Source organism: Microbacterium oxydans (assembly GCF_900095745.1).
Taxonomy (GTDB): domain Bacteria; phylum Actinomycetota; class Actinomycetes; order Actinomycetales; family Microbacteriaceae; genus Microbacterium; species Microbacterium oxydans_B.
This window is the reverse complement of record NZ_FMIR01000010.1, coordinates 1-111,020: the sequence shown is the minus strand read 5'-3', so window position 1 is coordinate 111,020 and position 111,020 is coordinate 1. Positions and strand designations below refer to the sequence as shown.

The 111,020-nt window shown below is 66.1% G+C and carries 113 protein-coding genes and 2 pseudogenes (1 of these 115 running past the window's edge); 68 read left to right on the top strand and 47 right to left on the bottom strand.

What is annotated here, in order from left to right:
• On the top strand, nt 1-161 hold the 3' portion of the coding sequence (locus BQ2383_RS04310) for a rhodanese-like domain-containing protein (RefSeq protein ID WP_091030078.1). It extends 178 nt beyond the left edge of the window; 161 of the gene's 339 nt are visible here — the last part of the coding sequence; its start codon lies beyond the left edge, outside the window; the stop codon is at nt 159-161.
• Between the two features lie 186 nt (nt 162-347).
• Here the strand turns inward: BQ2383_RS04310 and BQ2383_RS04305 are convergent, their stop codons facing one another.
• Nucleotides 348-1,445 (bottom strand): ABC transporter substrate-binding protein, encoded by a 1,098-nt coding sequence (locus BQ2383_RS04305; protein WP_091030074.1) that lies wholly within the window; start codon nt 1,443-1,445, stop codon nt 348-350.
• A gap of 225 nt (nt 1,446-1,670) precedes the next feature.
• Here BQ2383_RS04305 and BQ2383_RS04300 point away from each other — a divergent pair, with 225 nt between their 5' ends.
• From BQ2383_RS04300 to BQ2383_RS04290, 3 genes are all read left to right on the top strand, one after another.
• Nucleotides 1,671-3,152, top strand: coding sequence for a DHA2 family efflux MFS transporter permease subunit (locus BQ2383_RS04300; RefSeq protein ID WP_091030071.1), 1,482 nt, complete (start codon nt 1,671-1,673; stop codon nt 3,150-3,152).
• A gap of 80 nt (nt 3,153-3,232) precedes the next feature.
• Nucleotides 3,233-4,216, top strand: a complete 984-nt coding sequence (locus tag BQ2383_RS04295) for a FecCD family ABC transporter permease (protein ID WP_208617616.1) — start codon at nt 3,233-3,235, stop codon at nt 4,214-4,216.
• On the top strand, nt 4,213-4,980 hold the full coding sequence (locus tag BQ2383_RS04290) for an ABC transporter ATP-binding protein (protein ID WP_091030066.1): 768 nt from the start codon (nt 4,213-4,215) through the stop codon (nt 4,978-4,980). Before BQ2383_RS04295 ends, BQ2383_RS04290 begins: the two co-directional genes overlap by 4 nt.
• A 41-nt stretch (nt 4,981-5,021) precedes the next feature.
• On the opposite strand, the gene BQ2383_RS04285 is transcribed toward BQ2383_RS04290, so the two are convergent.
• Nucleotides 5,022-6,020: a GlxA family transcriptional regulator gene (locus BQ2383_RS04285; RefSeq protein ID WP_244175888.1), complete on the bottom strand. Its 999-nt coding sequence runs from the start codon at nt 6,018-6,020 to the stop codon at nt 5,022-5,024.
• A 36-nt stretch (nt 6,021-6,056) separates the two neighbouring features.
• On the opposite strand from BQ2383_RS04285, the gene trxA reads away from it, so the two are divergent.
• From trxA to BQ2383_RS04270, 3 genes are all read left to right on the top strand, one after another.
• On the top strand, nt 6,057-6,428 hold the full coding sequence (trxA, locus tag BQ2383_RS04280) for a thioredoxin (protein WP_091030059.1): 372 nt from the start codon (nt 6,057-6,059) through the stop codon (nt 6,426-6,428).
• On the top strand, nt 6,425-8,116 hold the full coding sequence (locus BQ2383_RS04275) for an FAD-dependent oxidoreductase (RefSeq protein ID WP_091030050.1): 1,692 nt from the start codon (nt 6,425-6,427) through the stop codon (nt 8,114-8,116). The genes trxA and BQ2383_RS04275 overlap by 4 nt, the downstream gene beginning before the upstream one ends.
• A 281-nt stretch (nt 8,117-8,397) precedes the next feature.
• Nucleotides 8,398-8,664 (top strand): metal-sensitive transcriptional regulator, encoded by a 267-nt coding sequence (locus BQ2383_RS04270; protein ID WP_091030047.1) that lies wholly within the window; start codon nt 8,398-8,400, stop codon nt 8,662-8,664.
• A 255-nt stretch (nt 8,665-8,919) separates the two neighbouring features.
• Here BQ2383_RS04270 and BQ2383_RS04260 read toward each other — a convergent pair whose 3' ends face one another.
• Nucleotides 8,920-9,990 (bottom strand): LLM class flavin-dependent oxidoreductase, encoded by a 1,071-nt coding sequence (locus tag BQ2383_RS04260; RefSeq protein ID WP_091030040.1) that lies wholly within the window; start codon nt 9,988-9,990, stop codon nt 8,920-8,922.
• Between the two features lie 63 nt (nt 9,991-10,053).
• Nucleotides 10,054-10,686: an isochorismatase family protein gene (locus BQ2383_RS04255; protein ID WP_091030037.1), complete on the bottom strand. Its 633-nt coding sequence runs from the start codon at nt 10,684-10,686 to the stop codon at nt 10,054-10,056.
• A gap of 384 nt (nt 10,687-11,070) precedes the next feature.
• Here BQ2383_RS04255 and BQ2383_RS19645 point away from each other — a divergent pair.
• The 3 genes and pseudogenes from BQ2383_RS19645 to BQ2383_RS04245 all read left to right on the top strand — a co-directional run.
• Nucleotides 11,071-11,424: pseudogene (locus BQ2383_RS19645) on the top strand (FAD-binding oxidoreductase); the annotation flags it as partial.
• A gap of 276 nt (nt 11,425-11,700) precedes the next feature.
• On the top strand, nt 11,701-12,099 hold the full coding sequence (locus BQ2383_RS19495; RefSeq protein ID WP_244175887.1) for a 2Fe-2S iron-sulfur cluster binding domain-containing protein: 399 nt from the start codon (nt 11,701-11,703) through the stop codon (nt 12,097-12,099).
• 69 nt (nt 12,100-12,168) lie between these two features.
• A complete protein-coding gene (locus BQ2383_RS04245) occupies nt 12,169-13,011 on the top strand; it encodes an SDR family oxidoreductase (RefSeq protein ID WP_091030030.1) in 843 nt (280 codons plus the stop codon).
• 59 nt (nt 13,012-13,070) lie between these two features.
• Here the strand turns inward: BQ2383_RS04245 and BQ2383_RS04240 are convergent, their stop codons facing one another.
• Nucleotides 13,071-14,495: a PepSY-associated TM helix domain-containing protein gene (locus BQ2383_RS04240; protein ID WP_091030028.1), complete on the bottom strand. Its 1,425-nt coding sequence runs from the start codon at nt 14,493-14,495 to the stop codon at nt 13,071-13,073.
• Between the two features lie 61 nt (nt 14,496-14,556).
• On the opposite strand from BQ2383_RS04240, the gene BQ2383_RS04235 reads away from it, so the two are divergent.
• Nucleotides 14,557-15,159 (top strand): DUF5134 domain-containing protein, encoded by a 603-nt coding sequence (locus tag BQ2383_RS04235; protein WP_091030025.1) that lies wholly within the window; start codon nt 14,557-14,559, stop codon nt 15,157-15,159.
• A 136-nt stretch (nt 15,160-15,295) separates the two neighbouring features.
• Nucleotides 15,296-15,832, top strand: a complete 537-nt coding sequence (locus BQ2383_RS04230) for a class I SAM-dependent methyltransferase (RefSeq protein WP_167381534.1) — start codon at nt 15,296-15,298, stop codon at nt 15,830-15,832.
• Between the two features lie 64 nt (nt 15,833-15,896).
• On the opposite strand, the gene BQ2383_RS04225 is transcribed toward BQ2383_RS04230, so the two are convergent.
• Complete coding sequence (locus tag BQ2383_RS04225) at nt 15,897-16,298, bottom strand: nuclear transport factor 2 family protein (protein ID WP_091030020.1); 402 nt, start codon at nt 16,296-16,298, stop codon at nt 15,897-15,899.
• An 87-nt stretch (nt 16,299-16,385) separates the two neighbouring features.
• Between BQ2383_RS04225 and BQ2383_RS04220 the strand changes: the two genes are divergently transcribed.
• On the top strand, nt 16,386-16,748 hold the full coding sequence (locus tag BQ2383_RS04220) for a winged helix-turn-helix transcriptional regulator (protein ID WP_091030018.1): 363 nt from the start codon (nt 16,386-16,388) through the stop codon (nt 16,746-16,748).
• 9 nt (nt 16,749-16,757) lie between these two features.
• On the opposite strand, the gene BQ2383_RS04215 is transcribed toward BQ2383_RS04220, so the two are convergent.
• The 7 genes and pseudogenes from BQ2383_RS04215 to BQ2383_RS19640 form a co-directional block, all read right to left on the bottom strand.
• The gene (locus BQ2383_RS04215) at nt 16,758-19,007 is read right to left on the bottom strand and encodes a heavy metal translocating P-type ATPase (protein ID WP_091030015.1); all 2,250 of its coding nucleotides are present in this window, start codon (nt 19,005-19,007) and stop codon (nt 16,758-16,760) included.
• Complete coding sequence (locus BQ2383_RS04210) at nt 19,004-21,061, bottom strand: cytochrome c oxidase assembly protein (protein ID WP_091030013.1); 2,058 nt, start codon at nt 21,059-21,061, stop codon at nt 19,004-19,006. Before BQ2383_RS04210 ends, BQ2383_RS04215 begins: the two co-directional genes overlap by 4 nt.
• Nucleotides 21,054-21,281, bottom strand: a complete 228-nt coding sequence (locus tag BQ2383_RS04205) for a heavy-metal-associated domain-containing protein (protein ID WP_091030009.1) — start codon at nt 21,279-21,281, stop codon at nt 21,054-21,056. The genes BQ2383_RS04210 and BQ2383_RS04205 overlap by 8 nt, the downstream gene beginning before the upstream one ends.
• Before the next feature lie 453 nt (nt 21,282-21,734).
• On the bottom strand, nt 21,735-22,559 hold the full coding sequence (locus BQ2383_RS04195) for a M56 family metallopeptidase (protein WP_091030002.1): 825 nt from the start codon (nt 22,557-22,559) through the stop codon (nt 21,735-21,737).
• A gap of 3 nt (nt 22,560-22,562) precedes the next feature.
• Nucleotides 22,563-22,940 (bottom strand): BlaI/MecI/CopY family transcriptional regulator, encoded by a 378-nt coding sequence (locus BQ2383_RS04190; protein WP_091030000.1) that lies wholly within the window; start codon nt 22,938-22,940, stop codon nt 22,563-22,565.
• A 67-nt stretch (nt 22,941-23,007) separates the two neighbouring features.
• Nucleotides 23,008-24,036 (bottom strand): TetR/AcrR family transcriptional regulator, encoded by a 1,029-nt coding sequence (locus BQ2383_RS04185; RefSeq protein ID WP_244175885.1) that lies wholly within the window; start codon nt 24,034-24,036, stop codon nt 23,008-23,010.
• Nucleotides 24,037-24,045: 9 nt separating this feature from the next.
• Nucleotides 24,046-24,234 (bottom strand): annotated as a pseudogene (locus BQ2383_RS19640) (helix-turn-helix domain-containing protein); the annotation flags it as partial.
• A gap of 120 nt (nt 24,235-24,354) precedes the next feature.
• On the opposite strand from BQ2383_RS19640, the gene BQ2383_RS04180 reads away from it, so the two are divergent.
• On the top strand, nt 24,355-25,632 hold the full coding sequence (locus BQ2383_RS04180; protein WP_091029993.1) for an MFS transporter: 1,278 nt from the start codon (nt 24,355-24,357) through the stop codon (nt 25,630-25,632).
• Nucleotides 25,633-25,641: 9 nt separating this feature from the next.
• A complete protein-coding gene (locus BQ2383_RS04175; protein ID WP_091029990.1) occupies nt 25,642-27,432 on the top strand; it encodes a glycoside hydrolase family 3 protein in 1,791 nt (596 codons plus the stop codon).
• 37 nt (nt 27,433-27,469) lie between these two features.
• Here BQ2383_RS04175 and BQ2383_RS04170 read toward each other — a convergent pair whose 3' ends face one another.
• Nucleotides 27,470-28,399: an AEC family transporter gene (locus BQ2383_RS04170; RefSeq protein ID WP_091029986.1), complete on the bottom strand. Its 930-nt coding sequence runs from the start codon at nt 28,397-28,399 to the stop codon at nt 27,470-27,472.
• A 46-nt stretch (nt 28,400-28,445) separates the two neighbouring features.
• Between BQ2383_RS04170 and BQ2383_RS04165 the strand changes: the two genes are divergently transcribed.
• A complete protein-coding gene (locus tag BQ2383_RS04165; protein WP_244175884.1) occupies nt 28,446-28,952 on the top strand; it encodes a CGNR zinc finger domain-containing protein in 507 nt (168 codons plus the stop codon).
• Here the strand turns inward: BQ2383_RS04165 and BQ2383_RS04160 are convergent.
• The 5 genes from BQ2383_RS04160 to BQ2383_RS04140 form a co-directional block, all read right to left on the bottom strand.
• On the bottom strand, nt 28,939-29,307 hold the full coding sequence (locus BQ2383_RS04160; RefSeq protein WP_091029980.1) for a winged helix-turn-helix transcriptional regulator: 369 nt from the start codon (nt 29,305-29,307) through the stop codon (nt 28,939-28,941). The genes BQ2383_RS04165 and BQ2383_RS04160 overlap by 14 nt on opposite strands.
• A gap of 63 nt (nt 29,308-29,370) precedes the next feature.
• Nucleotides 29,371-31,923, bottom strand: coding sequence for an excinuclease ABC subunit A (locus tag BQ2383_RS04155; protein WP_091029976.1), 2,553 nt, complete (start codon nt 31,921-31,923; stop codon nt 29,371-29,373).
• A 251-nt stretch (nt 31,924-32,174) separates the two neighbouring features.
• Entirely contained in the window at nt 32,175-34,022 is a 1,848-nt protein-coding gene (locus BQ2383_RS04150; protein ID WP_167381533.1) for a serine hydrolase domain-containing protein, read from the bottom strand.
• A gap of 1,672 nt (nt 34,023-35,694) precedes the next feature.
• Complete coding sequence (locus BQ2383_RS04145; RefSeq protein ID WP_140403298.1) at nt 35,695-36,360, bottom strand: hypothetical protein; 666 nt, start codon at nt 36,358-36,360, stop codon at nt 35,695-35,697.
• A 195-nt stretch (nt 36,361-36,555) separates the two neighbouring features.
• Complete coding sequence (locus BQ2383_RS04140; protein ID WP_167381532.1) at nt 36,556-37,638, bottom strand: SIR2 family protein; 1,083 nt, start codon at nt 37,636-37,638, stop codon at nt 36,556-36,558.
• A 347-nt stretch (nt 37,639-37,985) separates the two neighbouring features.
• Between BQ2383_RS04140 and BQ2383_RS19160 the strand changes: the two genes are divergently transcribed.
• The gene (locus BQ2383_RS19160) at nt 37,986-38,360 is read left to right on the top strand and encodes a hypothetical protein (RefSeq protein WP_140403297.1); all 375 of its coding nucleotides are present in this window, start codon (nt 37,986-37,988) and stop codon (nt 38,358-38,360) included.
• A 285-nt stretch (nt 38,361-38,645) separates the two neighbouring features.
• Nucleotides 38,646-39,296: a hypothetical protein gene (locus BQ2383_RS04135; protein ID WP_140403296.1), complete on the top strand. Its 651-nt coding sequence runs from the start codon at nt 38,646-38,648 to the stop codon at nt 39,294-39,296.
• Between the two features lie 23 nt (nt 39,297-39,319).
• On the opposite strand, the gene BQ2383_RS19635 is transcribed toward BQ2383_RS04135, so the two are convergent.
• From BQ2383_RS19635 to BQ2383_RS04115, 3 genes are all read right to left on the bottom strand, one after another.
• A complete protein-coding gene (locus BQ2383_RS19635) occupies nt 39,320-40,315 on the bottom strand; it encodes a translation initiation factor IF-2 N-terminal domain-containing protein (RefSeq protein ID WP_091029953.1) in 996 nt (331 codons plus the stop codon).
• Nucleotides 40,316-40,463: 148 nt separating this feature from the next.
• The gene (locus tag BQ2383_RS04125) at nt 40,464-40,811 is read right to left on the bottom strand and encodes a hypothetical protein (RefSeq protein WP_091029949.1); all 348 of its coding nucleotides are present in this window, start codon (nt 40,809-40,811) and stop codon (nt 40,464-40,466) included.
• A 504-nt stretch (nt 40,812-41,315) separates the two neighbouring features.
• A complete protein-coding gene (locus BQ2383_RS04115) occupies nt 41,316-41,522 on the bottom strand; it encodes a hypothetical protein (protein WP_091029943.1) in 207 nt (68 codons plus the stop codon).
• A gap of 2,707 nt (nt 41,523-44,229) precedes the next feature.
• On the opposite strand from BQ2383_RS04115, the gene BQ2383_RS04095 reads away from it, so the two are divergent.
• The 5 genes from BQ2383_RS04095 to BQ2383_RS04075 all read left to right on the top strand — a co-directional run bounded on the left by BQ2383_RS04095 (nt 44,230) and on the right by BQ2383_RS04075 (nt 49,685).
• Nucleotides 44,230-44,832, top strand: coding sequence for a helix-turn-helix transcriptional regulator (locus BQ2383_RS04095; protein ID WP_347876380.1), 603 nt, complete (start codon nt 44,230-44,232; stop codon nt 44,830-44,832).
• 1,903 nt (nt 44,833-46,735) lie between these two features.
• A complete protein-coding gene (locus BQ2383_RS04090; RefSeq protein WP_053097697.1) occupies nt 46,736-46,963 on the top strand; it encodes a helix-turn-helix transcriptional regulator in 228 nt (75 codons plus the stop codon).
• Nucleotides 46,963-48,099, top strand: coding sequence for a tyrosine-type recombinase/integrase (locus BQ2383_RS04085; RefSeq protein WP_053097696.1), 1,137 nt, complete (start codon nt 46,963-46,965; stop codon nt 48,097-48,099). Before BQ2383_RS04090 ends, BQ2383_RS04085 begins: the two co-directional genes overlap by 1 nt.
• 514 nt (nt 48,100-48,613) lie before the next feature.
• Nucleotides 48,614-49,306, top strand: a complete 693-nt coding sequence (locus BQ2383_RS04080) for a hypothetical protein (RefSeq protein WP_091029925.1) — start codon at nt 48,614-48,616, stop codon at nt 49,304-49,306.
• Entirely contained in the window at nt 49,299-49,685 is a 387-nt protein-coding gene (locus BQ2383_RS04075) for a hypothetical protein (protein ID WP_053097694.1), read from the top strand. The genes BQ2383_RS04080 and BQ2383_RS04075 overlap by 8 nt, the downstream gene beginning before the upstream one ends.
• A 162-nt stretch (nt 49,686-49,847) precedes the next feature.
• Here BQ2383_RS04075 and BQ2383_RS04070 read toward each other — a convergent pair whose 3' ends face one another.
• Complete coding sequence (locus tag BQ2383_RS04070) at nt 49,848-52,805, bottom strand: DEAD/DEAH box helicase (RefSeq protein WP_167381531.1); 2,958 nt, start codon at nt 52,803-52,805, stop codon at nt 49,848-49,850.
• A gap of 518 nt (nt 52,806-53,323) precedes the next feature.
• Nucleotides 53,324-53,782, bottom strand: coding sequence for an Lrp/AsnC family transcriptional regulator (locus BQ2383_RS04065; protein WP_029262414.1), 459 nt, complete (start codon nt 53,780-53,782; stop codon nt 53,324-53,326).
• A gap of 93 nt (nt 53,783-53,875) precedes the next feature.
• On the opposite strand from BQ2383_RS04065, the gene BQ2383_RS04060 reads away from it, so the two are divergent.
• The 7 genes from BQ2383_RS04060 to BQ2383_RS04035 all read left to right on the top strand — a co-directional run bounded on the left by BQ2383_RS04060 (nt 53,876) and on the right by BQ2383_RS04035 (nt 56,839).
• Nucleotides 53,876-54,295 (top strand): rhodanese-like domain-containing protein, encoded by a 420-nt coding sequence (locus tag BQ2383_RS04060; protein WP_091029917.1) that lies wholly within the window; start codon nt 53,876-53,878, stop codon nt 54,293-54,295.
• 22 nt (nt 54,296-54,317) lie between these two features.
• Complete coding sequence (locus BQ2383_RS04055) at nt 54,318-54,671, top strand: cupin domain-containing protein (RefSeq protein WP_091029913.1); 354 nt, start codon at nt 54,318-54,320, stop codon at nt 54,669-54,671.
• A 120-nt stretch (nt 54,672-54,791) separates the two neighbouring features.
• Nucleotides 54,792-54,926, top strand: coding sequence for a hypothetical protein (locus BQ2383_RS19585; protein WP_262001525.1), 135 nt, complete (start codon nt 54,792-54,794; stop codon nt 54,924-54,926).
• A gap of 35 nt (nt 54,927-54,961) precedes the next feature.
• Complete coding sequence (locus tag BQ2383_RS04050) at nt 54,962-55,510, top strand: TetR/AcrR family transcriptional regulator (RefSeq protein ID WP_091029909.1); 549 nt, start codon at nt 54,962-54,964, stop codon at nt 55,508-55,510.
• Nucleotides 55,507-56,067 carry a dihydrofolate reductase family protein gene (locus BQ2383_RS04045; RefSeq protein ID WP_091029905.1) on the top strand — a complete coding sequence of 187 codons (561 nt, stop codon included), beginning with the start codon at nt 55,507-55,509 and terminating at the stop codon, nt 56,065-56,067. Before BQ2383_RS04050 ends, BQ2383_RS04045 begins: the two co-directional genes overlap by 4 nt.
• Nucleotides 56,068-56,153: 86 nt before the next feature.
• Nucleotides 56,154-56,465, top strand: a complete 312-nt coding sequence (locus tag BQ2383_RS04040; RefSeq protein WP_167381530.1) for a helix-turn-helix domain-containing protein — start codon at nt 56,154-56,156, stop codon at nt 56,463-56,465.
• Between the two features lie 8 nt (nt 56,466-56,473).
• On the top strand, nt 56,474-56,839 hold the full coding sequence (locus tag BQ2383_RS04035; RefSeq protein ID WP_091029899.1) for a PIN domain-containing protein: 366 nt from the start codon (nt 56,474-56,476) through the stop codon (nt 56,837-56,839).
• Nucleotides 56,840-56,968: 129 nt separating this feature from the next.
• Here the strand turns inward: BQ2383_RS04035 and BQ2383_RS04030 are convergent, their stop codons facing one another.
• The 7 genes from BQ2383_RS04030 to BQ2383_RS04000 all read right to left on the bottom strand — a co-directional run bounded on the left by BQ2383_RS04030 (nt 56,969) and on the right by BQ2383_RS04000 (nt 63,579).
• Nucleotides 56,969-57,631: a response regulator gene (locus tag BQ2383_RS04030; protein WP_091029896.1), complete on the bottom strand. Its 663-nt coding sequence runs from the start codon at nt 57,629-57,631 to the stop codon at nt 56,969-56,971.
• Entirely contained in the window at nt 57,628-58,791 is a 1,164-nt protein-coding gene (locus BQ2383_RS04025) for a sensor histidine kinase (protein ID WP_167381529.1), read from the bottom strand. Before BQ2383_RS04025 ends, BQ2383_RS04030 begins: the two co-directional genes overlap by 4 nt.
• Before the next feature lie 71 nt (nt 58,792-58,862).
• A complete protein-coding gene (locus BQ2383_RS04020; RefSeq protein ID WP_167381528.1) occupies nt 58,863-59,669 on the bottom strand; it encodes an ABC transporter permease in 807 nt (268 codons plus the stop codon).
• 22 nt (nt 59,670-59,691) lie between these two features.
• On the bottom strand, nt 59,692-60,600 hold the full coding sequence (locus BQ2383_RS04015) for an ABC transporter ATP-binding protein (protein WP_091029886.1): 909 nt from the start codon (nt 60,598-60,600) through the stop codon (nt 59,692-59,694).
• A 127-nt stretch (nt 60,601-60,727) separates the two neighbouring features.
• Nucleotides 60,728-62,068 carry an FtsX-like permease family protein gene (locus BQ2383_RS04010; RefSeq protein ID WP_091029884.1) on the bottom strand — a complete coding sequence of 447 codons (1,341 nt, stop codon included), beginning with the start codon at nt 62,066-62,068 and terminating at the stop codon, nt 60,728-60,730.
• A complete protein-coding gene (locus BQ2383_RS04005; RefSeq protein WP_091029882.1) occupies nt 62,065-62,799 on the bottom strand; it encodes an ABC transporter ATP-binding protein in 735 nt (244 codons plus the stop codon). The genes BQ2383_RS04010 and BQ2383_RS04005 overlap by 4 nt, the downstream gene beginning before the upstream one ends.
• Nucleotides 62,800-62,859: 60 nt before the next feature.
• Nucleotides 62,860-63,579: a hypothetical protein gene (locus tag BQ2383_RS04000; protein ID WP_091029880.1), complete on the bottom strand. Its 720-nt coding sequence runs from the start codon at nt 63,577-63,579 to the stop codon at nt 62,860-62,862.
• A gap of 137 nt (nt 63,580-63,716) precedes the next feature.
• Between BQ2383_RS04000 and BQ2383_RS03995 the strand changes: the two genes are divergently transcribed.
• The 4 genes from BQ2383_RS03995 to BQ2383_RS03980 all read left to right on the top strand — a co-directional run bounded on the left by BQ2383_RS03995 (nt 63,717) and on the right by BQ2383_RS03980 (nt 66,590).
• Nucleotides 63,717-64,295, top strand: a complete 579-nt coding sequence (locus tag BQ2383_RS03995) for an ankyrin repeat domain-containing protein (RefSeq protein ID WP_091029877.1) — start codon at nt 63,717-63,719, stop codon at nt 64,293-64,295.
• A gap of 10 nt (nt 64,296-64,305) precedes the next feature.
• A complete protein-coding gene (locus BQ2383_RS03990; RefSeq protein WP_091029874.1) occupies nt 64,306-64,926 on the top strand; it encodes a DUF4304 domain-containing protein in 621 nt (206 codons plus the stop codon).
• 13 nt (nt 64,927-64,939) lie between these two features.
• Nucleotides 64,940-65,998: a hypothetical protein gene (locus BQ2383_RS03985; RefSeq protein WP_091029869.1), complete on the top strand. Its 1,059-nt coding sequence runs from the start codon at nt 64,940-64,942 to the stop codon at nt 65,996-65,998.
• Nucleotides 65,999-66,065: 67 nt separating this feature from the next.
• A complete protein-coding gene (locus BQ2383_RS03980) occupies nt 66,066-66,590 on the top strand; it encodes an ankyrin repeat domain-containing protein (protein WP_091029864.1) in 525 nt (174 codons plus the stop codon).
• 16 nt (nt 66,591-66,606) lie between these two features.
• Here the strand turns inward: BQ2383_RS03980 and BQ2383_RS03975 are convergent, their stop codons facing one another.
• Both BQ2383_RS03975 and BQ2383_RS03970 read right to left on the bottom strand, forming a co-directional pair.
• The gene (locus BQ2383_RS03975; RefSeq protein ID WP_244175882.1) at nt 66,607-67,389 is read right to left on the bottom strand and encodes a CPBP family intramembrane glutamic endopeptidase; all 783 of its coding nucleotides are present in this window, start codon (nt 67,387-67,389) and stop codon (nt 66,607-66,609) included.
• A gap of 82 nt (nt 67,390-67,471) precedes the next feature.
• Nucleotides 67,472-68,413 carry a LysR family transcriptional regulator gene (locus BQ2383_RS03970; protein WP_091029861.1) on the bottom strand — a complete coding sequence of 314 codons (942 nt, stop codon included), beginning with the start codon at nt 68,411-68,413 and terminating at the stop codon, nt 67,472-67,474.
• 124 nt (nt 68,414-68,537) lie between these two features.
• On the opposite strand from BQ2383_RS03970, the gene BQ2383_RS03965 reads away from it, so the two are divergent.
• From BQ2383_RS03965 to BQ2383_RS03950, 4 genes are all read left to right on the top strand, one after another.
• Nucleotides 68,538-69,542 (top strand): DUF1852 domain-containing protein, encoded by a 1,005-nt coding sequence (locus tag BQ2383_RS03965; RefSeq protein WP_091029859.1) that lies wholly within the window; start codon nt 68,538-68,540, stop codon nt 69,540-69,542.
• Nucleotides 69,543-69,562: 20 nt separating this feature from the next.
• On the top strand, nt 69,563-70,600 hold the full coding sequence (locus tag BQ2383_RS03960; RefSeq protein ID WP_091030239.1) for a methionine synthase: 1,038 nt from the start codon (nt 69,563-69,565) through the stop codon (nt 70,598-70,600).
• Nucleotides 70,601-70,672: 72 nt separating this feature from the next.
• Nucleotides 70,673-70,999: a hypothetical protein gene (locus BQ2383_RS03955; protein ID WP_091029856.1), complete on the top strand. Its 327-nt coding sequence runs from the start codon at nt 70,673-70,675 to the stop codon at nt 70,997-70,999.
• Nucleotides 71,000-71,020: 21 nt separating this feature from the next.
• A complete protein-coding gene (locus BQ2383_RS03950; protein ID WP_091029853.1) occupies nt 71,021-71,314 on the top strand; it encodes a hypothetical protein in 294 nt (97 codons plus the stop codon).
• A 12-nt stretch (nt 71,315-71,326) separates the two neighbouring features.
• Here BQ2383_RS03950 and BQ2383_RS03945 read toward each other — a convergent pair whose 3' ends face one another.
• Nucleotides 71,327-71,959 (bottom strand): amino acid deaminase, encoded by a 633-nt coding sequence (locus tag BQ2383_RS03945; protein ID WP_244175881.1) that lies wholly within the window; start codon nt 71,957-71,959, stop codon nt 71,327-71,329.
• Between the two features lie 131 nt (nt 71,960-72,090).
• On the opposite strand from BQ2383_RS03945, the gene BQ2383_RS03940 reads away from it, so the two are divergent.
• Genes BQ2383_RS03940 through BQ2383_RS03915 form a run of 6 tightly spaced genes read left to right on the top strand, consistent with a single transcriptional unit; the run spans nt 72,091 to nt 77,162 of the window.
• Nucleotides 72,091-72,801, top strand: a complete 711-nt coding sequence (locus tag BQ2383_RS03940) for an HAD family hydrolase (protein WP_091029848.1) — start codon at nt 72,091-72,093, stop codon at nt 72,799-72,801.
• Complete coding sequence (gene phnD / locus BQ2383_RS03935; protein ID WP_091029845.1) at nt 72,794-73,804, top strand: phosphate/phosphite/phosphonate ABC transporter substrate-binding protein; 1,011 nt, start codon at nt 72,794-72,796, stop codon at nt 73,802-73,804. Before BQ2383_RS03940 ends, phnD begins: the two co-directional genes overlap by 8 nt.
• A 17-nt stretch (nt 73,805-73,821) precedes the next feature.
• Complete coding sequence (phnC, locus tag BQ2383_RS03930) at nt 73,822-74,646, top strand: phosphonate ABC transporter ATP-binding protein (protein WP_091029843.1); 825 nt, start codon at nt 73,822-73,824, stop codon at nt 74,644-74,646.
• Complete coding sequence (gene phnE, locus BQ2383_RS03925; protein ID WP_091029840.1) at nt 74,643-75,452, top strand: phosphonate ABC transporter, permease protein PhnE; 810 nt, start codon at nt 74,643-74,645, stop codon at nt 75,450-75,452. The genes phnC and phnE (BQ2383_RS03925) overlap by 4 nt, the downstream gene beginning before the upstream one ends.
• Nucleotides 75,449-76,321: a phosphonate ABC transporter, permease protein PhnE gene (gene phnE, locus BQ2383_RS03920; RefSeq protein ID WP_091029838.1), complete on the top strand. Its 873-nt coding sequence runs from the start codon at nt 75,449-75,451 to the stop codon at nt 76,319-76,321. Before phnE (BQ2383_RS03925) ends, phnE (BQ2383_RS03920) begins: the two co-directional genes overlap by 4 nt.
• On the top strand, nt 76,302-77,162 hold the full coding sequence (locus BQ2383_RS03915; RefSeq protein WP_091029834.1) for a MurR/RpiR family transcriptional regulator: 861 nt from the start codon (nt 76,302-76,304) through the stop codon (nt 77,160-77,162). The genes phnE (BQ2383_RS03920) and BQ2383_RS03915 overlap by 20 nt, the downstream gene beginning before the upstream one ends.
• Here BQ2383_RS03915 and BQ2383_RS03910 read toward each other — a convergent pair whose 3' ends face one another.
• The gene (locus tag BQ2383_RS03910; protein WP_091029831.1) at nt 77,163-77,753 is read right to left on the bottom strand and encodes a hypothetical protein; all 591 of its coding nucleotides are present in this window, start codon (nt 77,751-77,753) and stop codon (nt 77,163-77,165) included.
• 202 nt (nt 77,754-77,955) lie between these two features.
• On the opposite strand from BQ2383_RS03910, the gene BQ2383_RS03905 reads away from it, so the two are divergent.
• From BQ2383_RS03905 to BQ2383_RS03885, 5 genes are all read left to right on the top strand, one after another.
• Entirely contained in the window at nt 77,956-78,744 is a 789-nt protein-coding gene (locus BQ2383_RS03905) for a MerR family transcriptional regulator (RefSeq protein WP_091029828.1), read from the top strand.
• Complete coding sequence (locus BQ2383_RS03900) at nt 78,741-79,463, top strand: GOLPH3/VPS74 family protein (RefSeq protein ID WP_244175880.1); 723 nt, start codon at nt 78,741-78,743, stop codon at nt 79,461-79,463. Before BQ2383_RS03905 ends, BQ2383_RS03900 begins: the two co-directional genes overlap by 4 nt.
• A gap of 72 nt (nt 79,464-79,535) precedes the next feature.
• The gene (locus BQ2383_RS03895) at nt 79,536-80,072 is read left to right on the top strand and encodes a TetR/AcrR family transcriptional regulator (RefSeq protein ID WP_091029821.1); all 537 of its coding nucleotides are present in this window, start codon (nt 79,536-79,538) and stop codon (nt 80,070-80,072) included.
• Entirely contained in the window at nt 80,069-80,443 is a 375-nt protein-coding gene (locus tag BQ2383_RS03890; protein WP_091029817.1) for a DMT family transporter, read from the top strand. Before BQ2383_RS03895 ends, BQ2383_RS03890 begins: the two co-directional genes overlap by 4 nt.
• Nucleotides 80,440-80,766 carry a DMT family transporter gene (locus tag BQ2383_RS03885; RefSeq protein ID WP_208617615.1) on the top strand — a complete coding sequence of 109 codons (327 nt, stop codon included), beginning with the start codon at nt 80,440-80,442 and terminating at the stop codon, nt 80,764-80,766. Before BQ2383_RS03890 ends, BQ2383_RS03885 begins: the two co-directional genes overlap by 4 nt.
• On the opposite strand, the gene BQ2383_RS03880 is transcribed toward BQ2383_RS03885, so the two are convergent.
• Nucleotides 80,760-81,677: a hypothetical protein gene (locus BQ2383_RS03880; protein ID WP_091029814.1), complete on the bottom strand. Its 918-nt coding sequence runs from the start codon at nt 81,675-81,677 to the stop codon at nt 80,760-80,762. The two genes, BQ2383_RS03885 and BQ2383_RS03880, sit on opposite strands and share 7 nt — an antisense overlap.
• Entirely contained in the window at nt 81,674-82,060 is a 387-nt protein-coding gene (locus BQ2383_RS03875) for a carboxymuconolactone decarboxylase family protein (RefSeq protein ID WP_091029810.1), read from the bottom strand. The genes BQ2383_RS03880 and BQ2383_RS03875 overlap by 4 nt, the downstream gene beginning before the upstream one ends.
• Nucleotides 82,061-82,102: 42 nt before the next feature.
• Between BQ2383_RS03875 and BQ2383_RS03870 the strand changes: the two genes are divergently transcribed.
• From BQ2383_RS03870 to BQ2383_RS03855, 4 genes are all read left to right on the top strand, one after another.
• Nucleotides 82,103-82,651 (top strand): CGNR zinc finger domain-containing protein, encoded by a 549-nt coding sequence (locus BQ2383_RS03870; protein WP_091029807.1) that lies wholly within the window; start codon nt 82,103-82,105, stop codon nt 82,649-82,651.
• Between the two features lie 10 nt (nt 82,652-82,661).
• Nucleotides 82,662-83,120, top strand: coding sequence for a DUF1772 domain-containing protein (locus tag BQ2383_RS03865; protein ID WP_140403295.1), 459 nt, complete (start codon nt 82,662-82,664; stop codon nt 83,118-83,120).
• Between the two features lie 48 nt (nt 83,121-83,168).
• Nucleotides 83,169-83,975, top strand: a complete 807-nt coding sequence (locus BQ2383_RS03860) for a hypothetical protein (protein ID WP_140403294.1) — start codon at nt 83,169-83,171, stop codon at nt 83,973-83,975.
• A gap of 135 nt (nt 83,976-84,110) precedes the next feature.
• Entirely contained in the window at nt 84,111-85,343 is a 1,233-nt protein-coding gene (locus BQ2383_RS03855) for an ATP-binding protein (protein ID WP_091029794.1), read from the top strand.
• Nucleotides 85,344-85,357: 14 nt separating this feature from the next.
• Here the strand turns inward: BQ2383_RS03855 and BQ2383_RS03850 are convergent, their stop codons facing one another.
• The 4 genes from BQ2383_RS03850 to BQ2383_RS03835 are packed head-to-tail and all read right to left on the bottom strand — an operon-like array spanning nt 85,358 to nt 89,338.
• Nucleotides 85,358-85,723 (bottom strand): cupin domain-containing protein, encoded by a 366-nt coding sequence (locus tag BQ2383_RS03850; RefSeq protein WP_029262391.1) that lies wholly within the window; start codon nt 85,721-85,723, stop codon nt 85,358-85,360.
• A 43-nt stretch (nt 85,724-85,766) separates the two neighbouring features.
• The gene (locus BQ2383_RS03845) at nt 85,767-87,161 is read right to left on the bottom strand and encodes a S10 family peptidase (protein WP_091029792.1); all 1,395 of its coding nucleotides are present in this window, start codon (nt 87,159-87,161) and stop codon (nt 85,767-85,769) included.
• Nucleotides 87,158-88,591 (bottom strand): S10 family serine carboxypeptidase-like protein, encoded by a 1,434-nt coding sequence (locus BQ2383_RS03840; protein WP_091029788.1) that lies wholly within the window; start codon nt 88,589-88,591, stop codon nt 87,158-87,160. The genes BQ2383_RS03845 and BQ2383_RS03840 overlap by 4 nt, the downstream gene beginning before the upstream one ends.
• Nucleotides 88,592-88,597: 6 nt before the next feature.
• A complete protein-coding gene (locus BQ2383_RS03835) occupies nt 88,598-89,338 on the bottom strand; it encodes a helix-turn-helix transcriptional regulator (protein WP_091029785.1) in 741 nt (246 codons plus the stop codon).
• A 235-nt stretch (nt 89,339-89,573) separates the two neighbouring features.
• Between BQ2383_RS03835 and BQ2383_RS03830 the strand changes: the two genes are divergently transcribed.
• The 14 genes from BQ2383_RS03830 to BQ2383_RS03765 all read left to right on the top strand — a co-directional run bounded on the left by BQ2383_RS03830 (nt 89,574) and on the right by BQ2383_RS03765 (nt 104,980).
• Nucleotides 89,574-91,175, top strand: coding sequence for an ABC transporter substrate-binding protein (locus tag BQ2383_RS03830; protein ID WP_140403293.1), 1,602 nt, complete (start codon nt 89,574-89,576; stop codon nt 91,173-91,175).
• Nucleotides 91,176-91,194: 19 nt separating this feature from the next.
• Nucleotides 91,195-92,205 carry an ABC transporter permease gene (locus BQ2383_RS03825; protein WP_091029779.1) on the top strand — a complete coding sequence of 337 codons (1,011 nt, stop codon included), beginning with the start codon at nt 91,195-91,197 and terminating at the stop codon, nt 92,203-92,205.
• Nucleotides 92,205-94,097 carry a dipeptide/oligopeptide/nickel ABC transporter permease/ATP-binding protein gene (locus tag BQ2383_RS03820; protein ID WP_091029775.1) on the top strand — a complete coding sequence of 631 codons (1,893 nt, stop codon included), beginning with the start codon at nt 92,205-92,207 and terminating at the stop codon, nt 94,095-94,097. The genes BQ2383_RS03825 and BQ2383_RS03820 overlap by 1 nt, the downstream gene beginning before the upstream one ends.
• Nucleotides 94,094-94,888: an ABC transporter ATP-binding protein gene (locus tag BQ2383_RS03815; protein WP_091029772.1), complete on the top strand. Its 795-nt coding sequence runs from the start codon at nt 94,094-94,096 to the stop codon at nt 94,886-94,888. The genes BQ2383_RS03820 and BQ2383_RS03815 overlap by 4 nt, the downstream gene beginning before the upstream one ends.
• A complete protein-coding gene (locus BQ2383_RS03810; protein WP_091029768.1) occupies nt 94,885-95,973 on the top strand; it encodes an aminotransferase class V-fold PLP-dependent enzyme in 1,089 nt (362 codons plus the stop codon). The genes BQ2383_RS03815 and BQ2383_RS03810 overlap by 4 nt, the downstream gene beginning before the upstream one ends.
• Nucleotides 95,970-96,359: a RidA family protein gene (locus BQ2383_RS03805; protein ID WP_091029766.1), complete on the top strand. Its 390-nt coding sequence runs from the start codon at nt 95,970-95,972 to the stop codon at nt 96,357-96,359. The genes BQ2383_RS03810 and BQ2383_RS03805 overlap by 4 nt, the downstream gene beginning before the upstream one ends.
• Nucleotides 96,360-96,361: 2 nt before the next feature.
• On the top strand, nt 96,362-97,966 hold the full coding sequence (locus BQ2383_RS03800) for a hypothetical protein (protein WP_140403292.1): 1,605 nt from the start codon (nt 96,362-96,364) through the stop codon (nt 97,964-97,966).
• Nucleotides 97,963-99,567 (top strand): hypothetical protein, encoded by a 1,605-nt coding sequence (locus tag BQ2383_RS03795; RefSeq protein WP_091029760.1) that lies wholly within the window; start codon nt 97,963-97,965, stop codon nt 99,565-99,567. The genes BQ2383_RS03800 and BQ2383_RS03795 overlap by 4 nt, the downstream gene beginning before the upstream one ends.
• Nucleotides 99,564-100,943 carry a S10 family serine carboxypeptidase-like protein gene (locus tag BQ2383_RS03790; RefSeq protein ID WP_140403291.1) on the top strand — a complete coding sequence of 460 codons (1,380 nt, stop codon included), beginning with the start codon at nt 99,564-99,566 and terminating at the stop codon, nt 100,941-100,943. The genes BQ2383_RS03795 and BQ2383_RS03790 overlap by 4 nt, the downstream gene beginning before the upstream one ends.
• A complete protein-coding gene (locus tag BQ2383_RS03785) occupies nt 100,940-102,874 on the top strand; it encodes an amidohydrolase family protein (RefSeq protein ID WP_091029756.1) in 1,935 nt (644 codons plus the stop codon). Before BQ2383_RS03790 ends, BQ2383_RS03785 begins: the two co-directional genes overlap by 4 nt.
• 49 nt (nt 102,875-102,923) lie before the next feature.
• A complete protein-coding gene (locus tag BQ2383_RS03780; protein WP_091029753.1) occupies nt 102,924-103,262 on the top strand; it encodes an ArsR/SmtB family transcription factor in 339 nt (112 codons plus the stop codon).
• A gap of 1 nt (nt 103,263) precedes the next feature.
• Nucleotides 103,264-103,908, top strand: a complete 645-nt coding sequence (locus BQ2383_RS03775; RefSeq protein WP_091029749.1) for a dihydrofolate reductase family protein — start codon at nt 103,264-103,266, stop codon at nt 103,906-103,908.
• 9 nt (nt 103,909-103,917) lie between these two features.
• Entirely contained in the window at nt 103,918-104,379 is a 462-nt protein-coding gene (locus BQ2383_RS03770) for an SRPBCC domain-containing protein (RefSeq protein ID WP_091029745.1), read from the top strand.
• Between the two features lie 70 nt (nt 104,380-104,449).
• A complete protein-coding gene (locus BQ2383_RS03765; RefSeq protein ID WP_244175879.1) occupies nt 104,450-104,980 on the top strand; it encodes a prevent-host-death protein in 531 nt (176 codons plus the stop codon).
• Nucleotides 104,981-105,089: 109 nt separating this feature from the next.
• Here the strand turns inward: BQ2383_RS03765 and BQ2383_RS03760 are convergent, their stop codons facing one another.
• Complete coding sequence (locus BQ2383_RS03760; protein ID WP_091029741.1) at nt 105,090-106,790, bottom strand: long-chain-fatty-acid--CoA ligase; 1,701 nt, start codon at nt 106,788-106,790, stop codon at nt 105,090-105,092.
• A gap of 52 nt (nt 106,791-106,842) precedes the next feature.
• Complete coding sequence (locus BQ2383_RS03755) at nt 106,843-107,238, bottom strand: hypothetical protein (RefSeq protein ID WP_091029736.1); 396 nt, start codon at nt 107,236-107,238, stop codon at nt 106,843-106,845.
• Nucleotides 107,239-107,375: 137 nt separating this feature from the next.
• Between BQ2383_RS03755 and BQ2383_RS03750 the strand changes: the two genes are divergently transcribed.
• On the top strand, nt 107,376-108,755 hold the full coding sequence (locus tag BQ2383_RS03750) for a serine/threonine-protein kinase (RefSeq protein WP_091029733.1): 1,380 nt from the start codon (nt 107,376-107,378) through the stop codon (nt 108,753-108,755).
• A gap of 9 nt (nt 108,756-108,764) precedes the next feature.
• Here BQ2383_RS03750 and BQ2383_RS03745 read toward each other — a convergent pair whose 3' ends face one another.
• The 4 genes from BQ2383_RS03745 to BQ2383_RS03735 form a co-directional block, all read right to left on the bottom strand.
• Nucleotides 108,765-109,826 (bottom strand): hypothetical protein, encoded by a 1,062-nt coding sequence (locus tag BQ2383_RS03745; RefSeq protein ID WP_091029730.1) that lies wholly within the window; start codon nt 109,824-109,826, stop codon nt 108,765-108,767.
• A 92-nt stretch (nt 109,827-109,918) separates the two neighbouring features.
• Entirely contained in the window at nt 109,919-110,122 is a 204-nt protein-coding gene (locus BQ2383_RS03740; protein WP_091029727.1) for a hypothetical protein, read from the bottom strand.
• A gap of 60 nt (nt 110,123-110,182) precedes the next feature.
• Nucleotides 110,183-110,314 carry a hypothetical protein gene (locus BQ2383_RS19580; RefSeq protein ID WP_279627345.1) on the bottom strand — a complete coding sequence of 44 codons (132 nt, stop codon included), beginning with the start codon at nt 110,312-110,314 and terminating at the stop codon, nt 110,183-110,185.
• Nucleotides 110,315-110,452: 138 nt separating this feature from the next.
• Nucleotides 110,453-110,728: a hypothetical protein gene (locus tag BQ2383_RS03735; protein WP_231481680.1), complete on the bottom strand. Its 276-nt coding sequence runs from the start codon at nt 110,726-110,728 to the stop codon at nt 110,453-110,455.
• Nucleotides 110,729-111,020 lie beyond the last annotated feature (292 nt).

Below are 111,020 nucleotides of genomic sequence, written 5' to 3'. Positions count from 1 at the left end.
AACTGCCCGAGGACCGGCTGCTCATCACGTTCTGCACGGGCGGCATGTTGTCGAGCGGTGCGGCGAACATGCTCGTGGAGCTCGGCTACGACGCGGTCAACATGAGCCGGGGCCTCATCGACTGGCGTGCAGCCGGAGGCGAACTCATCGCTGGGGAGTAAGCCTGCACGATGGGTCGCTGCTCCGCTGGCGCGAGATGGAACCCTTCCTCACGACGCGCTGGCACGCGCGCCGTCGCCCTCGACAAGGTCGTCGTGGGTCGAGCGCTTCCGATCTGGCCGGAGCGCTGATCGCGGAGTGCCGAAGGGTCCGGCGATCGTGTGATCGCCGGACCCTTCGAGGTATGTTCAGAACGCGTCGGGGTGCGCTGCGCGCGCGATCTTCTCGATCGCGGCGGCATTCGTCGGGCCGACGTACACGCCGTCGGAGACGGTGACGTAGTTGTTGTTCTTCGCGGCATCCCACTGCGGGTACTCAGCGAAGAGCGCGGCGGCTTCGGCGTCGAGATCCTCACCCGGCATGAACCCACCGACGACAAGAACGTCGACATCTGCCGTGGCCAGGTGCTCAGCGTCAATGGTTGACGTGAATGTCAGGTCGCTGTCCTGGAACGACCCGACGACTCCGGCCCGGTTCAGAACATCATCGAAGATGCCGCCGAGGAAGACCGCAGGCATGCCGTTGGTCGTCATCATGGACATGCTGGGGAAGACGATGAGACCGGTCGGCGTCTCCTGGCCCTCCACCGCAGACGATACGGCGTCGATCTGAGAGCGGAGGTCGTTGACGAGCGCTTCAGCTTCGTCCTGGCGATCGAAGACGTTGCCGACGAGATTGAGGAACCCGAACGACGACTCGACCGTGGCGTTGTCGAAGGCGGAGAGCTCTTCTTCCGTGGCGTCTTCCTTGCCCATGGCGCAGTTCGCCGGATTGACGATCGTGTTGATGCCCTCGGCGGCGAGTTCGTCGCGTGATGCTTGGCCGTTGGCCGAGTCGAAACCGCCCGACGTCGTCGCGATCACCAGGTCGGGCTTGAGGGCGAGCAACTGCTCGGCGGGGATCTCGAAGCTCCCGGCCATGTCCAGATCGCCTGTGGGCAGCGCGTCGATCTGCGCGACCAGCTCTGGCTGATCGGACATGCCGTAGTTCTGCATGTTCGCGAGGATGGTGTCGTCGAGTCCGAGCAGTAGAAGGGACTCGACCTCGGCGACGGACGCGCCATTCATGAGCACTACGCGCTCGGGCTTTTCCGTGAAGGTCTGCTCGAAGCCGCAGTTGTCGATCGTGAGGGGGTATTCGGTGCTCCCGCCCATCAGGGCGGTTCCATCGACGGTCGGCGATTCGGTCTTGGTCGCATCGGACGGGCTGGCGGCGCATCCGGCCAGGACGCTGAGAACGACGAGTGAAGTGAGCGCGGTCGCAGCTCGGGATTTCGTGATGTGCATCGGACGAACCTTCCTGGGTGTCAAGTGGCTTAACTCTACAATAGGTAGTGTTAAGGATCCGCCCGGCAGGCTCGAATGGCCCTGTTAACTCTACGTACCGTAGAATAAGACCGAGCCGTGCATCCCGATCCCGTCCTCCGGTCGGCAAGCGTGAGCCGCTCATACTTGCCCTGACGGCCCGGTCTCCCGTTCGCCGCCTCATTCTCTCCAGGCCCAGGAGGCCGCATGTCTGCCGTCGATACCGGTCCGATCAAGATTCCGGCCGCCACGTCAGGGATGATCCCGCGCTCTGACATGCGCGTGATCTGGCTGCTGTTGGTCGCCGCGTTCGTCTCGATCCTGAACGAGACCACGATGGGGATCGCGATCCCTGACCTCAACACCGATCTCGGCATCCCGCCCGAGCTGGGTCAGTGGCTGACAAGCGCCTTCATGCTGACCATGGCCGTCGTCATCCCGACGACCGGATTCATCCTCCAGCGTTTCACGACCCGTCAGGTGTTCATCGCCGCGATGATCGCGTTCTCGCTGGGCACGCTGGTGGCGCTCGTCGCTCCGGGCTTCGCGACACTGCTCGTCGGACGCGTGATCCAGGCGGCCGGCACCGGCGTCATGATCCCGCTGCTGATGACGACCATCATGAACGTCGTTCCGCCGCAGTCGCGCGGACGAATGATGGGCCGTGTCGGCCTGGTGATCTCTCTCGCTCCCGCGATCGGCCCGACGCTCGCCGGCGCGGTACTCGAGCTGGCCAACTGGCGCGCACTCTTCGCCATCATCCTCCCGATCGCGCTGATCGCTCTCGCGATGGGGGCGAAGTGGATGACGAACCTCGGCGAGACCCGCAACGTGCCGCTCGACGTGCTCTCGATCCCGCTCGCCGCGCTTGGCTTCGGCGGCATCGTGTTCGGTCTCAGCCAGTTCGGCGGCGAGGGCGGATCCGGCGAGACGGTCGGCATCCTCTCGCTCGTCGTCGGTGGCGTGTCGCTCGGCCTGTTCGTCTGGCGTCAGCTCCTGCTGCAGCGCAAGGACGACGCGCTGCTCGACCTGCGCGTGTTCCGCTCGGGGAACTTCACCGTCTCGGTGATCATCATGACGATCCTCGCGCTGTCGATGTTCGGCACGCTGACCCTGCTACCGCAGTATCTGCAGAACGTTGCAGGGCTCGACCCGCTCCAGGCCGGTCTGATCCTGCTCCCCGGCTCGTTGCTGATGGGTCTGCTCGGTCCGATCATGGGTCGCGTCTACGACGCACGAGGCACGCGCCCGCTGCTCATCCCTGGCACGATCCTCGTGTCCGCGGCGCTGTTCTACTATTCGACCGTCGGTGAGCACACCGTGTGGTGGGTGCTGATCATCGTGCAGGCGGCGATGTCGGTCGGGCTGGCGATGTCGTTCACCCCGCTGTTCTCCGCCTCGCTGGGCTCTCTTCCCCGCCGGCTGTATTCGCACGGTACCGCGGTGTTGAACACGTTGCAGCAGGTCGGCGGCGCGGCCGGAGTCGCAGTGTTGCTGGTGACGTACTCATCGATCCTGCATGCGGGCGAGAGTGACGGCCTCACCGCTGCAGCGGCGGGAGCGACGGGAGCACGTGCGGCGTTCCTGATCGCCGCGCTCATCTCCCTCGCGACCGTCGCTCTCAGCGCGTTCGTGTGCAGACCCGCGGACGACGCCGGCGGAGAGCTCGTCCCGCCCACGAGCTCTTGACGCTCTCGAAGACGGCACCCGTTCGAGGCCGCCGACCTCGTATCGCCGCAGTGGTGTCGTTGCCACTGTGGGTGATGGTTATGGGCGCGGTGATTCTGGTCACTGCAGTGGTCGCTGTCTGCTTCGGGAGCGTCAACGTCGGCATCGATCGCGTGATCGGAGTGGTGTGGGCGAACGTGACAGGCGAGTCCAGCGCTGTCGATTCGATCTATCAGAAGATCGTCTGGGAGCTGCGCGTCCCGCGGGTGCTGATGGCGGGCGTGGTCGGCGCGGCGCTGGCGCTGGCCGGCGCAGCTCTGCAGGGTCTGCTTCGGAATCCGCTGGCGGATCCGTACATCGTCGGGGTCTCGTCAGGAGCATCGCTGGGCGCGGTGCTGGTGATGACCTTCGGCTCGAGTGTGCTCTTCGGGCTCACCACTCCGGCGGCAGCGTTCGTCGGCGCACTGGTCATCCTCGTTCTCGTCTTCGCGTTCGCGCAGCGATCGGGAAGCTTCACCGACATGCGACTCGTTCTCTCTGGCGTGGCACTCGGATACGTCGCGATGGCGGGAACCAGCTTCGCTCAGCTGCAGGCCGAGCCGGGGCAGGTGCGAGGGATCCTCTTCTGGATGATGGGGAGCGTCGCGGGAGCGCGATGGGAAGGCCTTCTGCTGCCCACCATCGTCATGGTCATTGCGGGAGCTTGGCTGCTGAGCCAGGCGCGAGGGTTGAACGCGTTGGCGCTCGGCGACGATGACGCGGTGGCGGTCGGCGTGAATCTGCGCCGCTTCCGACTCGGACTCCTCATCGTCGCCGCACTCCTCACGGCCGTGACCGTCGCGGTCGCGGGCGGCGTCGGCTTCGTCGGTCTGATCATTCCGCATGCTGTGCGCATGATCGTCGGTGCGGACTATCGGCGATTGCTTCCGGTCGCCGCGCTCGCGGGGGCGATCTTCCTGATCGCCGTCGACCTGGTGGCCCGTACCGTGGGCAGCCCGAACGAGTATCCGCTGACGATCTTCACCGCGCTCGTGGGAGGACCGTTCTTCCTTTGGCTGATGAGATCACCGGAGGGCCGCACATGAAGATCGCCATCACGGACCTTGACCTCAGCGTCGGAGGTGCGCGTTTCATCGAGGACCTCGCGCTCGAGATCGCCTCGGGAGAATTCGTCGCGATCGTCGGTCCGAACGGTTCGGGAAAGTCCACGCTCCTGCGCGCGATGTATCGCGCGCTCAAGCCGGATGCCGGCTGCATCCTCATCGGGAGCGTGAACGTCTGGGATGTCGCGCCACGGCGGGCTGCGCAGCTGCGCGCGGTGGTGACGCAGCATCAGACGAGCAATGACAGCATGCTGGTTCGCGACATCGTCGCGACCGGGCGTCATGCCCACCAGTCCTGGTATCGCGGTGAGACGAAAGCTGACCGCGACCATGCTGACGCCGCACTGGTGAGATGCGGGGCCGCGCACATGGCCGACCGCAAGTACGCCACGCTCTCCGGGGGTGAGCGGCAGCGGGTGCTCCTCGCGCGGGCTCTCACTCAGGATGCGCCGGTTCTGATGCTCGACGAGCCAACGAACCACCTCGACATCACGGCGCAGCACGATCTGCTGAGCCTTCTGGAATCCGTCGATCTCACGCGCGTGGTCGTTCTGCACGATCTCAATCACGCGGTCGCCCATGCCGATCGGATCATCGTGATGCATGAGGGGCGCATCAAGGCGGCCGGTATCCCGTCCGAGACACTGACATCGGAGCTGACGCGAGAGGTCTTCGCCGTCGACTCGCGACTCATCGAGCATCCGATCACCGGGCGGCCGCATCTGCTCACTGCGCCGATGCGTTGACCCGCATGTGTGCGGAGGTGCGAAGTGGAGAGACGGCTGACTCAAGTACGCGCATCGAAGCGATGGCGGTAACTGGACGGTGTGCTGCCGAATGCGGCCATGAAGTTCTGACGCAACGTGATGGGACTTCCGAATCCGCAGGATGCCGCGATCTGATCGATCGAGAGGCTCGTGACCTCGAGGAGCCGTCGTGCTTCATCAAGCCGTCGAGATCGGACCCACGCAGCGGGGGTGGAGCCGGTTGAATCGCGGAAGGCGCGCACGAAGGAGCGGCGACTCATGTGCGCGGCGGCGGCGAGTCTCTCGACGGTGAGCTCGTCATCGAGGTGCGCGAGAGCCCAAGTACGTGCTTTCGCGATCGGATCATCCGCCTCGCGAACTGCGATCGGACGTTCGATGTACTGGGCCTGCCCGCCCTCGCGGTGGGGTGCAACCACCAGGCTGCGAGCAACACGATTCGCTGCTTCCGAGCCGAGCCTCTGGCGGACGACATGCAGGCATGCGTCGAGGCCCGAGGCGGTACCTGCCGAGGTCAGAACATCGCCGTGATCGATGTAGAGCACATCGGCATCGATGTCGATCTCCGGGTGCCGCTCGGCGAGATTGCCCAGCGAATGCCAGTGCGTAACCGCGCTTCGGTCTCGAAGAAGGCCGATATCGGCGACTGCGATCGCGCCAAGGCAGAGGCCGGCGACGACGGTGCCGTCGGCATGCGCGGCGAGGACGGCTTTGCGAAGAGCGGTACTCGGCAAGCGCCCGTCATCCACCCACGACGGGATGACGATCAGATCGGCATCCGTCACCGCGGACAGCGCCTGAATGCCGCCGATCGAATAGCCCTCGGCGGTGCGGATGGATCCGCCCCGCTCGGAGAAGAGGACGGATGACCACTCGCCAAGACCCAGCCGGGCGACCTCGTCGAAGACCATCTGCGGCACGGAGAGATGGAACATCGTCACGCCGGTGAAAGCGTAGATCGCGATCCTCATCTTGTTCCTCTCGGGTGGCCCGTTCTCATCGTATATTGGCTCATGAGCCAACGGCGCACTATACCCCACGGGGTATATTGTCGGGACATGGCTACTCAAACGATCACCGCGACGAACTTCGATGAGACCCTGGACGGCGGGGGGATCGTCCTGCTCGACTTCTGGGCGGAGTGGTGCGGTCCGTGTCGCATGTTCGGGCCGATTTTCGAGGCTGCGTCCGAGAAGCACCCCGACATCGTTTTCGGCAAGGTCGACACCGAGGTGGAGCGAGAACTCGCCTCCGGTTTTCAGATCACCTCCATTCCTACGCTGATGGCATTCCGTGACGGAATCTTGGTGTTCTCGCAGCCGGGCGCGCTGCCGGCGGCCGGTCTGCAGCAGGTCGTCGATGCGGTCCAGGGACTCGACATGGATGATGTGAGGGCGCAGATCGCCGCGCAGTCAGACGCCTCCGCGTGAGGATCGTCGTCGTCGGGGGTGTCGCAGGCGGTATGAGTTGCGCGGCGCGAGCCCGTCGTCTCGACGAGTCTGCGGAGATCGTCGTGCTCGAGCGCGGCGCGAATGTGTCGTTCGCGAACTGCGGACTTCCCTATTTCGTGGGAGGTGAGATCGGGGACGAGGGCTCGCTGCTGGTGCAGACGCCGGAGATGCTGCGTGCGTCGTTGAACCTCGATGTGCGCACGGGGCACGACGTGGTGGGTGTGGATGCAGACGCGCAGACGCTCGTCGTGCGCACCTCCGCGGGTGAGGAGCGCATCGGATATGACGCCCTGGTCCTGGCGCCGGGCGCGCGAGCAGTGAGACCGGACATCTCCGGCATCGACTCGCAGCGGGTGCGGACGCTGCGCAGCGTCGAGGATGCAGTGCACCTGCGCGCACACGTCGAGGCAGGCGTAAGGCGAGCCGTCGTCCTCGGGGCCGGATTCATCGGCGTCGAAGCGGCAGAGGCATTGGCGCTGCAGGGCGTCGAGACCACTCTGATCCAGCTCGCCGACCAGTTGCTCACGCCGGTCGATACCGAATTCGGCTGGCTGGCAGCGGAAGAGCTGCGCCGGTTGGGTGTGGATGTGCGAACAGGGGTCGCCGCCGAGGCGATCCTCGCCGGCGAGGATGCCGACGTCATCACCCTGTCGGACGGCACGGAGGTGAGCGCCGAACTCGTCGTGCTCTCGATCGGAGTAAGGCCCGATACCGCTGTCTTCGAAGCTGCGGGGGTCGCCTGCGAGCGCGGCGCGATGATCGTCGATGAACACGGACGCACGTCCGTGCCGTGGGTCTGGGCTGTGGGGGATGCCGTGCTGAGCCAGGATCCCGTGACCGGCGTCCGCCGACCGGTGGCGCTCGCCGGACCAGCCAATCGTGCGGGGCGCCTGGTGGCCGACGCCATCCTCCGCCCCGAAGGTGCGAGGCCGATGCCAGCACCGCTGGGAACAGCCGTCGTCCGGGTCGGCCGATTGACGGTCGCATTGACCGGCGCGAGCCGCGCATCGCTGTCTCGCTCGGGGATCGATTTTCGGACGCTCAGTCTGCATCCGAATCAGCACGCCGGATACTTTCCCGGAGCCGTTCCGGTCCACCTGAACGTGCACTTCAGCGAAGAGGACGGGCGGATTCTCGGCGCGCAGGCGTGCGGAACCGACGGCGTCGACAAGAGGATCGATGTGCTGGCGACAGCGCTTCGGGCAGGCATGACGGTGGACGATCTGATCGATCTGGATCTTGCGTACTCCCCGCCGTACGGTCAGGCGAAGGATCCTGTGAACCTCGCGGGCATGCTCGGCGCCAACGTTCTCGACGGCACGATGCGACTGTGGGATGCGCAGGATCTCGACCTCGTGCGGGAGACGTCTCTCGTCCTTGACGTGAGACGTGACACCGAAGTCGCGGAGGGCATGATCCCCGAAGCGCTTCACATCCCGCATACGCAGCTGCGTGAGCGTCTGGGGGAGGTGCGCCTGGCCGCGGCCGGCAGGCCGGTACGGGTGCTGTGCGCATCCGGCGTCCGATCGGCGATCGCGCACCGGATCCTCGCTCAGTCGGGGTTCGATTCCGCATCGCTCTCCGGGGGAATGACGACGCTCCGCATGGTGCTCGCGGACCGAGCAGATCAGGTGCTGACAAGGCCGAGACCGGCACGTGATGTCTGATCGATCCACGCGCGTCGTCTGCCGCGCGACATGGGGCGAGCGGCTCGCCTACCTCGCTGCTGCCGTCTTCATCGCCGCGTTCGCCGCGTCGATGTTCCCATCTTCGGCGGTGGTCGCGGTCATGGCAGGACTGATCGCGATCGCGGTCGCGGCCATGGCGGCCACGGGCCGTTGCGCCTCCTCTTGGGTGCAGCAGGCCGAGCATTCACCGACGAGTGCGCACCCGCTGACGAGCCAGGCCGATCTTCCTGTTCCACTGCCAGAAAAGGAGAGAAATTCCGATGGATAGCGCAGATCTCGACGCGCAGCGGCGCGTCGTCAACCGGCTCCGCCGGGCAAGAGGGCAGCTGGACGCCGTGATCGCCGCGGTGGAGACGGAGGCGTCGTGCCGCGACATCGTGACGCAGTTGGCCGCGGTGACGCACGCACTCAACAGGGCCGGCTTCGTCATCGTTGCGGCGGCGCTGCAGGAGTGCGTCGGGCGCGATGACGACGCCGAGGGGCCGACCGTGGATGAGCTCGAGAAGGTCTTCCTCAGCCTCGCGTGACGCCTCGTCCACCCACCCACCCCCTATGAGAGGACCTCGCTCATGTGTAGAGCAGTCACATGCAAGACCTGTGGCAAGACGACCTGGGCCGGTTGCGGCCAGCACGTCGCGGATGTCATGCGTCACGTGCCGTCCGCTCAGCGTTGCAGCGGACACGAGAAGGTTCCAGCGACAGGGTTCTTCGGGCGTCTGTTCGGCCGGTGATCCATGGTCGCGCCGGTGAAGGATACCGGCGCGACCATCGGGCAGGCGTGATCAGGAATGCCGGGAGTCGCCCGCACCGTAGTGATCGGCGATCAGCTCGAGGGTGGTGGACCTGGCTCCCACGCCGTGGCTGCCGGTGACCAGCATCAACTCGTCGGCATCGGTGATCGAGTGGAGTTCCTCCAGCTGAGCGGAAACTTCTGCCGCAGTGCCGTGGAACGTGCGATCCGTCCAGTCATCGAGGAACTGTCGTTGTGCGGCGGACGACGGGTGGTCACGCACGGCATCCGGGGAAGGCAGCGCGAACGTCTCGCCCTGGAACATCCGCATCATCCCCATCGCGTTGGTCGTCGATTCTCGACGGGCCCGCGCCGGGTCTTCTTCAGCGATGGCGCCGACGCTGACGATGGCGTACGGTTCGCTCAGCGCACGGGAGGGCCGGAAGCGCTGGCGGTAGATGCGGAGGGCGTTGACGACGTCGGGACTGCCGAACTGCAGCGCGAAGGCGTAGGGACGCCCGAGTGCAGCGGCGAGTTGCGCCGAGTAGAGCGACGATCCCAGAATCCACAGTTCGGGCGGCAGGGCCGGCGCATCGGTGGCGTTCTGCTGCTCCTGCCACGGGCCCGGAACCGCATGCACGTTCACAGGCGCATCGGAGGAATCGTCATTCAGCAAGGCGATCAATTCCTGCACCTGCTGCGGGAATTCCTCGTTGGCAGAGCTGTGGCGCCGCAGCGCCGCGGCTGTGGTGTGGTCGGTGCCGGGTGCCCGTCCCACGCCGAGATCGATGCGCCCCGGAGCCAATGCTTCGAGCATGCCGAACTGCTCGGCGACCACCAGCGGTGCATGGTTGGGCAGCATGACTCCTCCCGCGCCGAGGCGAATCCGGTGCGTCTCGCTGACCAGGCGCGCGGCCATGAGCGGAGGGGACGCGATCGATGCTCCGGGCATCGCGTGGTGTTCGGACATCCAGAACCGTGCGTAACCCCGCGCATCCGCGATACGCGCGGCGGCGATCACCTCATCGAGCACGAGGGAGGCGGAGGAGCCGACGCCGGTGAGGCCGCCGTCGAGAACCGACAGGGCGAACGGGGCAGTTCCGAATGACTCTGGGTAAAACACGAGGGACCTCCAAAAGTGAGGCCGGGCACCATGTGCGAATGGTGCCCGGCCGAATGATGCGAATCAGGCGTGTGCGGCGGCACCCATAGCGGCCGACTCACCCAGGTTGCTCTTGTCGAGCGCCGTACCCGACTCGACGGCGTCGACCCAGGCAGCGGTCGACGCGACGGCCGCCCAGTTGGAGTTCAGCAACGCCATCAGCGTGGTGTGCACGGTCTTGGCGTCGACGGATCCTGCGCCGTTGGTGATGTCGATCGCGCCGGTGGCATCGGCGAGAACCTCCGCGGCGATGCCCCGTGTCTCGGCATCGGCGGCGGTGGCGACGACGCAGTTGTTCGTCATGTAACCCGCCAGCGTGATGGTGTCGATCTCCTTCTCACGCAGCCACTCGTGCAGGCCGGTCTCGGGGAAGACAGAGCTGTACTGCTTCACGACGTGCTTCCACGCGCTGCCGTCGCGCTGTTCCAGAGATTCGTGCAGTCGGAACTCCGGCTTGGTCGGGTTGAACACCGGGGCGCTGTCGCCGGCCGTGTGCTGCACCATGACGACGGGGATTCCGGCTTGCTCGGCGGCGTCGATGGCATCGGCGATGCGCTGGATCGACTCATCGCGCGGCGGGTACTGGATGGATAGGAGGCCGGTGAAGTATTCCTGCTGGGGGTCGATGACGATCAGGGCGCGGCGGGGAGTAGACATGTGTCCTCCTGGAGACGGAAGTGTGGTGTGAGCTTCCAGCATCCTCGAAGATGAAGCCGATGACCACTGGCGTGAATGCGTTTTAACGATGGTTTCGGGCCACCGATATGATCCGTCGCGGCCCGTTCCCAGGGCAGCGCTGATAGTGGACCCGGCATGGGAATCATGTGGTCGTGACGATCGACGGGAAGTTCCTCCCCTATGCATGGGTGTCGGCCGTGCGTGAGAATTAAAGCTACGTATTGTAGAGTTGTCAACGCCACAACTGAACAGACGGCGGCGGGCCCTGGTCGTCACCGCGGTCCGCCGTCGTCGTCTGCTGGCACATGTGGACAGCGGTCTGCGGGGACCCCGCGCGGCTGAGCAAATGAGGGAGCGAAGGCGATGGGTCTTTTGGATGCGCTGCGTAGACGCGCTCGACCGCAGGCGGCGGCTGTGGGCCGATTCCGGCCTTCGCCTCTTGAGGTGGTCGTGTCCCAACGGACGGTTGTCTCCGACCGTGCGGTGCTGCTGCATCTTCGACTCGTGCGCGCTGATGACGTGATCACGGTCGAACCGGGCGCGCACGTCGATCTTCATCTGACGGAGACCCTGATCCGTCAGTATTCTCTCGTCGACGCGTCGCCTGAAGAGGGAGTCATCTCGGTGTGTGTGCAGAAGGAGGACCGGGGGCGTGGTGCTTCGCGCTACGTGCACGACAGCGTGAGAGTCGGGGATCGGCTGCACATCTCTCCGCCGCGCAACACCTTCGCACTGGCATCCGGAGCGGCGACATCACTACTGCTCGCGGGTGGAGTCGGTATCACTCCGCTCGTGTCGATGGCATCGTCTCTGCATCGCGACGGGGGTGCTTTCGAGCTGCACGCGTACGCCGCACGTGCGGCGTCCCTCCCACTCCTCGAATACCTGCGGTCGCGCCCATATGCGGCATCGGTCGTGCCGCACTTCAGTGACGAGGGTGACTCCTTCCGCGTGAGTGGGCCTCGGAGTCTCCTCGAGCCGACGGTCGACGGCATGATCTACGCATGCGGGCCGGACGGGTTCATCGCGCTCGCGCGAGAACGGGCACTGGAGTCGGGGTGGCGCGACGACCAGTTCGTCACGGAACGCTTCTCCTCGGACGCGGCGCCTGGCTCTCCTGTCGATGAAGCATTCACGGTTGTCGCCGCATCGACAGGCCAGAAGATGAAGGTGGAGGCCACTGAGTCGATCGCTTCCGTGCTCGAGCGCAACGGCTACGAAACGTACCGGTCCTGTGGTCAGGGCATCTGCGGTTCATGCATCGTGCCGGTGCTGGCGGGCGTGCCTGATCATCGAGACCACGTGCAGAGCGAGCGGGAACACGCCACGCACGCTCAGATCAATGTGTGCTGCTCGCGTGCGCTCACCGCCGAACTGACGCTCGACATCTAGTTGACCGAGCTAGCTCGGTTCCATTAGTGCAGTTGACATAACCGATGCATCATATGCACTAATAGAGCTATGACAATCATCGTTCATGGCGCCACCGGCGCACAAGGTTCCCCCGTTCTTGCTGGCCTCGCCGCGGCAGGTCACAGTCCGACTGCGGCGATTCGTGACAGTGCGAAGGTTGCGGGCCCCTCACTCTCCATCGACAACGCTTCGGTCGACTCGCTGGTGCAGGCCTACGCAGGTGCGGACGCGGTCTTCGTGCACTTGCCGCTCGCCAGCCCCAACCAGCAGCTCGCCTACGCCCAGGCGATCAGTCAGGCCGTCTCTCAGGCACGTCCTGGTCGAGTCGTGTTCTCGACCAGCGGATATCCGACCGCGCTTCCTGACGGAACGCCGACCGCGCACGGGGTGTTGGCGGAATCCCTGGCCGCGTCCGGCGTGTCGTATGCGGTCATCGCGCCCCAGGTCTTCCTTGAGAATCTTCTGCTTCCGGTCACTCTCGGTCCGGCGCGCGAAGATGGAGTGTTGCGCTACCCGATCCGTGATGACTACCCTGTCTCGTGGATCTCTCACCTCGACATGGCCGATATTGCGGTCCGACTGCTGACGGATGACTCCGTGACGGGCGTCGTCACGGCCGGTGCTCTCCCGCCGCTGCTCGGAGAGGATGTCGCGCAGGGCTTCGCTCGTTACTTCGCCTCGCCTGTCGTCTTCGAGGCGCAGGATCCCGAGGCATACGGGGAGTTGATCATCCCGCTGTTCGGCGCGGACGGGGCGCGGCCGGTGGTCGATTCCTATCACTTCCGTTGGACCATGCCCGGTGAAGTGATCGACGAGGAGCGCTCGGCGCAGAAGCTTCTCGGAATCACCCCGCGCAGCGTCGAGAGCTGGCTGGGTGAGCTCGCGGTCTGAGCCTGAATGCGGGATCCGGGGAGGGCAGTCGGCCTATGGCGTGAGTGCCCTCCCCGAACTCACACGGTGCCGAAGAACTTTCGCCAGGCGGGGATGCGACGGATGAGCAGCTGATCCACAGCCAGGATCACCAGCACAGACAGACCGAACATCGGCAGGAAGATGCCCAGGGACACCACGCCGACGAGCAGCGCGATGTTGCCGAACAGAGGGAGTCGCGCGCGCGGCGCTGCCATGCCGCTCGCGGTGCCGCGGCGACGCCACCACATGATCGGAGCTGAGACGCACATGAAGATCACGGCGAGGCAGAAGAGCGTCGTCAGGATCGTGTTGATCGGCCCGAAGTGCCGCCCTTCGTGGATTGCGATTCCATGTGAGACGACCTGGGCGAGCGGGCTGTAGTCGTCGTAGCCATACTGCGCGACGACCTCGCCCGAGTACTGATCCACGTGCACCGTCTGCTCGAGAGTGACATCGGACTCCGCGGGATTTCCCTGCTGATACCACTGGCTGCTCATCACGCTGAAGACGCCTGCCTCGTCCACGGGGTAGATCACGTAGTACGGGCTCGGTGCGCCCTCGGCCTCTGCGGCCGCGATGGCAGCGTCGATCGAGACTCCTGCGCCCTGGCCCGCGCTCTGTCCTGTCGGGCCCATGCCCACGGCCCAGCCTGCGGGCGCGCTGGATCCGTCCGTCTGCTCGATGAGGTCTTTCATGGTGGACTCCGCGCCCGGATCGGCTCCCCAGAAGGAAGACCCGCCGGTCGCTGCGACCTCTTCGGACACGCTGCCCCACAGTCCCGTCCAGGGGAGTCCGGAGGTGACGAGCATCAGGATCCCGAGGCCGACAGGGAGGCCGACGAGGGCGTGAGCGCTGCGCAGCCGTGCGCCCTTGGCCTTTTTCTGCGCGGCGAGCTTTCGCGGCCTGCGCCCGAGGAAGAAGATCAGGAAGCCGGTGATCGTCAGCACGATGGCCCAGCTGGCGCCGAGCTCCATCAGCCGATCGCCGAAGTCTCCGGCCAATAGGTTGCCGTGAATGCGGATGAACACGTCGGAGATGAGCTGATCGTCGGTCAGCGATCCGGTGACGACTCCCTTGTACGGGTCCACGTAGACGTTCTGAGTGGTGCCGTCGGCAAGCTCGGTGACGAAGACCGTCGAGCGGTCACCGAGGCTGTCGAACAGCGAGACGACCGAACGGTCGGGGAACTCCGCTGCGACCGCCTCTTGCTGGGAGGACAGGGGTAGTCGATCCGCGCCGTCCGGGACGGCGACCGTGATGACGCCCGGGTGCATCGCCGCGTCGATCTGCGCGCGGAACAGGTACGTCATACCGGTCACGGCGAGCACGAAAAGTACGGGGATGACCAGGAGTGCGCCGTAGAAGTGCCAGCGCCAGAAGGCGCCGAACCAATTGATCTTCCGAGAGGGGGTGGGCACTGTCTTGTCCGGGGTGCCAGTCGACTCGATGTCGATCGTGGTCATCGTCGCGACCTTTCCATGGGCGGAATCAGATATCTACATAATGTAGTACTAAACTGAAGCCGTGATCGCCGCACCGTGGAATGTCCTCCTCACCTTCGTCTTCGTCATGACTGCGGTCATCTGCTTCAGCGGCCTGATCGGGCGCTCCCGAAAGGGGCGAACGAACTCCGCCTTGACGGATTCGGACCTGATCGACATCACTCACGGTGTGATGAGTGTCGCCATGATCGTGATGACGTGGTGGACCGTGTGGGACGCGGTGACGTGGGCGCAGGTCGCCATCTTCGTCATCCTGGTCCTGGCCCTCGTGCCGTCGTTCCGAGGCGCAAGGGGAGCACAGGCCGTCGATCTCATGGGCCACATCGTGCTCGACGTCGCCATGATCTGGATGCTCGCCGCGATGCCGCTCCTCATGGCGGGGATGGATATGTCGGGAGACGCCGGTGGTGCCCATGCGGGGCACCACGGCGGCGGCGGGCTCATGATCGAGACGACACCGGCGTGGGCGGACATCGCGAACGCCGGCTTCATCGCGCTGTGCGCGGCGGCCACCGTCTGGTGGATCTGGCGCCTAATCCGTTCGACGCATCACCGCATCCACTCTGTCTGCCATGTCGCCATGGCTGCCGGCATGGGATGGATGCTGGTGCTGATGAACGGATGATGCGTCGATTCGACGGAGAGGTTCGGAGGATCTCGATGGCGGCGGCCCCGCACCTCCGTCGGCACGCGAGACTGGTCTTATGAAAGACATGTTCGTCCGGCCCGCTGGTGCCGCGGGTGAGAGAGGCCTGCGAACAATGGCGCAGGCAGGGCGCGGAATGGCGTTGGAGGCGGTGGCGCTGCTGGGCGTCGATGACCCCCGGGCGCGGGTGCTCGAGATCGGGTTCGGTCCCGGCGTCGGACTCGAGGTGTTGCTGAGCACCTTCCCCCAGGGAGAGATCGTCGGAGTAGACCCCTCGAAGGTGAGCCACCGGCATGCCGCGATGCGGAACGCCACAGCCATCGAAGGCGGACGCCTGCACCTGCTCGCGGGCACAGCTGGCTCGCTCCCGTTGCCGGACGAGCAGTTCGATGCCGCGATCTTCGTCGACAACCTGCACTTCTGGCCTGACCCCCTTGCAGGTCTGGCTGAGGTGCGACGAGTATTGCGAGACGGCGCTCCTGTGGTCTGCGCCTTCACACCGCCGTCCGGGGGGCCTCCGTCAAGCCTGCGTCAACTGTTCGAGGCTGCCGGGTTCAGTGAGATCGCGGAGCCGAGATCCGTTCACGGGTCAGTGCTGAGTGCTGTGCATCGCGCGTCCGACCCCGTGGATGCTAGCCGCATCAATGTGTGAGCTGGGAGATGACGATGCTGCTCGGCGGTGATGTCGCCGAGCAGCATCGATGCGTCGCCTGGGATCAGGCCTGACCCCAGAAAGCGTCTTCGCTGGCGCCGTCTTCGGAGAACAGGTGTACGGCGATGATCTTCCCGTCGCGGACCGTGAGCAGGTCGACGCCGGCCATGTCCATCGAGGCGCCCGTGCGGGTACCGGAGAAGCGCACGGGAAGCGCGACCATCTCGCCGTTGACCATCGCCGGACCGGTGACGACGAGGGCGAAGCTTCCTTCGCTCGCCTCCATCATGCCGCCGAGGAGGGCGCCGACGCCGTCGATGCCCGCATGCAGGCCTGAGAACCGGTGTCCGCCGGGCTGGTGCCAGACGACGTCAGGGCTGAACTGCGCCATCACAGTGGGAATGTCTCCCTGGGCGAGTGCGTCGAAGTAGGTGGTGGCGATGCCTGCGGGGGTGGTGTCAGTCATGATTCTCTCCTTAGCTGAATGGTATGTGTCCATGGTTACATATGGTAACCTGTTACCTCAACGTAACTAAGGGAGTGGATTTCCGAAATGTCTGATCCGGTCTGGAACGTGATGCTGGCGACGTGTCCTTCGCGCACATCGTTGGCACGGGTGGCCAACAAGTGGACAGCCATGATCGTGATCGTCCTGAGTGACGGGCCGGCGCGGTTCGGAACGATCAGAGACCGCGTCGGCGGCATCAGCGCGAAGGTGCTTTCGGAGACGCTTCGCGACCTGGAGCGCGATGGTCTTCTGACGCGCACGGCCTACGACGAGATGCCGCCCCGCGTCGAGTACGCGCTCACTCCGCTCGGGCTTACGCTTCGCGAGCCGTTGAGCGCGCTGGGGCTGTGGGCGGAGCGTCACATCGAAGAGGTGCTCGTGGCGCGAGAGGCGTACGACCTGCGTTAGACAGGGTCGTCAGCGCGAGCCGCGCACCTTCTGGATGCGGAGGCTGTTGTAGACGACGAACACCGAGGACAGTGACATCGCGGCGGCGGCGATCAGCGGGTTGAGCAGGCCCGCGGCGGCGATCGGTATCGCCGCGACGTTGTAGCCGAACGCCCAGACGAGGTTCATCTTGATCGTCCGCAGCGTCTTACGGGAGATCGCGATCGCGTCGGGAATGACGAGCAGGTCATCCCGGACCAGGATGATGTCGGCCGCCTTGAGGGCGATGTCCGTGCCGGTGACGATCGCGAGGCCGAGGTCGGCGGTGGCCAGCGCGACCGCGTCATTGACGCCGTCGCCTACCATCGCGACCCGCTTGCCATCCGCCTGCAGGGAGCGGACCACGCCGGCCTTCTCCGCAGGAAGAACGCCGGCGTGCACGCTGTCGACTCCCAGCTCCGACGCGATGCGAGCGGCCGCGGCCGGTGAATCGCCCGTGAGCAGCACGATCTCGAGTCCCTGCGCTCGCAGAGCGGTGACAGCCTCAGCTGCGCGTGACTTGAGGGCGTCTGAAAGTGCGAGGACGCCGATCACATCATGGTCGGCGGCGACCATGATCGTCGTGTGACCCTCGCGCTCGAAGCGCTCCATCGCGGCTCGAGCTTCGGCGGGGATGCTCACGCCTTCGCCTTCGAGCAGCCGCGCGTTGCCGACGATGACGCGGGTGTCATCTATCAGGGCGACCGCCCCCAATCCCGGCATCGCGGTGAACTCGGTCAACGGGCGCAGGTCGTCGACGTAGGGCGAGGCCGCCTTCTCGATCGCTCGAGCGATCGCATGCTCTGACCCTCGTTCGGCCGACGCCACCAGAATCCACATATCGCGCGCGGGGACTCCGAAGGCCTCGGAACCCTGCACTGTCATCGTGCCTGTGGTGAGTGTGCCGGTCTTGTCGAGAACGACGGTGGTCACGGCACCGGATGCCTCCAGCGCATCATGCCCCTTGATCAGGATGCCGAGCGTCGCGGCGCGTCCGATGCCGACCATCAGTGCAGTGGGTGTGGCCAGTCCAAGTGCGCACGGGCAGGCGATGATCAGCACGCTGATGGCGACGCCGATTGCCTTGTCGTCGGGGGCTCCGCTCACGGCCCAGGCGATGCCGACGATCACGGCGAGTCCGATCACCACGGGAACGAACCAGGTGACCACTCGATCTACCAGCTTCTGGACGTCGGCTTTGCGGGCCTGAGCCTGCTCGGTCAGCGCCGCCATCTGTGCGAGCTGAGTATGGGCGCCCACCGAGGTCGCCCGCACCTCGAGCCGCCCATCGGTGCTGATGGTTCCGCCGGTGACCGCGTCGCCGCCCGCCACAGAGACGGGCATGGGCTCGCCCGTCATCATGCTCGCGTCGACGGCCGCATTCCCGCTGACCACGATCCCGTCTGCGGGGATGGTCTCGCCAGGCAGGAGCACGAACACGTCACCGGAGCGCAGCTGGCTGGCCGGCTCCACCGTCTCGACCCCGTCGCGCAGCACTCGCACATGCGTGGCAGCGAGCGCGCTCAGTGCGCCGAGCACGTCTCCGGCCTTCCGGCGGGAGCGTGTCTCGAAGTATCTGCCCGCGAGCTGGAAGGTGGTCATGCCCGCGGCCACATCGAGGTAGATGGAGTCGGCGCCTTCCGGCGTGGAGCCGAAGCCGAGCCAGTAGCCCTCCGACCCGGCACCCACGCCGAAGAGCAGCGTCGCCACAGCCCAGCCGAACGAAGCCGCGATGCCGAGCGACACCAGCGTGTCCATGCTCACCATGCCGTGGCGGAGGTTGCGGAAGGTGGCCCGGTGGAACGGCCACGCGGCCCAAGTGACGATCGGCAGCGCGAGCAGCACGCAGACCCACTCCCAGCCAGGGAATCGCCATCCGGGAACGAGGGCCAGGACCAAGGTGATGTCCATCAGCGGCACGGTCAGGAGTGCGGCCACGGCCAGCCGTCTCCGGAGCGAGGAGATCCGGAACTCGGTGGCACGCTGCGACCAGGCATCATCCGATCCGTCACGCAGATGGGCGCCATAGCCCGCGCTCTCGATCTGCGCGATCGCGCGTGCCGACTCCTCGGTCGAGATGCCGGTCAACACGGCACGCTCCGTCGCGTAGTTGACGGTTGCCGTGACGCCGTCGAGCTTGTTCAGAGCGCGTTCGACACGGCCGGCGCACGCCGCGCAGGTCATGCCTGAGACGTCGAGCTCGAGCGGGGGGTCGAGCTGCTGCACGGTCTGAGTGTTCATCGCTGTGGCTCCTTCTCGGGCTGCGGGCCCGGGCGTAGTTCTTCGCTCGCTGCGGAACGGGCCGAGAGCTGACGCAGCATTTCGTTGTAGGCGTCGAACTCCACATCCCTCCCCGTGTCGAGGTGCCGGTCCTTGCGTCGTGCTTCCTTCGAATCCTGGCGACCCCATTGGATCAGAAGCACGATGATGACGATAAGGAGCGGGATCTCTCCTCCGGCCCATGCGACGCCGCCCGCGAGGTACTGCTGTGCGGGGAGGTCGGCCCAGGGGAGCTTGAGATAGAGGTAGAAGTTCTCGGCGATCAATGTCGTGCTAGTCATCAGGATGATGCCGAAGAACGCGTGGAAGGGCATTGCGGCCAGCGCATACCCCAGCTTTCCCACGTGGGGGAGCGGGCGGGGTGGGCGATCGACCCCGATGATGAGGCTGTAGTACAGGTAGCCGACGATCAGAAAGTGGAGATTCATCAGCTGATGCGCCCAGTGGAAGCGCATGTACTCGCCGAAGATCCCCGTGAGGTACAGCCCGTAGTAGGAGCCGATGAACACCACGAACACGATCAGGGGGTTGTAGAGGAATTGGAGGACCCGCCAGTGCAGCACCCAGGTGATCCAGTCGTGCGGCCCCACGGGTGATCCGGGCACTGAGCGCGTGGCGCGCAGCAGCAGCGTGACGATCCCGCCCAGCACGAGCATGCCGGGTGCCAGCATATTGAGGCTCATATGGACGATCATGTGGATACCGAAGTCCGGTGCGGAGTACTTGCCGAATCCTGAGCTGGTGGCGAAGATGATGATCGCCCAGCCCAGCAGCCAGGCGACGGTTCTGCCGGGGGGCCATTGGTCGCCGCGCCGGTGAAGCGCGCGCACTGCCACGAGGTAGACGACGACGGCTGCCGTCGCGATCGTGAGGAACAGCACGTTCGGTCGCCAATGGCCGAACAGCACCTCGATGCTCGGTGGATCAGCGACCTCGAAACCCATGAACGTCTGCGAGATGCTCGTAGGCACGAAGTACTGCGGCGGGGGCTGCCGGGTCATCGCGGCTGTGGCGCCGATCCATGCGATCACCCCGAAGGATGCGACCGAGAGGCAGGAGACGATGTGCGCCGCGCGAACGCGTGCGCGACGCCAGAGCGAGCGAAGCGCGATCAGGGGGAGCGCGACGATGAGGAGGGCCGCCCATCGCCCCACGATCAGCCAGCCGGTCAACGATCCGAGAAGGGGCGTTCCGGCGAGCTTGAAGAATGTGATGACGACGTCCGAGGCGGCGATGACCGGTAGTAGGACCGCCGCCAGGAGGAAGAGTCGCCGAAGGGACTCGGGGTCGATGAATCGACCGGAGCACACCCGCAGCCAGTAGACGGCGACGACGCCGAAGAGCAGATTGATCGCGAGCGATTGGAAAACAGCGGCATCGCCACCGAAGTCGTGATCGGGGCCGACGAGGATCTGGCCCGACACGACGGGAGCCAGCGTGGCGAGGAACGATCCCCACAGAGGGATCAGCATCCCTGTCCAGCGGTCGACGAAGAATGATGCGAACAGCACCACGAGAGCTCCCGCACAGCTGATCGTCCAGGCGGCGGGCGGGTAGCTCGCCTCGAACAGGAACGCGATCGTTCCCGGTTCGAGGATGCGGGAGAGTGGCACGCCGCTGGTGTCGAAAGCCTCGAACACGGCTAGCCCCGCGGCGCTCGCCGCCCAGACCGACGCGGTTACTCGGAGAGTGCGGAGCTCGAAGCCGTACTCAAGACGTATCGCGCGCTTCGCAGGCGTGGCACGGAGGAAGAGCAGGTGAGTGAGGATGCCCATGCTGAGCAGAATCCCGGTGTCGGCCGCCACCAAAAGAGCGGTGGTCACCACGCCGACGTCAAGGCCGGGGAAAGACTGGAAGAGCTTCTTGTAGGGTGCGTCCCTGAGTGCGACAGTGATGCCGACGGGGAGACCGACGCCGAGGAAGGCAGTGGCCAGGCCGCCCGCGATCAGGAGATGACGGGATGGGCGCAGCAGAGCGGGATCGCGGGGTGCGTTCGGCGCATGCTCTTCACGCATCGTGGCTTACAGGCCACGAACCCACTTTGTACCCGGCCTCACTCACCGCGGCTTCCCAAGAGCTCCGGTCCACCGGGAGATCGTGGGTGACGCTCACGCGTCCCGTTGCCGCATCAGCGGCGACATTCTGGACGCCGGGAAGTCGGGACAGCTCTGATCCCACCGCATGCTCGCAGTGCTCGCACGTCATTCCGGTGACCTCGAATGTGAACTGCGACATTATCACTCCACTCGTTTTGCTGGGAACAAGTCTACATCGTGTAGTTTTAACACCGCGCCGCGAAGGCGAAGATAACTACCGGATGTAGCGTTAACACTACCTGCTTCGGATCTCGATGAGGTCCGTATCGCAGTTCCCGGAGAGACGGAAGTGGAGAGGTGAGTCAGAGAGCGGAGTCGGAGCAGTGAGCATGACCTCGGCCATCATGCATGTGGTGGCGCTCTTGGTGCTGATTCTTGTCATCGGACTCACCGCGCCCCCGCGGGATCAGGATGACCACCCGTCCACTCTCGCTGAGGAGTGGGGCGAGGCGAGATTTCTCATCTATCGCATCCGACGCAGGGTGCGCTCGGCGTGGTCATGGGTGCTCCGCGTATGCGGATGGAAGCCTCGGGCCTGAGTAACTTCGTAGCGGAGGTGGCGCGAGCCGGACCGGTCCCGAGAGCCACCACCTCAAATCGAGGAATCGCGAGCGAAGGCCGCAGGAGGCCGGCGACGCTTGACGGCGCCGGGCCACCTTTTGTCCACGAGTCTCTCGGCGCGAAGCTCCAGACCGGCGTCGTTCGATGCTGCCGCGAGCGTCGAAAGCGCGTTCGCCAGATGCGCGGGGCCGGCGAGACGTGCCGCCTGGTCATCCGCCGCCAATTCGACGAGAAGTGTGGTTGCCCTTCGCAGCGCGCGCGCGGAGTGCGTTCTGGGGAGACAGAGAGCGTTGATGCGAGCGATTCGGGTGGCCCACGCATGGTGTTGCCTCAGGTGCGCGTACTCGTGAGCGAGGACGGCTTGCAACTGAGCGGAGGGGAGCAGTGACTCCATTCCCGTCGAAAGCAGGATCTCGGGCGGTCTGCCCGGTGCGGCGAAGGCGATCGGCTGATCCGATTCGAACCGGACCAGAGTGAACCCGCGTCGCTGTTCGCGGCTGATGGCGATCGGTGCCAGTGAATGCAGTGCCCCTGTCTCGGAGGAGAGCACCGGCTCGGCGGACACAGCGACAAAAGCGGCGATCGCGCCGAAGGCTCCCAAGCCCGCCCAGCCGAGGATCGTCATCAGCAGCGTCTCTGAACCGATTGGGGTGTGCGAGGCGGCGACGGCACCTGCAACGCCGATGATCAGTCCCGCGAGGGCCAGTCCGATGCCTATGAAGAAAGCCCCGAACCACACTGAGAGAGCTGTACGCGGGTGCAGAAGTTGCCAGCGTCCCACGGTGAGCAGAAGGGGTGCGAGGAGTGCGACCGTGATCGATGCGATGCCGCAGGCCAGCACAACCCAGAAGAGCATGTGCTAGCGCTTCGACGACTTCCGACCGAAGGCGGATTTCAGCAGCGCGACGTCGTCGTCGTCAAGCGTTCCGGCGAAGGCGAGCAGTGCCGCGTGGCGGTCTCCCGCGCGATCCAAGGCGGAGAGCATCGAATCGCTCGTGAAATCTTCTCCCGAGCGCGCGGCCTGAAAGCGCACCTTGCGGGGAGAGTCTCCCGAGCGGATGACCTGGCCCTTCTTCTCCAAACGGGTGAGCGCTGTGAGAAGGGTCGTGTACGCGGGCACCGGTCCCGTGAAGAGGTCCTGCAGGTCGCGTGCGCTCATGGGATCCACGTGCTTCCAGAGCAGCCGCATGACCTCGCCCTCGAGCTCGCCTCGCTCTCGAGTTCTCTCTCCGGCCATGGCTCCTCCTTCCGACTGTGGTATGAGGTCCGAAACGGATTACTCTACAAACCTGGTAGCTACTGTATTACACCGTGGAGGATGTGCGCTGGTCCGGGGTGTACGGTTCGTCAAGGATCGAGCTTCTCGTCGCCGGAGTGATTCCCAGGGATGTCTGGATGTGATGATCCAGCTGTGCGGGGAGATCCATGTCGTCAGGACTCAGGATCAGTTGATACTGCAGTCCGTCCCACAGTGCGACGAGCCACACGGCATCGAGCCGTGGATCCGGAGACCCGGAGTCGCTGCTTGCGATGAGGCCCTCAAAGTAGTCGATCGTGCGGGAGAAGCGATCGGTGAAGTAGGCGTGCGCCGGATGGTCGGGGTGAATGGCCTCGGTGGAGAGGACGGCGTACATGTTTACAAGCCCTCGCTCCACCTCCAGATCTCGGCGGGCCTCATTGCCGAGCTCCGCGAGTTCCGTGCGCGCATCCATGTCGCGCTGCCCTCGCCGATGAACGAGCTGCTCGTCTCTGTGGCGAAGCACCTCGGCGAGCAGACCCGCCTTATGTCCGAAGTGGTGGAGAAGTGTGGACGTGGAGATGCCCACCTCGGATGCGAGCTGCCGGATGGTGGTCCCGTGATATCCGTTGCGGGCGAAGAGCACGGTGGCGTCTTCGATGATCTGCCGCCGACGTGAGCGACCACGCGCATAACCGAACTCGGCGGGTATCAGCGATGCCGGAGATACAGGGGAAGTGCGGGAGGAGGGCGCTGATGGCCGGGCGTGCGCCGGATCGAGGCACGCCTGGATGATTCGCGCGGGATCGAGCGACGGGAAGTAAGCCTGCAACACGAGCAAGCCCTCCCACGTGGCGACCAGCCCCTGGGCGGTCAGTACGGTCGAACTGGAGTCGTCGATGACCATGCTCTCGGCCGATTCGAGGAGTTGCCGATGGTGGCAGGCGCTGGAAGGTGGCGGAGATTCGGATGTCAATGCGAGGCTCAAGAACTGCACAGACATCGAGCAGTAGTCGGGAATCTCCATCAGGTTCGCCCACGAATCGGGACCGAGGGGCATTTGCCGCCCGGTCTCGACGCAGAACTCGGCTTCCACTGCTGTCATCAGTGCATCCGTCGAGCGGAAGTGGCCGAGGAGGCCAGGGCGTGTGATCTCCGATGCGGCTGCGACGTCCTCGAGTGAGACCTGTGCGCCGCCTCGTGAGCCGATCAACGCTCTGGCCGAGGCAAGAATCCGCCGTCGCGTCAGCGCGGTCGATGCGGCGCGGGACGAAGCGTGCTCGGAGGATCTCACCGTCTCATGATCGCACGCGTACTTAATCTACAAATAGATCGATATTGACTTACGGTATGTTCGATTTTGCGCTACTCTTGCCCGAGCCCACCCCCTTCGGGCGCGACCAAGGAGTCGACGATGACTGAACCCTCCACCACCACACCCCTCACCCGGACCGTGCCGGCCGGCCCCGTTTCTCCGGCCTACTTGCCGACGCTGGGTCTTGCCAACTTCGGCGTCTACTTGGCGCTACTCACGCCGGTGTTCGTCTCATTGGCCTTCAAGCTCGAGCACATCACCGCGAACCGCGGCGAGTCGGTCGCCGCGCTCAGCCTCGTCATGGGCGTCGGCACGCTCTTCGCGATCATCTTCAACCCGCTCGTCGGGCGTCTGTCGGACCGCACCATGTCGCGCTTCGGTATGCGACGCCCCTGGCTGATACTCGGTGCCGTGGTCGGATTCGCGGCTCTCGTGACGATCGGTCTGGCGAGCGAGGTCTGGATGGTCCTCGTGGGATGGTGCGTCGCGCAGGCCGCCCTCAATGGCACGCTGGCAGCGTTGAACGCCACCATCGCGGATCGCATGCCGGTATGGAAGCGCGGCCTCGCGTCAGGAATCATCGGGATCACCACGTCGCTCGGCATCCTGGGCGGAACGTTCGCGGTCAACTTCCTCGACTCGGATCTCTCGCGATTCGCGGTACCTGCGCTCATCGGTCTGGTGTTGACGGTGCTGTTCGCGATGCTGCTGAAGGATGGGGTGCGTCTCACGCCGCCGTCGACGAGCTACGGCTGGAAGGACTTCGCCGGATCCTTCGTCTTCAACCCTCGCAAGAACCCCGACTTCGGCTGGACCTGGCTCACGACATTCCTGGTGATGTTCGGTTACGCCGGTATCGCCACGTATCTGCCGCTCTATCTGACCGACAAGTTCCTTCTGACGGAAGCGGAGGCCATCACGGCCGTCCTGATCTGCAACCTCGCGGCAGTCGGCGCGCAGGCGATCTCCGGGCCGCTCGCGGGGTACCTCTCCGACAAGCTCGGGCGCCGGAAGCCGTTCGTCCTCGCCGCCGGCATCATCATGGTGGCCGGGCTCGTCGTTCTCGCCTTCGCGCCGACCGTCGAGATGGTGATCGTCGGTCAGGGACTGATCGGACTCGGCATCGGGTCCTTCCTCTCGGTCTCGCTCGCCCTGGCGACGCAGGTGCTCCCCGATGTCGAAGACACGGCCAAGGACCTCGGCGTCATCAACATCGCCAATGCGCTGCCGCAGTCCATCGCTCCGGCCATCGCACCGGGAGTCATCGCGCTGGGCGCGGCGACCGCGATCGGCGGCTACTCGTTGTTCTACCTGGTCGGCGCGGCTGCCGCATTGGCGGGCGCAGTTCTCATCTTCCGAGTCAAGGGCACGAAGTAAGGCGCACTCATGGATTCCGACAATCAGAGCATCGACGTACGCTTCCGCGACAGCAGTCTTCCGGTCGAGGAGCGAGTGGAGATACTCCTCGCGCAGATGACGCTGGAGGAGAAGGCCGGCCTGTTCTTCCACGCCATGATCTCGATGGGGGAGGACGGTGCTCTCTCCGATGGTGATGAAGAGTTCGACCTCCCATCGAACGCGGAATATGTGTCACATCGGCACATGAGTCACTTCAACCTCCTCACCGGAGGATCGCCGGAGGCGATGGCGCGCTGGAACAATCACATCCAAGACCTGGCGCGCTCCACGCGGCTCGGAATCCCGGTGACGGTATCGACCGACCCCCGGAACTCGTACAGCGACAATCCGCTCGCCGGCCTCCTCGCCGGGGCGTTCTCGGTGTGGCCGGAGGCACTTGGGCTTGCGGCGATCCGCGATGAGGGTGTCGTACGTGAATTCGCCGACATCGCGCGCCAGGAATATCTCGCCGTCGGCATCCGTGTTGCCCTGCACCCGCAGATCGATCTCGCCACTGAGCCGCGCTGGGCGCGCCAGCTCGACACGTTCGGTGAGGATGCCGAGCTGACGAGTCGGCTCGGTGTCGCGTACATCCAGGGCTTCCAGGGCGAGGCGCTCGGACGGGACTCGGTCGCGACGATGGCCAAGCACTTCCCGGGCGGCGGGCCGCAGAAGGATGGCGAGGATCCGCACTTCGCCTACGGACGCGAGCAGGTGTATCCCGGTGGTCGGTTCGATCTGCACCTGGCGCCGTTCCGTGCGGCAATCGCCGCAGGCGCATCGCAGATGATGCCGTACTACGGTATGCCGGTCGGCACGGAGTACGAAGAAGTGGGCTTCGGGTTCAACCGCTCGATCATCACGGAACTGTTGCGAGAGAAGCTCGGTTTCGATGGAATCGTCTGCACGGACTGGGGCTTGATCAACGACGCCACGGTGGAAGGCGAGCCCTTCCCTGCGCGGGCCTGGGGTGTGGAAGACCTCACTCCGCGGCAGCGGATGCGCAAGGCCGTCGATGCGGGCGTGGATCAGTTCGGCGGAGAAGCATGTCCCGAGATGTTGGTCGAGTTGGTCGAGGCGGGTGAAATCTCGGAAGCTCGGCTCGATATCTCGGCGCGCAGGCTCCTCGCCGAGAAATTCGTGCTCGGTCTCTTCGACGACCCGTACGTCGATCCGGCGGAGGCCTCTCGTGTGGTCGGTGCGCCAGCATTCATCGCCGCGGGCCTCGCGGCTCAGCGTGCGTCGTTGACGCTGCTCACGAACCGTTCCGAGGGCGGGCGCTCCACTTTGCCCGCCGCAGAGCGACGGCGCTTGTACGTCGAGGGCATTCCCGAGGACATCGCTGCGGGGTATGGCACTGTCGTCGCCGATCCGCTCGAGGCGGACCTCGCCCTCGTGCGTATCCATGCACCGTATGAGAAGCGGTCCACGGCCTTCGAGAACTACTTCCACGCAGGTTCGCTCGAGATGGATGACGAGACCGTGTCGCACATCGCGCAGCTGAGCGCATCGACAACCACGGTCGTCGATGTCTTCCTCGATCGTCCGGCGATCCTCACCCCGATCCTGGAATCGGCGGATGCTGTCGTCGCCAACTACGGGGCTCACCCGCGGGCGGTGCTCGACGTGCTGTTCGGTCGCGATGAGCCACGTGGGCGTCTCCCCTTCGATCTCCCGTCCAGCATGGCGGCAGTGGAGGCTTCGCGCTCCGATGTGCCGTTCGACACTGCCGATCCGCTGCTGCGCTACGGGCATGGGCTGAGCTACGGGGCGCGCTGACCCCGCCCCGCACGACGACCCCGTCCGCGTGATCAGATCACGCGGACAGGGTGCCAGCGAGAAGAAGCAGGAGCGGGATCGTCACGATGGCGAGCACGGTCTGGACGCCGGTGATCGCCGCCATGAGCCGAGTGTCACCGCCCATGCGCGATGCGAGGACGGTGGCGCTGGGTGCAGTCGGAACCGCTGTGATGAGAATGATGCTCGTGAGAGTCGCACCGGTGATTCCGAACGCCAGCGCGATGGACAATGCCGCGAGCGGCAGCACGACCAGCTTGAGGACAGCAGCGGCGCCGACATCGATCAGGTCTCGCAGGCGGAACGTGAATCGCAGTGCGGCACCGGCGACCATGGTGCCGACGACGAGGGCGGGGGCCGCGATCATCTCGATCGTCGTCTGCAGGAGCGAAGGCATCGCGATGCCGCCCAGGTTGAGCGCCACTCCGGCCAGGCAGGAGAGGATGAGGGGATTCGATGCGAGGTCTCTCCACAGCGCGAAACTCCGTCGCTCGGTGTCGTGCTGGCCGAAGAGCGAGAGCGTCGTGACGCAGATCACGTTCACCAGCGGCACGACGACGGCGCTGGCGAGTGCGAACGTCGCCACTCCTTCTCGCCCCTGCAGCGCGGATGCGAAGACCAGCCCGACGTAGGTGTTGATGCGGATGGATCCCTGGATCAGGGATGTGAGCTGGGGGCCATCCGCCCGGGTGAGGAGCGCCGCGCCGAACGACAGTGCGGCCACCACCAGTGTGGGAATGCCGACGCTGAGCGCAAGTGGACCCGCGGCCACGGCCGTGAGATCTGCGCCGCCGATCGACGTGAGGAAGAGCGCGGGAGTGAAGACCCAGTAGCTCACCCACGACAGTCCCGACCAGAATCCGACGTCTGTCAGCACGCGTCGCCGAAGGATCAGGCCGCCCCCGAGGAGCAGGATGATCGGGGCGATCCCCGCGGTGATGACGTCCATCCTCTCACTGTGATGCAATGTGTCAATGCAGTTCAACCATGACAATATGACCGGCCCACTGCTCGCCGCGGATCTCGTGACCCTCGTGCGGCGGGGGTGGGACGTCGACGCCGCGACCGCAGTCCTGGACGCCCACGAGATCCGGCGGGCAGAGCTGAACGAACGGGGCGGCGAGCAACTGCGGGAATGGGCGGATCAGATCGTCCCGGTGTTCCTCGCAGTCACCGTCGACGAACGCTGCGGCGCCATCAATCGCCTTCTCGCGGTCGGCGCATCTCGTCCGTATCTCACGACGCACGACGGACTCCGTCCGCACCTGCACTTCGCCCCTGATGCCCAGGATGTCGTCGCACGGGTGCGTGCTGTCACCGCGGGCGGACTCGCGCTCTTCATCGTCGAGTCGGACGGGGCTCGGCTGGGCGCCTGCCAGCGGGATCGCTGCCCTGTCGTGTACGTGGACACCAGTCGCAATGGGCGGCGCTCTTACTGTTCGGCGAGGTGCGGCAACTACGACGCCGTTCGCCGTCACCGGGCCCCGGTCAGTCGACGGTGACCGGGGACACAGACTCCTCCTCGAGGCCGAAGAGGTGGGGTGGGACGGTCATTGCCCAGGCGTTCATGGCGTCGAGCACCGGGCGCAGCTGCATCCCCACCGGCGTCAGCTCATAGACGACGCGGGGAGGGATCTCGGCGTAGGCGGTGCGGGTCACCAGCTCGTGCGCTTCGAACTTGCGCAGTCGGCTCGAGAGCGTGTGCGCACTGATTCCCGGCAGAGCAGAGAGGAGCTCGTTGAACCGATGCGGCTTCTTGAGAAGCTCGCGCACGATGAGTGTCGCCCAGGGGCCGTCGAGCAGACTGAGGAACCGCGCGACGCCGCACTCCTGCAGCGAGCAATGATCGAATCTCATGGCCTCAGGATACGGCCTTCAGTGCGTGATCTGTACTTGATGCTTTCCGTGCAGCAATGGCCTCTATGCCTGAGAGGTGCCGGCGGTATGACGCGCAAACGCTGCGGCGAGATAGCGACCGGTCATGCTGTCCGCGGCAGCGGCGATCCGTTCGGGAGTTCCGGTGGCCACGATGCGTCCCCCGGCGACGCCGCCGCCCGGACCCATGTCGATGACGTGGTCGGCATTCGCGATCACGTCGAGGTCATGTTCGATCACGATCACCGTTGCTCCGCGTTCGAGTAGCCGATCAAGCACGCTCAGGAGCACGCGCGTGTCCAGCGGATGCAGGCCGACACTGGGCTCGTCCAGCACGAAGAGCGAGTCGGACTGATCGCGTCCGAGTTCTGTGGAGAGTTTCAGCCGCTGCGCCTCTCCGCCGGACAGCGCGGGGGTGTCTTCGCCGAGCGTGAGATATCCGAGTCCGAGGTCGAGGAGGGTCTGCAACTTCTTCCGCACCTTGGGAAGGTCCGTCACGTAGGGCAGTGCCTGCGCAACCGAGAGCTCGAGCAGTGCGGGAAGCGAGATCGGGGGAGCACCGGGTGGGGTTCGCCGGATCGCATGGCCCTCGGTGCCGTACCTGCTGCCGGCGCAGTCGGGGCAGGGGATGTCCACGTCAGGAAGGAACTGCACATCCAGGACGACTTGGCCAGTGCCCTCGCAACGTGAACAGCGCAGAGACCCGGTGTTGTAGGAGAAGTCGGCGGCCTTCAGTCCGCGTGACTGAGCATCGGGTGACGCTGCATAGGCCTTGCGAAGATCGTCCAGAGCTCCGCTGTACGTGGCGATGGTGGAGCGCACGTTCGTGCCGATCGGCGCGGCATCCACGACGTGTACGTGCGCGATGCCCGGTGCGATGAGGTCTAGGACATGTGCAGGGCGGCTCGTGTCGCCGATGAGCGATTGCAGCGCCGGGACCAGGCTCTCCAAAACCAGGGTGGTCTTCCCCGAGCCTGACATCCCCGTCACTGCGGTCAGGCGACCGCGAGGTATCGCGCTGTCGAGGGGGTGCACGGTGTGCAAAGCCCGCGTGCGCAGTTCCATGCGGCCATGAGCGAAGACATCTCCCTCTTCGGCGCGGTCGCGCACCAGCAGCGGCTCACGATCGGCGAGGAATCCGCCGATCAGCGATTCGGGCAGTGTGCCGAGGTCTGCCACAGTGCCGGCGGCGAGGATAGTGCCGCCGGCAGCCCCTGACCCCGGGCCGATCTCGATCATCCAATCCGCCTCGCGGAGCACCTGCACGTCGTGGTCGACGAGTACCACCGAGTTGCCGTTCGACAGCAGATCGCGCATCACTCCGATCAGGCCGTCGACGTTCGCCGGATGGAGTCCCACGGACGGCTCGTCGAGGACGTAGAGGACCCCCGTGGTCTCATTGCGCACGGCTCTGGCCAGTTGCACTCGCTGCCGTTCCCCTGTCGAGAGGCTCGAGCTGGAGCGATTGAGGCTCAGGTAACCCAGACCGAGTTCGATCAGTCGCGTCGCCATCTGCGCGAACTGGCCGATGATCGACATGGTCATCGTCTGCATCTCCTGCGGGAGAGTCGCGGGGATGCTCTGCAGCCACGGCGTGACGTCGTCGAGAGACATCGCGGTCACCTCGGCCAGATTCCTGCCGGCGACGCGGGGGAGTCTCGCCGCGTCGCTCAGGCGCGTGCCCTGGCAGGCCGTGCACGTCTGCGACGTGATGAACCTGTTGACTCGGGCCAGCCCCTTCTCGCTCTCCGCATTGTTGAGCGCCTCCTGAACCGCGAGTCGCGCGTTGCGGTAGGTGAAGTCCAGCTCGAAGAGCTTGCCGTTCTTGGAGCGCACGGCGATGTGCTTCTTTTCTTCCGGACCGTGCAGAACGATCTCCCGCTCAGCGTCGGAGAGCTCTGCATAGGGAACATCGGTGCGCACGCCGAACTCGGCGACGACCTGCGGCATCACGGTGAGGCCGAACATTCCCCATGGCGCAACTGCACCCGAGTTGATCGTCAGCGACGTGTCGGGCACGAGAGAACTGTCATCGACCGCACGTACGATGCCTGTTCCTGCGCAGGTCGGGCAGGCGCCTTCCGAGTTGAACGCCAGGGATTCCGCGCCGGGTGGGTAGAACACCGCTCCGCACTCGGGGCAGACCAGGTCGAGGTTCGCGGCGACATCGATGGTCGGCTCCAGCCGATGTCCGTTCGGGCACACATGCGAGCCGAGCCGGGAGAACATCACGCGGATCACATTCAGCAGTTCTGTAGACGTACCGAAGGTCGACCGAACTCCCGGTATGCCGGGTCGCTGGCGGAGGGCAAGCGCGGCGGGAACATGGCGCACCGAGTCGACATCCGCGCGTGCTGCCTGGGACATCCGCCGTCGAGTGTACGTAGAGAGCGCTTCGATGTAGCGGCGCGAGCCTTCCGCGTAGAGCACCCCCATCGCCAGCGACGATTTGCCGGAGCCGGACACCCCGGCGATCGCCACCAGACCGCGCAGCGGTACGTCGACGTCGATGTTCTTGAGATTGTGGACCCGTGCCCCGCGGATCTGCACGACATCGGGTGATTCGGATCTAGGTTCGTCATGACCGGCGCTGCTCATCTGGTGTCTCCCTCAGATTCGACTCCCCTTCGACAGGGTCCGTGAGAACTGTATCGCCGGAGCCGATGTGGCCGTCGAGCACTCACGCGGCCCGGAGCACCCCGGTGGAGGTGAAGTCCTCGAGGGTGCGTTCGAACGGAGCGATGTCGCATGGAGCGTCCTGTCCCGCCTCATCAAGCACATGCGAATCCGCGTGCGTGCCAGGCAGCACTCCCTCAGCGCCGGCGCAGGGGGTGTCAGTGCGTGGGAGCTCAGTAGCTGAGGCTGGGTTGCAGGATCCCACCGACGAGCAGCGTGAAGATTAGACCCGCGAAGGCAGCGGTGAGGCTGATCGCTCCCATCACGTGCAGCCAGCGGTGTCGGTGTCGTTTGAAGGAGTACACGGTGCGCCAGGCCGCGGGAACGATCCCCAGCGCCGCGACTGCGAGGAGGGCCTGCCCGGTTCGGATGATGAGAGTATCGGGAGCCGGGCCGTCTGTGAGCAGTGCCCCGGCAACTGCTGACCAGGGTAGGGCTGACAGCAGCAAACTGAGTGCGCCTGTCCACGCCGCCCATCCCGTACGTTTCCACGCAGTTGGTTGGTCGTCCTGCCGCTGACGGAGACGGCGCACGAGCGCGATGACAGGGTGCGCGACGAGGTACGTCACAAGGATGACGAGTGAGAGGCCAGCGACGATCGGCAACGCTCTCCGTTCTGCCGGCATGGGCTGCAAGGTGAACGCGGGATCGAACCCGATCGCGATGACTTCACCATCTCGCTGGTCCACTGCAATGGTCCGGTGGCCCCCCACTTCCGACCACAGCCAAGACTCGGTCTCGACGAAAGGCACTGGTGTCCCTGTTCGGTCGACGATCGCAGAAATCGTCACGCCGCCGGAGCCGTCCGCGGTGATGTCGATGCTCGAGAGGATGAAGAACGCTCGGATGAACGTTGTTTCCCCGCGACGGGAGAGCTGGTAGGTTCCCTCAATCGCCTCCGCATGGGCAGCAGTCGTGCTGGTCGGTTTCTGATCCGGTCGATCATCGGGGAAGTAACGATCGGCGAAGTCTCTGGTGAGTTCGTCTCGGATCACTGTGGAGGAATCCGGGTGAAGACCGGAGCTGTTCAGCGAAACGAAGATTCCGGCGCCATCGTCGGGGTAAATCTCCAGTTGTGCGTGGAATGCGGTGAGATCGCCGCCGTGGCTGAGGACACGGTGGCCGTTTCGATCGCGCTCGAAGAACCCGAGGGTCATCACCGGACCCTTCGCGAGGCCTCCGAGGTCTCCACTCGTCAGAGCGGGCTCATGCATCAGCGCCAGACTCTGCGGCTCCATCAGACCCGCGTCTGGGTCGCCAAGCTGGGCGAGCATGAATCGGCCCATGTCGATGGCGGTCGCTGAGATCGCTCCCGCGGGAGCCGGCGAGACGACCTCGAACGGAACCTCGGGAGAACCCGCGAAGCGATATCCGGCAGACATGTTCCTTTGAAGATCCGCGGGAAGGGGCTGCGCCATGGTCGCGGTCGTCATCCCGATCGTGTCGAAAATACGCTCCTGCACCAAGACCTCGAAAGGGACCCCCGTCACACGTTCAGCGACATACGCCGCAAGCCCGTTGGAGTAGTTCGAGTACGCGGGGGTCGAGCCAGGTTCGAAGATCTGAGCGGGTGGATCGATCGCCACCGCATCACGGAGGGATACCGGTTCACCGCCGGGGGCGGTGATGAGCCCGGCTAGTTCGTCCTCAAAGCCTGCCGTGTGCGTCAACAGATGACGCATCGTGATCGGCTCGTCAAAACTCGTGGGCAGCGAGAAGTCCAAGACGTCCTGCACCGGAGCATCCAGGTCCAGTTCGCCTTCCTCGACGAGCTGCATCACGATGGTCGCCGTGAACACCTTCGAGATCGAACCGATCCGGAAGAGCGATGACTCGGCATCAACGGTCTGGGCAGCGTCGTCCGCCGAGCCGACGCTCCCATATCCTCGTGCGGTGATGATCTCCCCATTCGCGACGACCGAGACGGTGGCACCGACCACGCCTTCGCGCTCCAAAGCGGCCGGCAGCACCGCGTCCAACCACGCTTCGACATTCCCCGACGAAAGCTCCGCTGTCTCCACGGGCGCGGGCTCAAGCCTCGTGACCTGCGAGGAGCAGGCCGTCGTAGATGCCAAGATCCCCGCAACCACGAAAAAACCGACAAACGAACGCCAAAGAGATGTCACACTGCCATCCTGGCAGTCGCCAGTCCTGCGCTCGCACCGGGTGCAACCCCTGAGCCACGCACCCAGTGCGTGTTGTGGCCGCCTTGAGCGCTTATCTCGCGAGGCCATCCCGCGACCTCACACGCGTGAACACCGAACAGGGTTGAGCGCTGCGTTCTTCGTCGCTCCGGTCCACGGGTAGAGAGACCCGACGTTATTCATTGGGGGACGGGACGACCCGCTGCGTTGTTAAGGGTCGTTCTCGCCTCGTCTGCCCTCCTGGCGGGGACAGTAGAGGTGGCTCGTCCGTTTTCAGGGTGGTCTGGACAATTGCTTCCGTCGCGGCCATGTACAGGGTTGGTGAATGCACGGACCATGACATGCTCCCCGCGCCCATGGGCCACCAGAGCCACCCACCGGAGGGCAAGCGGCCCCGATTCCGTGCGACCATGGTTCGCCGGTAAACGGCCATCGACCGCCGGGCGGACCCTTCGGCGCGTCGTCCTGCGTGATGACGAGCGCTCGGATGTGCTGGGCGGTCCTCTTGTCGATCGGTCGGCGAAAGACGTGCTCGAGGACGTCTTGAATTTTGGAGCGGCGGTCAGGTCTTGAGTCGCGTCATCCTCGACGGCGACGGCGACGGCGACGGCGACGGCGACGGCGACGGGCCGGGTAGCGCGCGCAGGTGCGTGGTCCAGGGCACCCGCAGTGCTGCGCCGGATAGCTGCGATAAGTGGTCTTATCGTCGGTAAACGGCCAGACAGGGAAGTAAGAAGGTGCTAGGCGGGTATCTGGCGCATCCCGACGCTAGAGTTCGACCACTGGGTGGCGACGCTTCGTGTCGAGGGAGAGCAGCTCTTCGAGAAGACCGAACACGCCACCGAGCCATGACCATCAGCAGGAGCAGGGGCAGCTCCGGTACCCGTCAGCCCGGTCGAGCAAGTTGCTGCCGCTGCTCTGGCCTCGGTCGACGACTCCTCGGGCGGCTGGCTATCGGCCTTTCTCACGTTCGACGATTTCTGTGACCGCATCTTGCATCTCGATCTCCGCTGCGTCCGCGCTGAGCTCACCGCTCAGGATTCGCCGCGCACGATCGAGGGCGCGCTCGCTCGGTTGCTGGCCCTCGAGTTGGTGTCCTTTCTCGATCGCCGCGAGTGCGTGCTTTACCTGAGCCGGCGTTAACCGTTGCCCATCCATCGTCGGCTCCCTTCTGCCGGTGGGATCAGACCTCCCTGATCGTAGTCCTGCGGGACCTCGATGACTCGAAGCCCATCCGCTCGGAGCTGCAAGAGGGCAAGTGAGCTACATGGCCTCGAAGCCCTCCGGCGTTCGCCCGCGGAAGAGGGGGTTCGCGCCGATAGTCGGGATAACTGGTCTTATCGGGGGTAGTGGGCCAGACGTTGAAGTGAGATGGGGCTGAGTAGGTGAGCTGCGTTGACCAGTGCTCGAGCGGGATCGAGACGGTGTGGCGTCTGTGGTGACCATCGTGCGGATGTGGCGGACGGTCTTCGGAGCGAGAGGTGTGGGCTCACGCATGAGGGCGTCGTCTCTCGGGGCGCTCGACGAGCAGATCACCGCGCACTGGTCTTCAGATCGCTTCCGACAACTCCAGGGGCGCCCAAGACCACCCCCGACCACGATGCCAATGCAGCATGCCGCGTGACGGTCGAACCAGGGTGCTCGCGATCCAGATGTCGGTGAGCGTGTCGGGAACATCGGGCTCACGGTTCGGCAGCTGCGGGATATTCTCCTCATCAACCTCAAGCTGGTCGAGTGCGCTCCAGGACACCAGGGATGTCACCCACACGAAAGCGTGCTGCCTCGTTCCACCGTGGTGGGCGAGCTTGCGGGCCACGTCGGCTTCCCGCCGGAAGACGGCATCGAGCCAGTCGCCGAACTCGCTGATGTAGTCCCAGCTATTCCAACCCGCGGCAGAAAAGTGGATGAAGCCGCGCTGCCCGGGGAGCGCATGGGCGTCCTCAACGCCGAGGTGCTCGAGTTCTTCGGGGAGGTGATCCGCCAACAGTTCTGATTCATACTTGCGGATCAGCTGGGGCAGCAGGAGCCGAACGCGGCGAAGGTCCGCCTTGGTGTGGATGAGGGTGACCTCCCAGGCGGGCGAACCTGGGTCGGTGTCGATTTTCCGACCGTGCTTCTTCAAGGCGTCTCGCAGCTTGAGATAGTGACTGTCGGTGTCCGTGACCACTTCCAGGGGCTCGTCACCTGTGGCCGCCCGGATCAGTGCATCGGGCATGCTCGGTTCGCTGCCGTCGTCGTATGCGTCGACGGCGACCCCGAGGGCGCGCGAGACGGCGAAGCGAGCCAAGTCCTCTTCTTCTCGCGGGGGAGTCATGACAACGAATCTACGACGCGACTGCCGGAGTAAAGGCCGCTCCCAAGAGAGAGTCCGTATCGCCCCCTCGGAGCAGAAGGCATTGGCTGGCCGGCGTCAGCCGAACAGCTCAGCGATGCCTTCTGAGGCGGTCTTGAGAACAAAGCGCATTCGGTTGATCCGATCGTGATTGACCATTCCCGGCTCGTCCCCGAATCCGGACCCATCCCAGAGGCCCTGCTGCAACTCGCCAAGCGGGGTATGAGGTTGGAGCGAGTGCGTGCGGTACGGATCGACGATGATGATCCTCGCCCCGGGGTTCAGTGCAGCCCAGCGCCTGATCGGCTCTGTGATGTGGACGTCGGAGAATGAGGATCCGATCGCCACCAGCAGCTTCGCACCCACGAGAAGCTCATCGATCTCACGCACCAGCGCTGGATATGCACGGTCTGACCTCAGCTTGTTGCCGAGGCCAAAAATGGAGACGTCCATAGCGAACACGTTGGCCGGCGCCCGTTGCCCGTTGGAGTATTCATCGATGCCGAGGATCGGGAGCGGGCTTCCGGTGATCTCATGGGAGGTTCGCCAGTTGAGAGACCCGTGTACCTTCAGGAGCTTCAGCGCCCCCTCAGGGTGCCGTTCATTGAACCACCGGATGCCACCGTCCCACAGTGCAGCTCCCGTCGAGTACTGCACCCCGGAAGCGTCGGCGGCGCGCTCGATCAAAAGGTCGTAGTTCGTCGAAATGATGCCCTGCAGAGGCGCAGAGACGAGGGGACGAAGGTATGACACATCAGCTGCACCAGAACGGGCAGTGAGAATCTGCATGACGGTCAGACGAACCTGGTGCGCAAGGAGCACGGCTGCGTACTGGACAGTCGGCGGCTGAGCCGGGTCGGTGGACATCGACGGGAACTCGGCCCATTCGTCGACCCAGAATCTCGAGATAGAGGTATCGCGCTTGGAGAGGGCATCGATGGCGGCGAAGTACTCCTCGATGTTGGTGACCCCAGCCAACCGGCGGCGAACCTCGTGCCACGTGCGACCGATGTTCGACTCGTCGCTCACTGGGTAAACAGTGTCGAGGTGGCCGACGACAAGTTCTGTTAGTTCCGTTGAGACGGGGAGTTGGGGAGCAGATGCGCCAGCCCCCAGCAGGACAATGATGGACTCTCCAGCTTTTTCGACCCATGAGTCCATAGTCGCCATCGTAATGCCCGGGTTGCTGTCCAGCGGAAGCTCTCGAACGCGCAGCCGCAGTCGCAGTCGCAGTCGCAGCCGATACGATCGACGCCATGACGGGAGCACAACTAGAGCCGGGCAGCTCCTCCAAAGGCGGCGTGGCTCGACTGTGGGAGCGACACCGCTTGCCCACGTTGCTCGTCATTGGAGCGGTCGTTCTGGCGCTTGCAGTGGTCGTGCTGAACGCGGTCGGCTTTCTCAATACCCCCTCGTGGTGGATCACCGTCGGAGATTGGTGGCACGGAGAGTGATGGCCGTGGCTGTCGGTGTGGCTCCTGAGCCCTGGCTTCGGTGGCGCGGCAGCGGTGCTTGCGGCATCACTCGCGTTCATCGGTGCTCGACACCAGGCGCGTTTGAACGCTTGGTGGCAACGCGTCGAGTGGGCGCTCAACCTCTATGTGAAGCCTGACGCTACTGGCCCTGAGCGAGAGGCTGGGGTTGCAGCGCTGGAGGCGCTACAGAAGAGCGCGCTTGCGAAGAAGGACGAGAAGGCGTTTCTCGGTGAAGTCGTGACCGCAGTCACTTTGGATCTCGACAGTGATGGCGACGTGGACGACGATTTGAGCCGAGCATCCGGGCAGAATTCAGGGCGATCGGTTGTTGTTGGCAAGAAGCACAACACCGTCGTTGGCTTGTGGACAAAGTTCAGGCGAATGCTGGATACTCGAAGAGAGGGTTGAGACGGGAGGTTGGTATGACGAATCAAGAGTCACCGCAGAACCCGGGTCGACGTGTACCGAGCGACGCAGAGCGCCGCATCGCCGCTCGGATCCGCGTCACCGCCGATCGTGCTCGAAAGGTCGAGACGCCCCAGTGGATCAAGGAACTCGCCAAAGCGTCCTGATCTTTGACTGGTAGCAAGCCAGTCAACGCTGAGAATAAGCATCTATCTCCCCCAGAGTTACTGTCAGCGTTGCCTTCATCCTTCCCTGAATGGTGCTTTGCGTACCACTACGCTGAGCCACATGAGACTTGCTCAGATCGGCGCCGTGAGCGTCCTCGCCCTCATGGTCCTCACCGGGTGCACGGCGCCTGCGTCGACTGACACCGCGGATACCCAAGCCTCGCAAGCTCCGTCTCCGTCGCCCACGCCAACCATCGATCCCGGCCCCGTCGAGCTATCAACGGCAGAAGCTGGTGAACGTTACCTCGGCATCGTCTGCCAGCGAAATGGCGCCACCGAACGAATGAATCAGGCATTCATAGCGGGGGAGGAGGAGTACCTCAACGGGGGGAACCCAGATGTCGCGGCCGTGAAGGCAGCTGCCGCTGAGGTTCTGAGGCTGAACACAATGCAGATCGCCTTGCTCGACGACCCGTACTTCACCTGGCCCGACGGACTCGACGCACATCTGAGCAACGTTCGCGACGCGAGCATGACCCAAGCCAGCACTTTCAACGCCTTGGTCAATGCTGCGACGTTCGAGGACGCCTACAACCAGCCTGTGTCCGACGATCCGGAGGGGGCGAAGTCGTCGCAGGAGATTCGCTACCAACTCCAACTCTCTCCTGATACCACAGCGAGTTGCCAGGGATACGAGACATCGGCTGAAGCGCTGCACGCCGAAATGGTGGAGCGGAACGAGTACCTGGCGTCGTTCGGCGAGCAAGAGTGATCCGAGTACTCCCCCTGGTTTAGTCAAATCTCCCTGGCTGCAGCCTCGGGAACGACGACGTACACCCGGGCTCGCTCTACGACATCCCCTTCCGCTGCGCCGGCAGCGTGCTCTTCAATCCAGATCCGTTGGTGCTCCTTGCGCCCCGGGTACCACTGGTTTCGCCAGTGCCCCGAGACAGACCACTTCTTCGTCGACGAACGAGTGGTGAGATGGGCGCCAGTTTCTCTCGTCCCTGGCGCGGCGCTGGCTCCTGCTTTGCGCACATAGACGAGGGATACGTCCTCCGGGGAGTCGCTGGTCCCAGCCCGATTCTCTCTCCCTGTGCGGCTCGCAACGTCGGGCTGCCGACGCGTACGCGTGGGGATCGAGTTCATCGCCGTCGCGAAGCGTCGAAACGGCTCGGCGTTCCCGCCGAACTGGTCTGCATCACGTCGAACATTCAGACGGCGCAACCCATGTGCTGCCGCGGTCGTACCCGCGGTGCCAACGTCGAGTACCTCAAGCGTGAACGAATGGAAGACAGTCTCGGCTTTCACGGGAGACCATACGACGACTTCAGCACGCGACGCAGAGACTTGCATGAGGGTCAACCCCGCAGCACTGCGGAGGTCGAACGAGCTCACTTGGGTTTCTTCTGCGGCCAGCTGTCTTAACGACCGATAGCTCTGCAGCGAGACGTAGAACAAGCAGCGCGCGTCCAACGCTGCTCGAAGAGACGGCCCTGGCCACTCGGATGGTGATTGGAGCAGCTCGATGAGCGCGGGCAGCCCCTTCGGCAACTGGTGCAGCAAGACCCCCGCGCGGGACGCACCGTCACCGCGAAGCGCTGCGAAGCCCGCAGGAGAGTATCCCTGCTCTCTTAGATGCGCCCGGAGCTTCCTGGCCACAGGGACCTCAAGCGTTGATGACGGAGACTTGACGAACTCGCCCATCTCTTTCAACACCTGCAGGGCGTATTTCGAGTCCACGGCGTAGTCCGCCGCGACCTCATGCACTCGGGGCTTCTTCGCCACCATGACCTCCCGTTTCATAGACCGTAGCGCGAGGGTTCGACATCACTGATGGGTCGAGGGTCGTCCGTGGCCCGGAATACGCTGCGACGTCATGCCATGCCGGCACAGATGGCGGACCCGACGTACCGGGAAGATCAGTGGGCTGATCGCCTTACGACGCACATCGCACCCCTGAACGAGTTACCACCACGGGGACGCCCCAGACCTTCCGTGGGAGCCTCGTCTGCCATTGGTGCCAGACGAGCGAGTGCCCGGAGTCCGTCAGCGTATGCAGGGACGCATTCACGTTCGGGCCGATGCCGACGTTGAATATCCGTTCAGGATCGAACTCGAAGTGCTCGGCCTCCAGGATGAGACCGGCGCTGGTCATCTCGAACGGGTCAGCGTCGCGCACGAGGTAGTCGGACTCTGTGAGCTCGTGGCGCAGCTCTCGAGCTTCCTCGGTTCTCGCCGCCCACACGAGCGTCTCGAGCGGGGTGACTGCAATCTCGAGTTCCATTGCCGTCACTTTTGCTGTGAACAGTTGTGTACGCGGTGAACCTTGTGTACTTCTGCGCGTTCGGTGCACACGGGCGTGGGTTCCTGAGCTGCTGGCAAACCTGCTGCGCTTGGATTAAGGAGCACGATGGTTGGTCTGGTCCGGAATAGGATCGCACCATGGCCCCGTCCCGCCGCGCAGACCTTGTCCGCCATCTCACGAGTGTCCTCGGCCCCACGCTCGTATCGACGTTGGCCGGCTCGAAAGACACGCAAGCCGCGATCGCCTGGGGTACTGAGGATGGTCCTCACCCGGATGCTGACGCTATACGTCGACTCGAGTGCGCTGAAGCGGCGTGGCGGAAAGTTAGCGATGCCGATGGCCCTGACATAGCCCGGCGGTGGTTCATCGGCGCCAATCCGTGGCTGGGGGACAGTACTCCCATAACCGCGATTCGAGAAGGGCGCTTCGACGAGGTTGCTGGCGCTGCCCAGGCGCTCGTCGACGGTTCGTTCAGCGGATAGCTCAGCCGCCGCGTTCGCGGTCGACAAGAGCGTGGAGCGCCGCGTCCAACTCGATCCGCGCGTTTTCAGGGCTGAGTTCTCCAGTCAGGATTCGCCGAGCCCGATCAAGCGACTCCACGTCCGGCTGATGGCCTCCGAGCTGCTGTCCTTTCTCGATCAAGGCAAGTGCCTGTCGTGCCTGCTCCGGCGTAAGTGGTTGGTGTTCCATCCCTCTCCTCGCAGTTCCAGGTCTAGGGCTGTCGTTGCACTACAGCCCGCCATCGAACCCAATCATGTCCTATCGGTTCGTCAGAGCGCTCACCCTACGGAGATCCAGCCCTCGTGCCTGCCGACATCGCCGACATGCTCCCGGATGAGCTCGCCGATCTTGGCATCGTTCGCGAACCGGCCGCACACGTGAGTGACCCTACGCCTGCACCGCGCCGGCGACTACTGTTGGGAGCCGGTTCCGAGCACCTCCCCAAGCGGGGCGAGCGATGAGGTGTTCGGCGGCGTCGGGAACCGGGGTTTCTAAAGGGTGCCGGCGCGAACACTCGTCGTCAACGGTCATGGCGATCAAGCCGATGAAGTGATCGACGGCGTCGGGATGCCGCGAGGGCAGCATCTCTCCGTTGAGGCTCTTTCACGATGAGCACCGGTGGGGATCCGGTAGAAGCGATTGCGGATGCTGCGCTCCGCGCTGCAGACGGCGCACCGCCATCGACCGCAGGCTCTGCACACACCGTCCGGCCGCAGCATGTTCACGATCTCTGCGAACTCAGCGCGAGAGGGGCTGGTCGGGATGCGGGTGATGGTCGTTGTTGCTCCTTGAGGGGCGGCGGTGCCGGCGTGCCTTGTCGGGCGAATCGCTTTCGCGCATCCTCAGGCGTAGAGCCGATGGGTCTTGGCGATCGCAGCTCAGGAGGCCCTGGCTGCAAGGTCCGCTCGAAGTTGTCGAACGCGCGAGTGCAGCAGGTGCTCGATGTTGAGTTGAGCGATCGCGAGAGCTCGCAGCTCGTGAAGAGCAGCGTCGCCACTAGGCGAGATACATCGGAGCTGGGAGATGGTCAGGGTCAGGGTGTCGTTCTTGTCGTGCATGATCAGCTCCAAGTCGAGTGCTCGCCAGCGAACAAAAGCTTCGGAATTTGGGCGATGTACCGTATTTGAGTTTCGAAACGGTTACACAGGCGTGCTGAGGAAAGCGCAGTTCAGAAGGCGCTTATGTGTTTCTCGCAGGAGGAGCGCGTACCGTATTTGGCAACCCTCATTTCCAGATACGGTTCAGGGTTTGCTGGCTCATCGCCTGATGTTTCAAAGATTTCAGAGAGAAATAAGAAGATATGTAACCGATGTACCGCGACATCCGAGGAAGTCCACACGTACGCGCATGCGCACGCACACGCATATAGTTCTGCCGAAACGGTGGTACATACGGTACAAAGCTCGTTTATCGCAGGTCAGCGACAATATTGACGGGATCAGCTCCGGTACGCGACTGGTTACACGACGGCCGCGACTCGGTCGACGCGCGCCTGCGTTAGCCCATCTGAGCTGGGGTTTTGCAGCGCGGACTGGAGTTCAAGCAGTGAACCGAATCGGCGGTACATGCCGTTGCATTCGTGTTCCGACGTTGGAAGTCCAGGCGCGGATCGTCTACCTCAACTGGTCTCTCTCACGATCGACCACCTTCTGAATCGCAATCTGCATCTCGAGGCGAGCATCTTCCGGGCTGAGCTCCCCAGTCAGAATGCGCCGCGCGCGGTCCATCGCGCTTGCGCTCGGTTGCTGCCCTTCAAGTTGATGGCCTTTCTCGATTGCAGCGAGTGCTTGCCGAATCTGCATCGGTGTCAACGGTTGCTTATCCAATGTTCTCCCACTGTCGCGAATTGACGCTCGATCCGCTCCGATTCGGACCGATAGCCCGCCACGTTCGCGGCGCGATGGGTTCTCCGCCGATATTCTGACCACTTTCGAACCGGCTATGAAGGACAAGGCCCCGACCTGCCGACCGAACTGCCGGGCCGGGTAATGGCGACTCATTGCTACGGCGAGAAAGCGCAGCTCGTCGTGTGAGGCCTGCCGTCTGACCTGACGCGTCCCTATGCCCACCAAGCTAGCTGTCTCACCGCGACTGCGGGAATCGCTGATGGCGCAGGTACGAGCTCTCAACTCGGGGCGGAGTCGGTGTCCAGGGTGCTTCAAATTAGTGGTTGCCTCCGAGTCTGCGTCGACTATCGTGTGACTCTCGTTTTCGTCAACCGGCGTCATACGAATACCCCTCAAGGATGATCGCGACCGCCGTCGGGTCTCCCCCTCTGCGAAGCCACTGGGCTGGCGTGTGGACTCGCCGATCAATCGTCAGGCTGAAGTGTGGAGAAGTGAAGATTCGATGGACCCTGGCAAGGGTCCAATCGGTCGGAATGGATCTGACTATGACGTCTACCCTCGCGAGGGTGGGCTGATTCCGGTCGTCGGTGAACTGCCAAGAGGGGTAGCGAACGTCGTGGGCGCCGACCGCCATTGCGTGGAGGAATCCCGATGCCGTCGCGCGACCGACCTCCTCTGCTGTGATTCGTAGCCGCACTGCAACTTCCGCCGGCGTATAGGACGCCGACATTGCTGCCCGATAGATCGATTCGGCTTCAGGGGGCGCAGGTTCACCTGCTAAGGAGCGGATCCGCTCGTGTCTCTGCGCCAACGTGAGAAGTCGGTGACCGGGTCTCAGGCTGCTCGGGACGTTCGGTTCGTATTCGATATATCCGGAGCGGCGCCAGGCAACGCTGACGAAGTGTCGAAACCAATGCCCAGCTATCTGCTGCTCGTTGCGGGTCCATTCTTCAGCCGTCAGAGACGGTACGCCTTGCGTCTCTGGAAGCAAGTGTTTGAACAGGGTGCGAAACGACGGTCCGTCTGAGTGATCACGTCGATGATGAAGTATGAACAGACCGGCCGCCAGACCCCACTGCTTGGAGGATTCCCCCTCCGTGAGCTCGTCGTATAGGGTGCTCCAGGCCAACGGAATTGGGTCAGCCCGAAACCACCAGCGTGCTGGCGCTCTGGATCCGGTCCTCGTCATGTCCGTCGCCATCCTTTCGCTGGTGATCGATGATCCCCGCAGAGTGCGTAGTTGCCTCGGTGTGCTCTTTCCAGTCGGGCCAGACGCATCTGCGTTGAGAACTCCATGCGCTCGGTGTACACACTATGGCTTACGGGTAAGCCCATACAAGGAAGCCATCCTCGCAACCCTTGAGACCGTGCCTGGTCGAGGAGATGAAGCGGATGCCGAGTGGCAGGACTTCGTCCTGAAGCTCTCCGTACAGTTACGTCGCCTCCGGCTGGACGCCGGGCTCAGCCAAGAAGAGGTCGCCCACCGAGCGGGACTAAGCCGCTTCATCTATCGCCAGTATGAAACTGGAGAATCGCGGCGGGGGACAGCAGCCAATCCCGCGTTGCGCTCGATCCTCGCGATCGCTCAGGTGCTTCATGTGCCGATCGAAGAGCTTCTGCCTGACCCTGTTCCGGACCTACGTAGCAGGTAGGCGCTTGGACGGGCCGGAAAATCTCAGGCTGGCCAGGGAATCGGTTCGGGGATGTTGATCGTGCTGCTCGGCGGCTGATCGGATCCCACCGCCACGAGGACGCCCAGCGCGTCGAGCAAGCTCTCCGGTGCTGTTGATCCCGCCAACCTCGGTGGTCACCAGTGACCAACAGGTGACCACATAGTGACCACCGGTGCTCGGGGCGATCGAAAGGTCAACGTCAAGTGGGCGGATGATGGTCTCCAAGTGGTCATGAAAAGACCACTTGGCGGCCACATTATGCTGGTGCGAATCGGATGGCCACTGGGGGCCAGCAAGTGACCACTATATGGTCATCACATGGCCTCAAGGGGCCGGCCAGTGGCCAGGTGGGCCGACACTCGGACAGGTGCGTGCTCCGGGTCGATCTCATCTTCCCCAGACCGAGGGCTCTTCGTGCTTCGCAAACAAGCCAGCGAAGTTGATCCCACCGATAGGGCAGCTATAGGCCGCCGTCCGGTCGGTGGCAGCGACTGCAACGCTTATGAAGCGAGTGCATCAAGCACGCGCCGCCTCGGTCGAGAAACACCTCGTCCCCACGGTGTCACTCCCTCCTCAACCATGGGGACAAGCCACCCGCGACTTTCCGGGGCAAAAGCGTCGCCATGTCCCCACGACCCGCTGCGGGCCCTGCGGGTTCAGTCATGGGGACATGGATGATGGGGACACAATTGTGCTCAGATCGATCTGCTGCTTCCGCTAAAGCCCGTCGCAGATTCGCTGTTCACAAGGTGCCATTTCGTTCGCACGCCTGTGAACAGCGAATCCGCGACTTTCCGGGGCAAAATGATATGCCTGTTAACACGCTGGCTCCGTCCTTCGTCCTGAGTCAGCGCGTCAACAACGAGGTTGAGTCAAGGTGAAAGTCCCGATCAAGCAACAGATCAGATCCCGATTCCTCGCTGAAGCTCGGCCTCGGGGCCAAAAGAAGGGAAGAGCATAAGGGGAGGTGGCACCGGGCTGCGTTTCGCACTTCGCTTCGCTCGGCAGAAACTTGACCGGTGGTCGGCGCAGCCGACACCTCCCGGGGCGCTTGGCTGTCGCTTCGCTCGTCCCGCTGACGCTGGAGATCTCTCCACACGCTCCTCTTCTGACTTGTCGAAGGACGCGCAGACAGAAGTTCCGCAAGCTGCGTCCAACGTCATCTCGCTGCGGGGAGTGGCCCGGTGTGACTTCTGTGCCGATCGCTGCAGGTTTCAGTGTCAGGTCACTTTGCAAGGATCTCGGGAGTCCATGTGCGGGTCCTCGGCGGACGGGTTGACCGCTGGTGGCGCGTGTACCTGCACCTGTTCCTGCAACGCCAGGTACATGGCCGAGGGGCAGAAATCCCAGTTCGCGGGAGGTTTTCGGGCCGTTGAGACGAGGTGACGCAGCTTCTGCGCTATTTGCATCTGATCTGCGATTTTCACGAATGTACCTGGTGTGCCTGCCCTCGAACGCAAACCTCTATATAGGAGGCCTACTGGCTCAGACGAGATAGAGATGTGGACAACGACAATGTCTTTCTCCTTTTCTAGTTAGACCAGTTACACCAGGTACACACCGGGGAAGAGAAGCTTTGAGGTGCAGAAAGACGCCGATCTTGATGTAACTGGTGGTGTAACGGGAAGCCCTGATTCCGCAGGTACGCACCAGGTACACACCGCTTGCCGCTAGCGGAGGGGCGAACGCGAGTGGCAACACATCGACGGTTGGCATCGTCGTGCGCGTCGAAGTGTCCGCGGTGCTGTGTACAGTCGTGAGCAAGCCTGAATGAGAGTAAAAGGGTAGGGCCAACGCGGGTCCGACCGGTGGATACGCCAAGCAACCGCTAACGGGTTCGGCTACAAGGTCCTCTTGGAAGTTTGACTTCTAAGGGAGATCCATGTCTTTTACCACCCCTGTGAGCACGAGCCTGCTGGACTCGTTGATCACGCCAGAAACGCTCGCCGCCCGCCTCGGGACGACCGAGCGCAGTCTGAGCGAATGGCGCATCACCGGCCGCGGGCCGAAGTTCATCCGAATTGGCCGCAGTCCCCGCTACCGTCCCGAGGCTGTCGACGAATGGTTGCTCGCACAGGAGTATGCAAGTACATCGGAGGAAGCCGCCTGATGGGCAGCGCATACTCGTACGACACAAAGAACGGCAAACGCTGGGAAGCGCGATATCGCAAACCAGACGGAAAGACCGCTCGCAAAGGCGGATTCACGCGTAAGCGGGACGCTGAGGCGTACATCACCTCGGTGGAGTCCGCAAAGCTGCAAGGCGCGTATATCGCCCCGGGGGAGTCTCGAGTCACGGTCGGTGAACTCGGTGCTGCCTGGCTGACCGCGCATGCCGTCGCGGTGAAGCCGTCCACTTTCCACAGTGACGAGAGCGCATGGCGCGTGCACGTCGAGCCTGCGTGGGGCGGACGCCGTGTTGGCGCCATCCGGCACACGGAGGTCTCTGCTTGGATCGCAGAGTTGAGCGTCGACCGTTCAGCGACGACTGTCAAACGCTGCCATGGGGTCCTCGCATCGATCCTTGATGGGGCGGTTCGTGACCGTCGGCTTCAGTCAAATCCTGCGCGGGAGGTGAAGACCCCGCGCAAGGTCCGGAAGAAGAGGGCATACCTCACGCATCAGCAGGTCGAACGGCTCGCAACGGCGTCGCTCTATCCCGACGTCGTTCGCTTCCTCGCCTATACAGGGCTTCGTTGGGGTGAAGCGACGGGACTCACGGTCGCAGATGTCGATGTGGCGCGACGCCGGCTGAACATCTCGTCGAACGCCGTGATCGTGAACGGACATGTGATCGTCGGGACGCCGAAGACGCACGAACGTCGTACCGTTGTCTATCCAGCCTTCCTGGACGCAGCGATGGCTCGAGCGATCACGCACAAGCGTCCGGACGAGCTGATCTTTCCGGCGGCGAGCGGGGGCTACCTTCGGCCGGGCAACTCGGAGTCCGGGTGGTTCGCAGGCGCATGCAAGCGCGCCCGACTCAAGGACGCGGCTGACGCTGCTGATTCCAGGGCGCGCGGCGAGGGGATTCGTGCGGTCATGCCGCGTGTGACGCCACACGATCTTCGACACACTGCCGCTTCGCTCGCGATCAGCGCCGGCGCAAACGTCAAGGCCGTCCAGCGGATGCTCGGGCACGCGAGCGCCGCGATGACTCTCGACACATACGCTGACCTCTTCGACGACGACCTCGATGATGTCGCCGTAGCGCTGAACGTGGCGCGTATAGGTGCTCTGACTTGAATCATGGGCGGCGCTGTCGATGCCGGGCTGTCGCGCAGGCGTAGAAACCGGGGCCAGAGTCGTGATTTCACGTCGGCTACTCTCTAGTCATGAGTCCCGTCGCCGCGAGCTCCCATCGGAAGGCCGTTCTTCACGGGACGGATCGCCTGCGGCCTGGAACAACGGTGCGCCAGTGGACGACCACCGCCTCAGAACCCATGAGTCTGTCTGTAATCCTTCAGACGGCAGCGGCCACGGCTATTCCGCCGATGAGCGAGCATTCGAGCGAAGGACGCTGCGACCTCGTTGGGGCCGGCTTGCACGCGACGAGGGCCGTCGTGCACGGTGTCGTCAAGCACGCGCCCTCCTCTGCAGGCCGCTCCGGCGAGTGCGGATCGTGTCGGCAGCTTCTTATTTTGGACGCCCTTAAGAGTGCCCGGGAGGAAAGCAGTGAGTTGGCGGGCTCTCCAGACCAAACGCGCCGTCGGCAGAGAGCCGTTTCAATGGCGACCGACTGGCCGAGGATCTGAGGCACGTGTCCACGCTCAAGAAGTTCTGGATTCTCTTCGCATCGGCAGCTGCGGTGGCTGGGCTGTACTTTGGCGCGGCGGCTCTCAAACTGGAAATCGTATTCTGGCTGATAGTTGCGCTCTGCGCGCTAGGCGCAGTCTTCTGGACTATCGTCCCTTGGTTCATCAAAGTCGTTCCAAAGATTCGAAATTATGACAAGTTGCTTCAAAAAGTCGGGAGACTGCAAGGCGACTTGGACGACGCTCGGTCACAGGCCGCGAGACTTGACTCCGTTGCCGAACGAGTGTGGGGCTTAGGCTACGAAGCTGGCATTGACGAAGCTTTGGGGGCGACGCTCGGGATAATCTCGCCGATTCCGGTCTTGACTCAGGTTGTGACGACCGAGCGCGGCGTCAGCTTTTTGGCGACTACGGGCACGCCGGAACCGAGGATTGGCGCTCGATACTCGATTGTTGCCGCGGCTACGGCGGAGGTCCGTGGGGTTGTCGAAGTGATCAGGACTGTTGCCGAGGAGAATCGCGTAGTGCTGTTGTGTGTGCGTAGATCAGTGCCCGCTTACTGGGAGCAACTCGAGCAACGGGCAATGGTTGACAACTCAGTTCCGACAGGCACCGAAATCAAGCATCTGCAGATCTCCCGCAAGTCCGTCGCGCCATCCAACTTGCTTGAAGTGCCTGAGGAGGATTCACATGGCTGAAGATAATGTTGTCGTTGTTGCGAAGGTAGCCACGGTCATCAGCGATTACGAAGTCGCTTTGAACGTGGGTAGGGAGTCGGGTGTCGAGATCGGCGATGTTGCAGTGCTGTTCCGAGAGGTGGTCGTGGAGGACCCCGATTCGGGTGAAGAGCTTGGTGTGGTCTCGTACCCCAAGCTCCAGCTAAGGGTGAACCTAGTGCAAGACCGCTTCTGCACCGCGCGCATCATCGACTCGGCTGCGACGTCGTTTGTGAGCAGTCTGCTCGTAGCCTCCGGCAGCACGCGGAAGAAGATTACGTCATCAGGAGTTAGAGCGACCGCGGACAGCGTATACGTCGAGATCGGCGAACCTGCTGAGGTGCGTCGGTCAGCCGTCTAGTCGGTCTGGTCGGATCGATCGCCGTTAGCTGCACGTGTATCTCTTCGATGATGATCCGGTCGCGTTCGCCTCAGCGTGAACTACCACTCATCTTCGATAAGAAGACGCGCCAGGGAACGATGCGCCGTGCAGAGAGTAGGAAACTTCGTTGCTCGCTCAAGGCTAGACACTGCAGATCACCTCGATCTGTGACAAAGCGGTGTCTGACAAATAGGTGTCGACGCTCGCAAGAAGCTCGAGTTGCCCAGCGGAGACCAATGCAGCGCTTAGACCAGGCTGAGCGATCGTGATCTGCATACGCGGGGCTAGATTCGGTGACTGCTCAAACATCGTGTGCAACTGCTCGATGTTGCCTAGTACAAAACCGGTTCGATCCTTTTTCGCCCGAGTCCGTTCGCGGCGAATCAGTCTCGTGAACATCGAGTCCGTGTTACGCCTCCATGCTGCAGACCGCTGGGCCTGACCGGCAACTTCGTACAGATCCGCTAGACGAGATCCTGGTTGATCTCCATGCGAGTACTTGCAGTGGATCAATCGAATGAGCAGTGCGCCGTCGATAACCCGAAGGCAAACGATGTCTGCGACCTCCCCGCTACCATCGTCATCGATCACGATGTCCCACTCTTCTCGCAGCACGCGTGCGATCATGAACCCCTGCACAGTGTGCGGGTCGCGAGCAAGGCCCCACGACTCACTACGAATATTCACGTCCTCCCATGCGATCGCTTGCAACCTGTCCGGGTCGAACGGCTCGAGCTCTCGATTGGGGCGGAGGAGTATTCCAGGTGGCTCGACGATGGAATCGGCCTCGAGGAGAACTCGCACGCCGTATCGTGTCAGCAGCTGCGACAGCGAAGTCTCGGATCGCGTGCGCTTGACCATGACGGCATCCGTGGTCGAGGTGGGTTTGATAGCAAGTCCGGACTTCTCGAGCACGAGCTGGTAGGCCACCGTCCAATCGGGCGAGATCACCTCGATCGGGAGGACCGAGGTGGTGGGCTGATCGGCCACACGCAGCTCGATGTCGTGAAATGGCGCAGACTTCCCGTTCGCCACGAACTCTGCATCAATAAGGAGTTGAGCCAGTTCCGCGGTGATCTCGACTCCAAGCGCCCGCAAGCCAGGCCACGCGTCGATGTCGACGGGCCGGATGAAGCCAGCCATGATGTCGTCGACGCTGATGGAGGCGTCAGCAACCTTCGGCCCGACGACATCGCACCAGTCGATCCAAGGCTTGAGGCCGTCGGCGGTGCGGTGACTCCAGATTCGACCTTTCAAGGACCCTGCGATCGAGTACCGAGCACCGTTGAGGAACCCTGTCCCGGCGATGTGCGTTTGGGTCTTCGTTTGTGTCTGCGAAACCGGAAGCGCATCGGTTACATCGGTTCCGTTGTAGCTGGTGTACCTCCTGTTGCGGTTGCGAGCGTCTAGGAGACCAACGTTGTTGGGAGTCAACCGCTGGACCCCGTCAAACACCCGGTAGATCGCCTCCCCGCGCACCGGCTTCATGTTTTCTTCGCCCATAACGGCGTCGGCGAGCTCTTCGTATACCGAGTCGTTGTTCGAACTGTTTATGTAGAGCAACCCCCGCGCCGCATCCCAATAGATGACGTACAGGTCATAGCTGATCGCATCTCCTTCGCTGACGTCTCCCCACCTTGGTGCGGTTGAGCTTCGCGTGACGAACCAAGCAACGCCGTCGCGAGTATTCACCGGCACCGGGTAGGTGACGAGATTGGTCCGACCGATGGCATCGACGATCCGGTCAGGATGCCAAGCAACGTTCGCCGGACGGTACACGACCGTGCTCAGCGCGGGGTTCAGGGAATGAATCGAGATCTCGTCCGGCAGCGTATTGAAGGCCTTTGTAAACTCGTCGATCGCCTGCTGCTCGTCCACAGCGTCGGCGCTCAGGTCCTCGATGATCTGATTCCAATCGGCGTCCTCTGCGTACAAGCGCCGCAGAGCTTCGTCGTGACGTACTTCGCTCCGCGCAGCGACAACACTTGCCGTGCCGAGTCCACTCACCCCGCCTCGTGCGAAGCGCCCCACGAACTGGAGCGTTATTCCTAGACTTCGATGAGGATCGTGGAGCGCCGCGATCTTCAACTGCGGAAGATCGAATCCCTCGCCGAACATGTCGACGCAGACAAGTATTCGGGAACCTCGAGACTTGACTGCGGCCAGCAGGGCCGACTGTGTCTTCTTCGGGATTGCGCTATGGATTAGGACCGGCTGCAGGTCGGGCGCTAAGTCCTGATATAGCGCAAGCACCTCCTCTGCGCGGCTGACGCTACGTGTTCGAGCCATGAGAATGTGGTCGAAGTTGTCCTGGATGTCACTTCTCAAAAACGAGATAGCCGTCTTGGCGATCTCAAGGTCGGGGTTCAGCAGACTGAGCACCGACTTGTACCTGATCGTCGAAAAGTATCCCTCCCTCTGGGCCTCGCGGAGAGGAAATACGTAAACGAGGGAGCCCCCAAGGTGTTGTCCGTCCTGGCGGTGAGGCGTGGCGGTGAATTGGACGACCGGCCGCGGGCTGAACTCGTCTCGGATTCGTTGCCATGTGGGCGCGGCTACGTGATGAGCTTCATCAATGAACAGGTGTGAGAACTCTGAGAGGAAGGCGGTCCGAGCTTCCGGTGAGGTGTTGTTGAGTGCGTTGGGCGTCGCGACGACCACATTGCATGCGGTGGCCAATTCGTGTGCATCCTCGCTGCTTTCGAGGCGGCCGAAGAGTCTGCCCACGACGGGCCGCGCCACAGCGTCGTCAATGAAACCCAGTCCCGGCAGAACGCCGAGAACTTCGAACTTCACGGCGAGCTGGTCGCGCAACGCATCCGACGGAACTAGAACCAGGAGCCGCGGAATCCTCTGAGCGACGAGTGTCGCCACCATGGTGTCCGTCTTGCCTGTGCCGGTCGGCATGACGACCGTCGCTGGCAATCGCGGGTCAGTGGTCCAGTAGCCGAGTAGTGAGTGGACGGCCCCGTACTGCGGGCGGCGTAAGCCGGGAGTGCCGTCGTGCTGAACAGTGAGGGGGACGGTTGTCGGCCAAGTTGCGATGACATCCTCGGGGACCATCGGAAGCGCAGAGGCAAGGATTTCGTTGTGGTTCACCAGATACTGTCGAAGGCGCCAACGATTCTCTGACCGCTCCTGCGAGTATGAGAACGCATCCGGAGCACCTGCACCGTCGGCCGTGGTTGGCATCGATCCCCCGTTCCGATGCCGGCGCCGGCATCCCCCTCTTCAGAGTCTGGCGTACGCGGCGGCAAGGGCGCTGGATATGACGCATCGTCGCGCCGTGAGTCGGCGCCGAGAATGGAGTGTTCGACGTAGGCCAGCCCGGCGCGCTGCCCCGAGGCCTTGCGAGTGACGGCGATCGGTGTTCCAGCAGTAACGCAGCGGTAACGGATTGCGTGTGCCCACGCGCTTCGAGCTGTGAACAGATGTGACCAACACGGCCAGGATTCCGGTGAACCTCATCACGGTCGGCACCTTTTCTGGGTAGTGATATGGGTTCAAATCCCACCGTCACCGCCACCACGAAGGCCCCGACTCCCTGGAAAAACTGGGATGCGGGGCCTTTGTCCTGTTCGCGATGCACGCGCCGGGGCCCGTGAACCGGGCGCCCGTTACGCGGGGATGATGTGCCGCGAGGGAACCGGGCTGGAGTAGACGACATTGGTCGTCACACCGCCGAGTGTGGCGAGACTGCCGGTGATGCGCTCCAGGTCTCGCATCGATCGGGCGAGGACCTTGATGATGAAGCAGTCGGCGCCCGTGACATGGTGAGCCTCGACGATCTCGGGGAGATTGTCGACGAGGTCGTGGAACGGCTTGTAGTTACCCGAGGGATAGGCGAGCCGTACGAATGCCGTGATCGTGTAGCCGAGCGCTTCGGGGTCCACCGTGATGGAGTAGCCGGTGATGACACCAGCGTCGGTGAGGCGGCGCAAGCGGTCCGCGGTTGCACTGGGTGAGAGGGCAACTGCCCGCGCAAGCTGCGCGACACTCATCCGTCCATCGTCCTGCAACGTCGCGATGATGGCATGATCGGTCTTATCCAGATCCAACCGTGAATTCGCAGGCATACGACGAACTCTACCGTGGGAAACAGCGTTGCAACGGGCATACGCCGTTGAACGTCTCTTCACCTGCCGCGGCCTGGATGCTTCGATTGATCCATGACCCTCTCCCTCTCTGCGGCCGACTTCTTCGCCGCAAAACTCGCCTTCGAGATCGACCCCTCCGACCTTGCAGCGGACCGCGCGGCCGGGACCGCACCGCTCATCATCGACACCCGGTCGGCCGCATCCTGGAGCCAGGGTCGCATCCCCGGCGCGGTGCACATCCCGAACGCGGAACTCGAGGGGCGCATCGCTGATTTCGCCCCCGACAAGGGCGCTCCGATCGTCGTCTACTGCTGGGGTCCGGGCTGCAACGGGAGCACGCGCGGAGCGCTCACCCTGGCAACCCTCGGCTACTCGAACGTGCGTGAGCTCATCGGCGGTTTCGAGTACTGGGCCCGCGAGGGCCTGTCCACTGTCAGCGACAACGGCCGCGGCCGGCTCGAGCCCGATCCGTTGACCGCCCCCGTCGCCTGAGCGTGTCTGCGAGGATCGGAAGATGCGCGAACCCGTCGACGTCTCGAACGCTGATCACTATGTGTGGGGCGAGGTCGCCGATGGGTGGCGATTGCTCGACAGCCCCGGACTGTCCGTGATCGAGGAGCGAGTGCCGGCCGGCGCCGGCGAAGAGTGGCATGTGCACGACACCGCCATGCAGTTCTTCTACGTGCTCGAGGGAACGCCTCAGATGCAGACGGCCGAAGGGGTCGTGGAACTCTCCCCCAGACAGGGCGTCGATATCCCGCCCGGACTCACGCATCGGTTCTTCAATCCGGGGAACACGGAGACACGATTCCTTGTGATCAGCACGCCGAACACTCGAGGAGACAGACGGCCCGTCGACGCGGTGTGAGGCATTTGTCGCTGGGTGGCCTGAAGTATCCATGCCGTCGCGGGTTGGCAGGAACCCAGGGCCTCAAGTCCGTCGCTCGGGGGATGCTCGCGAGCATCCGGTTTCCGTAGCGTGGATCGCATGGATATCGCTTCGATGATCATGGGGGCCTCGATCGTCTCGATCGGGTGGATCGCCTTCTGGCCGTGGGCGCAGCTGAAACGCCTTCGCGAGCTCGAGGCGAGTGCCGCCGTGGATCCTGATCAGGAGTCGTGAACAGCTCAATTAGTGAACTGTGATTTACTAATGGGATGAGTCGCCCTCCTCGTTCTTCCGACGCCGAGCTGCTGGAGCGTATAGACGACGCGCTGCGTCTGCGCACATCGACCGAACCGTGGGGGCTCGGCGACGTCGCACCCGCCGCGGGGATCAGTGCGGCAGGTCTGATCAAGCGGTTCGGATCGAAGGAGCGCCTGCTCCATGCGCTCTCCCGGCACTGGATCGACGGGATCCCGGTCGCGCCCATCGACCCGGAGAATGCGCGGGCGGAGCTTCACTCCTACGGTCAAGCGCACTTCGCGACGGCCTCGTCATCGGCGGCGATCGCGGGACTCGGAGAGTTGATGCGCGACCTCTGGTCTCCCGAGGCGGCTGACCTCCTCCGTGAGGGGTGGGATCGTCAGGCCCGCTACTTCGAGGCACTGTTCCGGCACCTGCCGCTCCGCCGCGACGTCGACCGGCGCACGGCGGCCCTGACCCTGCTCGATGCACTGCACGGCAGTCTCTACCGGCAGGCGGTGTCGCTCGAACCCACCTCGCCGGAAGACACCATCGACCACCTCTTGAAAGGCTGGACATGACCCTCGACCGCACCTGGCGCGGATGCGCGTTCATCGGAGTGAGCCTCGACGGCTACATCGCCAAACCCGACGGAGACCTCACCTGGCTCACCGAGCCCGACCGGCGTGCACACATCGCCGACGAGGGCGCACACCCGGCACTCGTCTGGGAGACCTTCTTCCCGACGGTCGACGCGATCGTCATGGGTCGCACCACATACGACACCGTGTCGGGTTTCGAGCAGTGGCCTTTCGAGGGCAAGACGGTGATCGTGCTCAGCTCGACGCTCGATGCGAGCCCGCACGCGCAGGTCGCTCGTTCCGTGGAGCACGCGAGTGACATGCTCGCGGCGATCGACGCGAAGCGCGTCTACGTCGATGGTGGGCGGACCATCCAATCCTTCCTCGCTGCAGGGCTCATCGACGAGATCACGGTCTCCATCGCACCGATACTGCTCGGTCGCGGAAGTCGCCTCTTCGGAGAGCTCGACCGTGACGTCCTCCTCACCCTTCGCGGTCACCACTCCACCCCGGACGACGGTCTCGTCCGAGTCACGTATGACGTGGCGCGGGCATAGCCGGACGCGGAGCAGGGGGTTCGCGGCCTCGATTCTGTGTGTCACAATGGTCAGATAGAGCGGCTAACTGACCGTGGAGGATGGCCATGAGCACCCTGATGAAGCTCGAGAAGAAGCCCGCCGGCGTGAAGTGGCGCGAGGAGCTGCTCAAGACGATCGTCGCGGAGCTCGATGCCGGGAAGGTCATCACCATCGACGCGAAGACGCCGACGATGACCCCGCAGCAGGTCGCTCAGGAACTCGGTCTCTCCCGCACGACCGTGCTGCGCAAGATCACTTCGGGAGCGCTGCGAGCCTCGAAGCGGGGTAACCGCAACATCATCGCGGTCGCAGATTTCGAGCGATTCCGAGCCGGATATGTCCGCGAGCTCGGCCAGGCATTCGCGGACGACTTCTGAGCGTCGCAGTGCCGCGGAAGAGCCTGGTCTACCTGGACGCCAATGTTCTCATCCCGTCCGTGACGCGCGGCCTGCTGATCATCGGCGCTGTGTTCTCGGACTACCGTGTCTGCTGGTCTGAGTTCGGCGAGACCGAGGCGCAACGGCACCAGCATGAGCGTGCCGCGAAGATCTCCGACCTCCGGCGCCGCTTCGGCTGGGACGTGCTCGTTTCGGAGGCTGAGATCGCTGACATGGTCGATACGGATCCGAAGGATCAGCCGCACATCGCTGCAGCCCACGCAGCTGGCGCCGGTGTGATCGTCACCGAGAACATCAAGGACTTCGGCGTCGTGGATCTCGACAGGCTCTCGATGTCGGCTGTCAGGTCCTGATGACCTCGGATCGTCCGCTGTGTGATCCGTGTGGCTCCGCCGACTCGGGCGCGACGGCGTCCTCATGATCCTCGAGATCACCAGCACGCAGAGTGAACGCTCGTCTGGCGCCACCGGTGCAGTTCGGTCTCACAGCACCTCGAGCTTGTACGCGAGGATGACCGCGTGCACGCGGTCTCTGAGGTAGAGCTTGGCGAAGACGCGGTTGACGTGGGTCTTCACCGTCGCCGGAGTGAGGTGCAGGCGCGCACTGATCTCCGGATTGGAGAGCCCTGTGGCGATCGCGAGGAAGACGTCGTATTCGCGAGGAGTGAGACGGTCGAGGGGTGAGGGCGGGCTGCCGGTGACCGGAGTCGCGTCGCGCTTCACGTAGTGGTCGATGAGTTGTGTCGTGATGCGCGGTTCGACGACACTGTCGCCCGCGGCGACGGTGCGGACGGCCGCGGTGAGTGTTTCCGGCGTGGCGCTCTTGAGGAGGAACGCACTCGCGCCCGCATGGAGCCCGCCGAAGGCGTACTCGTCGATGTCGAAGGTCGTGAAGACGATGACCTTGATGCGGGAGTCTTCGGTCGTGATCCGTCGGGTGGCTTCGATGCCGCCGATGCCGGGCATGCGCACGTCCATGAGCACGACGTCGGGGCGCAGCTCCGCTGCCAGGGCGACGGCCTCTTCGCCGCTGCCGACTTCGGCGATGACGTCGATGTCGTCGGCACTGTCGAGCACGAGCGCGTTGCCCATGCGCACGAGGGGCTGGTCGTCGACGACCAGGACGCGGATCGGTGGCGGAGTCATGAGGGATCGGCTCGGCTTTCGTCGTCGAGGTGCAGGGTCGCGGTCATTCGCCACCCGCCGGTGGGGAGTCGTCCGCTCGCGCTGGTGCCCGAATACGCGGCGGCGCGTTCCGCGACGCCGCGGAGCCCTCTGCCGCTGCCCTGGCTCGGCGCCCCGGCTGCCGGCGCGTGTCCGTCGTCGGTGATCATGAGCGCGATCCTGGCCGCGTCGGATTCGACTCGCACTTCGACGCGGGTGGCTCCTTCGGCATAGCGCAGCGCGTTCGTCAGGCCCTCTTGAACTATTCGGTAGACGGTGGTCGCCAGGGTGGGGTCGTGCGGGATGGCGCTTCCGACGCGGACCAGGTGCACGGGGAGTCCCGCAGCGCGGAAGACGTCGACGAGTTCTTCCAGGTCGGGAAGGTTGTGGCCGGAATGATGCAGTGCTTCTGCGAGCCCTGCATCGTCATCGCGGAGCAGGTGAAGGATGCGGCGCATGTCGCTGAGCGCGGTTCTTCCGACGTCGCTCAGGTTCCGTAGCGCGGTTGCGGAACGGTCGGGATGCTTCTGCCACCCGGTCGATGCGCCGTCCGCGAGGGCGATCATGATCGAGATCGAGTGGGCGACGACATCGTGCATCTCGGCAGTGATCCGGTTCCGTTCGCTGACCCGCGCGTTCTCCAGTCGCTGTTCCACGAGCGCCGCGTGTGACTCCTGACGTTGCCGGCGGTTCTTCCCGGCGAGCCCCAGCGACAGCGCGACGAGTGCGAGCGGGTCGAGGAACAGCGGTGAGAACGTCTGCCCGTTCGTCAGGAAGAGCGCGAAGGCACTCAGCGCAGGAAGGCAGACGCCGATCGCGTATCCGAGGGCGGCGCGCGGAAAGGGGCGAGTGGCGGCGACGGTGTAGAGCGCGAACGCGAACGGGATGCTCAGCGCCCCGACGCCGGGGAGCACCCACACGGCGGCGGCGCCGACGCACACGGTCGCGCAGAGTGTGAGCAACGGTGATCGGCGACGCCAGAACAGCGGTGCGGATGAGACGACGGCGATCAGGGCACCGGGCCAGAGCGGACCCTGCCCGGCCAGGGCGAAGGCGAGAACCTGCAGAGCGGCGGCGGCGATCACCACCAGCACGTCGACGACGAACGGGTGTGATGTGAACCAGCGCATCTTCTCGAGCATCCGTCCTGCGTGCTGTTCCTTCTGCGGCATCGGGGCGGCGGCCCGGAGCCCGGACCGCCGTCCGCATGCGGTCATGCGTCCCGGCGTCTGAGCACGATCGCGGCGGCGGTGAACAGGACGACGCTCCAGGCCAAGAGTACGAGATAGCCGCCCCAGGGCCCCATCGGGTCGGTTCCGAGGGGTGCCAGAAGGAGCGACCCGGACTCGATCGGGAAGAAGCGGGTGATCTCGGTGCCGTACTCGGAGAACATCTGCGGGATCACCGGCACGATAATCAGCAACACGATGGTCGTCAGGACGGCCGCGACCACGTTCCGGATGAGCGAGCCGACGGCGATGCCGATGATGCTCAGCGTCGCCAGGTAGAGCCCCGACCCGAGGATGAGGCGGATCGCATCAGCGGTATCCAGCGGATAGCTGTAACCACCGCCGGCGAGGATGGTCGGCGCGATCGCGAATCCGATGCTCGAGCTGACCACGCCGATCACGAAGGACACGGCGGCGATGATCGTGGCCTTCGCCACCAGCGCCGGAACCCGCTGGGGGACCGACAGGAGCGTCGTCTTGATCTGACCCGAGCGGTACTCGTTGGTCACCATCAGGGCGGCGAGGACCGCGAGGACGACGCCGACGTATCCGGTCTTGTCGACGATCATCTCCGCGTAGGCCTCGTAGTCGGCCTTGGGCGAACCGCGGTCACGGAACACGTAGGCCAACGGCATCGCAATCCCGTTCGCGATGAGCAGCAGCAGGGTGAATCCGGCCAGGGCGAAGTTCGAGGTGAGGCCTCGGAACTTGATCCATTCCGAACGGATCGCGCCGGGGAGGTCGGCATTTCTTCCGGTGGCTTTCACCGGCTCGGTGAGAGTGGTCATCATGGTCCTTTCTGCGGTGCTGATCTCAGAGCCCGGTCGAGGCATACTCGACGGCCTCTCTGGTCAGCGCGTTGTAGGCGTCTTCGAGGGTCTGGCGTACAGGCGTCAGCTCCGTCAGGAGGATGCCGGCTTCGTGCGCTGCCCGAGCGATCTCCTCCGCGGTGAGTCCGTCGATCTCCAAGAGCTCCAGCTCCGAAGAGGTGACCGTGACGCCGGCGTTCGCGATCCGGTTGCTCAATGCGGCGGTGTCCGTGGTGCGCACCCGCACTCTGGTCTGCCCGCCCGCCGTGAGAGCGTCGATCGGTGAGTCCGCGATGATCTCGCCGCGTCCGATGATGATGACGTGGTCCGCGATCAGTGCGAGCTCGCTGAGCAGGTGCGACGAGAGGAACACGGTGCGCCCCTCAGCGGCGAGATCACCGAGCAGGGTCCGCACCCAGGTGACGCCTTCGGGGTCGAGACCGTTCACGGGTTCATCGAGGATCAACGTCGACGGGTCGCCCAGCAGTGCGGCGGCGATGCCGAGCCGCTGGCCCATGCCCAGCGAGAACCCGCCCACCTTCTTCTTCGCCACCGACGTCAGTCCGGTCGCGTCGAGCACCTCATCGACCCTGGCCGTCGGGATGTGATGGGTGGCCGCGATCGAGGCCAGGTAGTTCACGGCCGTGCGGGACTTGTGGGCCGATCTCGCGTCGAGCAGAGCGCCCACCTGCTGCAACGGTGCTCGGTAGGAGGCGTACTGCTTCCCGTCGATCAGTGCCTGCCCCGAAGACGGGCGGTCGAGTCCGACGATCGAGCGCATCGTGGTCGACTTGCCCGCTCCGTTCGGCCCGAGAAATCCCGTGACCGCACCCGGCTGAACCGTGAACGACACGTCTCGCACGGCATAGCGATCGCCGTACCGTTTGCTGAGATTCTGAACCTCGATCGTCATTGCGTCTCCTTCGATCCAGCGTCCATCGCTGACCTGTTTCCAGGCTAGAAATTCGCACTCCGCCCGCCCGCCAACCAGGGGTTGATCTTCGAGGTCCACCGACGGATGGGGGCGTCCGGAGGAGGGCCTACAGAGCCCGGTCGGGCTCAGCGAGGACGCGCCGCAGCAGGGGAGCCGTCGCGACGACCCCGAGCTGCACGAGCAGAACGCCGAGCGCGATGCACACGATGACGGTCGCGATGAACAGAGGGGCGGTGAAGACCGACAGTGCGACCACCGGGGCGAACAGGACGCATGCGGCCATGGCCGGAAAGACCGCCGCGACGAGCAGCGGAGAGGCCACGGCGAGACGTCGGGAGCGATTCATCACCCGTGGCGGCATGCCCAACCGGTCGAGACTGACGTAGAGGGCGCGACGTTCCAGCACGGACGCCGCCTGAGTGATGCCGACGGTGCAGGCCACGAGCAGATACGACACGGCCACGGCGGCGATGACGACCGTGCGGATGTCTGCGAAGAACACCAGCTGGTCCGCCGCGAGGACGGTGTCGCCGTTCTGCACCATGTCGAGGAACCCCAGAACCGACCCTGCCGGAACCGCGATGAAGCTCGCCAATCCCACCCCGGACACCCATCGCCACGCCGCCGCCGGAGACTCCAGCACGCCGCGAGCTGCGATCAGGTCTTCGGCCGTGCGGGCACGAGCGAGCTTCCGCCGGGCGGCCCCGCCGATCAGGAACGGCCCCACGAGATTGAGGACCGCCATCACCCCCACGAGCACGACCACGATCGCCGCGGTGATCCCCACAGCGCCCCAGCTCACCGACGTGACCTGCATCAGAGTGACGCCACCGGCGAGCACGGCGGCGCCCGTCAGCAACCGGACCCAGTGGAGACGCGGAGCATCCGTCCGCATCCGAACTCCCAGAGGCGAGATGATCACGCGGCGCAGCCCGACCGCGGCACTGATCGCCGCCACGGCTGTGAGGGCGCAGGCCAGAACGCCGAGTGTCCATGCCGGGAGCCACACCTCGGAGAGAGCGGGGCGCTCGCCGGCTATCGGCACAAAGCTGAGCGCGGGGACGAGAACGGCATAGCCGAGCAGGCCGGCGATCGCCCCAGCCGCAGCGAGAAGAGACGCCTCGATCACGGCGAACCCACGGACCCACGTCGATGACGCGCCCAGCAGACGCAGCACTGCCAGACGGTCTTCCCTTCGACGGGCGGAAAGCTGAGCTGCCGATGTCCCCAGAGTGCCGGCGGGCACCACCAGCACAGCGACCATGGCGACCGCCAGGATGCTGTACTGGCCGAAACCGTCATCCGACGCCATCCAGAACAACCTCGCCAGGGCTGCAGCCAGATACGTCACCGCTCCGATGATCGCGAAGGCCACCACAGGCAGCGTCACGGCGGAAGCGTCGCCGCGGGAGGGACGCACGAGCACGGCCAGCGCCCGCAGTCTCATCGGGACGCCTCCTTGGCGGCATTGATTCGTCCGTCGCGGAGGCGCACCACCCGATCGCACCGCGCGGCGACATCCTCGTCATGCGTCACCACGACCAGGGATCGCCCCTGCCCCGATGTCGCCGCCAGAAGCACCCCGAGAACATCCGACGCCGTGCGCGAATCGAGCGCCCCGGTCGGTTCGTCGGCGAAGATCACGCGGGCGTTCGTCGCGCGTGCGCGGGCGATGGCGACCCGCTGCGCCTGTCCGCCGGAGAGCTGGCCGATCCGGCGGTCTCCCAACCCGCCCAAGCCCAGCTCCGCGAGCAGACTCTCGGCGGTCCGCTCGGCATCCGCCCGACCTGCGCCGTTCAACAGCAGAGGCAGAGACACATTCTCTGCGGCGGTCAACTCCGGAATGAGCATTCCGTCCTGGAAGACGAAACCGAATTCCGTCAATCGCAGGGCAGAGCGCTCACGATCCGCCATCGCCGCCACATCCACCGCGCCCTGTTCGGTGTGCAGCATCACCGTGCCGGAGTCGGGGCGGATGACCCCGGCCAGCGCGAGGAGCAGCGTGCTCTTCCCCGATCCGGATGCCCCCATGATCGCCACGGCTTCGCCGTCGAGGATCGTCAGCGACAGCCGGTCGAGCGCGACCGTCGAACCATAGTGATGGGTCAGGTCGGTCGCACGGAGGCGTGCTTTCCGTTCCTGGCTGTCGACGGTGTTCGCGTGATCTGATGCGTGCATGCAGCCGACGCTAGAACGCGCCGGATCACGCGAACACCAACCACGGGATGAGATCAGGGATCATGCGGCCGGGATCGGCCAGCGCACGCCTTCGGTGGTGTAGACCCCTTCGCCGCCCCACTGCACGCTGACGGCATCGAGGCCCTTCGGGATGAGGAAGATCTTGCACCCCTGGTAGACATCTCCGACTTCCTGCGGGAAGTCCGACGCCGCCGGTTCCCGTGCGCAGAACGCGTCGGTCTGCGACGGGCCGAGGCCGCCGACGATGATCGGGATGTCGGCGAGGGAGCCATCGGACAGGACCAGCTGGACCGCAGTCACCGCCGGATACATGCGCTCGCCCTCGAGGAGCGCGTATTGATAGTCGACGTACAGCGGCGTGACGTCGCCGAGCTTCGCCCGCTCGTCATCGGGGACGTAGGCGAAGTCCGCCTCGAGGTCGCCCGGCGTCGCCGAGATGGGCACGACGCCGACGGTCATCGTGGTCTGGTCCGAGGCCCACTCCCGACCGACGACAGCCCATTCGCCGTCACCGAGCGTGGTGCCGGCGGGCGTCGTCGGCGCCGCGGCCGGAAGCGGAGATATCGGGTCGACGAGAGACTCGAGACGCTGCTCGGCCAGTTGTTCCTGATACCGCTCCTCGACGCTCGCGGTCGGGGTGGTTTCGCTGGTCGGCGCCGAGGGAGAACAGCCGGCCAGAAGCACGGCGACGGCGATCGCCGCCGCTCCTGTCGTTGCTCGTCCCGCGATGACGCCGGTCGTCTTCTTCGCATCGCTCATGACTCCACGGTATCCAACGCGGCTCATGCGAACACCAACCACGGGATGAGGTTCGGGCCCTCGAGGTGGTCGGCTAGCGTGGTGCGCATGCATCCCCGTTTCCGTGTCTCCCACAGCCAGATCGAAGGCGGTGCCTCGTGAGCACCGACGTGTGGTTCCTCGCGGCGAACGCCTCGTTCGACGAGTTCGTCGCCGCATTCCAGCCGGGCGACGCCGGGCGTGACTTCGGTGACGGGCAGACCCTGCTGCACCGCGCTCTGACCAACGGTGACCTCTCGGCACGCGTGGCGATCAGTTCGTTCCTGCTCGACGAGGGGGCCGATGCCACAGCCCTCTCCGGGGTCGGTGGCGAGCGGAACACCGTGCTGCACGCCCTGCTCGGCCGGGGTGACCACGACGTGCCGGCGGAGGTGCCGTTGCTGCGCCGGCTCATCGAGGCGGGTGCCGACATCAATCACTTCTCCGGTCGGTTCCGCACCCCGTTGCTCACGATCGCCCGTCAGGCGAAGCTCTCGGATGCCACGCTGGCGCCGTTCTACGACGTGTTCTTCGAACAGCCGCACCTCGATCTGCTGGCAACGGCGAAGGATGGACGCTCGGTGTACGAGAGCATCCAGCTCATGCGCGAACCGCATCGTTCCGACCTGAAGCGCCGTGCGGCCGCCTACCTCGCAGAGCGCGGCCAGCAGGCTCCCGAGACCCCAGCGAAAGAGTAGGGAGAGGACCATGAGGCCCGCCGACATCATCACCAGCGCGGTGAAAAACACCCTGAAGCCGTATCTCCTGCAGAAGGGGTTCGAGGCGGATGGAACCACCAAGTTCCGACGTTCGGTCGGTGAGACGGTCCAGACAGTGGAGATTCAGCGCAGTCGCGTCGGCGGGGCGCAAGGCTTCGTGTACCTCAACGGCATCATCCACCTGCCGGCAATCCACGAACTCCTGGTCGGGGTGGATAGCAGGCCACGCCCGAGTAATTTCATGTTCCGCCCTCACAACGTCGATCGGAGCCTCCCCGAGGCGATCACCATCACGCAGGAATCCGACCCGGCCGACATCGGTGCGGTGGGGGTTCGCGGTATCGACGCGTTGCTCGGCCGGATGAACGAGTTCACGACGACGGCCGATGCCGTCGACTATCTCTCCGGGAAGAAGCTCTCCGTTTTCGAGGGCGTTTTCGCGTGGTATCTGCAGCACGATCAGCTGGACCGCGCACAGGCCTTCGTCACCGGACTCCACGAGTACTTCGGCGCACAGCCGCGGTGGGAGAAACTCGCGGGGATGCTCGACGCCGTCGCCGCGCACATCTCCCCGGAAACGCCCTGGCGAAGCTGGCTCGCCACCCCGTGACCGGCGCGATCGGATGACGGACAGCACGCCGCAGCCGCTGGTCGAGCTGCTGATCGAGGGCGTCGATCTCGAGCTGGTCGATGTCACGCTCGAGCCTCCGTCGGTGCCGATGACGCTCGCGTGGTGCTGGGCGCACCTCGACCGTTCGGTTCCGGATCCTTCACGCGTGCAGTTGGTGGTGACCGGATACATGGCCGGTTCGGTGGCGCGCTGGTCTCCCGAGAAGGACACCGCGGGAATCCATACCGTCGAGCACGGTGCGGGACTCTCCGCAGGGAAGACGATCCGGCTGCCGGACGGCCGCGCCGTCGTGCTGCTCCACGCGCACTACTTCCGCAATGATCTCGACCGCGACCAGACCGAGGTCAACGAACTGATCGCCAGGCGCGTGCTCCTGCACGAAACGCAGCACGTCGTCATGCACCAGAACCGACAGGTCTACCAGCCTGATGCGACCGCGAGCTTCCGTGATCTCAATCTCGTGGGCGGAGCTGCAGCGATCATCGAGGAGTACCGGGCAGAGATCAGTGTCGGTGAAGAGTTCCGCCGTGGCGAGCCGGTGTGGGAGCCGGCCGCGGTCATCGCCGACCTGCAGGCCAACCTCGATACAGCTGTCGCCACGTACCAAGGTCATCGCTCCGTCGACCGGCTGGTGTTCGAGGTGACGAGTTCTGTGCTGATCGGGTGGCGCGGACTCGCGTATGCCGCCGCCCGGGACGCCGTCGTCCCCGCTGGTGGATTTCTGAGCGAACTCCACACGGACCCGGTGTGGCTGCGGGGATTCGACGACTTCTGGCCCGCCTTCACCGCTGTTCTCGAGCGCATCGGACCCGCGGATGCCGTCATGTCGAGACAGGCTCTGGACGACGCGGCCGCGGAGTTCGCCCAGATCCTCGGCCTCTCGATGACCGGCCTCGGCTTCCGCTGGCAGGGCGACATGTTCACGATCGAGCCGTGGTTCGTCGAATCCTCGACGTACGCAGCCGTGCGCGCCGACGCGGTGACGGGCGTGCAGCGGCTGCGGATGAAGTGGGCCCGTCGCCCCGCACTGGGTGGCCGCATCGCGAGTTGAGGGGTCGTCGCAGCCTCGACCTATGGTGGAAACACGGTCAGATAGAACACGGCCAGATAGGAGATGGATGATGCCGAGCGCATACGGATCAGCGAAGTCAGGTTCCTACGAGGACTTCGTCGCCCTCTACGACGGAGACGCTCACGCTGTCGACTCCACCGGGCTGACCCTGCTGCATCGTGCGCTCGGAAACCGCCACCTCGACGCCCGCATCGCGATCTCGAATCGGCTGCTCGACGACGGGGCTGATGCGGGAGCAATCGTCGCGCCGGAAGGGTATTCGACGCTGCACATCCTCTTCTCCCAGACCTCCCACGATTTCGCCGGCGAGGTGCCGCTCGTCGAGCGACTACTGGAGGGCGGGGCAGATGTGAATGCCAACGCTGCCCGCTGGGGCACGCCGCTGCAGACGCTCGCGGGGCTGCACAAGTACTCCGACGAGGAGCTCGCGCCCTTCTACGACGTGCTTTTCGCGCGCGACGATCTCGATCTCCTCACTCCGGCAGGCGAGGGGATCAGCACGCTCGAGACCAGCCGACGGCTCGAAGAACATCGTGCGAACCTCACCGCGCGGATGGAGCAGTACCTCTGACGCTCGAGCTGGCGGGCTAGGCCTGTGCGGGTGCCGGCGCGGTGGTCTCGGCCTCGACCGGCCTCTCGTCTGTTCCCTTGATCACCCAGTGGACGACGACGACAGCGAGGATGCCGATGACGGGCGCCAGGATGCTCGCCCCGGCGCCGTTGAGGGGTGCGAAGCCGACGGCGAAGACGGACACGTCCCACAGTCCGTGCAGCGCCATGGCCCAGATGAGAGAGCCGGTGACCCGTCGCACGATGTAGAAGCAGGTGCCGGACATGGCGGCGATCACCACTTGCCCGAGAGTGCCCGGGAGCGGGGCGCCGAGGGCGGCGTTGAGCAGGTGCATCGCACCGAAGAGGATCGACGTGAGCAGCCAGACCCAGACCTCGGAGAAGCGCGAGCGGAACGCTGTCAGCAGGAGGCCTCGCGACATCAGTTCTTCGCAGAATCCGACGGCGACTCCGAGGGCGAGCAGGGACAGGAGGAATGACGCGTCGAACTTGGACCAGTCGGTGCTGAACAGGTTCACCACAGCGACGACGAACATCAACGCCGGAACGAAGATCGGCCACTTGTGGTGTGACCGCTTCCGCTCGAACAGCGCTGGCTTCCACCACCCCAAAGCCCAGGTGGTGATCGCGAGAAGGACAGCGCCGACAGCAAGATCGAGCACCGCGCCGCGCCAGGTGAACTCGGCAGACTTTCCGATGTCGGTGTATGCCACCCCGCTCAGCTTCGACACGATGAAGATGACGACGACGTAACCGACGTAGATCGCCAAGCCGATCCAGACGCGAGGGGTTACGCGCATGTGCTGTTGCCTTCCGGTCAGGGAGTGGTTCGACTGCTCAACCTAGCGCGGTGCGCCGAAACCCGCATAGCGAGGGACAGGCTCACCCGAGCAGTTCCACCCCGAATCCCGACACGACGGTCCGCAGTTCGGCGAGGTAGCGCTGCGCCTGCTCGGTGAGCGGGATCGCGGAGTGGCCGATCCAGCCGATCTCGATGCGCTCGTCGACGTCGAGGGGGATGGCGACGATCTCGGGGTCGAGGTCGTCGCTGATGATGCCCGTCGAGATGGTGTACCCGTCGAGCCCGATCATGAGGTTGAAGATCGTCGCGCGGTCGGAGACTCGGATCTCCTGCGGGCTCGAGAGGGTGGAGAGGATCTCCTCAGCGAAGTAGAAGGAGTTGTTCGCGCCCTGATCGAAGGTGAGCCGTGGCACCTCGGCGAGGTCGTCGAGGGTCACGCGATCCCGCGAGGCGAGGGGATTCTTGCGGGAGATGAAGATGTGCGGCTCCGCGACGAAGAGCGGGTGGAACGCGAGCCCGGAATCGCGGAGCAGCTTGTCGATGACGTTGCGGTTGAAGTCGTTGCGGTAGAGGATCCCCAACTCGCTGCGGAGGGTGCGGACGTCTTCGATGATGTCCCACGTGCGCGTCTCCCGCAGCGAGAACTCGTACTCGGCCGCCGAGGTCGCCTTCACCATGCGCACCATCGCGTCGACCGCGAAGGAGTAGTGCTGCGTCGACACCCCGAGCAGGCGTCGAGACGGCGGCCGGTCGAGGTAGCGCTGCTCGAGGAGCGCGACCTGCTCGACCACCTGCCGGGCGTAGCCGAGGAACTCCACGCCATCGGTGGTGAGTGTCACGCCGCGCGCGGAGCGGAGGAGGAGCACACGGCCCACTCGGCTCTCGAGGTCTTTCATCGCCGCCGACATGGTGGGCTGCGCGACGTAGAGCAGGTCGGCGGCGGCGCTGATGGATCCTTCCGCGGCGACCTCGATGTAATAGGTGAGCTGCTGCAGGGTGATGCCGCTCGAACGCTTGGCCATAGCCTCAGACTATGCCACGGCATAGCCACAGGACATTTCTCGATAGGGCCGCTCACACCGCACCATGGAGGTACCCCCTTTCGCAAGGCCGAGCCCGGCCGATCAGCTCACCGATTGGCACCTCATGGCCCACGACTTCACGTTCCGCATCACGACGACCCGCTTCGACGAGGACTACTCGCCGTCGGACAACTCCCGGATCACCACGAACTTCGCCAACCTGGCGCGCGGTGAGCACCGCCAGCAGAACCTCCGCAACGCCCTGTCGATGATCGACCGTCGGTTCAACGATCTCGCGGACTGGGACAACCCGAACGGCGACCGCTACACCGTCGAACTCGAGATCGTCTCCGTCGCGGTCCAGTTCGCCGCAGCGGGCGAGGACCAGGAGTTTCCGCTGCTCGAGGTCCTCGACATCCAGATCGTCGACCGCCTCACCGGAAAGCGCAGCCACGGGATCGTGGGGAACAACTTCTCGTCCTATGTGCGCGACTTCGACTTCAGTGTGCGGCTTCCGGCGGCGACGGCAGCCGCAGGGGGGTTCACTGTTCCCGCGGACTTCGGCGACCTGCACGGCAAGCTCTTCCAGCACTTCCTCGACTCGGAGGCCTACCGGGAGCGCTTCGCGGTGTCGCCGGTGATCTGCATCAGCGTCTCGACGAGCAAGGCCTACCGTCGCACCGAGAACCACCACCCGATCCTCGGCGTCGAATACGAGCAGAAGGACCCGTCGCTGACCGACGCGTACTTCGGGAAGATGGGTCTCTCGGTCCGGTACTTCATGCCGCGCGGCAGCGTCGCGCCGCTGGCGTTCTACTTCCGCGGCGACCTGCTCGGCGACTACACGAACCTGCAGCTCATCGGCACGATCAGCACCATGGAGACGTTCCAGAAGATCTACCGACCGGAGATCTACAACGCGAACTCGGCCGCGGCGAAGGTCTATCAGCCGAGCCTGGAGCAGCAGGACTACTCGGTGACGAAGATCGCCTACGACCGCGACGAGCGCAGCCGGCTCGCGGCCGAGCAGGGGAAGTACACGGAGGAGCACCTGATGAAGCCGCACGGTGAGCTGCTCGAGCAGTGGGCCGCCGGCAACTCCGCCTCCGCCCTGGTCTCCGTCGGATGATGACCGGAGAATCCCCGATCGTGAACACGCTCCTTCCCACCTCGATCGTCGGCAGCCTGCCCAAGCCGTCCTGGCTCGCGCAGCCGGAGACCCTCTGGTCTCCCTGGAAGCTGGAGGGGGAGGCGCTGGTCGAGGGCACGCAGGATGCGCTGCGCATCGCCGTCCAGGAGCAGCGCCTCGCGGGCCTCGACATCGTCAGCGACGGTGAGCAGACGCGCCAGCACTTCGTGACGACCTTCATCGAACACCTCTCCGGCGTCGACTTCGATCAGCGGGAGACCGTCCGCATTCGCGACCGCTACGACGCCAGCGTGCCGACGGTCGTCGGCGCCGTGGGTCGCGAGAAGCCCGTGTTCGTCGAGGACGCGAAGTTCCTCCGCCAGCAGACCGATCAGCCGATCAAGTGGGCGCTGCCCGGCCCGATGACGATGATCGACACTCTCTACGACCGTCACTACAAGAGCCGCGAGAAGCTGGCCTGGGAGTTCGCGACGATCCTCAATCAGGAGGCGAGAGAACTCGAGGCGGCGGGGGTCGACATCATCCAGTTCGACGAGCCGGCGTTCAATGTGTTCTTCGACGACGTGCGGGACTGGGGAGTCGCGGCGCTCGAGAGGGCGGCCGAGGGGCTGCGCGCAGAGACCGTGGTGCACATCTGCTACGGCTACGGGATCAAAGCGAACACCGACTGGAAGGCGACCCTCGGGGCGGAGTGGCGGCAGTACGAGACGTCGTTCCCGCTGCTGCAGCGCTCGAGCATCGACACCATCTCGCTCGAGAGCCACCACTCCCACGTTCCTCTCGACCTCATCGAACTCATCCGGGGCAAGAAGGTCATGCTCGGGGCCATCGACGTCGCCAGCGAGACCATCGAGACGCCGGAAGAAGTCGCGGACACCCTCCGCAACGCACTCCGTTTCGTCGATGCGGACAAGCTCGTGCCGAGCACGAACTGCGGCCTGGCGCCGTTGCCCCGCGACGTCGCCCGCGGCAAGCTGCGCGCACTCAGCGCGGGTGCCGCTCTTCTTCGCGAAGAGCTCGCCGCGGTCGACGCCTGACCGCCGCTGGCACCGACCAGGTGAGCGGGCAAGGGGCGCGGCGATACGGCGGACGTGCCGTAGAACGGCAGTATGCGATCGATCCTGTATGGCGGCGACGAGTTCCTGACCGGTGACGACATCGCGGACGCCCTGCTGGAGTACGGGCGCGCGCTGGGGGAGGAGGAGCGCGCGGAGATCGTCGAGATACCGGTGCGGGAGCAGGACGGCACTGTCGTGTCGGCGAAGTTCCTGATCGGTCCGGCCAGCCAGATCGTGGCGAAGGCGATCAGCGGCAGCGGACCTGAGCTGGAGGATCCCGAACTGGTCCGTCGTCTGCAGGCGCTCACCCGCGGTGTCGAGTCGCCGTCGGGGCCGCCCCTCGACGCACCCGAGGGCCAGGAGTACGAGCTCGGCTAGACCGCGCGTACAGTTCTTCTCATGGGAACTCTGGAGTACAACAGCTCGCGACCCGCGATCGACATCGACGACACGACTCTGGCGCACCTCAAGATCGTGATCGGCACGAAGCTGCGCCGCAACGAGAGCTTCATGATGACCTGGCTGCCGACACCCGAGGTGCAGTCGGGGCGGCTGACGATCTGGGTGCACCCGAGCATCCCGCTGGTCTTCGAGTTTGACCAGCCGAAGATGGCGAAGATCGAGGCCAACCGGGTCACGCACATGATGGAGCAGTTGAACTCGCGCGGTGAGCTCGTCCTCGATCAGCTCTGAACGATACGGCGCTCACGCCACGGCGTTCCACCGGAGGCGCGGTGGTGAGGCGTCGAGGTCGGCGAGCAGCGCGGTCGGATCGGCGACGGGGAACATCGTGATGAGCCGGCGGCCCTGCGTGGGTGAGTCGAGCGCGTAGGCGAGTGCCGAGGGGTGCGGTTGCCGATCGGCGACCGCGACGACGGCCTCCAGGTCACCGATTCGTTGCCGCCGCACGGGCACGCCGGCTATCAGGGTCTCGGCGGTCTCGGTCACGCGGTCGAGGAGCGTGCGCTCACCCGCCCAGGGGACGAAGGCCTCGGGGGTCAGTCCGCACGCGCGGGCCAGCTCGCCGCCGAGCCAGCGGTCGCGCTTCAGGCCGTACGGCGTGGGCGTGGTGGAGAGCAGATAGCCGTAGACGTGCAGCATCCCGGCGTTGCCGACCGGCCACGCCGACTCCAGGCCCGCACGGTCGTGCAGCGCCTCGAAGGTCGACCGCGACAGCACGGGGGCTCCGACGTTCTCGTCCACGGCGGTGGACCGGCCCCAGCGGGCGAAACGGTCGTCCCGAGCATCGTCGTCGATTGCCGGACCGAGCCAGTCGAACATCGACAGTACGTCTGCGGCATCGTGCCCGGCGGCCGCCGCATCCACTCGATCGATCACGACGATGAGCGTAGCGGGCGCGGATGCCCGCACCGGAATCGGAGTTCACGCACTGTTCACACAGGATGGTCGTATCGTCCATAAACGACTGTAAGTATGGACGCATCGTCCCGATCCTGACCAGGAGAACCGTGCTCCCCACTATCGTCCTCGACTTCGACGGCACCATCGCGCTCGGCGCGGGGCCGCTCGAGGCCTTCGCCCGCGCCGTCGCCACATCCGCCGACGACCCGACGTTCGCCGACCGCGCGATGTCCGACCTCGCCGCGTTCGAACGCGGCGAGACCGACGCCCGCGACGGCTACGACGTGATCAGCACGCTCGCCGCCGGGCAGGGCGTGACCGCCGATGCGCTCGAGGCCGCCTACCAGTCGTCGCGGGCGCTGCTGGGCTCTGCGCACGCGGCGATCGTGCCGCCGACCGGGCTCGCCGACTTCCTGACCCGTGTCCACCCGCAGGTCCGGCTGGTGCTCGCGACCAATGCGCCCGGTGCCGGCATCCGCCCCGTCCTGGACGGGTGGGGCATCACTCACCTGTTCGACGACCTGCACTTCACGGTCGGCAAGCCCTCGGGGCTCATCCCCATCATCCAGGCGGCGATCGCCGAGGGGCAGGTCCTCTCGGTCGGCGACATCTTCGAGTTCGACCTCGCACCGGCCGCCGCGCAGGGCGCAGCCACGGCGCTCGTCGGCGCCACCGCCGAACGCTCCCCGGCCACCGTGACGATGCGCGGCCGGACCATCGCCGACCTGTACGGCGACATCGAAGCCTGGGCCGCGACTGCGGCTTCCAGTACCCCCCGCAGCACCACCCTCACCGAAAGGCACGATCCGAATGCGTAAGTCCTTGCTCACCACGGGCATCGCCGCCGTCGCCGTCCTGGCGCTCGCCGGCTGCAGCAGCAGCGCACCCGACGAGACGGCAGACGAGACGACCGAATGGCCGTCCTCCATCACCCTTTCGCTGGTCCCGTCGGTCGAGGGTGAAGACCTCGCCCAGGCCCTCGACCCGCTCACCACCTACCTGTCCGAGAACCTCGACATCGAGGTGAAGGGCGTCGTCGCCTCCGACTACGCGGCCACGGTCGAGGCGCTCGGCACAGACCAGGCACAGGTCATCATCACCGACGCCGGATCGCTGTACAACGCGACCGAGCGCTACGACGCCGAGCTCATCCTCCGCGATGTGCGCTTCGGCGCCACCTCGTACGCGTCGGTGGCGTACACGAACAACCCCGACAAGTACTGCGAGGACGAGCCGGTCATGTCGACCTACGCGGCCAGCGGCATCGAGCTCTCGTACTGCAACGGCATCGAAGAGGCCGCCGCCGACGCGACCGGCTCCGGTCCCGCCGGCATCGAGGCGCTCGGTGAGATCGGCGACGGCACGAAGGTCGCCCTGCAGGCAGCCACGTCGCCGGCGGGTTACCAGTACCCCGTCGTCGCGATGCGCGAACAGGGTGTCGACACGGATGCCGGCATCACGCAGGTGCCCGTCGAAGGCAACAACAACGCGGTCCTCGCCGTCTACAACGGCGACGCCGAGGTCTCGTTCGCATACTGGGATGCCCGCACGACCGTGACCGAGGAGGCCCCGGACATCGCCGAGAAGGTCGTGGCCTTCGCCTACACCGAGATGATCCCCAACGGCGGCGTCGCGGTCACCTCGACGCTTCCCGACGACCTCGTCGCGGAGCTCACCGAGCTGCTGGACGGCTACGCCGACTCGTCCGAAGAGGCGGCGTCCGTGATGTTCGACCTCGTCGGGCTCTCGGACTGGACCAGCGAGACCGCCCAGGACGAGATCACCCGCTACGGCGAGATCCTCTCCGAGTTCTCGAACTGACACGCAGAACTGAGAACATGCACACTGATCTGCAGCGCGCGGAGGCCGGAGCCCTGCTCCCGGCCTCCGCGTCGTGGTCGATCCGTCTCGACGACGTCTCGGTCACCTATCCCAACGGCACCCGCGCCCTCCGCGGTGTGTCCCTCGACATCGCCGCCGGAGAGATGGTCTCGGTGGTCGGCCTCTCCGGCTCGGGCAAGTCCACGCTCATCCGCACGATCAACGGTCTCGTGCCGGTGACGAGCGGCACGGTCACCGTCGGTCCGCACGCGGTCACCGGCATGCGCGGACGACGCCTGCGTGAGACCCGAGGGCACATCGGCATGATCTTCCAGGGGTTCAACCTCGCCGATCGGGCCAGCGTCTACCGCAACGTGCTGGTCGGTCGGTTCGCCCACACCCCTACCTGGCGGACGGTGCTCGGCCTGAGCACCGCGCACGACCGCGAGCTCGCCCTTCGCGCACTCGACTCGGTCGGCATGCTCGAGAAGGTCTGGAGCCGCGCAGGTCAGCTCTCCGGGGGCCAGAAGCAGCGCGTCGCGATCGCCCGGGCTCTGACGCAGCAGCCCAGCGTCATGCTCGCCGACGAGCCGGTCGCCAGCCTCGACCCGCCCACCGCGCACGCGGTCATGCACGACCTGCGCCGCGTCAACGTCGAAGAGCACCTCACCGTGCTCGTCAACATCCACCTCATGGATCTGGCACGTCAGTACACGACGCGGATGATCGGCCTGCGGGCCGGCGAGGTCGTCTACGACGGACCGGCAGCGGATGCCGCAGATCACGACTTCGAGCAGATCTACGGCCGTCCGATCCAGCCGAGGGATGTGCTCGGCGCATGACCACCGAAGCCCGCCCTCTCGTCGTGCCACCCAAGCCCACGTCGAGACTGCGCACCAGCCTCGTCGTCCTGGCGTTCGCCGCGTTCACCGTCGCCACCTGCATCCCGGCGATCGGCGGCATCGAGCTGGACTTCGGCGCGCTCATCCGCAACTGGGACAACGGATCCGTGCTGCTCGTGCAGTTTCTGCAGCCGGACTTCTCGTTCCTGCCGCGCACGTTCGGGCCCATGCTCGAGACGCTCCAGATGGCCGTGGTCGGCGCGGCGGTCGCCGCGGTGATCTCCGTGCCGCTGACGCTGTGGGCCGCCGCCCCGACCAACCCGAACAGTCCGACCCGCATCGCGGTGCGGACCGTCATCAACGTCATCCGGTCGGTCCCCGATCTCGTGTATGCGACCGTCCTGGTCGCGATGGTCGGCGTCGGCGCGCTGCCCGGTCTGCTCACCCTGCTCCTGTTCGACATCGGCATCATCGTCAAGCTCGTGTCGGAGGCGATCGACTCCACCGATCTGCCGGTCATCGAGGCCGGACGCGCCACCGGCGGCGGCCAGACGCAGATCAACCGCAGCGTCGTGCTGCCGCAGACCTGGCCCCTCTTCGCGAACCAGTGGCTGTACACCCTCGAGCTCAACGTGCGCATCTCGGCGATCCTCGGCATCGTCGGCGCGGGCGGCATCGGTCGTCTCCTCGACGAGCGGCGGGCGTTCTACGCCTACGACGACGTCGCGGTGATCGTGCTCGAGATCCTCGTCGTCGTGGTGCTGATCGAAGTGTTCTCGAACTTCCTGCGGAGGAGACTGGTATGACGCTCTCGACCACCGCACGGGGCATCGGGCTCGAGCTGCCCCGGCATCCCTCCCGTCTCGTCCCGACCGTCGTCGCGGTCATCGTCGGTGTCGTGGTCCTGGCCGCGGCAGCGGGACTGCCGATCCCGTGGAACGACCTCGGATCGCTGCCCGGACAGATCGCGCACTACCTGACGCTCATGTTCGCCGACCCGAATTGGGAGAAGCTGCCGCAGGCGCTGTTCGAGACGTGGCGGTCGATCTCGATGGCCTGGATCGGCGCGATCGGATGCGTGATCGTGTCGATCCCGCTCGGCATGCTCGCCGCGAACAACGTCGGACCGGTCTGGGTGCGTCTGCCGCTGCGCGGGGTGTTCGCCGTGATCCGCGCCGTGCCCGAAGTCATCATCGCCCTGCTGCTGCTCACCGTCACCGGGCTCACGCCGTTCACGGGTGCGCTGGCGCTGGCGATCGCCGGAATCGGCACGCAGGCCAAGTGGGTCTACGAGACGGTCGAGTCGGTTCAGGAGGGTGCATCCGAGGCCGTCAAGGCCGCAGGCGGCAACACGGCGCAGGTGACGCGGTGGGCGCTCTGGCCCGCGGCGGCCCCGACGCTGCTGTCGTTCGCGCTCTACCGTTTCGAGATCAACATCCGCACCTCGGCGGTGCTCGGACTCGTCGGCGCGGGTGGGATCGGCAGCATGCTCGCGAACTACACGAACTTCCGCGAGTGGGATACGGTCGGGATGCTGCTGATCGTGGTCGTTATCGCGACGATGCTGATGGATGCGGTCTCCGGTGCGATCCGCCGCCGGATCATGCGCGGCCCGCGGGTCAAGGCGATCGTGGAACCGAAGAAGGAGCGCGCCGATGTGGCAGGGACCCGCTGAGACGCCGCCGACGGCCCGCATCGCGATGTTGGCTCCGTCGATGCAGCCGAGCGAGCGCCGTGTGGCCGAGGCGATCGCCGCCGACGTCGACCTCTCGATCGAGCGCACGGCGCAGGAGATCGCGGATGCCGTGGAGGTCGGCCGCACGACCGTGGTGCGCACCGCCCAGACCCTCGGCTACGACGGTTACCCGCAGCTGCGGGTCGCGCTCGCGCGTGAGCGGGCGAGTTCGGCACCGTCGCAGGATGCCGCGGCCGATGCCACGATGCTCGGGGCCCTGCGCGGTGCGGTCGACCGCTTCGCGTCTCGCCTCGCCCACACGGTCTCCGCCGTCACCGAGGAGACCCTGGCGGCTTTCGTCGGCGAGCTCGACGGTGCGACGCGGCTGCTCGTCGCGGCCAACGGTCTCTCCGCGCCGATCGGCGCAGATCTCTCGATGCGCCTGACCTCGGCCGGACGACCCGCCGAATACGTGGCGGACACCCTCGGACAGCAGATCACCGCGTCGCAGCTCGGTGCCGGCTCCGCCTGCCTGGTCGTGTCCGGGTCGGGAGTGAACCGCGCATCGATCGACGTGATGACGGCCGCACGGGCGAGCGGCGCCCGCGTGCTCGCGATCACGTCGTTCCCGCGCTCGCCGGTCGCCGAGATGGCCGATGTGGCACTGGTCGTCGCCCCGATCAACGACTCGTTCCGCGATGAGCTGCTGTACACCTCGCGCGCCGCGCTGATGCTCGTCACCGAGTCGGTCGTGGGGCTGCTGGTGAGCAGGCGAGGGGCGAGTGCCACCGCGGCTCAGGTGGCGACCTTCTCTGTGCTCGGCCACTCCCTGTCGGAGTGATCACCAGCCGAGGAGGGCGAGTGCGCCTGTCGCCGCGGCTGCGATGACGCTCGTCCACAAGACGATCGCGACGACCTGCCACAGGATCACCCATCGCTTGCTCACCCCGGACGCGACGAAGAACGCCGCAGTCAGCATCGTGGGCAGGGCGAGCGGAGCCAGGATGCTCGCACCGGGAACGCCGAAGCGCACGAGCCAGCGACCGAGCTTGGCCCGCCCCTTCGTCTTCCGTGACGGCTTCTCCGCATCAGTGTCGCTCGGCGACGTTCCGCCGGAATCCGTCGCCGTGCCAGATCCGCCGACGAGGGAGGGCTCGAGGCGCATCGCCTCGGTGCGGGCTGCCTTCCGCGACACGACGCCCTCTCTCATGCGCGCACCGAGGAAGACCACTCCGATGACGCACAGGATGTTTCCCGCCGCGCCCGCGACGGCGGCGACGATCGGGTTGATCCCTGCGAGGATGCCGAGGCCGGCGGCGCCTTCGCCCTCGATGTAGGGGATCGCACCCGCCAGCATGACGAGAAGCGGCTGCAGGAACTCCGGCAGCTGGTCGATGGCGTTCTGCAGCCACTCGTACGGGTTGTCCACCATGGCGGTGTCTCTTTCTCTTCAGGCGCGGCCGGAAGCCGAGGCGGGGTACGAGAAGAAGTACAGACCCTGTTCACACCACAGGGTCAAGCGACCTCGGCAGATCGATGTCGGGTCTTGACCCTGTTCTGAGAACAGGGTCTTGAATGGTGCTGAGCGCCATGACCGAGACCCCGGCCCTGAGTGCCGACAGAAGGATGGACGGATGCCCTGGAGTACGAGTGAACTCGCCGAGCTTGCGGGGACGACCGTGAACACGGTGCGTCACTACCACCGCTCCGGCCTGCTCGAGGAGCCGGAGCGGATGTCGAACGGCTACAAGCAGTACCGCGCTCGGCATCTCGTCCGGCTGCTGCAGATCCGGCGGCTCCGCGACCTCGGCGTCCCGTTGGCCCAGATCGAGTCCGTCGGCTCTGCGGGGGACACCACGAAAGAGGCGCTGCTCGCGATCGATGCCGATCTCGCCGCGAGCATCGAGCGGTTGCAGCGGGCACGGGCCGAGATCCGCGCCATCGTCGACGGAGCATCGACGACCGACCTGCCGGCCGGTTTCGAGGACGTCGCGGGGAGACTGTCGACTTCCGAGCGGTCGCTCATGCTCGTCTACGAGCAGCTGTATGACACGGAGGCGATGGCGGATCTGCGCACGATGGTCGAGACGGAATCCGACGACGGCAGTGCAGAGTTCGAAGCGCTCACCGTGGAGGCGGATGACGAGACGCGTCAGCGCGTGGCAGAGATGTTCGCGCCCGTGATCGCACAGCACCTCACCGACTACCCGTGGCTCAGCGAGCCGACCGAGCATCTGTCGAAGGGGCCGCGCGTCACGGCGCAGGCATTCCTCGAGACTGTCGGTGGGCTGTACAACGAGGCGCAGCTCGACGTGCTCGGCCGAGCATCCGCGCTCGCCCGGGAGCAGGCGTTCGGGTCGAACGTCGCACCGAGCACCGACGCTGCACCCGACGACGCTGCATCAGACGAAGGACAGAGATGATGACGGACCAGCCCGACGCCCGCTCCACGAACGATTCGCCCGACCCGCACCTCGGTGAGCCCCTGCTCGTCGAAGACGTGATGCTCCTGCTCTTCCAGCCCGATTCGGGCTCGATCGCCGGGGAGAACATCCTCTTCTACGTGCTCGGCGGCGCTGCTCTGGGCGACCTGGCGCTGCAGGAGCGGATCGAGATGCGCAACGAGGGAGCGCTCACGAGTCGCATCCACGCGCTCGACGCTCACACCGCGCCCGACGAGCTGCTCGTGCCCGGGCTCGAGTACATCGAACGGAAGCCGCGCGATGCGCAGACGGTGCTCGCGGCGATCGGCCCGAACCTGCGTGCACCGGTCCTCGACCGCCTCGTGGAGCGCGGCGATCTCACGAGGGAACACGGCAGATCGCTCGGAATCTTCCCGACGACGAAGCTCGCCCTGGGAAGCGACCGGCGCGCCGTGTTGATCGAGCGGGTGCGCTCCGTGCTGACCGACGGCGAGACACCCGACATCCGCACAGCCGCGAGCATCGCCCTCCTGTCCGCGAGCGGAACCCTGCCGCAGTTCCACAGAGAGATCCCGTGGAGCGGCGACGTCTACACGCGCGCCAAGGCGATCGAGCGCGGCGACTGGGGTGCCGCAGCCGCGGCTGAGGCCGTGGCCCGCACGATGAGCGCGGTTCTCACGAACGCGCTCATCGCGGCCTTCGCCCTCCCCAAGAACTGACAGGGCGCGAGGCAATCCTCGATCGGCAATCTCCCAGCCCAACTTTACCGTACGTACGGTAAAGTTGGGGGCATGAGGGCGAACTCACGATCCGAGATTCTCGACGCTGCGCTGCGCGTCGTCACTGCTGTCGGCGGAGCCGACATCACCTACCAATCCGTTGCAGAGGAGGCCGGCCTGACGAAGGCGGGTCTGATGTACCACTTCCCGACGAGGGACTCGATGATGATCGCGGTGATCGAACACGTCATCGAGCGGTGGCAGCGAGAGCTGCAAGAGGTGCTCGGTGTGCCGCTGGAAGAATCCACGTTGCAACAGCGCGTGCGCGCCTTCGCCGCTTTCGCGGGTGAGGGCGGGGTCACGCTAGGTGAATTCGTCGTGTTCTCCGAAGCGGTTCGTCGACCAGAACTCTCGTCGCCCTGGTTGGACTATCTGCGCACGTGGTTCGGGTTCGGGGACGGCGCCGACACCACCCCACTGATGCTCGTGTGGCTCGCCGCGAACGGTATGTGGGTCGCGGAATCGACCGGCGTCCTCACCCCGAACTCGCAGCAGCGCGCCGCGTTGATGCAGATGCTCATCGAGCTCACCGAAGGGAGATCGGAATGAAGAAGTGGCTCATCCTTGCCGGGGCCATCGCGCTGGAGGTCACCGCAACCATGGCGCTGCGGGGCGCGATCGACAATCTGTGGTGGGCGATCCTTGCGGTCGCCGGGTATGCCGGAGCGTTCATCGCACTTTCGCTGCTGCTCCGGATGGGTGCACCGATCGGCGTCGTGTACGGAATCTGGGCAGCGGCGGGCGTCGCGCTGACGGCCGTGATCGCCTCGGTGATCTTCGCTGAGCCGTTCACGCTGACGATCGGCATCGGCATCGCGATCGTGATCGCGGGGGTGGTGCTGGTGGAGACCGGCCACGGGAAGCCGGATGCCCCCTCCGAGGACGCGTCGAGAGCGGATGCTGCGGAGGCCCGCGCGTGACCTGGCTGCTGCTCATGGGCGCAATCCTCACCGAGGTCACGGCAACCATGTCGCTGCGTGCGTCGGAGGGGTTGCGCAAGAAGCGGTGGATCGCACCGGTCGCCGTGAGCTACGTCGTCGCCTTCTCGCTCCTGACGCTCGCTCTGATCGAGGGGATGCCGGTGGGTATCGCCTATGGGATCTGGGCCGCGAGCGGCGTCGCACTCACGGCGATCGGTGCCCGGGTGTTCTTCAAGGAGCGCCTCACGGTGCGGATGGTGGCGGGGATCGTCCTGATCGCCATCGGCGTGTTGGTCATCGAGCTCGGAAGCGGGGCTCACTGACCCCGCTCGTCAGCGTGGCTGCGCTGCTGCCACGCGCGTGCCGGGTTGGAGACGAAGATCGCGCGAGTGACGGCGTCGCCGAAGGCGCGGGTGATCGCGGGCCGCGTCTGACGGAGGAGCCCACTCATTCCCCGGCCGCCGGCCCCGGTCGTGGCCGCGCGAGTGGTGGTGTCGCCGCCCACGAGCAGAACCTCGACTTTGCCCGCGTCGATCACCCGCTCGAGGACGGGGAGCAGCGCCTCGTCGGTGGCGGCGTGGCCCGGCGAGGGGCCGTCGATGCAGATGAAGGCGCCGGTCGCGCCGGCATCCGTGATGTAGTCGAGATCGGTGTTGCGCCCGAGGTGTCCGAGGACGATCGCGTGGGCTGGCACGTCGAGGCTGCGGAGGACGTCGACGACCTCGAACGCCCCATTGCCCCTTTCGAGGTGAATGGCGATGGGGGCGCCGGTCGCATGATGAGCGGTGGCGGCGGCATCCAGGCTGATGCGTTCGAACGGCGTCACCCCGCTGGAGCCGGTCCCGATCTTGATCAGTCCGCACCGCAGGTCGAGCACGTCGGAGATGAAGAGGTCGGCGAGGGCGTCTTCGTGGAGGGCGAGCAGGGGGTCGTCGTGCCGGTACACCTCGCGGCGATGTCGACCTGTCGCAGCGATGACGTGCACCCGCGACCGGACAGATATCTCGTGCAGGTCGGTCAGGCGGCGGGCCAGACCCCGCGGAGTCCACTGAACGACGGTGCGCCCTCCGGCGGTGCGAAAGAGCTCTGCTTCGCGCGTCGCGGACTCTCGGTCCGAGAGCTCCTGCCCGGCGAAAACGGGCGTCGAGAGGAACAGATGGTCGTGGGAGTTCACGACTCCCAGGTCGCCGGCGCTGATGTCGCCCGCGATCGCTCGGACGACGCCCGCCGTCACGGTGCCGTGTCCTCCGCCACGGCCGCATCGAGCGTGCGCAGCGCGGCCATCGTGCGGGGCAGCCCCACGTAGGCGACGAGATGCACGAAGGCCTCGGCAACCTCGGCGCGAGAGACTCCCACCTTGATCGACGAGAGTATCTGGCCGTGAAGCTGCGGCTCCACACCGCCCAACGCCGCGAGGGCTCCGAGGTTGAGAAGCTGCCGATCGCGGAGGCTGAGGCCGGAGCGCTGATACGTCCCTCCGAAGACGGCGCCGACGATCCAGTCGTCGAAGCCCGCAGCGGTGGCGTCGACCGTCGCTCGCCAGGCGGCGGTGGTCTCGGCATCTTGGAGGGCGGCAAGGGTCGCGGCACCCGCGGCCGCGTCGAACGGCGGGTTCATGTGTTCTCCATTCGTAACGGTTCATACGTTACACTCGATCGAATGGACGACAGCACCGAGTTCCGCACGGACGGCGGAGCGACCTGGCTCAACCTCCTCGCAACGAAGGGGCAGTCGTTCGGCGCCCGCCCGATCGAGCGCCTCCACAGCCCCGAGGCGTTGCGCCGGTGGCTCGTGCTGATGGGGATGCCGCCCGCTCAGGCCCCCACCGAGGGCGATCTGGAGGCCGCCATCCACCTGCGCGAAGAGTTGCGCGCACTCGCGATGTCAGCGGCGGGCGGAGCTTCGCCCGCCGAGCTGGACTTCGGCCCGCTCTCCGACATCGCCGCGCACGGAAGCCCCGCCCTGACGGCGTCCGATCCGCGCGTCGACGTGCGCTCCGGCCTGGCGGCACTGGCGATACAAGTCGCCGTGACTCTTCGCGGGCCTGACCGCAGATTCCTCACGCAGTGTGACGAGATCGACTGCCGTTGGGTGTTCTTGGATCCGTCCGGACGCCGACGCTGGTGCCCGGCCCCCGCATGCGCGTCCCGCGGACGGGTGCGCGCTCATCGTGCGGCCGCGGGTCACACGCCGTCGCCCGGTGTGTAGATTGCAGGACGTGGACCTCTCCGACATCCTCGCCGCCCTCGGCCTCATCCTTCTCGCGCTCGGAGGCGGAACGTTCTGGTCGTTCTCGACCGGCGTGATGCCCGGCCTGGCCCGCACGGATGACGACACGTTCGTGTCCTCGATGAGGTCGATCAACCGCGCTGTCGTGAACCCGCTGTTCCTGCTGCCGATCTTCCTGCCGCCGGTCCCGCTCGTGTGGGCGGGGCTCCTCGATCTGGATGACCCGCGCGGATGGATGCTGGTCGCGTCGGGCGTCGTCTTCTTCGTCGGGGTCATCGTCGTCACAGGTGCAGGCAACGTCCCGTTGAACAATGCCCTGGACGGCTCGACGTCATCGTCGACGGCTGCGCGCGCGGCGTTCGAACGGCGCTGGAACGCGCTGAACGGCGTGCGCTCCCTCTCGTCGGTCGTGGCGATCGTGCTCGCGGTACTGGCACTCGTGGTCTGAGCGCGAGGATGCGGAGTCGCGGCGTCGCGCTCCAATAGGCTTCGGGGCATGACGACTTTTCGCCGCGCCGCCGTTGTGAGCGTGTCCCTCGCCGCCATCACCTTCCTCGCCGCAGCGTGCGCGCCGTCCGCTGATGTGCAGGAGAAGCCGACCACGGATCCCGCCGGGGCCGGCTGCGACGTGGACGAGTCCGCTCTCGGCGCTGCCGCGGCATCCGAGGTCGTCACAGACGAGCGGGGAGGCTACTGCCATCTCGAGGTCGATCTCGCTCAGGTGGAATTCACGCCCCTCGAGGATGTCCGCGCCGGCACCTGGGCATCTGAGACCGGCATCACATGGAGCGACGAGGCACCCGCTCTCGACGCGGAGGCCATCGAGATGTCGCAGCGGATGAGCGCGGAGTGGGTCGTCGGCGACTTCCTGGACGGACCGGCGATCGAGCTGTCGGCCGACGATTACTCCGCATGGATCGAGAGCACTGACCTCATCGGCGAGGACTGGCGTGCGGGCTATCTGTCCGAGTGGAACGACAACGGCTCGACCGGCGGGCTGACGGTGACCCCGTTCACGACGCCCCTCGTGCGGGACGACGCCGCGCGGGTCTCGCAGATCGCGCTCTCCCCGTCGTCGACGAGCGTCCTCGATGTCGAGGGGCGCACGTTCGTGGAGACCTGCTACGACGTCACCGCCGTCTATCACGGTGAGGGCGAGGCGGCTTTCGACTTCTCGGGCAAGGCGTGCTCCACCTTCCCGCACGACGGCACCACGATCAACCGCGTTCTCGAAGGCACGCACGGGGGCTTCACCGTGACCGACGAGTCCGGAACCGTCATCGCCGAAGAGCAGGACAGCTGAGCCGGAGCGACCTCAGCGTGCGCTCCGTCTCGTCGGTCGTGGCGATCGTGCTTGCGGTACTGGCACTCGTGGTCTGAGCGACCCGTTGGGCTGATAACCTTATCAAGGCCGCGGCATGTTGATAATGTTATCAACATGCGTGATGCACTCGACAACCCCTTCAGCCCTGGCTCTGACACCATCCCCGAGGTGTGGGCGGGACGCACCGCGCAGTTGAGTGACTGGCGCGACGTTGTGCGTCCTCGCCGCCTCGCGGGCCTACCGGAGCGCGGCAGAACTATCCTCGGGGAGCCGGGGCTCGGGAAATCGACGCTCGTGCGACGCATCGCCCAGGAGGCATCGCGTGCCGGCGACTGGGTCACCCCGCAGCTGCGCATCCCCACCGGAGCTGACCCTTTGAAGCTCGTCGCCGGAGCCGTGCTGAAGCTCGCGACCGACGCCGGACTCTCCGCGTCGCGTGAGAAGCGCATCGGCGATGCCATCGCACGCGTGCAGGCCGTCGCCGTCTCCGGCATCTCCCTCACGCTTCGCGGTGTCGACGGGCCCGAGCCCTTCACGGCTCTCACCGAGCTACTGATCGAAGTCGGTCTCGCCGCGATCGCCAACGGCCGTGCCATGGCGCTGATCCATATCGACGAGGTGCAGAACATCACCGATGAAAAGGCGCTTTCCCAGCTGCTCATCGCACTCGGAGACGCCCTCACGCACCAGGTCGAGGTCGCCGTGCCCGGTGGCGCACGCGTCAGCCGCTCGTTGCCGATCGCCGTCTACCTCACCGGCCTCCCGGATTTCGAAGACATGGCTGGCGCCCGCATGGGGGCGACCTTTGCCCGCCGTTTCAAGACCACCACTCTGTCGGCCATCGACGACGAGGATCTTGCCCAAGCGCTCCAGGAGTTCGTCCTCGAGGGGTGGGCAGTTCCCGACGGCGCCGGCGGATCCACTCGCGTGCGGATGGACCCCGACGCGGCAGCGCTCATCGTCGACGTCTGCCGCGGAGAGCCGTTCCTGTTCCAGCTTGCCGGTGAGCAGTCCTGGTACGCAGATTCCACTCCGACGATCACCGCGGACCAGGTCCGCCGCGGCTGGCAGGGCGCGCAACGGGAAGCGACCGCGCACGTGGAACGGATCCTCGAACGACTCCCCGCCCGAGAGCGCCAGTTCCTCCAGGTGATGTCAGCGCTGCCTGCCCCGGAGCGCACAGCTACCCGCATCGCCGAGGCGATGGGGTTCTCGAAAGTGACCGAGGTGGGGCCCACAGCCCAACGCCTGGACACCGTGCGCGGCGTCATCGACAGGGGCAAGCCCTACAGCTTCCGGCACCGCGCCGTCGAGGCCTACCTGACCAGCGAGTGGCCGAGGGCCTGAGCGACGGACAGATCTCAGTCGAATTCGTGCAGGTCTGAGGTCATGTCGCCGCCGGCGTCTCCGGTGTTCACCGTGCCCTTCGGCTCGAACAGGATCGCGTGCACCTCGTCGGTCGCCTTCGGGCAGTGCTCGACTCCGCGCGGCACGACGAACACGTCGTTCGGGTTCAGAACGACATCGCGGTCGCGGAGCTGGATCGTCAGCTGACCGCTGACGACCATGAACAGCTCATCGGTGTCGGGGTGGGTGTGCCAGACGAACTCGCCCTGCAGCTTGACCACCTTGACGTCGTAGTCGTTGATGCTGGTGAGCCGATGCGGCTGCCAGTGCTCGTCGATCGTGGAGAGGGCTTCGAGCACGTTGCGAACATCGTCTGCCATACATCTCAGCGTAGCCGCGGCGTCATCGGCGGGATCTGTCGAGCTACCTCGCAGCGCCCACCCGGACGAACTCCCGAATGTCCGTAGCCAGCGCGACCCGGGGCGCCTCGCCGAGATAGGGCATGTGGCCAGAGCCGTAGACCTTCAGGTGCACGCGTGAGCGATCGAACCGGAAGCGGGTGAAGGTGAACTCGGTCGCCGCCCTGGTCGTGACCAGGTCGTACTCGCCCACGCCGATCATCAGCTCGAAGCGCTCGTCGCGACGGACCGCCTCGGTGAAGTCGCCGAAGCAGTTGCTGTGGGGTGAGTCGTGCCCGTCCCAGTCCCAACCGCCCATCGCGAGACGGAAGTCGATGGCACGGTACTCGTCGTCGCTCGCGTATCCGAGTTCCTCGCGCAGATAGTGCTGGATCGCTCCGGTGAACTGCGGAGCGTAAGCGCCCATCGCCGGGTCGTCGGCGACCGGGTCGGAGCCGGCACCGTCGGCGGCGAGCGTGTAGCGGCTGTCGTACATTCCGAGATGGCGACCCTGCTCACGCAACGCGAGCCGGGCGAAGGCATCCGGGCTGATCCGCAGATCGTGCTCGATGAGCACCTGCGCGGGGAGTCCGAGCAGCCCGCCCATGCGCGCCGCGAGTCCCTCCCGCTCCGCATCCTCCAGCTGTGTTCCGGCGACGAGCGCCGGGAGCAGCTCGGTGCGGGCGAAGTCCGAGACGTCGTCATCGGAGAGGTCGGAGACGGCGCCGTGGTGGCGCGCGGTGTGAACGAGCGTGGGGAACTCCAGTGCTGTCTGGACGTCGATGCACCAGGCGGGCTCGCCGAGTCCGAACGCCGGCCCGAGCACGATCGCACCGTTCAGCGAGGTCGCCCTCGTGGTGCCTCCGCGCATCGGGCCGCCGTTCGCGAGACGCGACATGCGCGCCGCCCGATGTGTGCCGTAGCTCTCGCCCATCACGAAGCGCGGCGACTGTTCCCGGCCGTTCCGACGCACCCAGCGACCGATGAACTCCAGAGTCGCGCGGGCATCCTGCTCCACGCCGTGGAAGCGTTCACGATCGGCATCCGGGTGGATCCTGCTGTAGCCGGTGCCGGGCGGATCGATGAACACCAGGTCGGCGACGTCGAGCGGCGATTCCTCGTTGTCGACGAGGGCGAACGGCGGAGCCATGCGCGGATGCAGCGTGTCGGCGTCGGCCACCCGCCGAGGTCCGAGGCCCAGGTGCAGCCACACCGATGACGAGCCGGGGCCGCCGTTGAAGGCGAACAGCACGGGGCGCGCGGCGCGTTCGTCGTCGGTCAGGTCGGTGCGGATGTACTCGGTGAAGACGTAGCGCGCACCGGGGCCGTCTTCGCCGTCGGAGACGTCGATCTCCCCGACGGTGCCGCGGTACTCGATCTCGGCGCCGCCGATGCGCGCCTTCCGGACCGGGGCGGTCACTCGTGGCCGCCCGTCACGAAGTCACGCAGGTCGGCGTTGAGCTTCACGATCGTGTCTCTCTCGCTGTACATCATGTGACCGCCGTCGTACCAGTGCGAGGTCACGCGCTCCCGCGGCAGGTCCCACTGGCGAAGAAGATGATCCGCCGAGCCGATGGTGGTGAGGGAGTCGTAGATCCCGGTGCCGATGAACAGGCGCCCCGATGGCATCTGCTTCATCCACCGGCTCAGGCGTGCCGGGTACGGGTAGGTGTGGAACGGCGACGGCTTGCCCATCGACATGAACAGGGCGCCGCCCTGATCCGCCCATTCCCACTCCCTGGCGGCGTTCGCATCGTGGACGAGATAGGGGATACCGGGGGTGTCGTCGAAGAGCTCCTCGAAGAGCTGCGCGAACGCCGCGGTGTAGCGAGGGGAGAGATGCGTGCCGGCGGCGTCGAGTCCGAGCTCGCCGAAGCCGGGATCGGTCGCGGGGGAGGTGTAGCGGCTGTCGTTCACGCCGACCTCGAGCCCGCGATCTCGAAGCAGTCGCGTGCGGAAGTCGGTCTTGGAGATCCAGAGGCGGGACCGGACCAGTTCTTCTGCGGGGATCCCGATCATGCCGGACAGGCGGGCGGCCACAGCCTGCAGCTCGGCGCCGGGCAGCGACGTCCCCTGCAGCATGGCGGTGGCGAGGTCGCCCCAGGCGTAGTCGAGCGCGGCATGGATGGCGTCCTCGACGGACTCGTGCTCGCGCGATCCTGCTCCGTGGTACCAGGCGACCGCGGCCTTGTACGGCACGTTCGCCAGGGCGCCGGGCACGTTGCCGGGGCGCTCGGCCGTCTCTTGGATGTTGACCGCCTGGCCCAGCAGCGCGATGCCGTCCAACGGCACCGTCGACATGCCGTGTGCGCTCGACGCGAGGAACGCGGCCCGGTGGGTGCCGTAGCTCTCGCCGAGGAAGTACTTCGGAGAATCCCAGCGTCGATGCCGGGCCACCCAGTCGGTGAGGGCCCGGGCGAACGCCTCGGCATCGCCCTCCATGGAGAAGAAGGGAGCGAGGTCTGCGCCCTCTGCCACCGTGCCGAAACCCGTCCCCGGAGCGTCGATGAACACCAGATCCGCGGCATCCAGCAGCGACGACGGGCTCTCCTCGATGCCGTACGGAGCGCGGACACCCGACTCCAGGTCGGCGGGGATCTGGGCGCGGAACGGGCCGATGCCGCTCAGGTGCAGGTAGCTGGACGCGGCGCCGGGGCCGCCATTGGTGAGGAACAGCACGGGGCGGCGCCGACGAGTCTCGGCGTCGGTCTCGGCGATGTACGAGAACGCCGACAGCGTGCCGACCTGGGTGCCGTCGGCCGTGCGCAACGGGATCTGCTCGAGGCTCATCGCGTAGTCGATCGGGCGTCCGTTGCAGGTGGCGGAGCGGATGACGCGTCGTTCGTCCACGAATCCCTATTCCTCTTCGTTCGAGGCGTCCGCGGATTCCTCGATCTCGTTCAGATAGTTGTAGATGGTGTGCCGACCGACCCCGAGGTTCTGGGCGGCGATCGGCACGGCCTCGCGCATGGTGAAGAATCCGCGATCGCGCAGCTGTCGGACCACCTCCACCTTGTGCCGCTTCTTCATGGCCTCGACGGGGATGCCGGTCTCGGTGACGGCCTCGGCGAGGATGCCCTGCGCGAGATCCTCGACGGAGGCGGGGAACTTCTCGGCGGTCATCGTCTCGGATCGCAGCGACGGGTCGATGGTGGTGATGGCGCTCAGGCTGCGCAGCAGCTCCTGCGCGCGCACCACTTCGCTCACGTCGGTGTTCAGGCACAGGCAGGCGACGGGTCGACCACTGGCGGCGTGGAAGAAGATGCTGGACGAGCGCATCGGCAACCCGTCGTTCGTCTCGGTCCGGTAGCCGATGAGGTGCTCGTTCCACCCCGACGAGAACGTGCGCAGGCCCAGATCGGTGGCCGGGCCGCCGATGCCGCGCCCGGTGATGTTGCCGCCGATCGCGGCGATCGTGCCGGGCATCTTGGTGAGATCGTGCAGCAGCACCTCGGTGCGGGGAGCGAGCGCGCGGGCCAGCGGCACGATGATCGGACCCACGATGTCGACGATCGTGGCGGCATGCGCCCGCTCCTCATCGGTGAACGCGGGGATGCGCGACGTCGTGTCCGACGTCGGTGGTGCGGTATCCGTCATGGTCCCTCCACAGTTCTGGGTACCTGGAATTTGGCACAGATTGTAGAAATTTGCAATGAATTCTTGCCCGGCCCGGATGGGAGGTAGATCCGCTCTCTCCCGGAATCACGGGGTATTTGGGCGAGTTATCACCGCCGTAACACAGTTGTTACATGAACGTTCTTCGTCATGGTGTTGAATAGCGCCCAACAAACTGTCGAAGGCGACGACGCTCGCCCCGAACCCTGGAGGACCCTTGCGCACTACCCCGAAGTCCCCGCGCCTCGTCCCCGCTGCGGTGGGGGCCGGCCTGGCCCTGGCAATGGCGCTCACCGCGTGCACCCCCGCCATCCCCGGCGAATCCGGCGGCGGTGGTGACAGCTCGAAGCTCACCATGCTGCTTCCGGACACGGTCAACAGCATCGACCCGGCACTCGCGTTCAGCACCGGCGGACGCCAGGCCACCTGGCTCATCTACGAGGCGCTCGTCCGGGAAGACCCGAAGACCGGCGAGGCCATCCCCGGACTCGCGGAGTCGTGGGACTTCACGCCGTTGTCTGCCTCCTTCGTCATCAAGGAGGGCGCGATGTGCGCCGACGGCAGCGAGATCACCGCCGGCACCGTCGCCCGCAACTTCGAGCGGTGGAAGGACCCGGAGACCAACGCTCCGCTCGTGAACAACTTCTTCGGCTCCTCCGACTTCACCGTCGAGTACGACGACACCGCCCGCACGGTCGACGTCGCCCTCACGGTCGGCATGCCGTTCCTGGGTGCGGAGCCCTCGTTCACCCAGTTGGGGATCGTGTGCGACTCGGCGCTGGAAGACCCGTCGGTGCTCACCACCGGCTCTGACGGGACCGGCCCCTACGTCGTCGACGAGTTCGTCACCGGCTCGCACATCACCCTCACCCGCAACGACGACTACGCCTGGGGCCCGGAGGGGTTCTCGGTCAAGGACCTCCCGAAGACCGTCAACCTGAACATCGTCGAAGACCTCAACACCCAGGTGAACCTGCTCCTGGGCGGCGACGCTGACACCGCGCTGCTGCAGGTCGATCAGCTCGCGCGGCTGGAGGGCGAGTCGGGCTTCACCGAGCAGGTGGCCGACACCGGCGTCACCATGATGATGTTCAACGAGCGCGACGGCTACCCGACGCAGGACGAAGCCGTGCGTCGTGCGCTCGCCCAGGCCCTCGACTTCGAGGAGCTCACCCAGGTGCAGACCCAGGGGCTCGGCTACGTGGCCGACTTCCTGCGCGCACCCTCGAACATCTGCGTCGACCAGAAGGCGATCGCCGCCGTCATCCCCACCGGCGGCATCGAGGCGGCATCCGCCACGCTCGAGGAGGCCGGCTACGCGAAGGGCGACGACGGGATCTACGCCAAGGACGGCGTCCCGCTGAGCGTGCAGCTGCTGCAGATGGAGTTCACCTCCGCCGCGTCCGAACTCGTCTCCAGCGCCTGGAAGGACCTCGGCGTGAAGGTCGAACTCGACAACCGCGGACCGGCTCAGGCCGTCGACGTGCTGTATTCCGGCACCGGATGGAGCGTCAGCTTCGTCTCCATGGGGGCGTCGCAGCCCACCGGCTTCCGTCCGTTCTTCGTCGGCCCGGCGGCTCCCGAGGGCCCGAACTTCGGTGCGATCAACAACCCCGTCTACGCCCAGAAGCAGGGCGAGGCGTCGCAGATCGGCGGACTGGACTCCTGCCCGCTCTGGATCGAGGCCGAGGCATCCGTGGTCGAGCGCGCGGACTGGGTGCCCACCATCGCCGCCGACTCCAAGTGGGTGCTCGGGGAGGGCGTGAGCTTCTTCTCGAAGGGCGCCTTCGTCGACCCGCTCACCCTCCGCAAGAACTGATCGCAGGACAGACCGCGTGATGACCAGCACCGTCACCACCCCCTCCCGGGAGGACTCCGACGAGTCCTCCCGGAAGGGGGCGCGATCGCCGTGGGTGGGCTTCATCGTCCGACGCACCGGATCGCTGATCCTGAGCCTCTGGCTGATCGCCACCCTCATCTTCTTCCTCTCCCGCGCCATCGGCGGGGATGCCGTCCGCGCCGCCGCGGGCGTCACCGCGACTCCGGAGTACGTCGCCGCCCGTCGCGCGGAGCTCGGCCTGGACGACCCGCTGCTGGAGCAGTACGGCCGGTTCATCGAGCGGATCGTCACCTTCGACTTCGGCGAATCGATCTCGACCGGCAACAGCGTGGCCGTCGAGATCGCCGCGCGACTGCCGTACACGGTGCAGCTCGGCCTCTACGCGTTCCTGCTGGCGATGCTCGTCTCGATCCCGCTCGGGATCTGGATGGCCGTGCGCACCGAGAACGGGCGCGGCGAGCGCACCAACGCCGCCTTCAACGCGATCTCCGGGTTCTTCGCCTCGATCCCCGACTTCCTCATCGCGATCTCCCTGGTGATGATCTTCGCGGTCGGTCTGCGCTGGCTGCCGGCCGCCGGGGGAGAGGGCGTGACCGCGTTCATCCTTCCGGTGCTCACGATGTCGCTCGGTCTCATCGCCGTGCTCAGCCGTCTGATGAAGGCCGAGACGACCCGGGTGCTGCGCGAGGACTACACGCGCACCGCCCGCGCCAACAACCTTCCTCCCCGCGTGGTGCTCTTCCGGCATGTGCTGCCCAACGTGATGACCGCCACGCTCACCTACTCGGGCATGATGCTGGCCTCGCTCATGGGCGGCGCGATCATCACCGAGACCGTGTTCGGGTGGCCGGGCATCGGCAACCTCTTCGTGAAGTCCATCGCCGTGTACGACTATCCGCTTCTGGAGGGTCTGGTGATCATCATCGCGACGTTCTCGCTCGTTGCCACCTTCATCGTCGATCTGATCCTCGCAAAGGTCGATCCCAAGTCTCTGATCCGGAGCAGCTGATGACCGAGTCCCTCACCACCACGCTCGGCACCAAGACGCCCCGACGACTGCTGCGTCGGGTGTTCCAGACGCCGGCGGGCCTGATCGGGTTCGTCCTCGTCCTCTTCTGGGTGCTCGCCGCCCTCTTCGCCCCGTTCTTCCTCGAACCGCAGGCGAACGACTTCGACACCGCCAACCCGCTCGCCGGGCCCTCTCTCGAGCACTGGTTCGGCACCGACGCCCTGGGGCGCGACGTCTTGAGCCGTGTGCTCGTGGCGGCGCGGCTGACCTTCGCGCTCACCTTCGGCGCCGTCATCATCTCTCTCGTGCTGGGCGTGTTCATCGGGGTGCTCGCCGCCGTGCTCGGCAACGGTGCCCGCCAGGTGCTGTTCCAGCTGATCGCCGCCGCGACCGCATTCCCCTCGATCATCCTGGCGCTGCTGCTGGCGACGATGCTCGGCCGCTCGGGAACCGCCGCGATGCTCGGTCTCGCGCTCGCCGGTGTGCCGTCGACCGCGCGGCTGGTGGTCAACCTCACCGCCACCGTCGCGGGCGCCGACTTCGTCGGAAGTGCGCGCCTTCTCGGCGTGCCCAAGGGGCGACTGATGTGGCGCTACATCGTCCCCAACGTGGCCGAGCCGATCGTCACGCTCACCGTCGTGACCATGGGCGCGAGCCTGATGATGATGGCCGCCCTCTCGTTCCTCGGCATCGGAGTGCAGCCGCCCGAGTACGACTGGGGCGGGATGATCGCCGAGGCGATGAAGGACATCTACTCCACGCCCTGGACCACGATCGGCCCTGCCGTGGCGATCGTCTCCGCCGGGATCGGCTTCAGCCTGCTCGGCGAGAAGCTCGCGGAGCTTCTCGACCCGCGGGGCGCGGTGATGACCCCGGGCCGGATGCTGCGCCGTCTCGCCCGCGACCGCGGCCGGGGTGGAGCACCCGCCGCCGAGATCGACGACGCACCCTCGTCGCAGGCCCCGAAGGGCGAGCTGCCGCAAGACGTGGTGCTCGGTGTGCAGAACCTGCGCGTCTTCACCGGCCACGGCGACGATCGGCGCGAGCTCGTGCGCGGGATCGACCTGGTCGTCCGCCGCGGTGAGCGCGTCGGCATCGTCGGAGAGTCCGGCTCCGGGAAGAGCCTCACCATCTCGGCGCTCGCCCACATGCTCCCCGGCCTGCTCGAAGCCGAGGTCGACGCGCACACCTTCCTCGGCACGGATCTGCGCGGGCTCAGCCGTTCACGCCTCCGCCGCATCATCGGCGCCAAGATGCCGATGATCTTCCAGGACCCGATGTCGTCGCTCAACCCGTCGCTCACGGTGGGGAGGCAGATGCGCGACAAGCTCGACGCTCACACCTCGCTGCGCGGTGCTGCGGCGAAGGCGCGCATGATCGAAGCACTCGAGAACGTCGGCATCCCCGAGCCCGCGCGGCGCCTTCGGCAGCATCCGCACGAACTGTCGGGCGGCCAGCGTCAGCGCGTCATGATCGCGATGGCCACGCTCGGCGATCCGCAGGTGATCCTCGCCGACGAGCCGACGACCGCGCTCGACGTGTCTGTGCAGGCGCAGGTCATCGACCTGCTGAAGAAGCTCAACGAAGAAGACGGGACGGCGCTGGTGATGGTCTCGCACGACCTGGCGCTGATCAGCCAGGTCTGCGAACGCGTGATCGTCATGTACGACGGTCGGATCGTCGAGGAGGGGCCCATGGCCGAGGTGATCGGCGACCCGCAGCATCCGTACACGAGGGCGCTGCTCGGCGCAGTACCCGATCTCTCGGGCGGCACCGCGCACGAGCTGACCACGATCGACGACTACTCGTGGAACACGGATGCCTACCGCGCCGCCCATCCGGTGCCCCGGCACACGGACTCCGCAGCGAGCGTCGCAGGAGGTGCACGATGAGCGGTCAGCTGATCGGCTCGGACATCCACGTCGTCTACGGGCGCGGGGCCACTCGGGTGCACGCCGTGCGCGGGGTGAGCGTCGCGGTCTCGACCGAGCGCTCGCTGGGCCTGGCCGGAGAATCCGGATCGGGCAAGTCGACGCTCGCCCGCGCCCTCGTGGGCATGAGCCGGCCCACCGACGGGCGCGTCGAATGGAACGGCGCCCGTCTGGAGACGCTGCCCGCGCGCGGCGTGGGATCTCGTCCTCGCATCGTGCAGATGGTGTTCCAGGACCCGATGTCGTCGCTGAACCCGCGCATGACCGTGGGCGATGCGATCCGCGAGGCGCTGCAGGTCAACGACATCCCGGGAGACCACCGCACGGAGACGGTCCGGCTGCTGAACATCGTCGGCCTGAGTGCGACGGACGTCGAGAAGTATCCGTTCCAGTTCTCCGGCGGGCAGCGTCAGCGCGTGGCGATCGCCCGTGCGCTGGCCGTGCGACCCGAGGTGCTCGTCTGCGACGAGGCCACGAGCGCGCTCGACGTGAGCGTGCAGGCGTCGGTGCTGAACCTCCTCCGTGACATCCGCCGCGAGTCGGGTCTCGCGCTCGCCGTGGTGTCGCACAACCTCGATGTGCTGCGCTACCTCTGCGACGACATCGCCGTCATGCGGCAGGGCGTCGTCGTGGAGAACCGGCCGGCGGAAGACCTGTTCCGCGACCCGCACGATCCCTACACGCGGATGCTGCTCGACGCCGTTCCCCGGTTCTCGGTGACGCCGGGAATCGCCAGGGGGAGTGCCGCATGATCGACGAACGCGCCATCGCCGACCACTTCCCTGATCGTCCGCGCGGGTACTTCGATCACGCGGCGGTGAGCACGGTCCCGGTCGAGGTGGAGTCGGCCGTCGCCGGAGTCGCGCGCGCGCTCGGTCGCGGGACGCGCGGTTCGTCGGACTGGCATGAGCTCACGGATGACGTGTCGGTGCTGCTGGCGGATGAGCTCGGGGTCGCCGCGACCGCGGTCTCGGTGCTGGCGAACACCGGCACGGCGATCAACTCCGTGGCCCGTGCGATCCCCTTCGTCGACGGCGACGAAGTCATCGTGCTGGCCGACGACTTCCCGAGCCCGCGGATGCCGTGGCACACGATCCCCGGGATCTCCGTCCAGGAGGTCGCCACCACCGCGCACGCCGACCGCACGACGGCGCTCATCGCGGCGATCAGCCCGGCCACGCGGGCGGTCTCGGTGACGCACGTGCACGCGACGACGGGTGATGTGCTCGACCTTGCTCGGCTGCACGACGCGTGCGTGTCTGCGGACGCGCTCCTGATCGTGGACGGGGCGCAGGCGGCCGGGCTGTTCCCCGGTGCCGCTCGCCACGCCGACGTCTACGTCGCCGCGTCGTACAAGTGGCTGCTGGCGGGATTCGGCGCCGCCGTGGTCGCGACCGGCGAGCGCTTCGACGACCGCGCGGTCCCGGGGCTCATCGGCTACATGAACGAGCCGCCCTCGCCGCGACTGGCCGTCGGCCACAGCAACCTGTTCGGCATGGCCGCGCTGCAGGCCGCGGCCCGCGTGCGGCAGGGGATCGGGCTCGAGGCCATCCGCGCGCACACCCTCTCGCTCACCCGGCGCATCGCCGAGGGAGCAGCCGAACTCGGCCTGCAACCCGCCGCGGCCGAGCCCGCATCGGGCATCGTCAGCCTCACGGTGGCGGATGCCCCGACACTGACCGACCGGCTGAAAGACCGCGGAATCACCACGACCGTCCGGGACGGCGCCCTGCGCGTCTCGCCGTACCTGACGACGACCCACGACGACGTCGACCTGCTGCTGTCTGCGCTGACAGAGCTCGCGCCGGCACACCATCCCCATGGAGGACACTCATGACCACGCGCGCCACCCTCGTGCCGCAGCCCAAAGGCCCCTACGCCACGACCAGGCGGGTCGGAGACGTGCTCTACCTGTCGGGCCAGGGATCGATCGACGTGGCAACGGGCGATGCCGTGCTCGACGACATCGGCGCGCAGACCCGCCGCACGCTCGAGAACGTCGAGGCACTGCTGCACTCGGAGGGATTCGCCCTCGAAGACCTGGCGCAGATCGTGTGCTTCCTCACCGACATGGATGAGTGGCCGGCCATGAACGAGGCGTATGCGGCGTACCTGAGCGATCGCGCCCACCCGGTGCGCACGGCGGTGGAGGTCTCCCGCCTGCCGTTCGGGATCAGCGTCGAGATGTCGTGCATCGCGCATCGACCGGCAGCTCGGGGATGAGCATGCCGCGGTTCGAGCTCGACCTCCAGCCCGTCGCGGACGGCGAGGTGTGGACGGCGTTCGACGTGCACTACCTCGTCGACCTGCCCGCGGTGGCGGCGGGCGAGACGCTGCTCAGCATCCCGGAGGTCGTCGTCTCGATTCCGGCGACGCCCTACCGCACGGAGGATCTCGCCGTCTCCGACGACGCGGGGCCGCTGGTGCTCACGGAAGCCGAGCCCACGTCGGATTCCTCCGGTGTCTACCGTCACTGGGTCGCGGATCGCACGACGGAAGGCCGCGTCGAGGTCGCCTTCCGGGCGCCCGTGCGACCCCACGACGAACTCACTCCGGTGGGGCCGCTGTTCGACCTCCGGGCCGAAGAGCTCGGACTGTTCGGCGCCGGCCTGAACTTCCTGGTGCTTCCCGGCGAGGTCTCGACCCCCGACGGCCCCGTCTTCGACTTCTCGCTCCGTTGGCTCCTGGACGAGGGCGTCCAGGCGGTGTCGAGCTACGGCACCGGCGATCGCTCGTGGAGCGGGCCGCTGCAGTCGGTCGCGTTCTGCTACTACGCCGCCGGCACCCCGCACCGCACTCCGGAGGGGTCAGCGGACTTCGGCATCCACTCCTACAACGACACCCCGTTCGACCTGGACGAGATCGGCGAGTACGTCGCGAGGCTGCACACCGAGTTCACCCGGTTCTTCGAGGACGGGGGGTCGAGCTACCACGTGCTCATCCGCAAGAACCTCGGGCAGGGGACGGGCGGTTCGGCGTTCCCCGGGTCCTTCGCGTTCGCGTTCTCAGCGGTCGGCGAGACCGAGACGGACCAGCTGCGGAGTCTCCTCGCGCACGAGATGGCGCACAACTGGCCCACCCTGAACGACCACCACTCGACGATCTCCTGGTACACCGAGGGCACCGCCGAGTACTACTCGCACGTGCTGCCGCACCGCACAGGCATCCTCTCGACCCCGGCGCTCGCCGCGCAGCTCACCGACAGGTTCCAGCAGTACGACACCAACGCCCTGCGAGGGCTCGACAACGACGCGGCCTCCGCCGCGTACTGGGCTGATCCCCGCGCGCAGCGCATCCCCTACGGGCGCGGGCTCCGCTACCTGATCGCGACCGACGGCCGGATCCGGCAGGCCACCGACGGCGAGAAGACGCTCGACGACGTCGTGCTCGACATCCTGCGCGCGCAGCGCGCCGGCGAGCAGGTTGGAGCTGCGGGTTGGGTCGAGCGGGTGGCGGTTTTCAGGGGGGCTGACGCGCAGCGCGACTTCGACGCCATGGTCGCAGGGACCCCCATCCCGCTTCCGGATGTTCCGTTCGAGGGGATGCGAGCGGTCCCGGCGACGGCTGCCGAGTACGACCTCGGCTTCGACGTCGCCTCCTTCCGCAGCGACGGGCGGCGCGTGCAGGGTCTGCGTCCCGATTCCGCGGCCGCCCGTGCCGGGGTGCGCGACGGGGATGCGCTGGTCGATCTCGCGCTGCCGTACCACGCATCCCGCTACAGCGACCGACCGCTGTCGCTGCACATCGTGCGCGCCGGCGAGCCGCTCGTCTTCGACTATCTGCCGGCCGGCGACCAGGTCGCCACGGTGCGCTGGGAGGCGCTCTCATGACTCTGCCCGTGTTCGATCTCGAGCTCACCCCGTTCCGCAGCGCCGAGGGATGGGCGGGCATCGACGCCCGCTATCGCGCCGAGTTCGGCCCCGTCGCCGCGGGGGAGGTGCTGCTTCGGCTTCCGGCGGTGATCGCCTCCGTTCCCGGCGCGGTCTACGGGCTGGAAGACATCCGGGTGAGCGATTCCGCCGGCGCCGTCTCGTTGACGGAGGTCGAGGGCACGTCGGATCCCATGAGCACCTATCGGCACTTCCTCGCCGACCGCGACGTCGACGGCGTCGTGGAGGTCGCGGTGCGGGCCCCCGTGCGCGATGTGGATCTGCGCACACCGGTCGGGCCGCTGTTCGACCTGCGCCGCGAGCAGCTCGGACTGTTCGGCGCCGGCTGCACCTTCCTTCCCGTGCCGCTCAGTGCGGAGAGCGAGTTCGACTTCTCGCTGACCTGGAACCTCGACCAGGGGGTGACCGCGGTCTCGAGCCATGGCGCCGGCGATGAGGTGCGGCGCTGGTCGGGCGACATCGCATCGATCGAGCACTGCCTGTTCGGCGCCGGGACCCCGATCATCGCCCCTGAGGGGGCGACGAACTTCGGCATCCACGCCTACAGCGACGTGCCCTTCGACCTCGACGGCCTCAGCAGCTACCTGCGAGACATCCACACCACGATGAGCGCGTTCTTCGAAGAGGAGAATCCGCAGTATCACGTGCTCGTGCGCCGCAACCCCGACAAGGGCTCCGGCGGCACGTCCTTCCCGTCGTCGTTCGCGTTCGGCTACTCGCCGACGACCGAGGTCGACGAGGCGGATCTGCGCACTCTGCTCGCGCACGAGATGGTGCACAACTGGCCGCACCTCGACGAGGACTGGACCGTCGGATCTTGGTACAGCGAGGGGACGGCCGAGTTCTATTCGCTGGTGCTGCCCTGGCGGGCGGGGATACTCGACTCCGCGACCTTCGCCGAGCAGCTCACCGACATGTACCGCCGGTACGACGCGAACCCGCGACGGCACCTGAGCTACGCGGCTGCGGCCGATCTGTTCTGGGCGGACCTGCGTGCGCAGACCATCCCCTATGGGCGGGGCATCCAGTACCTCGTGGCCGTCGATGCCCGTCTGCGGGCGGAGTCGGCCGGAGAGGTCTCGCTCGACGACATCGTCATCGACATCCAGCGGGCGCAGCGTCGCGGCGAGAAGGTGCTCGTGGAGGGCTGGCTGCAGCGGATCGAGAAGGTCATCGGCGAGCAGGCGCGAATCGACTACGACGCGATGGTGGCCGGCGAACCGATCGAACGACCGACGGAGCTCTTCCAGGGAGTGCTTCGCCCGGTTCCCGTTGTCGCCCCCGAGCATGACCTCGGCTTCGACATCGTGTCGTTCCAGGAGCCGCGGCGCATCACCGGTCTGGTCGCGGGGTCTGCGGCCGAGCGTGCGGGACTGCGCGACGGCGACGAGCTCGTCACGCGTCGCTTCTCGTACAGCGCGGCACGGGATGGATCCACGCCGCTCGACATCGTCATCGCGCGCGACGGCGAGGAGGTGACCGTGCGCTACGAGCCCCGAGGCGGCGACATCCGCACCACCGACTGGGTGGTGGACGGGTGAGGTCGATCGAGGGGCGCGTATCGCTCGGCGCAGATCTCGGCGAAGGCGTCGCACGGTGGAGCGAACTGGTCCTCCTCGGGCCCGACGGGGAACCGGATGCCACCATCAGTGCGACGAGCTACGTCCGGCACTCGGACACGGAGCGCCCTGTCGCCTTCCTGTGGAACGGCGGCCCCGGCGCCTCGTCGTCTCCGCTGCACATGAACGCCCTGGGCCCGCGCATCCTCCGCTCCGGCGAGGTCGTCGAGAACGCCGTCTCGCTGCTCGACGCGGCCGATCTCGTCTTCGTCGATCCGGTCGGCACCGGATTCAGCAGGATGCTCCGGGACGAGGCGAAGGCTCGGCTGCTCACGGTGCCCGGCGATGCGGATGCCGTGGAGACCTTGATCCGCGCCTGGCTCCGCGCGAACGACCGGGAGCACGCCTCGATCCATCTGATCGGAGAGAGCTTCGGCGGCTACCGGCTCGCCGCCGTCGCCCCGCAGCTGAAGGATCTGCGGTTGGACAGCATCACCCTCATCTCGCCGATGCTCGACGCCACGACGGTCGCCGAGGCACCCGAGAACGACCTCGCCGCCGTGTTCGCGCTGCCGACGATGGCGGTGGCGGCCTGGTTCCACGGTGCCGCCCGTGCGGGCGTCGATCACGTCGCGGAGGTCTGGGCCGAGGCGGAGCGCTTCGCCGTCGACGAGGTGCTTCCGGCGCTGCACCGGGGCGCGGCCCTCGACCCCGAAACCCGCACCCGCCTCGCCGCACGGATCGCCGAGCTTGTGGGCCTCTCGCCGGATGCCGTGCTCGCCGCCGACCTGCGCGTGGGCAGCGAGGACTTCCTCCGCAGCCTGCGCGGCGACGAGGGACTCGTCGTCGGACGGCTGGACGTGCGCGTGACCGGTCCGCTGCCCGAGCCCCATCCCGACGGACGCCCTCCGGCAGCCGATGACCCGGCTCTCGGTCTCGGCCGCGGCAACGTCATCCACTCCGCGCCCATCGCCCGGTACCTCCGCGACGAGCTGGGCGCACCCGTCGATGCGGACGAGCCCTACGTGTCGCTCTCCCTCGATCTGAACTTCGCCTGGGACTGGCGTCCGGCAGAGGCCATGCCGCCCATCTTCCGCACCTCGGTGGCGACGAACCTCGGCGAGGTCGCGAAGGAGCGGCCAGACCTGCGCATCCTCCTGCTCGGGGGCTACTTCGACCTCGCCACCACGCTGTCCAGCACGATCCACGCGGTGCGGCACTCCGGGGTGCCGGCATCCGCCGTCGAGATCCATCCGCTGATCGCCGGGCACTCCCTCGATGAGACGGTTCTCGTCGAAGCCCGCGACGCGATCGGCCGAACCATCACCCACACCTCGAAAGCAGGGACCCGCCGATGACGGTGCAACTGATCCTCGTGTCCAACGGCGAGCCTGTCGGATCACTCTCGGCCGACACCGATCCGGACGGCCGCACCCGCATCGTCTACGAGGTCGACAACAACGGCCGCGGTGCGAGACTCGCCGAGACACTCCGGCTCGATGCCGGTCTGCCGGTGCGGTGGGATATCGACGGCACGTCGCTCATGGGCGGCACGGTGCACGAGAGGTTCGCGATCGACCCCGACGGGGCGGCGCGCTGGAGCAGCCAGGCCGACGAGGGCACCACCACGGCGGAGGGCTTCTACCTTCCCGCCGACGCCAGTCCCTACGGCCTGGTGCTGCTGGTCGAGCGCGCTCTCGCCACCGGAAGGCCTGTTCCACTGCTCCCAGCCGGGGAGGTCGCCGTCGTCCCGGTGCCGCTCGGTGAAGTCGGCGGCCGTGACGTCGAGGCCTTCGCACTCACGGGTGTGCAGCTGCGGCCGCAGTACGTGCTGCGAGACCGCGCCACCGGTGACCTGGTCGGCATCTCCGACGGCGAGCTGCTGCTCCACCCGGATCTCGTCGCTGCGGCAGCCGAGATCGATGCGGCGCTGCAGCGAGCGACCAGACGCCGCTTCGCCGCGCTCTCCCGCGAGGCCACGCTGCACCAGGGCGGGACGCTCGTCGTGCGCGACGTGCGCATCTTCGACCCGGTGAGCGGGCAGGTCGGCGACCCGCAGACGATCGTCGTCGACGGGCGGCGCATCACCGCGATCGGCCCCGACATCGCGGTTCCCGACGGCGCCACGATCATCGACGGGGCCGGTCGCACCGCCATCCCGGGTCTGCACGACATGCACGCGCACCTCGACACGTCATCCGCCCTGCTGTACATCGCCGCCGGAGTCACGAACGTCCGCGACATGGGCAACGACAACGACGCGCTCGCCGCGCTGATGGCCGCCATCGAAACGGGGGAGGTGCGCGGGCCTTCCGCCGTGCCCGCCGGCTTCATCGAGGGCCGGAGCGCACACGCGATGCGGATGGGCCACGTCGTCGAGAGTCTGGACGAGGCGCTCGCAGCCGTCGACTGGTATGCCGACCGCGGGTTCCACGCGATCAAGATCTACAACTCCTTCACGCCCGACTGGGTCGCCGAGACCGCCGCGCGCGCCCACGAGCGGGGGATGCGGGTGCAGGGCCACGTGCCGGCGTTCATGGATGCCGATCGGGCCATCGCCGACGGGTACGACGAGATCACGCACCTGAACCAGCTCGCACTCGGCTGGGTGCTGGAGCCGGAGGAGGACACGCGCACGCCGCTGCGGCTGACGGCGCTCACCCGGGTCGCCGACCTCGACCTCGACTCCGAGCGAGTGCAGCGCACCATGGCCTCGATGGTCGACGGGGGCGTGAGCCTCGACGTGACCCTGGTCATTCTCGAACAGCTGATGCTGAGCAGAGCGCGCACCGTGATCCCCGCTCACGAGCCGGTCATCGAGCACTTCCCGGCGGGCGTCCGCCGCTACCGCCGACGTACCTACGTGCCCTACCGGGACCAGGCCGAACTCGACAGCTACGAGACGGCGTTCCGGCGCCTTCAGGAGATCGTGGTCCGGCTGCATCAGAAGGGCGTGAAGCTGTGGCCGGGAACGGATGACGGCACCGGCGTCACTGTGCATCGCGAGCTGGAGCTCTTCGTCGACGCCGGTATCAGTCCGGTCGACACCCTCCGCATCGCCACGATCGGATGCGCGGAGCACCTGCATCGCGCCGATGACCGGGGAACGATCGAGGTGGACAAGGCCGCGGACTTCATCCTCGTCGACGGTGATCCGACGCAGTCGATCAGGGACATCCGCAACGTGGCCCTCACCGTGGCCGAGGGCCGGGCCGTGAGCCCGGCGCGGATCTACCGCGGCTTCGGGATGATGCCGTTCGCCGCGGAGCCGGGCGTGACGACCGGATAGTCTCCCGCCCCGGTTGACGCGATGTCGATCCTTCGTGATACTTAGGTGCATGCCTAAGTATCACGACGAGATCGATGCCGTGTTCCGCGCTCTCGCGGACCCGACGCGTCGCGCCATCGTGGAACGGCTGGCGAAGTCTCCCGCTGTCGTCTCGGATCTCGCGGCGCCGTTCGCCATGGCGCTGCCGTCGTTCCTGCAGCACCTGAGCGTGCTCGAGAGTGCAGGAGTCGTGACGTCGGAGAAGCTCGGGCGGGTGCGCACCGTGAGCCTGCGACCGGGAGCCCTCGACGTGCTGCACCTGTGGCTCGGCGAGCAGCGAACACCCGCCGACCACCACGCCGACCGACTCGGCATCCACCTCGCTCTCACGACCCCGAAGGAGAACTGACATGACCCGCGTGCGCCTGGACCTGTTCACCTCGCTGGACGGCTACACGCCGTCGGATGCGACCCCCGAGAATCCGATGGGCGAGGACTGGGCGCGCCTCACCGCCGCGTATACCGCCACCCGCACCTTTCGCGCGAACGTCTTCGGCGACACGAGCGGCGCGGGCACGACCGGCGTCGACGACCGTCATGCGGCCGCGTTCTTCGACGGAGTCGGATCCGAGATCATGGGTGCCGGCATGTTCGGACTCCACTCCTTCCCCGACGATCCGGACTGGAAGGGCTGGTGGGGCGACACGCCCCCGTTCGGCACCGCGGTCTACGTCCTCACCCACACCGCACCCCGCGCGCCGCTTCCGATGAACGGCGGAACCACCTTCCATTTCCGTGACGCCCCGATCGAAGAGGTGCTCGCCGAGGCGAAGGAGGCCGCCGGCGACCTCGACGTGCGCGTCGGCGGAGGGTACCGAACAGCGCGAGACTTCCTGCGCGCAGGGCTGATCGACGACCTGCACCTCATGGTCACCCCCATCTTCCTCGGTCGCGGGAATCGACTGTGGGACGATCTGGTCGGCTTCGAGCTCACCCACGAGGTGACGAGCGAAGTCGCCGAGAGCGGCGTGATCCACGTCACTCTGGCCCGATAGGAGGCGGGGATGACGATCGAACGCCGACTCGCGCGCTCCGGATTCACCCTGACCCGCGACTATGCGGCGCCCGTCGAGCGCGTCTGGGCTGCGTTCGCCGACGAGGACAGCAAACGGAGCTGGTGGGGTGACGCCGACCGCATCCGCACTCGGGAGTGGGTGTTCGACTTCCGGGTCGGCGGGCGCGACATCGACGAGGGCAAGTTCCACGGCGGTCCGGTCTCACGGTACGAGGCGACGTACACCGACATCGTCGAGCGCGTCCGCATCGTCACGACGTACGACATGTGGCTCGACGGGGCCCACATGTCGACGTCCGTCGCGTCTTTGGAGTTCGAGCCGATCGATGCCGGAACCCGCTTCACGCACACGGAGCACGGCGTGTTCTTCGACCAGTTCTGGGCGGACGGGCAGGGGCGTGAGGCCGGCACGCGCGGCCTCCTCGACGCCCTGGGCCGCCACGTCGCCTGATCGCGAGGCGCGGGGCCGATGTTCGCCGGGCATCGCAGACTTCCGAACACATTCCGAATAGAATGAACGCATGACGATCCTCAACGACCTCCGCACGACGACTCGGCGCTCGTCTGATCTCAGCAAGCACTCCGCTGACGTCTTCGCCGAGGCGGAGGACCACACGGTCCAGATCACGCGCCGAGACGGTGAGCCGCTCGTACTGATGTCGCAGCGTGAGGCCGACGCCCGCGCGGCGCTGCTGCAGTTCGCCGCCGACCTGATCACGGTCACGCTCGACGAGGAGGGCACTCTCGCGTCGCGGATGGCTGACCGCTTCCCGTGGATGCTGGCGCTCTCCGATACCGACCAGGCGACGTGCGCACGGGATCTCGTCGATGCGGCTCGCGCATCGTTCGCCACAGGACAGCCCCATCTGGCGATCGCGGAGCTCACGTCCTGGCGGGAGACGGCGACCGCGATCGCCGCAGGGCTCTCCGCTCGACCTGCGGAGTGGAGTTCATCCAGCGCGGCAACGCTCGTCACGAGCGCTGGCAGCACAAGCCGACCGCCCAGGGTGATGCGCGAATCTGGTTCTACGTCGACGGTGGCGACGTGTTGATCGAGCAGGTGCACACGCATCACCCGAACGCGACGAAGTAGCGAGCCACTTCTGGTGCACTCGCCCACGGCCGGGGCCGGTCCGGTGACTGACGGGTGGGTTCGACCCCTCAGCGCCCTTCGAGCAGCTCGTCGCGCACCTGGCGGCGCAGCACCTTGCCGATGAGCGACCGGGGCAGGTCATCGACGGCGGTGATGCGGCGCGGCACCTTGTAGGGCGTGAGCCGGGTGCGGCAGAAGTCGCGCAGCGCATCCACGTCGAGGGTGGCACCGTCGCGGAGCACGACCGCGGCGGCGACGTCTTCTCCGCCGTGCGGCCGGGGAAGACCGACGACGGCGGCGGCGGTGACATCCGGGTGCGCGGCGAGCACGTCTTCCACCTCGCTGGGCGACACGTTGAACCCGCCCGTGATGATGAGCTCCTTGAGGCGATCGACGATGCTCACGAACCCGTCGGCCGAGACCTCGGCGATGTCTCCGGTGCGGAGCCAGCCGTCTGCCAGCAGTGCATCCGCGGTCTCGCCCGGACGCCCCCAATAGCCCTGGAACACCTGAGGGCCGCGGATGAGGAGTTCCCCGCGCTCGCCGGCCGGCATGTCGACATCGGTGTCCTCGGGATCGACGACGCGGATCTCGGTGCTCGGGAACGGCACGCCGACGGTGCCGGGGCGACGGGACGGCCCGATCGGGTTGCCGAGTGCCACCGGCGAACTCTCGGTCATGCCGTAGCCCTCGACGAGGAGGCCACCGGTCGCCTCCTCCCACCTCTTCACGGTCGCGACCGGAAGGCTCATCGCGCCGGAGATGGCGAAGCGGACCGTCGACAGATCGATGGTCCCGCGGGCCGCGGCGCGCGCTAGAGCGTCGTAGATGGGTGGCACGGCGGGAAGGAAGGTGGGCGGAGTCGAGCGCGCCGCCGCCGTGACGAGCCCCAGATCGAACGTGGGGAACAGAACCAGCCGCGCTCCGATGCTCATCGCGAACGTGAGGCACAGCGTCATGCCGTAGGCGTGGAACAACGGCAGCACGCCGTAGAACGTCTCTTCGCCATCGACGAGGCCGGGCACCCACGCCCGTCCCTGCATCGCGTTGGCGCGGAGGTTCGAGTGCGTGAGGATCGCGCCCTTCGGAACGCCCGTCGTGCCGCTCGTGTACTGCAGCAGTGCGGTGTCGTCCAGGGCCGGCCCTGGCACGCGTCGCGAGAGCCGGCGATGGTCGACGAGACCCTTCCAGGCGACGAGGTGCCGTGCCTTCGGTGTGCCGGTCAGCTTCGCTCGCGCCTCACGAGCCTTGGGGATCGGGAGACGGAGCGCGACGCGCTTCGACAGGGGCATCGCCGCGGTGATGTCGACGCTGACGATGTGCTCGACCCGGAGGTCGGCCGGGAAACCGGCGACCATGTCGGCGGCCTTGTCCCAGACGATGGCGACGCGGGCGCCGTGATCCTCGAACTGGTGTCGCAGCTCGCGGGGCGTGTAGAGGGGATTGTGCTCGACCACGATCGCGCCGAGTCGCAGAGTCGCATAGAAGGCCACGACGTGCTGCGGGCAGTTGGGGAGCACAAGGGCGACGCGGTCGCCCTTGCCGACCCCGAGCCGCCGCAGGCCCTCCGCGGCGCGCTCGATCTGCTCCCCGAGCTCCCGGTACGTCGTGACCGCGCCGAAGAAGTCCAGCGCCGGACGCCGGCCGAAGGCCTTCACGCTCGCCGACAGCATCTCCGGGAGGGTCTGCGTCGGCTCATCGATGTCTGCGGGGACGCCCTCCGCGTACGAGTCGAGCCAGGGGCGTGAAGAGAGGGGAGGAACGGGCATGCCTCCATCCTGCCGCGGAATGCCGGTGCCTGTCAGGCCGGCCGCCGTCGATTCACCCCACGAACAGCAAGATGATCGAGAGGACGACCGCCGCAGCCCCCACGCTGGCGAGGGTGACTCCGAGCACCTGCACGGCATGGAGGAGGGGCCGGCGGGGTTCGAAGCGCATCAGACTCGGGTGGTGTTCGCTGACGAACGCGTCGACCTCTTCGCGGCCCTGCCAGTGGCCGGATTCGTCCGCGCGGAGCGGGCGCTCCCAGAAGTCGCCGGCGGTGAACCAGCGGGCGCGGGCGCGGCCGTCGTCCTCGAGGATGAAGACCTCCTGCGGCACCCAGCGGCCATCGTGCACTTTCACCAGGAAGACGATGAGGAGCAGGGGGAGACCGATCCCGAGGCCGATCCACGAGAGGATCTCGGCGATCAGTCCGATCGCATCGGCAGCATCCATGATCGGCTCCGTTCTCCTGAGAAAACAGTACCGGGGGTGCGTGCGCGCTCGTGTCAAGGCCCGGGCTTCGAGCGCGTCGAGGCCGTAGCGTGGGCGTTCGCCGCCCGATACCCGACGGGCGTCAGGAGGATTCGACGATGACCGATGACTCGCTTCCTACCGAAGCGCTGCTCGATGGGCGCTACCGATTGCAGGAGTGCGTCGGACAGGGCGGGATGGCACGCGTGTATCGCGCTGACGACATCTTCCTCGGCCGCACGGTGGCGATCAAGATGCTGCGCGACGAGATGGACGGCGCACAGCCATCCGGTCGCGCGCGCAGCGAGATGACGGTGCTCGCCTCGCTCAACCACCCCGGCCTGGTCACGCTCTACGACGCGCAGCTCGTCCCGGGGCGAGCCGAGTACCTGGTGATGGAGTTCATCGATGGGCCGACCTTGTCCGCCCGAATCGCGCAGGGGCCCATGGCACCCGCCGAGGTCGCGCGGCTCGCAGCGGACCTCGCCGAGGCGCTGCATGTCGTGCACGGCGCGGGGATCGTGCATCGTGACATCAAGCCGTCGAATGTGCTGGTGTCGCGGACTCCGCTTCCCGGCAACCGGTCGGGGGCGAAGCTCGCGGACTTCGGCATCTCCGTCCTCGTCGACGGCGCGCGGCTCACCACCCCCGGGCTCGTGATCGGAACCGCGGCGTATCTCGCCCCGGAGCAGCTGAGAGGGGAGCCGCCCGCTCCGCCCGCCGACATCTATTCGCTGGGACTCGTGCTGCTCGAGGCCCTTACCGGGACGCGCGCCTTCCCGGAGGCCGAAGGCATCGGCGCCGCGATGGCCCGGCTCATCGAGATGCCGGAGGTGCCGGCATCCCTGGGGGTCGGGTGGACCACCCTCCTGACGCGGATGCTGGCCGCGGACCCCGCCGATCGGCCACGTGCCTTGGAGGTGTTCGCCGCGTCGTCGGAACTCGTGACGGCAGCGACGGCATCGTCGCGCCCGGCGCCTCCTGCTCCGCCGCGTCCTGCCGTCCCGGCCACGGTCGCAGCGATGGCCGCAGCGCGCGCCTCGTCATCGCCGGCCACCACCCCGACACTCCTTCTTCCCGCCGGGCCGGTGAGACCGCGCGGTCTCACCGAGCGAAAGGCCGGCGGGCGTCGCCGGAGGATCATCGGCGGCGCCGTGGTCGCGGCGGTCGCCGCATCCGTCCTGACCGGGGTGTGGCTGTCGGGCATCGGCGCCGTGGATCCGGACGTGACCGACACGGTCGACACCGAGCAGTCTCCCGCGCCGACTGCGGAGCCTTCCACGACACCCGTGAACGCTCCCGACCAGCCTGCTGAGCCCGTCGTGCCCGTCGTGCCCGCCGAAGACACCGAGCCCGGCGGCGGAAAGCCGACCGACGAGCAGAAGGCCGCAGAGAAAGCGGCCAAGGACGCGGAGAAGGCGCAGCAGAAGGCCGATGAAGACGCCCGCAAGGAGGCGGAGAAGGCGCAGAAAGAGGCCGAGAAGAGTCGCGAAGGATGAAGCAGCGCGCTACTCGACGATGCAGATCGAGCTCACGGTGAGGTGGATCAGGCCGTCGATGCTCGACGTGTCCCGCACGCTCATCCGCTCCACGGGGCGGCCCTCGCTGTAACGGATGTCCTCCTGCATGGCACGATCCTGCTCGTAGCCGGCTCGGTCCCAGACCTTCAGGATGTCGGCGACCGATCGGGTGTTGTCGTCGGTGCGGAAGTCGAGCTGCAGCTCGCGGCGGGTGCCGGGACTCTCGGCGCACGAAACGGACCGGATCGGCAGGGCGGCGGCGTCGATCGGAGCGCCGGATGCATCGACGGCGGTTCCGGAGGAGGCATCCAACGAGGCGGTCACGAGTTCCGTCATCTGATCATCGACGGCCGCAGCGGTCATGGGTTCAGGTGCCGAGGTCACCGGAGGGCTCGGAGACCGGATCGGCTCCCTCTGCGCCTCATACCCGCAGTGCGGTGTTCTGTCCGCGAGCACGGGAACGGAGAACGACGCCGCGTAGGTCCCCGCCGGGTTCGAGTTCGTGTTCGGCTCGTTGACCGCATACGAGACCGTCAGCGTGCCATCCGCGTCCGCCACGGCGTACCCGTCCATTGCGAACGGCTGGTAGGCGTTGTTCCCGGAGGTTCGTGCCACCGAGGTCGCGACGAGACCGTCCTGCCGATACACGGTGCCACTCGATCCCATCAGGAACGAGCGTTCGACCACGACGTAGCCGGTGTCGCAGTCGCCCTGCAGCAGCGGCGTGACCTTCACCTCGATGGACAGCATCACGAGGAAAGCCGCAAGGGCTCCCGCTCCAGCGGCGAGCACGATGCCGATGATCTTGAGCGCCAGCATCCACCGCGGCGCATCCACGCTCCACAGCCCGACGCAGAGGGCGGCGAACGCGATCAGCATCGAGCCGGTGAGCAGGCTGCGCTCGTCGAGCGGTCCGATCAGAAGAGATGCCTCGCCGGACGTCGCCACCGAGACGCCGAGCTCCCCGACCACGATCGCCGTGGCGAGGGCGAAGAATGCGCCCGCGACCCTGGAGACCGTCCGTCGACGGGAGGCAGCGGGTGGGGGCACCCCTGAAGCCTAGGGTGGGCCGAGCTCGGCACCGCCGGATACCCAGGACACTGTCGGCATCCGGTCAGCGCCGCCGGCGCCGCGCGCCGGGCTCAGCTCGTTCCGGGCGGGAGCTTGTCGACGCCGTGCCGGTTCGGCTTGCCGGGTTCGGCCGCCGTCTCGGGCGAGGCATGCGCGGGTCCGGTCGGTGCCTCGGACGTCGGGTAGCTCGGCTCTTCGATCTCGATCGCCTTGTCCCGCTCTTCGAGGGGAGGCAGGTGGTCCAGTGGCTGTTTGATGTCGTCGGGGTGTGTCATGCCCCGAGGATGTGACGCTCAAGGTGAGAACGCCAGGGGGTTGCGCGCGCGCGAATCAGGTCACTCGTCCTGGTCGGCGACGTCGATGTCGGCATCATCATCATCATCATCATCGGTGGACGGCATGTCCGGGTCGATGCCGACGGCGTCGACGAGGGGCTGGTCATCGTGGTTCGTCTGCGGATCTGACATCAGAGGCTCCATTCGGCTGAGGGGTGGGGCCATCAGTCTCGCCCCACCGGCCCGGGCACGCGTGCCCATTGACAGACGCGTGCACCGGGCCGGACAATCCCGACCCTCGTCGGCTCGCCCGCCGGCGTCTCGTCGACGTCAGGCGGTGGCCAGCGGAGGCAGGTGCGGAATCGGGATCGGGCGACTCGCGCGTCGCGGCGAGTGGAACCGCTGCACGTCCTCGAGCACATCCGCCGCAGACATGTAGTACGTCGCGAGCGGCAGGTCGCGTAGCCAGACGGCTTCGACCTCGACGGTGTCGACTTGGTAGATGCAGGCGACCGTGCGGCGCGAGTCATCCGCGGCGTAGCGGTGATCGAGGATCAGCCACTCGGTATCGGTGATCTTCCTGAGCTCGAATCGGGGATCGGGCATCGTGAACATCTCAACACTCCAATCAGTCGGCCGGCATCGGCTGTCGAGGAGCGCACCGCATCCGAGGATGCTGATCTCTGCATCGTGCGGTGGAACGGGCGCCCTTTCAGCCCGCCGGAATTCACGGAAATTGTACGTCCGACCCGATATGTTGCTCAACTTTCAGTGAGCGTCGTTCGCGTGGGGTCGCCGAGTGCACGGCGTGCCCTCGAGTGCACGGCTCGTTGACCTGGATAGCCCGTGCATTCGGCGCCAAGCCGTGCACTCGGCGGGGAGGGAGAGGAGGGGAGGG

Coding starts and splice junctions, on each gene's coding strand:
- BQ2383_RS04305 (WP_091030074.1), bottom strand. CDS start 1,445: ATGCACATCACGAAATCCCGAGCTGCGACCGCGCTCACTTCACTCGTC.
- BQ2383_RS04300 (WP_091030071.1), top strand. CDS start 1,671: ATGTCTGCCGTCGATACCGGTCCGATCAAGATTCCGGCCGCCACGTCA.
- BQ2383_RS04295 (WP_208617616.1), top strand. CDS start 3,233: ATGGGCGCGGTGATTCTGGTCACTGCAGTGGTCGCTGTCTGCTTCGGG.
- BQ2383_RS04290 (WP_091030066.1), top strand. CDS start 4,213: ATGAAGATCGCCATCACGGACCTTGACCTCAGCGTCGGAGGTGCGCGT.
- trxA (WP_091030059.1), top strand. CDS start 6,057: ATGGCTACTCAAACGATCACCGCGACGAACTTCGATGAGACCCTGGAC.
- BQ2383_RS04270 (WP_091030047.1), top strand. CDS start 8,398: ATGGATAGCGCAGATCTCGACGCGCAGCGGCGCGTCGTCAACCGGCTC.
- BQ2383_RS04255 (WP_091030037.1), bottom strand. CDS start 10,686: ATGTCTACTCCCCGCCGCGCCCTGATCGTCATCGACCCCCAGCAGGAA.
- BQ2383_RS19495 (WP_244175887.1), top strand. CDS start 11,701: ATGATCTACGCATGCGGGCCGGACGGGTTCATCGCGCTCGCGCGAGAA.
- BQ2383_RS04245 (WP_091030030.1), top strand. CDS start 12,169: ATGACAATCATCGTTCATGGCGCCACCGGCGCACAAGGTTCCCCCGTT.
- BQ2383_RS04240 (WP_091030028.1), bottom strand. CDS start 14,495: ATGACCACGATCGACATCGAGTCGACTGGCACCCCGGACAAGACAGTG.
- BQ2383_RS04230 (WP_167381534.1), top strand. CDS start 15,296: ATGGCGCAGGCAGGGCGCGGAATGGCGTTGGAGGCGGTGGCGCTGCTG.
- BQ2383_RS04225 (WP_091030020.1), bottom strand. CDS start 16,298: ATGACTGACACCACCCCCGCAGGCATCGCCACCACCTACTTCGACGCA.
- BQ2383_RS04220 (WP_091030018.1), top strand. CDS start 16,386: ATGTCTGATCCGGTCTGGAACGTGATGCTGGCGACGTGTCCTTCGCGC.
- BQ2383_RS04215 (WP_091030015.1), bottom strand. CDS start 19,007: ATGAACACTCAGACCGTGCAGCAGCTCGACCCCCCGCTCGAGCTCGAC.
- BQ2383_RS04210 (WP_091030013.1), bottom strand. CDS start 21,061: ATGCGTGAAGAGCATGCGCCGAACGCACCCCGCGATCCCGCTCTGCTG.
- BQ2383_RS04205 (WP_091030009.1), bottom strand. CDS start 21,281: ATGTCGCAGTTCACATTCGAGGTCACCGGAATGACGTGCGAGCACTGC.
- BQ2383_RS04195 (WP_091030002.1), bottom strand. CDS start 22,559: ATGCTCTTCTGGGTTGTGCTGGCCTGCGGCATCGCATCGATCACGGTC.
- BQ2383_RS04190 (WP_091030000.1), bottom strand. CDS start 22,940: ATGGCCGGAGAGAGAACTCGAGAGCGAGGCGAGCTCGAGGGCGAGGTC.
- BQ2383_RS04180 (WP_091029993.1), top strand. CDS start 24,355: ATGACTGAACCCTCCACCACCACACCCCTCACCCGGACCGTGCCGGCC.
- BQ2383_RS04175 (WP_091029990.1), top strand. CDS start 25,642: ATGGATTCCGACAATCAGAGCATCGACGTACGCTTCCGCGACAGCAGT.
- BQ2383_RS04170 (WP_091029986.1), bottom strand. CDS start 28,399: ATGGACGTCATCACCGCGGGGATCGCCCCGATCATCCTGCTCCTCGGG.
- BQ2383_RS04165 (WP_244175884.1), top strand. CDS start 28,446: ATGACCGGCCCACTGCTCGCCGCGGATCTCGTGACCCTCGTGCGGCGG.
- BQ2383_RS04160 (WP_091029980.1), bottom strand. CDS start 29,307: ATGAGATTCGATCATTGCTCGCTGCAGGAGTGCGGCGTCGCGCGGTTC.
- BQ2383_RS04155 (WP_091029976.1), bottom strand. CDS start 31,923: ATGAGCAGCGCCGGTCATGACGAACCTAGATCCGAATCACCCGATGTC.
- BQ2383_RS04145 (WP_140403298.1), bottom strand. CDS start 36,360: ATGCCCGATGCACTGATCCGGGCGGCCACAGGTGACGAGCCCCTGGAA.
- BQ2383_RS04140 (WP_167381532.1), bottom strand. CDS start 37,638: ATGGACTCATGGGTCGAAAAAGCTGGAGAGTCCATCATTGTCCTGCTG.
- BQ2383_RS04135 (WP_140403296.1), top strand. CDS start 38,646: ATGAGACTTGCTCAGATCGGCGCCGTGAGCGTCCTCGCCCTCATGGTC.
- BQ2383_RS19635 (WP_091029953.1), bottom strand. CDS start 40,315: ATGGTGGCGAAGAAGCCCCGAGTGCATGAGGTCGCGGCGGACTACGCC.
- BQ2383_RS04125 (WP_091029949.1), bottom strand. CDS start 40,811: ATGGAACTCGAGATTGCAGTCACCCCGCTCGAGACGCTCGTGTGGGCG.
- BQ2383_RS04115 (WP_091029943.1), bottom strand. CDS start 41,522: ATGGAACACCAACCACTTACGCCGGAGCAGGCACGACAGGCACTTGCC.
- BQ2383_RS04095 (WP_347876380.1), top strand. CDS start 44,230: ATGAACAGACCGGCCGCCAGACCCCACTGCTTGGAGGATTCCCCCTCC.
- BQ2383_RS04090 (WP_053097697.1), top strand. CDS start 46,736: ATGTCTTTTACCACCCCTGTGAGCACGAGCCTGCTGGACTCGTTGATC.
- BQ2383_RS04085 (WP_053097696.1), top strand. CDS start 46,963: ATGGGCAGCGCATACTCGTACGACACAAAGAACGGCAAACGCTGGGAA.
- BQ2383_RS04075 (WP_053097694.1), top strand. CDS start 49,299: ATGGCTGAAGATAATGTTGTCGTTGTTGCGAAGGTAGCCACGGTCATC.
- BQ2383_RS04065 (WP_029262414.1), bottom strand. CDS start 53,782: ATGCCTGCGAATTCACGGTTGGATCTGGATAAGACCGATCATGCCATC.
- BQ2383_RS04060 (WP_091029917.1), top strand. CDS start 53,876: ATGACCCTCTCCCTCTCTGCGGCCGACTTCTTCGCCGCAAAACTCGCC.
- BQ2383_RS04055 (WP_091029913.1), top strand. CDS start 54,318: ATGCGCGAACCCGTCGACGTCTCGAACGCTGATCACTATGTGTGGGGC.
- BQ2383_RS19585 (WP_262001525.1), top strand. CDS start 54,792: ATGGATATCGCTTCGATGATCATGGGGGCCTCGATCGTCTCGATCGGG.
- BQ2383_RS04050 (WP_091029909.1), top strand. CDS start 54,962: ATGAGTCGCCCTCCTCGTTCTTCCGACGCCGAGCTGCTGGAGCGTATA.
- BQ2383_RS04045 (WP_091029905.1), top strand. CDS start 55,507: ATGACCCTCGACCGCACCTGGCGCGGATGCGCGTTCATCGGAGTGAGC.
- BQ2383_RS04040 (WP_167381530.1), top strand. CDS start 56,154: ATGAGCACCCTGATGAAGCTCGAGAAGAAGCCCGCCGGCGTGAAGTGG.
- BQ2383_RS04030 (WP_091029896.1), bottom strand. CDS start 57,631: ATGACTCCGCCACCGATCCGCGTCCTGGTCGTCGACGACCAGCCCCTC.
- BQ2383_RS04025 (WP_167381529.1), bottom strand. CDS start 58,791: ATGCTCGAGAAGATGCGCTGGTTCACATCACACCCGTTCGTCGTCGAC.
- BQ2383_RS04020 (WP_167381528.1), bottom strand. CDS start 59,669: ATGATGACCACTCTCACCGAGCCGGTGAAAGCCACCGGAAGAAATGCC.
- BQ2383_RS04015 (WP_091029886.1), bottom strand. CDS start 60,600: ATGACGATCGAGGTTCAGAATCTCAGCAAACGGTACGGCGATCGCTAT.
- BQ2383_RS04010 (WP_091029884.1), bottom strand. CDS start 62,068: ATGAGACTGCGGGCGCTGGCCGTGCTCGTGCGTCCCTCCCGCGGCGAC.
- BQ2383_RS04005 (WP_091029882.1), bottom strand. CDS start 62,799: ATGCACGCATCAGATCACGCGAACACCGTCGACAGCCAGGAACGGAAA.
- BQ2383_RS04000 (WP_091029880.1), bottom strand. CDS start 63,579: ATGAGCGATGCGAAGAAGACGACCGGCGTCATCGCGGGACGAGCAACG.
- BQ2383_RS03990 (WP_091029874.1), top strand. CDS start 64,306: ATGAGGCCCGCCGACATCATCACCAGCGCGGTGAAAAACACCCTGAAG.
- BQ2383_RS03985 (WP_091029869.1), top strand. CDS start 64,940: ATGACGGACAGCACGCCGCAGCCGCTGGTCGAGCTGCTGATCGAGGGC.
- BQ2383_RS03980 (WP_091029864.1), top strand. CDS start 66,066: ATGATGCCGAGCGCATACGGATCAGCGAAGTCAGGTTCCTACGAGGAC.
- BQ2383_RS03975 (WP_244175882.1), bottom strand. CDS start 67,389: ATGCGCGTAACCCCTCGCGTCTGGATCGGCTTGGCGATCTACGTCGGT.
- BQ2383_RS03970 (WP_091029861.1), bottom strand. CDS start 68,413: ATGGCCAAGCGTTCGAGCGGCATCACCCTGCAGCAGCTCACCTATTAC.
- BQ2383_RS03965 (WP_091029859.1), top strand. CDS start 68,538: ATGGCCCACGACTTCACGTTCCGCATCACGACGACCCGCTTCGACGAG.
- BQ2383_RS03955 (WP_091029856.1), top strand. CDS start 70,673: ATGCGATCGATCCTGTATGGCGGCGACGAGTTCCTGACCGGTGACGAC.
- BQ2383_RS03950 (WP_091029853.1), top strand. CDS start 71,021: ATGGGAACTCTGGAGTACAACAGCTCGCGACCCGCGATCGACATCGAC.
- phnD (WP_091029845.1), top strand. CDS start 72,794: ATGCGTAAGTCCTTGCTCACCACGGGCATCGCCGCCGTCGCCGTCCTG.
- phnC (WP_091029843.1), top strand. CDS start 73,822: ATGCACACTGATCTGCAGCGCGCGGAGGCCGGAGCCCTGCTCCCGGCC.
- phnE (WP_091029840.1), top strand. CDS start 74,643: ATGACCACCGAAGCCCGCCCTCTCGTCGTGCCACCCAAGCCCACGTCG.
- phnE (WP_091029838.1), top strand. CDS start 75,449: ATGACGCTCTCGACCACCGCACGGGGCATCGGGCTCGAGCTGCCCCGG.
- BQ2383_RS03915 (WP_091029834.1), top strand. CDS start 76,302: ATGTGGCAGGGACCCGCTGAGACGCCGCCGACGGCCCGCATCGCGATG.
- BQ2383_RS03910 (WP_091029831.1), bottom strand. CDS start 77,753: ATGGTGGACAACCCGTACGAGTGGCTGCAGAACGCCATCGACCAGCTG.
- BQ2383_RS03905 (WP_091029828.1), top strand. CDS start 77,956: ATGCCCTGGAGTACGAGTGAACTCGCCGAGCTTGCGGGGACGACCGTG.
- BQ2383_RS03900 (WP_244175880.1), top strand. CDS start 78,741: ATGATGACGGACCAGCCCGACGCCCGCTCCACGAACGATTCGCCCGAC.
- BQ2383_RS03895 (WP_091029821.1), top strand. CDS start 79,536: ATGAGGGCGAACTCACGATCCGAGATTCTCGACGCTGCGCTGCGCGTC.
- BQ2383_RS03890 (WP_091029817.1), top strand. CDS start 80,069: ATGAAGAAGTGGCTCATCCTTGCCGGGGCCATCGCGCTGGAGGTCACC.
- BQ2383_RS03875 (WP_091029810.1), bottom strand. CDS start 82,060: ATGAACCCGCCGTTCGACGCGGCCGCGGGTGCCGCGACCCTTGCCGCC.
- BQ2383_RS03870 (WP_091029807.1), top strand. CDS start 82,103: ATGGACGACAGCACCGAGTTCCGCACGGACGGCGGAGCGACCTGGCTC.
- BQ2383_RS03860 (WP_140403294.1), top strand. CDS start 83,169: ATGACGACTTTTCGCCGCGCCGCCGTTGTGAGCGTGTCCCTCGCCGCC.
- BQ2383_RS03855 (WP_091029794.1), top strand. CDS start 84,111: ATGCGTGATGCACTCGACAACCCCTTCAGCCCTGGCTCTGACACCATC.
- BQ2383_RS03850 (WP_029262391.1), bottom strand. CDS start 85,723: ATGGCAGACGATGTTCGCAACGTGCTCGAAGCCCTCTCCACGATCGAC.
- BQ2383_RS03835 (WP_091029785.1), bottom strand. CDS start 89,338: ATGACGGATACCGCACCACCGACGTCGGACACGACGTCGCGCATCCCC.
- BQ2383_RS03825 (WP_091029779.1), top strand. CDS start 91,195: ATGACCAGCACCGTCACCACCCCCTCCCGGGAGGACTCCGACGAGTCC.
- BQ2383_RS03820 (WP_091029775.1), top strand. CDS start 92,205: ATGACCGAGTCCCTCACCACCACGCTCGGCACCAAGACGCCCCGACGA.
- BQ2383_RS03815 (WP_091029772.1), top strand. CDS start 94,094: ATGAGCGGTCAGCTGATCGGCTCGGACATCCACGTCGTCTACGGGCGC.
- BQ2383_RS03810 (WP_091029768.1), top strand. CDS start 94,885: ATGATCGACGAACGCGCCATCGCCGACCACTTCCCTGATCGTCCGCGC.
- BQ2383_RS03805 (WP_091029766.1), top strand. CDS start 95,970: ATGACCACGCGCGCCACCCTCGTGCCGCAGCCCAAAGGCCCCTACGCC.
- BQ2383_RS03800 (WP_140403292.1), top strand. CDS start 96,362: ATGCCGCGGTTCGAGCTCGACCTCCAGCCCGTCGCGGACGGCGAGGTG.
- BQ2383_RS03795 (WP_091029760.1), top strand. CDS start 97,963: ATGACTCTGCCCGTGTTCGATCTCGAGCTCACCCCGTTCCGCAGCGCC.
- BQ2383_RS03785 (WP_091029756.1), top strand. CDS start 100,940: ATGACGGTGCAACTGATCCTCGTGTCCAACGGCGAGCCTGTCGGATCA.
- BQ2383_RS03780 (WP_091029753.1), top strand. CDS start 102,924: ATGCCTAAGTATCACGACGAGATCGATGCCGTGTTCCGCGCTCTCGCG.
- BQ2383_RS03775 (WP_091029749.1), top strand. CDS start 103,264: ATGACCCGCGTGCGCCTGGACCTGTTCACCTCGCTGGACGGCTACACG.
- BQ2383_RS03770 (WP_091029745.1), top strand. CDS start 103,918: ATGACGATCGAACGCCGACTCGCGCGCTCCGGATTCACCCTGACCCGC.
- BQ2383_RS03765 (WP_244175879.1), top strand. CDS start 104,450: ATGACGATCCTCAACGACCTCCGCACGACGACTCGGCGCTCGTCTGAT.
- BQ2383_RS03760 (WP_091029741.1), bottom strand. CDS start 106,790: ATGCCCGTTCCTCCCCTCTCTTCACGCCCCTGGCTCGACTCGTACGCG.
- BQ2383_RS03755 (WP_091029736.1), bottom strand. CDS start 107,238: ATGGATGCTGCCGATGCGATCGGACTGATCGCCGAGATCCTCTCGTGG.
- BQ2383_RS03750 (WP_091029733.1), top strand. CDS start 107,376: ATGACCGATGACTCGCTTCCTACCGAAGCGCTGCTCGATGGGCGCTAC.
- BQ2383_RS03740 (WP_091029727.1), bottom strand. CDS start 110,122: ATGACACACCCCGACGACATCAAACAGCCACTGGACCACCTGCCTCCC.
- BQ2383_RS19580 (WP_279627345.1), bottom strand. CDS start 110,314: ATGTCAGATCCGCAGACGAACCACGATGACCAGCCCCTCGTCGACGCC.
- BQ2383_RS03735 (WP_231481680.1), bottom strand. CDS start 110,728: ATGCCCGATCCCCGATTCGAGCTCAGGAAGATCACCGATACCGAGTGG.